Below are 87,184 nucleotides of genomic sequence, written 5' to 3'. Positions count from 1 at the left end.
TGATGATATTGAAATTCATTTTGTTGAAATTCCAAAATTGGTCAAACAATGGCGTGAAGAAAAAGTAAATCCATGGGAAAATGCATTTGTTCGTTGGATGTTATTACTACCAGCACATGAAGATGAACATTTAACTCAAACATTGGAGGATATTGCAATGAATCAAGATCCAATTTTACAAAAAGCAATAAATAAATGGGAAAATATGAGTCATGATTCCTCTTTCCGAACAGCCTATGAGGCTCGTGAGAAGCTACTTCTTGATGAACAAGCTAAGTTGGCTCACGCTCGTGAAGAAGGCTTAGAGGAAGGTTTAGAAAAAGGGATTCAAAAGGGTATCCAAAAAGGACGAGAAGAAGGCATTGAACAGGGGAAAATTCAATTGATTCGTGGTATGAACAAAAATGGTATGCCATTAGAAGACATTGCAAAATTCACTGGTCTAAGTACAAAAGAGATACGAAAATTACTATTATAATTACATGTCATTACAAAAGCTTTGCGAATAATCTCGCAAAGCTTTTTATTATTGCATCCGTATTCTTTTTTCGATTCTGGTGCAAAAAATTCAAAATATCTGGAAGTAATCTCCCAAACTTGGACATACTGATACTAGTACTCTAAAAAAGGACGTGATTAGTATGAAAAAGCAAAATCTATTCAAGTGGAAACATTATCAACCTGATATTATTTTATTAACCGTAAGATGGTACCTACGGTACAATCTCAGTTTTCGTGATTTAGTCGAGATGATGGAAGAACACGGGCTATTTATTGCTCATACAACCATCATGCGCTGGGTTCATCAATATGGCCCTGAATTAGATGAGCGATTAAGGTGTCATCTTAAGCCAACCAATGATTCTTGGCGAGTCGATGAGACGTATGTGAAAGTCAAAGGTCAATGGATGTACCTATATCGTTCCGTTGACTCAAAAGGAAATACGATTGATTTTTATTTAAGTAAAACAAGAGATCATAAGGCTGCAAAGCGCTTTTTCAAGAAAGCTTTGCGGTCTTTTCATGTTTCAAAGACCCGTGTTATCACAGTAGACAAGAACCCAGCCTATCCTATGGTAATTGAAGAGTTGAAGAAAGAGAAAAAGATGCCCATAGGCATCCAAATAAGGCAGGTAAAATATCTTAATAACATTGTGGAACAAGACCACCGGTTTATTAAAAGACGAGTTCGTTCTATGTTAGGATTAAAGTCATTTAAAACAGCAATCTCTATATTGAGTGGTATTGAAGCCATGCATATGATGAAAAAAGGGCAACTTGTTTTAATGGACAAATCTGTCCAAAACCAGAAAGAATTTATTCATAAATTGTTTGGCTTAGCTTCATAAAATAGAAATGTAGGGGAAATTGCTACTCTATATTTCTATCTAATATTTTTGCACCAAAACCCATCTGCAAATACATCAGACCTTTGAAAGACTTTTGTAACATTTATGAAAGTAAATTGAAAGATATATATAATAAGATAAATATATCGAAAGTGATTTTATTTTAGTATGAAGTAACAAGTATAAGCAATGTACGGTATAATTTCACCTTTTGAATCCCCCTTATATAATGACATAGAATATGTATTCTATGTCATTATTCGTGTAATTAAAAAATTTTAGATTCCTATATTCTCAATGAACTGTTAATTTTTAAATAAATTCACCAATTTAAACTACCATATAAAACTTACTTTCATTTTTTTCACTTATGAAATCTTACAAAAGTGTCATCTTTATGTAAGGTAATTAGATAGTTCATTTACGATTTCAATGTGATAATAAATGTATAAGAAATAATAAATTTTTAGATATTATAGGAGAGTGCTAGTAATGATTGTAACAACAACTAATACTATTCAGGGTAAAGAAATTATTGAGTATGTAGACATCGTAAACGGTGAAGCAATTATGGGTGCAAATATCGTACGTGATATCTTCGCTTCTGTTCGTGACGTTGTCGGTGGCCGTTCTGGTGCATATGAAAGTAAATTAAAAGAAGCTCGTGACATTGCGATGGACGAAATGAAACAGCTTGCGACGCAAAAAGGAGCAAATGCAATCGTTGGTATCGATGTAGACTACGAAGTGGTTCGTGATGGAATGTTAATGGTTGCGGTAAGCGGTACAGCTGTACGTGTGTAAATAGATAGAATGAGGATTTTTCTATAGTTGTTATGTATTTTCTATAAATATAGATACATTATGTGTTCATAGATTTAGTGATACAGAAAAACAAAAAGAACTTGTAGGAATCACTACAAGTTCTTTTTAAGGTAAGGTGACAAAAAGGGTAACACAAACTATCTTAACAGGCATATTAGAAAAACATAGGGATGTTTCTTGATAGGTTTATTATATAACAAATATTAACATTTTAAGATTTGAATTTTGAAAATTTTGTGAATTACAAAAATAAAACAGTTTATTGGGGGTTCAGCCGCATGCCCATCAACTTAAGAACCCAAATAAAATGAACTTCCGTTCATATGAACGGAAAAACTCTTAAAATACTTTGTGTCCTTAAAAATGAGCATACCAAATAAACCTCAATCAACCCAATTTTAAAAATTATGCAATATTCTTTTGTTTTTCCAATCCACTATAATCATAGACAACACCCAGGATATCAAAGACTGTTTTCTTCTCATATCTGTGAGATTTTCGTCCATTTTTCAGTAAGAGGCTGAATAGACGGCACAAGATTTTTGTTATTTCTTGAGTGTTTTGTTGTATAGCCTGATACAAGATGTATAGATGATCTTTTATTATTCCAATGGTTTTATATTCGCTTAATTCTTTTTGTTTCTTTTGTAAAATCAACTGTCGCATCTTAAACATAGTAGAAGAACATAGAAAAATAGCAATAAGTTTTCCATAAATGTGACATTCTAATCGCTCTTGTTTGATATTTTGCCAATGATGGATTTGAAAAAGTGATTTCCAAGTTTTAAAGATAATTTCGATTTGCCAGCGAAGAGAGTAAAAATCATGTATTTGTTCCATCGGAACAATCTCCCAAGGTGTATTGGTAACATATATGTTAATGCCAGCTAATCGTTTGCTTTTCTCTGAATATGTAATGCCCTTTTTACTTTCCGTATAAACTTGTTTTTTCATACGCTCATGAAGTTGTTTTTCAGTTAATCGATACATAATAACTCGTGTGAATAGTTTTTTATCCTTTCCAATATAACCGTCTGTTATTTCATGGACCTGTCCTGGTTTTAAGGTATTCATAATTTGTTCTAAATCAACTTTGATGTACTGAGATTGTTTTTTTATTGTCCCATTTCGAAAGTATTCAGGAAACTCATTTTTGATATACACCATATTATTTAGTTTAAGCCGCGATATATAATACACGCCTCGTTGGTCCATTTGATCTAAATCATCCAGTGAATAATAGCCTAAATCTCGAATACATAGATCGCCTGGCCGTAATGTCGCTAAACATTCTGTTCCAAAGGTCTTATCATTATTTTTCCCAGGTTCAACTTGAAAATTTAAAAACTGTCCACTATGTAAATCATATTCTAACTGAATTTTTATACCCGCTGTTTGTGCACAACCACCTGATCCAGGATACACGCTAGCTAAATGTTTTGGAACTTGGAAAATCGTTGCATCTAAAATACGAATTCGTTGAAAATAAGCGCTTGAAGAGCTTGGAATTACTGATGTTTCACAAATTTTATTTTTTAATAATACAGAGAAAATATGTTTTAATAAGCAAACAGCTTTTTTATTGAAACGTTTATTGAGTCCTTCCGGACTAATAAGAGTTCCTGTAGCTGCATGAAGTTGACTGCACAGTCTAACTAAAGAATCACTCGCTACCCGTTGACTAATCCAAACACAGATAGTGGCTAAATCGTGACCCGAAAACTTACGCTTTCGTTGTACAAAATCTAGTTCTCTAGCAAGTCTTTCTAAAAATGAAGGAGTAAGATATTGGTGTAATTCTTTAGCAAATAGTTGTAGTTCACCTTGAATCGAAAGATTCATAAAAAACGCCACCCTTTCTGTATATTTCTACAAAAAGAATAGCGTTTTTTTATATTAGATTAAATAAAATATTAAATTATATTAAGACCCTTCTGTGTTGGGTGAACACTTATTTTCCTCATATAACGTATTAACAAGCTGTTTTAAATTTTTGATGAATAATAGAATCTCTTGACTAGACATTCTGGCATGCTGAAGATGAAATATGTTTCCTTTTCCGATTTCTAACTCGTTTGAATTCAATGTAATAGGGATATTCCTAAAGACATGCCATGGAAAATACAAGTGTACAAAAGTTTCTCTAAAATATATCCCCGATTGACAAATTAATACGCCATCCGATCCTTTACTCAAATTACCAAGGACAGAGGTATCTAAAAAAGCAATGATTTTTTCTTCTTTTGAAACAATATATCGTGCCCAAATTTCCATTAGCTTTTTGTCTGAAATATGATTGTCTACAAATAAACCATTATCAGGTTCTAATAATTCATCGTACGTCTCAAACAAAGAGCAGATTGATTTTATCTCGTCAATTTTTATAACTGGATGTATATCATTTTGCTTTGAATTGTGGAACGAATTTGTAAGAGCTATAAGTAATTCTTTAAATAACTGCGGTGGATAATCACTGCCGTTAATATTAAAACTTTTTTGTGCATCAAAAGATAAAAAACCATCTTTATCAATTTCAATTTGTTGCACTTCATTTAATTTATCCCATTTCATATTTCCTTTACCTAATAACCAATTTTTCCAATATAAACCCGAACTTGTAAAATAAACACCATATTTTCCTGAGCCAAATAAATTGCAACTTAAAAAAGCAATAATTCGATCATTCGTTGGTATAGAGAAACGTTTTTTTGCAATTGATAAGAAATCTTCAGGTATTCTAGTAACATAAAATCTAGACTGCTGATATTCTAAACAAATATCAGTTAAACGATTAATATCTATATTCAGCATGATAATTCTCCGTTTCTTATATATTTTTGATATATAAATTATAATATTATCAGGTAAATATTAACACTTAAAATCCGCTTAAATTGAGAGGCACTCTATTGAATTCTAAAATAAATTTGTGTTAAATTGAAAAATTTATTATTTATTTTTACCGTTTTGGGGGTAACCTGTTTTCTTAAGTTGATGGGCATGTACACAGACCCCTATTTCTACAAACAGAATAGCGTTTTTTTCTTTTTATGGATACAGTTTTATCAGAGTTTGATAGCAATGTGACGAGACTCCTTAAAATTAACATTTAGGTAATTTTTGTAACAAGATGTCTTGTTAATTCATTTTTAATAATTTATAATACTAACTGTATATGGTGTGTATGTTGTGCATCTTATACCATAACACTTATCGATAGAGAGGTTGTTTAATGAAAATAATCTTAAGTAATGTATCAAATCAGCCTTTATATCAGCAGATAAAGGAACAGATTAAAGAATCAATATTTAACAATGAATTGAAAGAAGGCGAACAGCTACCATCAATCCGCTTATTAGCTAACGACTTGCATGTAAGTGTACTAACCACAAAAAGAGTCTATGCAGAACTAGAAGCAGAAGGTTTTATTATTACTAGGGTTGGCAAAGGAACCTATGTAGCCCCCACAAACTTAGAGTTATTAATGGAATCCAAGCGCCACATGGTAGAAGTCAAACTTGCAGAAGTTTGTCAGATGGCTCGAAGTATAGGGATTCATGCGGATGACCTCCATTCGATGATGGACTTAATTTTAGAGGAGGAGGAGAATGGCAAATGAATGCTGTGTTAGAAGTGAATAAACTAAATAAAACTTACGACAGCTTTTCATTAAAAGATGTTACTTTTTCACTTAACAAAGACTGTATAACAGGCTTTATTGGTACTAATGGTTCTGGGAAAACTACTACAATTAAAGCAATCCTTGGCCTCATTTTAAAAGATTCCGGAAAAATTAATTTTTTAGGAAAAGATATGGATAAAAATGAAAGGAAATCTAAAAACAAAATTGGCATCGTGCTAGATGAGGGATATTTCTATGATGAATTAACATTGAAGGAAATGAAAAATGTGATTGCCCCTTCCTATACTGATTGGGATGAAGCGGTCTTCTTATTTTACATTAAACAATTTAATTTAAATCTAGGACAGAAAATTTCTACTCTATCCAAAGGTATGCGGATGAAATTTGCGGTTGCTTTGGCTCTATCCCACCATGCAGACCTATTGATAATGGATGAACCAACAAGTGGCTTGGACCCATTGGTACGGAGTGAATTGATGAATATTTTTCTAGATTTTATGAAGGAACCAGGGAAAAGTGTCTTTTTTTCCACTCATATTACCTCTGATTTAGATAAAATTGCCGATATGATTATTTTAATCGATGATGGAAAAATTTTAGTTAATGAGGAAAAAGATGTGTTAGTAGACACACATGCATTTGTAAAAGGAGACAATCAATTAATTAATGACCAAACCAAAAATCTTTTTTTAAATTTGCATCAATCTCAATACGGATTTGAGGGAATTACTCATAAAAAAGATGATGTGCGTCGACTCATGCCTGATGTATTGATGGAAAGACCAACTATAGAGGATATTATGCTTTCATACATCGGAGGTATTAATCATGTTAATTAACCTTGTAATGAAAGACTTTATGCTAGTTAAAAAATATTTCTTAATTTTACTTGTTTTTGCAGCTATCGCTCCTATTTATGTTTCTGCACAAATACAATTAAACGATGGCGGTCTTGTTGGCTTTCTTTTAACAGTGATTTTGATGGAGCAAATTTTATTTGGTACGATATCCAAATTTGAGGATCAGTACAAGGGGGCGGCTTTACTTTGTGCAACTCCATACACACGAAATGCATTTGTAAAAGCAAAATATCTCTTTCTCTTTGTAATTTTTATTTGTGTCTCTATCATCCGTATTATTACGTCAATTATCATACCATCGGGTATAGAAAAACTCAGCGTAAACGCTCTTGGAATAACATTTTTAATTCTTAGTATTTTATTTGGTATACTACTCCCTGTTCAATTTAAATTCGGTTATGACAAAACAAAAATTATAACATTTTTTACTGTCTTTTTAATACCTTTTGTCGCTCCTACTCTTATAAAGGGACACATTGATTTTACAATTACCTTTCCATTTCCACCAATTGTTCTGGCATGGATGCCTTGTTTTATCTCAATAGTTATTAGTCTTATATCAATGATGATATCTCTCAAAATATATGCAAAAAAGGATTTATAATTAAATTTCAAATATAATAGGGGTAGCTGTTTAAGGAAATATATTTAGTATCGTACATATTTATTTCTTTTCAGCCATCCCTGTTAAAAATTCAAGGCCCCCTTGTGATATACCAAATAACTGTAGAGATATAAAATTTTCGTTTTGGGGATACTTCAAAATCTTGGCTTGATGGGCATGGACCAACTCCCACACGATATGGAAATGGTCTTCTTATTGTGTTTCTTTTGAACATTATAAACACAGCATGTCTTATGAGTAGTAAGACATGCTACTTTCAGAAAATGTGCTGATTGAGAAACGTATATTATCCCTACATAGCTTGTTGTACAAACAGAATCCGCAAGTATATAATATCATAAATCAAAGATGAAAAAGCGATGTATTTCACCATTCCTTATATATATTTCTAATTAGGTATATACTAAATATGGTTTATTTTGTAAATTTTTTTAGGTGTTTTTCAAGTCAGTTCATGGTCGTTATCTAATCTATTGTATGTATCTGCAGTGAGGCTCTTATGTTCATCATAAGAGCCTGTTTGCATGTTCAATTTGTTTTTATGTACAATAAGAAAAAAGAGATCTTATCAGACAGGGAGAGAAAGCTCATGTCGAATCAAAAATTGGTCAATTTACGCATTGATTTTGCCTTTAAACAATTATTCGGGACATCCGGAAGCGAAAAGATTTTGATGGATGAAGCGGCAGGGATTGCACATGCATTGAATAAAGGACGGGAGCAAGGGAGAGAAGAAGGGATCCAGGGGGGAATCGAACAGGGCGTGCAACAAGGAAAACGTCAGATGATCTTAGGGATGCACCGATTAGGTGTACCACTGAAGACAATTGCACAAGCAAGTGAATTATGTATAGAAGATGTAAAAAAAATCCTGGAACAAAAATAAAAGCAGATGATCCATATGAATCATCTGCTTTTATTTAGGGTGTTTTTGCCCATAATGAAATACATTTTTGAACAGTGTTGGGAGGATATAAATTTTCTGTTATGATGAAATAAATATACCTTGCAAAATATTGTTATAAAGGAGGATGTGTGTATGGAATGGCAAGAAGTGCGAAATGCATTCCCGAATAAATGGGTATTATTCGAAGCGGTCCAAGCATTTACAACTGATCAAAAAGAAAGAGTTTTAACGAAAATTGTACCAATTGAAACGTATAGTGAACCTTTAGCAGCCATGAATGAATATAAAAAAATGCAACAAAGTCATCCAAACCGTGAATTATATGTACTTCATACAGATCGTGAAAAACCAGGTATTATTGAAAAAACATGGGTAGGAGTTAGGCGAGCGTGATTAATTTAAAAATAGAAGATGGATTGTTGTTATGCTCCATTACAATGAAGCATAAAGGAGAAACACTACATCTCGAACGTGTATTAGTGGATACTGGGTCTGGAGGAACGATTATTTCATCAGATAAAGCAGCATCTGTAAATATCGTACCAGAGGCTAATGATAATATTTATCGTGTTCGTGGTGTAGGAGGCTCAGAATTCGTATACGCTAAAATGGTTGATGAAATCGAACTTGGATTTTTGAAAGCAGAAGGATTTGAAACGGAATTTGGTGCTATGAACTATGGCTTTGATTTGGATGGGATTATTGGATTAGATTTTCTGATTGAAGTAGGAGCTGTTATTGATTTAGAAGCAAAACAAATTTATCAGAAAGAAAAATAATAAAACAAGCTGTATCGCGTTATTTATTGATATAGCTTGTTTTGAATGCACTTTACAATAGCGCCTATAATAGGTGCTATTTTTTATGTCATATAAATATGTTTGATACATTGGTAAGTAATGGTAATATAAAGTTATAAAATTCTAAATATACAGAAAGGTGTGGTTGTTATTAACAAGAAAAAACTTTATACCATTTGGACAATTTTAGTGCATATGTTTTTTGAATTTGTGTTATTAGGTGTAGTTGTTACAATGGCTTATATGTTTATGGAAACCATTTATGATATTAATTTACTTACATTAGTGCAACCTTTATGGGATAACATATCTAAAGACCTCCTTTTTACAGTAGTAGCTTTACTTTTGTCTTTAGAATGTTATAAACGTTATCAATCTCAAAAGTTTTTAGAGTATGTAAGAAATATAAAATATAATTATGAACATCCTACAAAAGTGATTGAATCTCGTAAATTATGGATAGAGAACAGACTTGAATCTCTTCAACTAAAATTAGATATGTTATTGAAGTATTCTATTTTTATTCCAATTATTTTGTTATTCTCCAAAGATTTAATTATTAAATATGCCGATATTTCTTTAAATACGTATTCTGTAATCTTAATTGTTACAATAGTAATTTTCGCCGTTTGGATAATAAAAACTTATAAACAATTTACTACTACCAGAAGAAATTTAACTAAATATGATAGCGAATTACTCTGGATTAATAACCCTGGATTATTTACACGTAAGTATAAAGAGCTTGACCGAAAGATATCTATAGAGCCTTCCGCAAAGTCTTTAGAACAGGAAATGTCTGAAATGGGATTTGAAGGTAGGCTCTCTCCAAGATTTCTAAAAAGAACAAAACAACAATTGGAGGAATAGTCGTTTAATATCGCTGTTTTAATTTTAAAAAAAGAAGAATCTGTTATGCGTTCTTTATTTAGTTATTGTTTTATTACCAAGTATCAGCAAACCTGTTGAATTGTGTTGGTTCAAAATACTCTTAATGGGCTTAATTCAAACATGTTAGTGGTACCTCTTTAAATGCTAATAGAAAGTAAAAATTTATAATTGGAGGAGAAACAATGAAACTAGATGCTCTTATACAACTATATCAAACTATGAAATCTCAAGGGATAAATCGTTATAAATTTGATTTCACTTTTAATAAAGTAACTTTTGATGTTTTCTTTTTTATAGATGAATCACCTTTTAAATTAATGTTTGGAGCAAAATTAAGAAATTTTTATTTCGAATTAGATGTAAATCCAGGATTCAACATTAGTACTTATTTAGGTGAAAAATACAATGAATTATGTGAAGTATTAGGACTGGAGTATGATCCAGATAACCCCTTTAAGTCTAGGCGTTTCTTTGAAGCGTTTAATCAGCGAATCCCTGTAACGATTAACATAAATAATCAACCGCAACCTCATGATGTAGCTCGATATAGACGAGATGTAGAAGAGGCTGACAAGATATATTTTTTAGGGTGGCTGAATCATGAAAAAACTGGTAAAGGTCCAAGACCAGAGAACCTACAAAAAACTAAAGAAATACTCGGAAGAAATGCCTATAATACTTGTAAACGCAAAAACATAAGTAGTAGGTGGACAGATATTAGAAGTAAAGCTGTAGCTTATTCAGATCCAGAATGAAATTGAGTTTTACAAAACTTACAAAATGTTAAACTTACGAAAACGCTGCAAAGCGATTCTTCAAGAAAGCTTTGCAGTCTTTTCATATTTCTGAGCCTCGTGTCGTGACAGTAGATAAGAATCCAGCTTATCCTATAGCAGTTGAAGAATTGAGAAAAGAAAAAAAGATGCCATTAGGCATCCAACTAAGGCAAGTGAAATATCTCAATAACATAGTGGAACAAGATCATCGGTTTATTAAAAAGCGAGTTCGTTCGGTGTTAGGATTGAAATCCTTTCGCACAGCTATATCCATTATTTCTGGAATAGAAGCTATGCATATGGTAAAAAAGGGCAACTTGTTTTACTGGACAAGTCTGTCCAAAATCAAGTGAAGTTCATCCATCAACTATTTGGAATTGCTGCTTAAGACTAGATTCCACTAGGAAACTTTTCGCCTCTTTATATCTTTCCTAAGTATTTGCACCAGAACCATTCAACTTATATCCATACTAGATCTTCTGGGGAAAGCTTTTTAACAATTAAGCCCCTTCTTCCCTTATTTATAATTTTTAAATTAAACCGTCCTCTATAGTATACTGAAGGTGTGGTGTTTTCTGATGGGGTATGCCGTAAAATCAAAAGGGATTTAACCTCTTCTATCTTCTTTTCAGAATAACTTTCACCATTAGGGAATTCTATTATTCCTAATCTAATCTTTATTTCGCTTGCATCAAACAGCCACTCTTTATGAAGTTCCCTTATCTTTTGTATAAAGTGTCCTTGGGTTTTTCCTATATAGAGAAATGTTTCTTTTCCAGCACATACTCTAAAGATTGCAAATATTCCTTTCTTAAAAGCTTCTTCTCTATTATAAAAATCATTAAAACTATACGATCCATACCATTTAATATGTACTGTTTCGATTAATTCCACCTCATTTTTCGGCAACTATATTACTTCAAAATATTTTATTTGTTCAAAATTCATAGTCCTATTTACTTGCATTAGAAGTTGCGCATTTTTATAATACATTTTAATATTAAGAAATTCAATAATGAATATGTACATATCTTCAAGCATGTAAAGATTTATAGCCTGCACTAAGTCGTCAGAACTGTACAGAACGAAATCATCTATATGGGGTCACCATACATGCCTATCAACCTAATATTTTGAAGTACCCCAAAACAAAAATTTTATCTCACCACAGTTATCTATAAGAATTCAGTTCATTTTTTTGTTTTAGGGAACAATTAATTCCCAATACATGTCTTAATGCGAAAATGTGATATTTCGTGACCTTACCCTCCATATGCAATATTACATATAAAAATATATTGATATAATTGTAAGCGCTTACTATAATAAAAGCATAAAGATTCATCACATCTTAATACAAAAAAAGAGGAGGAAATACTATGACAATCGCAATGGCAGTTTTAAAATTTGTAGGTGGAATCATCCCATTCGTACAAGAGCTTTTAAAAGCAGTAATGTAAATTCATTAGTCAGCAATTATTTATAAAAATTATCATATCTTAATACGAAAAAAGAGGAGAAAATACTATGACAATCGCAATGGCAGTTTTATCATTCTTAGGTGGAATCATCCCATTCGTACAAGAGCTTTTAAAAGCAGTAATGTAAGTTCATTAGTCAGCAATTATTTGTAAAAATTATTATATCTTAATACGAAAAAAGAGGAGGAAATAATATGGCAATCGCAATGGCAGTTTTATCATTCTTAGGTGGAATCATCCCATTAGTAGGAGAGCTTTTAAAAGCAGTAATGTAAGTTCATTAGTCAGCAATTGCAATTATATGTAAAAAAACATCATACAAATGATCTGTATATCAAGAATGAATTGATGTGCAGATCATTTGTGTGAGCAAAGTCCCTTTAACATTATGAAGGGACTTTTTTAAATTTCTACATACTAGAGGTTCCGTCACATCAACATCAAGTTAAAGCACTTTTAAAACATTAAAAAGTGCTTTTTATTTATTATAAATACGAATGTAAACTTTTTATTATTTGTTTACATTCATTTCCTTGATTTTATTAGCTCTATCGCAACTTACCCATTTTCCTCAAAAACGACTAGAAAAGTATACATTCAAAACATCATAAATAAAGAGATTAGAACACCTGTAAACAAAAAAAGAAAAAGCTAGATCGATGCTAGCTTTTTTAACAATTATAATTATCCATAAATATAAAATATTATTGTTGATTTTGTTTTTCTCTTTCACCTACAACCCAAGCTAATAATAAAATCGAGCTAGTTACTAACACTGCTGTAAAAACTCCCATTAAACATTTCTCCTTTTTATAAACAGAATTAACCATATTATACCATGGTGATAATACTTACAAAGACTTACTTACTCTATATAATTTTAGTTACCATAACATCACTTATTGGTAGTATCCGAAAAAGCTAACTTCTTATCTTTTTTCAGATAGGAAGTTAGCTTTTTCGTTTTGGGATAGTTTATTTTTTAAGGTGATATAGTAATACCTCTTATCTTGAATATTAAAATATTTAGCTTTTATATATCTTAAGTTATACTAAAACTGCAATTAAAAATTCAAAATGAACATCCATAACATAATTTTTAATTATTCATCTAATTTCACAAAACTTTAAAATAAAATATAAAGGACTTAACATCTATGACTAATTTTCAAAATAAAAACCTGATTTCATGGAAACAATTTATTTTAGGAACACTAGTAATATCGATATTTGCACCATTTCTTTTTGGGTTATTATTAAAAATAGTATTTTCATTACATATTACCGTACAATTATTTGATAATAATGACAGTTTAGAAATAGCTAAAAATTTTTTATTAACCCTTTCTATATTTTCATTTGCTATTTATTACATTTTCACACACAAATCTTTTTATAATCTAATATTATCTACCCTTAATATTAAATCACTAAATCGAGGTAGGACATATGTATATATATTGATTGCAAATATCATCTCGAATGATTCAGCAAATATACAAGCAACAGATTTAGGAATAGACACATTATCCGAACAATCTTTTATCATATACATAATTGCTATATCAACACATGTATTAATCGGACCTGTTTTAGAGGAAATTCTATATCGTGGAATTATTCTTAGATTTTTAGAAATCAAATATTCTTTTTTTACTGGGTTAATTATATCCAGTTTATTATTTGGTTTAGCTCATAACTATGACTTTGCATTTATTATTTTTGCAACTCTAATGGGTATAATTTATGGTTTGCTTTATAAGAAAACTAACTCAATAATCCCAGTAATAATTGGACATATGACTTACAATTTATATACATTTATATAATCATAATGAAGCAAAAGACGCATTATTTAAAATTATATTTCGCAAGACTATAAGGAGTATCTCCAGCACTTGGGAAAAAACCACGCTCGCCAAAAAATACAAAAAACCGTCCATCAGGACGGCTTTACTTTTTACATAATTCCTGTTATCGGTAGTTAGGTTTCTTTAGTTGAATGGGAATGTTTTGATCCAGTAGAAGAATGCAAAACCTCCAGCTACAAATAAAGCAGCTAAAATGAATGTTATTAGAGGTATTTTATTTTTCATATTTTTTCCTCCAATGATTTAATCTTAAGCTAATTTAGTTAACATAAACATGCGTTATCAGAAGTTGTTAAGTCCATTTTTTACAGATGGTCCCAATATTGTGTGTTATGTATTCAAGCACCTTCACCAATAAAGATACCCCTTATCCTCATTATTCCATGTAGAGAGCAGCAAACCCCTACGTCGTGCTACTGGGAGCACTATGATTTAGCTATATTCCTTTTCTTTTTCTCCAAAACAAATACAACGAATAAAGCAGTTAAGAAGATAAGACCTGAGAGAACTTTGATTGATGTATGTGAAGCAAGTACTAGATCTTTAAGAAAACTAATACAAGCTACAATAAGCAATACCCAATGACCATTCTTGGCAATCAATTTCATCAATGTTTTTCACTCCATTTCATCACCTTACTTATCCATATTATACCAAAAAGAAAGTGACTTGATATGAATTTCTTTTCTGCATGTCGTATACATTTGAGGTTAACATAACGCATCATTATCGGTAGCAAGGACAAAGGCGTCCCCTTACTCTCACAAGGGATTCGCCTTTTTCTTTTTCTGTGAATCTATGCGATTTTTTATACATTCCTATTATGGTCCGGTTTTCAGGTTCTCGTTTGTTACTGGATTAGCTAAAAAACTGTATAAAATTCTGCATGCTCTTAGCGTGGTTTTTTTCCAAAATGCTGGCGGTACCCCATATATTAGATACATTTTATATTTAATGATATAAAAACACTTATTGACGACAACAAAAAAAGCTAGCATTTTGCTAGCTTTTTTATTATTTCGAAGTAAGAGCAACTAAAACATCTACTGGATAATTAACTGCTTCTTTTACTTTATATTTAACTGGTGCTGGTTTACCAAGCAATTTAAACACTTGATTTATAGGATCATTATTTTCCCAATCAGACATCCATTTTTGTAATCCTGCACCTGGAGCAACTGAATAGTTAGCTACTTGTTGATATAATGCAGTTCTATATTGATCATATGCATAATCCGGTTTTGGATTAAAATCAAATGTTTTCGTAACTGTCTCTTCGGAATTTAATGTAATACCATAACCAAAACTTGCAGTTAATGATTGATTTACTGTTGCAATCCCCTCAAGACCTACTTCCATCCCAATTGTATATGATAATCCTACAGTTACATTATGCGAAATACCACTTGTAACCGCTTTGCTCCAATGATAACCTGAATTTTTATCTATTATATTTGAATCAATTAATTTCCAGCTCAGTTTTTTCTTTAATTTAGTATCAGATAAAGCTGGATTAGTTTTAGGAATTGCTATTGAATATAATACCTCTCCTTTTTTTGCTGTTTTACTATATGATTCTCCATCTTCAAGCCAAGTACCATCAGCTTTTAAAATCTTATAGCCTTCATATTTAATTACATTATCGATACTAGTTCCATTCTCATTAGCAACTACATCTACATATACATAATCAATTAAAGCTCCATCGTTTGTAGACACATGCCATTCATTAGGAAACTCTTCATAAGGACCTGTAGGAATGTAAGGAAGCTCCATACCATTTCGCTGAACTTGTTCTGCTGTCATCGGTGCTTTTGCCTCTTGAGAACTTATTACTACTGGAAGGTTGCCTACGTTCGTAGGAGTATCAGTAGCCGCAGAAGAAAATCCTGGTGCTACGAATAAGGCTGTACTCAATACAAATGCTGCAGGTATAACTTTTGTAATTTTCTTAATTTTATGTCTTTTCATGTTACACACCTCTTATTATTTAAATTATTTGCAAAATACTATCTCTTTTACTTCTCATAGAATGTAAGAATCTTATACTCTCATTAAAACACTATGTTTTTTCTATGTAAGATACAAAAAATGAAATTATACTATAATTGCTTATACTTTTTACCTCGAATTAAAATAAAATCACCTTCGATATGTATATCTTATTTTAAATACCTTTCAATTATCTTTCATAAATGTTACAAAAGTCTTTCATTGATTTTTTATGCAAAAACTTGAGGATAATTATAAGCAATCTCTTAAACTGTTGCCTTAAAATAAAATACGATTAAATTAATGTTGATAACTTTAATAAATGAACAAACAAAAAAAACATGTTTTGAAAAATAGATTAATATTTAAGACCAAAACTAAAAATAAAAAAAGAATCCCTTATTTCTTTTGGGATTCTTTTTTATTTTTAAGCATTGCTCACACAAATGATCTGCACATCAATTCATTCTTGATATACAGATCATTTGTATAATGTTTTTTTACATATAATTGCAATTGTGGAATAATGAACTTACATAAATGCTTTTAAAAGCTCTTGTACGGCTGGAATTAATCCACCTAAAAATTTTAAAACTGCCATTGCGATTGCCATATTATTTCCTCCTCTTTTGTTGTTGCTAAGACATGATTTATCTTTATGCTCTTATTATAGTAAGCACTTATATTCATATCAATATATTTTTATATGTAATATTACATATATGAGTAAGGTCAACGAAATATCACATTTTCTTATTAAGGCATGTATTGGGATAGCCCACACCTCCATCAAGCCAATGACAACAAGTACCCCATAAATAAAAAAGATAAGACCAGATTTGGTCTTATCTATGTCATAAGGAGAAAGAAAAAGGGTGATAACCATCACCTTTTTATCATATTACATTAACTGTCAATTTTGAATATTATAGATAAAAATAGTGACAATACCCATATTGAGAAATTTACTACTAATTTGTTTGTGCAGTATCAAAAGGTATGAAAATAATTTTAGGTATATACCGAAAACAAAACACACCTTTTGGTACACATTAGCTATAAGAATTTAATGATTATTTTTACAAATTATAAAAAGTCATGAACTTAGTTTTACCTTCTATTATATACAAGTAGTTACGGGGCAATATCATAGGCTAAAGATTGTTCTAAATATTCACCTGCAATTTTCTGATAAGTTAGAAATATAACAACAAAACGTTTAAAATATGATAAAATACAATTACATTTGAAAAAGAGTAGTGGGTTCAAGTTGTTATTTACATGAACTCCAAAGAAAAAAGCCAAATTCTGTATAGATTTGGCTTTTTTCTTTTTACGCATTTGTAGCTAAAAATAGCATGGTCTTTAAATCCTTGTTAGGGGCAAGAATTTAAAGAAGAGTTTAGCTTAATTATAATTTTACATAAATTACATATTATAGTAAATTGATATTTTTTACGCTAAATATTATAAATATTCAGTAATTCAATTCTTATATTATTTATGCGCAAAGTCATAATTAGTGAGTTTTATAAATCGTCCTAAAAAGCGAACGAGCGTCCTTAAAGGTATACCTTTATAAACGGGGTAGGTACATCTATGAAACATTGAAATATCAAGTTTAAAAAGGTTATCAACAATCATTTATAAACGTTTATTTTGTGTGATTACCTTTATAAACGAATGTGGTATAATTATAGTAACAAATGTAAGGAGAATATTAAAAGTGGCAAATATTTATGGATATATACGTGTAAGTACAAAAGATCAAAATGAACAACGTCAATTACATAAGATGATGGAACGCGGGGTGGAAGCTCGGCGTATTTTTGTCGACAAAGCAAGTGGACGACATTTTGATCGTCCTCAGTATCAATTATTACGAAAAATATTGAGTACAGGTGATATTGTTTACATAGATGCTTTAGATCGTATGGGACGTAACTATGATGAAGTAATTTCGGAGTGGAAATACATAACAAGGGAATTACAGGCTGATATTGTTGTTTTAGAAAACGAAACTCTGTTCGATAGTCGTAAATTTCGTGAGATGGGTGATATGGGAAGATTAATGGAAGACCAATTCTTATCTTTGCTTTCCTATGTTGCAGATCAAGAACGTAAAAAAATTCATCAGCGACAAGCTGAAGGGATTGCGGTAGCTAAATCTCAAGGAAAACACTTAGGACGTCCTCAGGTGAATCTTTCGACATTAAGCAAACAACAAATAAATATAATAGAAGAAACTCATTCAAAATGGAAGAGTGGAGAAATAACTGCTGTTATGTTTATGGAAATGTTAGAACTAAGGAAAAACACGTTTTATAAAATAATGAAGGAATATGAAGAAACAAAGTAGCATCGCTCCTATAAGAAATGCGACTTTGCCCCTAGTTGTAAGAACGCTGGTACTACTGTTTCATTAAAAAATGTTTTAGACTATAGAAAAAAGAACTAGACTGCTAAAAAATAGTTGTAGACTGAAATGGTGTTTTCTGTACGTGAAAGCACTTTTTACTAACATAAAGTATTGTAAAACCTTTAATATTCCCTTCGCATAATCAGTATTATGGGAACGGGAAGTGAATGATATAAACTATTGAATTCTCAAAAAAAATTGGATTCTTTAGCTAAGTAAAGGTATCAGATTTTAAAGTATTTAGCATCAAAAAGTATGTATCCTATGAAAGTTAAGAGAAGAAAAAGAGTAAAAAAGATTGTTTTTTGCTTTTTACTTCTATTTTTAAACCACCCCCATCTTTTGCTCTCGTCTTCTAACCAAAAGTAATCAACCACAAGAAATAACAGAATAATCAAGAAATAGAAAAAGATTTGCAGTATAATCATCTCCTTTTTATTCCATTTTATCGGAAATAACAAAATGTTACATTAAGAATATTCTATTCATGTCAGGATTACATAACACAACATTATATGGGGTCCCGCCCCACACATCCATCAACTTAAGAATTCAGAATTACTCCAAAACAGAAAATGAAAGCTTCTCCTTTCGTATTCTTTGAGGAAGGAGAATTCTTTTGGTAATATTTTTAAATTATAGGATTATTATACTTTTTTCTTGATTTTTATAAAATCCATCCTCTAGTATAAACATATAAATCTAATTATTCTCATTTTTTCAAATGAATGATAGATAATTAGATTTAGGTAATAAAGTTTATAAAAAATCAGGAGGGATATTTGTGTTTTCAAAATGGAAAAAAGGATTCGTAACTACTTTATTTGCACTAACAACGTTTTCAACAGTAGCATCTGCTGAAGAACTGCCTGCAGATCAACCAAAATGGCAGAATTGGGTTCGTGAACATGCGGTTAAATTACAAGAACCAACTGCTAGTTCGAATGAAGATTTATCATTTTTGAAACAAACCTTACAGGGCAAACGTATTGTTTCACTAGGTGAGTCTACTCATGGTTCAACAGAAATGAATCAATCAAAGGTTCGTATCATTAAGTATTTGCATGAAGAAATGGGTTATGATGTGATTGCATTTGAATCAGGCTTTGCGCAAGCGAATGCTGTGTATCAAAATATAGATGATTTAACAGCTGAACAAGCAATGAAGAAAGCTATTTATGATGTTTGGTATACAGAAGATGTGGAAGAATTATTTCAATATATAAAAGAACAAAAAGAAAAAGGAACACCTCTTGTTTTAACGGGATTTGATATACTAATACCTGGGGATGCTGCGACTGCTATATTTGCAACATCTGCAAATGAATGGATTGGGAAATTGAATCCTGAAATAGGTAAATTACTTGTAGAAGCAGAAGGAGAAATCGTGAAATATCGTTCTGTCTCTTCTTATAAGGAATTTGAAGCAATGCAGGCATCCCTTTTGGACAAATACGAAAAAATAAAAGAGTTTATCCAACAACATAAAAATGAATTGCAACAAGTAGCGCCTAAAGCATCCTATGATGTAAATCTTCTAGAAAAGTCAATCAAGATTCGAATCGATACGCTTAAAACATATATCCCAAATGAAGTGAAAGATCGGAAGAATATTCCACCTGAAAAATATCCAGATGATTTCGCAGTTTACACTCGAGATCAAAGGATGGCACAGAATTTAGCATGGTTAAGCGAGATGCAATTTAAGAATAAAAAAATGATTGTGTGGGGACACAATTATCATATTAGAAAACAAAATTCTAATATGATTCAAGCCGCATCCCCATTCCCATTCCCAAATATGATGGATATGATACCACAGTATTTGAAAAATCAAATGTACACAGTCGGTTTATTTGCATATAGTGGTAGCAGTTTAGGTTCGGATAATACACAGATTAAAAATGTAAAGGAAATGCATCAAGCCAATAGTGTCGAAGAAATTTTAAAAGCTGCACAACATCCGCAAGTATTTGTAAATTTAAAAGATGAGGAAAATCGCCCTGAAACCTCTTGGATGTATATGCCTATTATCGGCCAGTATTGGGGATATATAGATGAAATCATGATTCCTAACCAACAATATGATGGTATTCTATGGCTAGAGCATATTAGCCCTTCACGAATTAAATAAAACAACAAGCGCACCATCTATTGTATTGGTGCGCTTGTTGCTTGGTTCTGGTGCAAAAATCATTTAATAGAGATATAGAGAAACTACACAATCTGTTCAATTCCAGATTATGATACAATTCCAAATAAGTTATGTACAAATTCAACTTCATTTTGGGTAGACTTCACCTGTCGGTGAAGTTGTCCTTTTTTCATCATATGCATGGCTTCAACACCACTCAATATAGAAATTGCTGTTTTAAATGACTTGAATCCCAACATAGAACGCACACGTTTCTTAATAAAACGATGATCTTGTTCCACTATATTATTGAGATATCTAACTTGCCTTAGTTGTATGCCTTCAGGCATATGTTTCTCTTCTTTCAACTCTTGAATCGCTACAGGATAGGCAGGGTTCTTATCTACTGTTATCACGCGAGGTTTAGAAACGTACGAAAAAGCCAAGGCTTTCTTGAAAAAGCGCTTGGCTGCTTGTTTATCTCTTGATTTACTTAGATAAAAATCAATTGTATTACCTTCTGAATCGACTGCACGATATAAATACATCCATTGCCCTTTTACTTTAATATAAGTTTCATCGACTCTCCACGAGTCATTTGTTGATTTAAGATGATGTCGTACTTTCTCTTCTAATTGAGGTCCATATTGATGAACCCAACGCATAATCGTTGTGTGAGCAATTGATAATCCTCTTTCCTCCATCATTTCCACCAGGTTACGAAAGCTCAAATTGTACCGTAGGTACCACCTTACTGTTAATAAGATTAGTTCAAGCTGATAATGCTTCCATTTGAACAAATTTTCCTTTTCCATACTGATCACACACCTTTTGTAGAGTAGTAATATCAGTATGTCCAAGTTTAAGAGATTTTTTGCACCAGAACCAAAAATATTATTTATTTTTATAACCTTTTAACATATTTTTTGAATAGCGATTGGGATATAAAGCATTTAACATCTCGTATGGACTACCATTCCAATATCTTCTTAATGGTGTCCATAATTTATGTTTTATTAACCACCTTTGTGTATAGGTAGATAGTAATTGCTCCTCTGTTAGTTTTTCTTTTTCTTCAATAGTCCATTTCAGCGCCTTTAATGCTTTTTTTTCAGTCCAAAAGCCAGTAGGTGTAAATTTAAATTCCCATTCTTTAAATTGACCAGGATATAAATCATTTAGCATAGAGTACGGATTGTTCCCCCATAATATCTGACAAGGAGAGATCAATTTATGATTAGTTAGCCATTTTACACTGTAAACTTGTAATAATTGGGCAGGCGTTAATTTTTCTTTCTCTTCAATAGTCCATCTTAGTGCTGCTAATGCCTTATCTTTGGTCCAAAACTTGTTAGGAGTCATAATGAATTCCCATTCTTTAAATTTATTAGGATATAAAGAGTTTAGCATTGAATAAGGGCTACCATTCCAGTACATAACTAATGGGGCAGCGAGTTTATTTTTTACTAACCATTTTTTACTATATATTTTTAATAGTTGTTCTTCTCTTAGCTGTTCTTTTTCTTCAATAGTCCATTTTAATACTTCTAGAGCTTTTTCTTTATTCCAAAAATTTAAAGGTGCCATACCAAATTCCCACTCTTTAAATCTATTGGGATATAAGTCTTCAATCATTTTATAGGGACTATTATCATAACTATGTTTGAGTACACCAAGTAATCGATATTTTACAATTAAAGGTGTATTCCATTTTTGTTTAATATCTTCTTCATCCCACTTTAAGATTGTTTCAATTAAATATTTTATTACTCTTCTAGATAGTTCTCTATTGTCGTCTTCTTTCCATGTATTAGCTGGGAACCTACTTCTTTTCCCGTCTAATATTTCTTGATAGATATCCTCTATTGTTATTGCTATCGTTTGCACTTCAAAACTTCCTCCCATTTACACTAGTAGAAATATTATATTTATTAATATACTTAACGAAAAATTATTAATATATATTAAAAAGCGAATAATATGATTAGGGTTACATCCTATTATAAAAAAATATACCTATATTGTCGAAAAAATTTAAAAATTAACAAAGTAAATATTTAAAAATAATAAATATTAATTTTAAATTGCGAATTCTTCAGTTATACTAAAATAGCATGATCTTATTAAAGAGTCTTAAGGAGAGTAGTAATATGAGGACACTAGACAAAAAAGAAATTATTCAGACTATTCCGCAAAAGGGTTTTTTTGGACATCCTAAAGGTTTATTCACATTGTTTTTCACGGAATTTTGGGAGAGATTCTCCTATTATGGTATGAGAGCTATACTACTATACTACATGTATTATTCAATTTCTAAAGGTGGTTTAGGCATGGATCATGCCACTGCTGCATCAATTATGGCCATCTATGGATCACTAGTTTATATGTCTGGTATTATTGGTGGTTGGGTTGCTGACCGTCTATTAGGTTCAAGTAGAACAGTTTTTTGGGGTGGAGTTTTAATTATGATAGGCCACCTTATTTTAGCACTCCCTGGTACTATTAGTACTTTATTCATCTCTATGGTATTTTTAGTATTTGGAACAGGTTTATTAAAACCCAATGTATCTAGCATTGTTGGTGATTTATATAGTGAAACAGATACACGTCGAGATTCAGGATTCAGTATTTTCTATATGGGAATTAACTTAGGTGCATTTTTATCTCCTTTTATTGTTGGAACACTAGGTCAACAGTATAATTTCCATCTAGGTTTTGGTGTTGCTGCAATTGGTATGGCGTTAGGATTAGTCATTTTTGTTCTTACAAAAAAGAAGAATCTTGGCTTAGCAGGAACGCAAGTACCAAATCCTTTAACAGGCAGTGAAAGAAAAAAAGTAATTAAACAGTTTAGCATTGGTATAGTATTTATCTTATTATTATGTCTTGTAACAATACCAACAGGTATTTTAACTATTAATCGTTTTACTTTATTAGTGAGTATTTTAGGAATTATTATTCCAACATGTTACTTTATTTTTATGTATCGTAGTCCAAAAACTACAAAAGTAGAAAAATCCCGTCTTCTTGCATATATACCGTTATTTATTGCGGCTACTATGTTCTGGGCTATTCAAGAACAAGGAGCTATAATTTTAGCTACCTATGCTGACCAACGTACTCAGTTACAATTTGCAGGATTTGAACTTCAATCCTCATGGTTCCAATCATTAAACCCTATTTATGTCGTTGTATTAGCACCAGTTTTTGCATGGTTGTGGGTAAAGCTTAACTCACGTCAACCTAGTACATCGAATAAATTTGCTATAGGTTTATTATTTGCCGGTTTATCATTCTTAGTTATGATTATTCCTTCTTATATCCATGGTACGGAATCTTTAGTAAGCCCTATGTGGTTAGTGATTAGCTTCTTATTAGTAGTAATTGGGGAACTTTGTTTATCACCAGTAGGTTTATCAATTACAACAAAATTGGCACCAGCTGCTTTCTCTGCTCAAACAATGAGCCTGTGGTTCTTAACTAGTGCAGCGGCACAAGCAATAAATGCTCAACTTGTTCGTTTATATAAACCGGAAACCGAAATTATTTATTTTGGTGTAATTGGAGGTCTATCCATACTATTAAGTGTCATATTATATTTCATGGCACCTAGAATTAAAGAACTTATGAAAGGTATCAACTAAAAAAGATGTGCCAAAAGATTGTTTTACAACAATCTTTTGTGCACATCTTTTTGTCTCTGGTGTAAAAATTTCTAAATAGGGGTCACTATACATGTCCATCAACTTAAGAAAGCAAATCCACCCCAAAACAAAAAAGTGAACTTAATTATCATGAATAAATGTGGCGTGAAAAATGTTGTTATGGGCGTACTTCGAAATCTTAGAGAAAATAAAAAAGATATTGTCATATTCTTAAATCTGTAATATAATGAATTTATAGAATTCTTAATATTCAGAAATTTAAAGAGGAGGAAATAATATGGCAATCGCAATGGCAGTTTTAAAATTTTTAGGTGGATTAATTCCAGCCGTACAAGAGCTTTTAAAAGCATTTATGTAAGTTCATTATTCCGCAATTATTTATAAAAATTATCATACAAATGATCTGTATATCAAAGATGAATTGATGTGCAGATCATTTGTGTGAGTCTAAATAGTAAAAAGGCTTATTTTCCTCACAAGGACTAAGTCTTTTTTATGATTTCTTGTGAAAAATATACAAATTTACTTCTTCTCAAAATACACAGCCAGAATCACAGCACTCTCAATATATTCATGAATTATATGCAGTGATAACATGGGTTTCATTTTATTATAGTTAATTAATCCCAAATATAAATATAAGTCATTCAGTAAGAATCCCCCATTCTTCTCTATTTACCTATATCTATATTTTTAATAATTTATTATAGTATGGATGTTGATTTAAAGTATTTTGTACAAAATGAACAAATGGATTTTTTTAGGAATACAGACACAATAAATCGTTCCGTTTTCTTAATTCACAAAATTTTCAAAATTAAAATCTTCAAATGTTAATATTTGTTATATAATGAACTTGTCACACCAGTCTTCAAGTAGTTTCCCTAATAAGTCTGTTAAAGTAGCTTGCTGTACCCTTATTAACATTATTTCAAAAAGAACTTGTAGTGATTCCTACAAGTTCTTTTTGTTTTTCTAGTTAAACATGAACGGAAACTTGGATGTTTTTGCCCATCCCCCCGAAAAAACAATACTATAATTGGAGATATTCCTTAAAGTATTTTAAGAAGGGGAATATCTCTTATTTTTTTCTTCAAATATTAGATATCTGTATTAAAAAAGTAGAGTAAACAAAGTAGTTTAAGAATGTATGTTTATAGGAGGAGGTGGGGCGGTTATGAGAGTTGAGCAGGCAATAAAACAGTTGAGCAGGATAAATGAGCGTATTAGGGGTACTGAAACGATTCGTATACTGACCCGCCACATCTGAAAAAATTTCCAATTTAACTTTTTGGTACAAGTCATTTGAGACACTTTCACCTTAGGAAAATCAATAAATAGTCCGCCATCCCAATAGAGTACACTCTATTGGGATGAATAGTCTTAAATTTTAAATAGATACCACATTAAAAACAGTTCAATTAGAGTATTTTTGCTTCAAAAAAGTAAGGAAAATACAGGAATTCTATTTTTTACAGATGTGGCGGGTTATTCCTCGAATCGTTGCCGTATGCCTATTAACTTCAACTCCGTTTCTGTGGAATCAGGGGTTTCCCAATCTTACTTCCGGGGACGAATTGAAATGCTTCGCAAACAATTGCAACAGTCACCTAGAGCTGTAAAACGCCAAATGAGCGATGAGAGTAAGTATGCAATGATTCAATTATTACGATAATGCATTAATGAACTGGAGGGTGAAAATAAGCGATTGAAAGGAGAAAATAAACGACTATATGGTAAGATATATGAAAAAATTGGTTCTGGTGCAAATATATGAAGAAGAACGCGGATAATAGTAGATTCCTAGTGAAATCGTATTTTATGCTATAAGTCCAAACACTTGGTGGATGAACTCTTTTTGATTTTGGACAGACTGATTGGTCTTACCCCCGTCAAGTGGACAGCTGTAAAAAAAGACTATGCAGCCATCGAGATTCGATATTCAATCGGAGCTCGATGGTTAAGCCTTTTTTGGAATCGTTTGTAGTTGTAATGATAGATGTATGTTTCAATAGCTTGAATTAGTTCTTCCTTTGTTTGATAATAATTAAGATAAAACATTTCAGATTTAAAATGAGAGAAGAATGATTCAATGCAAGCATTGTCATGGCAGTTTCCTTTGCGGGAGTGGCTGCCGATGGCGCCTAGCTGTTGAAGCGTACGGTAATAAGCATGAGATGTATATTGGAATCCTTGATCTGAGTGGATGATGGTTCCATACACATCTCTTTTTTGTGCTACTAAATCTAACGTTTTTAGGACAAGTTGTAAATCATTACGATGTGAGAGTTTCCAAGCAACGATTTCATTGTTATAAATGTCTTGAACGACCGAGAAATAGAGAAATTTATCTTTGAATGGCAAATAAGTGATATCTGTGACAAGTACCTCATTTGGTTTGCGGTTTCGGAATTGTTGTTCTACTACATTCGGAAAAACCTTTGAGGATTTCCCGTTAAAAAAGCGTCGCTTTTTACGGATGATTGATTGAATTTGAAGTTCTCGCATAAGTCTACATACTTTTTTGTGGTTCACTAAAAATCCAGCCTCTAGTAAGGCGATTTTCATGCGAGGATAACCGTATTCCTTGTGTTTTATGTGAATGGCTTGAATCTGTTCACGCAATGTATGATCCTTTGAAAGGCGTAATTGTCTTTGCGTACATGTTGAGCGCCACTTATAGTAGCTAGATCGATTTAACTGCGCAATGACGACCAGCCAGGTTACTTTATATCGAGAACGTAGTTCTTCAATAATCTCGTACTTAGCCGTTTGAGCAAGAACACCTCCTATAGATTTGGATACTGCTTTTTTAAATAAGCCACCTGCGCCTTGTAGTATTCCAATTCTTCTTCCACACTATCGAATTTCGTACGAGGACGACCTTTCAAGAGGTTTTTTAAGCCGTTATTGCCGCCGTTGTTTCCCCGCAAGTCTGAAATATCGCCTGTTTCTTGATATCTCCGGACCCAATTCATTAACTGTGTTCTACTTTTTAGCTTATATTTCTTAGCTATAGCTGTTTGGCTACCTTCACCATTTAAATAACTTTTTACAACTTGTATCTTTAATTCATCTGAATAAGTTTGAAATTTATCCCCTTTTTTAACCATAATAAAATCCCCTCCAAGTAAAAGTGTAACATCCATGTTTATTCATGGTCTTTTTACACTGTCTACCTTAAGGGGATAATATCAGATTCCGTAAATTAATCTGTCCCTTTTTTATCATATGCATGGCTTCAACACCACTCAATATAGAAGTTGCAGTTTTAAATGACTTAAACCCCAACATAGAGCGCACACGTTTCTTAATAAAACGATGATCTTGTTCCACTATATTATTGAGATACCTAACTTGCCTTATCTTTATGCCTTCGGGCATATGTTTCTCTTCTTTCAACGCTTGAATCGCTACAGGATAGGCAGGGTTTTTATCTACTGTTATCACACGTGGTTTAGAAATGTACGAAAAAGCCAAGGCTTTCTTGAAAAAGCGCTTGGCTGCTTGTTTATCTCTTGATTTACTTAGATAAAAATCAATGGTATTCCCTTCTGAATCAACGGCACGATATAAATACATCCATTGCCCTTTCACTTTAATATAAGTTTCATCGACTCTCCATGAATCATTTGTTGTTTTAAGATGATGTCGTACTTTCTCTTCTAATTGAGGTCCATATTGATGAACCCATCGCATAATCGTTGTGTGAGCTATGGATAAGCCTCGTTCCTCCATCATTTCCACCAGGTTACGGAAGCTCAAATTGTACCGTAGGTACCACCTTACTGTTAATAAGATTAGTTCCGGCTGATAATGCTTCCATTTGAACAAATTTTCCTTTTCCATATCGATCACACACCTTTTTCTAGAGTAATACTATCAGTATGTCCAAGTTTAGGAGATTACTTGCAAAAGTTTTAGAGTTTTTGCACCAGAACCATACAAACAAATATTTGTATTTAAACAAAAATAAATCACTACAAAAAACTCCATTATTTTCAAATGGAGTTTTTTGTAGTTCACATAACTTCCATTATTGGGGTCACCATACATGCCCATCAAGCTAAGGTTTTGTAGTACCCCCAAAATGAAAATTTTCTTGCTCTGTAGTTAGTTATTTGGAAAAGTTAGCTCTTTTTTTTCGTTTTTGGGGTGTTTACTTTTCTTAGCTTGATGGCGATGTGGCGGTACCCCTACTAAAAATACTGCACTGTTTACTTAATTTGTATCACGTACAATTTTATATTTTATTATAAAAAGAAAAGAGCAGATAGTTATGAGCAAGCCACAATATAGTAGAATGTCAGATATAGAAGTGCCAAATGTTAAGCATATGGATACAAAAGCATAGGATAACGGGACTAAACCATTGGAAGAGGCACTTACGAAGCTCATAACTCTCCCTAGCTTATCTGTTTCACTGTTTTCTTGAATAATAGAAACCAGTGGTACATTAATCATAGAAGACATGAAACCCATCATCACAAGTAAAAGGATTCCTTGCCATAAAACATATATTTGACCAAGAAAAGAAAGTGAAATACCAAGAAAAGAAATAAGTATTAGAATAGAAAGCCCTCTTTTTTTTCTAATATTTAAAAGTCCAATTAATAAAGCGCCACCTAGCATTCCTCCTTGATAAGAGCTTTGTAAAAAACTTACCTCTACTGCCTTTCCATGTAATACTTCGTTCGCTAATAATGGAATTCCCATAAGTAAAGGACCAAAGAAGAAGACATTAATAGTCATTAAAATGAACAGTATGGATTTTAAAAAAGGCATATTCCATACATATTGAAAACCTGCTAATAGCTCTTGTTTGGCAGATGCTTGCCCGGAAGAAAGTGAAAGTTTTTTTTCTTTAATACATAATGTGAAAGTGCATGAAATTACTAAGAAACAAGCGACGGAGAAAAATAAAACTGAGAAAGAACTAACGGTAATAATCCAACCACCTATCATTGGTCCAGTAAACATTGCAACTTGATTGGAAGTTTGAATAAAAGAATTAGATCGAGTTAACATCTCTTTGGGAACTAGAAGAGGAAGAAGGGATTGATTCGCTGGTGAGAAGAAAGAATCTAGAATTCCAAACAGTAGTGCAAAGACCAGTAATGACCATAAATTTAATAGATGTAAATGTAATAAAGTAATCATAATAAAAATTAGTAAGCAACGCGTGAAGCTAGAGACTAACATAATTTTTGAACGTTTAAAACGATCTGCCCACACTCCTCCAACAGTCATTAGGAGGACTCGTGGGATCATAGTTACCATCATGACAATCCCAAGCGCTGATTCCTGACCTAAAGCTCGAATAACATACCATTGCTCTGCAAATAGGTAGGTTGAAAGAGCAAGAAAAGAAGCGGTACTTGATAACCAAAGGAATAAAAATGCACGGTTTTTAAATAATGAAATACTCGTATACTTAGGTTGAGCTTGTTGTGATATGAAAGGTTCACTCAATGAATATTCCTCCCTACAAATAATGAATTATGAATCTTGGTTAAAGAGTGGTTGATCAATTTCAAAGCCTGTGATTGTAACATAAAAGTTTTTATTGGCATCAGTTTTTGTGGAATCTTTTAAGGTTTCTTTAACAAGGTATCTATACTGGTTTAAAAACTTTATAAATTGTTCTTCTGTTAATGAAAATTCTGTTTGCATCGAGATACTAGGCCAATCTTCAACATCGGAAGATGTTAAATTGAATGATGAATCTGGAGCAGTTAATACTCTTGTTTGTGCACGATGTAATACTTCCAAATAAGATTGTCTCGTTGCCTCTTGTGATTCAGAATAATGAAGTAAGTGATTTGCAGGAATAAAACCACGTGAAACGGCTTGATAGTACTTTAAAATATTTCCTCCCTGTTCTTCTTTTTTTACTAATTGAATGATGTTGTGTTTTTCTAGTTCGCGGAGATGATAGTGTACTTTTGCGCGAGAAAGATTTAAAAGTTGGGCAAGTTGGTGACCTGTATATGGCTTTTCGACTAAGTATATAAGCATTTTTGTACGCAATGGATCACTTATTACTTTTAATTGTTCGTATGTTTCAATAATTGAAATCGCTTTTTGTTTCATTTTGCACCATCCTTTTTTTAACCAGTTAAATTTATTTAACTCGATTGTATTACAATTTTAGATCAAGGGAAAGAGATTTCTGAAATTTCTAAACAATAATTTTTTGATATAGTTTGTGGAAATGGATACTCTTTAGAGGGTTCTGGTGCAAAAACCATTTGATAGAGATATAGATATATACCTGATCTTTAGCAAAGGATAGTATATCATCGTTGTATTTTCTCATTTTATAAATAAAACTATTAATCAAATTATCATTCATTCTTTGATAACGATGACAAATAAAACAAAGTAAATAAATATAAATAAGGGATTCATCAAACCGTTTTAATTTATACACGGAATAATATTCTACTAAAGAAGCGTAGTATTTAATACTTTCATTAGAGATTTTTAGTATAGGCAAAATTGTATTGGCCAGTTGAAAGAGTGAATGAATGTCTTTCCCACATTCAATTTCACGTTTAATTTCATTCATACTAAAATCTTTAGGTTCATGTTTTATCCGAGTAATCTCATATAATCCAGAAGAATTATATAATAATTCTTTTAAATGCTGTTTATCGGTTTCAGATAGTTGATTTTGTATAATCATTATGAGGCGTTGTTGTTCATATGTAATAGCATTTCCTACAACCTCTTGCATAAAGCTATAACCAGGAATAACAATACGTTTGTTAGTTAAGTAGTTTATTAGCTCACGAAAAATAAAAATAGGTTTACCACTTACAGTAGCAGCCCTACGGGCTTGTTTCTTTAAATCTAGTCGAGACTGTGAGTCACAAAGACGATAATTAAATCGCTTAAGAATAAGTTGTTGTTGATTAAGTCTAGTTTTTTTATCAATGGATCCAAAATCCGAGAATTCAGCACCATTAAAATGGACTTTGAGAATATATTGAATATCTTCTTCCACTTCGCATAAGTTAAATCGAAAAAATAAGTGTTTTGATTTAAAGTATCCAAGTTGAAGAATAAAATAAATCTTAGATTTTATTGAGCGTAATGTATATAATAATTCATTTTCCATTTGAGAAAGGGTAAAATATTGCACACGCTCTTTAGTTGTAAAAAGGGGCCTACTATAAAGTTGTTTTATTTCATCTGTTGTTAAAATAGTTAATCGTTTTTGATTATTCATATTTATTTGTTTTTATATCTCCTTATGGATTATATTTATAATAGGCGTCTTGCCGACAAAACGCGGATATTATACGGTAAGACATTTTTTAGAAGGTAAAACCCTAGCTTTTCTACGCTAAGCGTAAAGTTAGTTAAATAAGTTACCTATACCTAATAATATAAACCTATGCTAAGTGTTGCAAAAATTAACATATATGCAACACTTCCCTTGGGGTTGATTTTTATAGCGTCACAATGTTGCATATATTATGTTGCAAATTAAACTCCAAAAATGATACGATATTTGTAGCAAAATAGAAAAATAGATTTATGCAACGTTAGGAGAGCAAAAAATGAACTACGCATATATTCGAGTATCAACGCCACAGCAAGATTATACATTTCAAAAAAAAGAAATTCTTACATATTGTCAAACTAACAAAATTGAGTTGTTAGAGGAATGTATTTTTGAAGAAAAGCAAAGTGGAAAAAATATGGAGAGAGAACAATTCCAAGTTCTTATGCAGCAACTACATCCAGGGGATACACTTATTGTTTATAAATTAGATCGTTTAGGAAGAAATCTTTCTGATATGATTCGCACTCATGAAAAACTGATCAAAAATGATATTGGAGTCATTGCTATTAATGATAACATTGATACTCGGAAAAAAGATGACATGACTACTAAAGTAATGGTTACAATCTTATCTTTATTTGCTGATATTGAACGAAGCTATATACTGGAGCGAACACAGGCTGGACGTATCAAGTATGTAGAAAATGGCGGAAAACTGGGGAGAACTCCTAAAATCAATAAGTCTAAAACTGATTTGATACTTGAGTTACTTAATCAAGGGAAAACGAAACAGGAAATTGCTGATTTTTTAAACGTTGACAGAACCACTATCTATCGCACATTGAAACGAAATGGTTATTAAGAAAATTATTCATAACGAGTGCCATCTATACTTCTATAGACTATGTACATTTTTAGAAAAAATCTTTGTTTTTGCCTAAAGACTTTATCATAATAAAAGGAGCTAGATTCTATATCTTAGCTCCCTTATTTGCAAATTATTTAATTATAAAGGCTACGATTGCTAAAACGATACACACAATCCCACTTAATAATTGTCCTATTCCAGAACTCTGTCCATTAATTAGCAAGTTGAAAAGATTTTTTCTGGTTTGAGTTTTTCCTACGAATGCATCATACTTCTTCATTTTATATACACCCGATAAAATTAATGTTACACCAATAACGATAAGTAATACTTTTAAAGCCACTATATTTACCTCCACTTATTATGTATATGTTGAATTTTTCTCAATCATTTTTTAGTTGTTATTATAATCGTGAACAACACTCGTCTATAATTTCTAAAAAATCATTATCAATTTTTATAAGTTAATTATTACGTTTTAACATTAAACAAACTATCTAATAACCTTACACAAAGATGACAGTTCTGTAAGGATAGAAGAAAACAAACAAGCTATCTACAAAAGTCTTTTTTCTTGTTGTAAATATGTATATTAAAAATATACTTTACACTCTCCGTTGCAATTGCTCTATCTTCCCTTACAATATATATCGTCATTTCACACATAAATTTTCTTTGTCTAACTATTATCCACCTGAAACTATAAAACGGGTCATGTTTTGGTGATTTAATCCATCACATGACCCGTTTTCACACTTATCAGCTGACCTTTTATAAGGGGGATTGCCAACAAAACGTAAATTTCGTACAGTGAGAAGTTCTCAAAAACGACTTGTATCAATTTTTAAGGTACCTTGTTTTTAGTAATAAGTTTTGAAACTGATTTCTAATGGTATTTCGTGCTATTTGAGTAGAAATAGAGTTCCATAAACGAACGTTTTGTTCCTATGTTGAAGTCTCTTTTTCCTCAAGGGCTACGGTCTAAGTTTTAGTCAACCACCGTAACCCCTTTTATTTGCCAATGCGAACGTTCTAGCGTTTCCCCTACTCCCTTGTAATGTCCATTATTGTCAAATTTGAATTCTCGATAGTAATCGTCCTTTACCGGAAGGTGAACATTGACATTTTGATAAATCGAGCCATCCTTTTTAGCATAGTAATTGAAATATCCAAAATCAGGGAAAAAGTATCCCCAAACGTGGAACTTGCCTATCGCAGCTTCTCCAGAATCCTGGAAGTAATACCTTTTACCATCGATGTCTTGCCAACCCTTTTGCATTTCGCCTTTATCGTTATAATAGTATATCTTACCATCAACTTTATCCAATCCTGTCAGCTTAGCTTCTCCGTCATGATTAAAATAATATCTTTTTCCGTCAATGGTTTCATGACCATCGAAAGTATAGTTTTGACCATTTTTGAAATAATATTTTTTCCCATCAACTTCCTTCCAACCGGTATAGTAACCCCCTTCTTCTAAGCTGTAATATTTCAGTACAGGCTGGTCTTTTTCACCAAACAATCCAGGTAAAAAGATTTTAGAAATCCCGCTTTTTCTAATAGAACCATCTTTTTCAAACATTAACGTTTTCTCTTCAAAAATAACTTGAGTCTGTAGGCTATCTAGCGCTTCTCCATTCAGCTTAGAAGCTCTCTCAAGTGCGCCTTTGTCAGAAAAGTGAAGAATGATATCTTGATCTTCTAGACGTATTTCACTTGTATCGACCGCATAACTTACGAAATAATAAATTTCACCATCGATTTCACGCAAACCTTTTTCAATAAATGCTCCAGAAGCATCGGAATAGGCACGACCATTATGGCCACTCTTGCTCCATGTTGATCGTTGCAAAGCGCCAGAATCATTGAAATTATACAACTTACCCTCAATCCGTAAATGAGATTTATATTTCGCCGTAAACAATTCACAATTAGACGGATCAAAATAATAAGTATTACCCTCAATTTCCTGCCAACCCTTCAAGAGGAATCCATCAGAACCTGCATAAAAATAATTATCAATGAGTTTTACCCAACTGTTCTTTATCACGTTTCTAGAAGAATCTCTTGCAATCCATTTAGTAGGATCCTTTTCATCAGGTAGTAACTCTATTTCGTCATGCTTCTGTCTCTCATTTTCTTTACCTGGATACCACTCTTTTAACCAGTTATGAATTTCATTGTTGCTTTTTGCAGTGAAACGAATTTCGGAGTTGAAACTCGAATCAGTACCAAACTGTTGAATGTTAGAATTACCAGCCAAACTTACTCCATTCTTGTTTTTCAAATGGAACTGGGATTTATTATCAGAAGAATTACCGGTCTGAACAAGTTCAAACACTTCATCATCACCAATCGAATCGGAATATTGAAGTGCATTTCCTTCTTTCCCTGAAAGATATTTTGAACCAGTTTTCACCAACACTTTATTCGTCCCTTTTTTATAGGGGATAATTTGATAAGGTTTACCGTCATTTAGTACACTAAATGTTAGTGCAATAGGTGTCTCTAGGATTTTTGTAGAGTCCGCCAATATAGCAGATGAGCGATCATGAAAATCTGCAAGAGCTTTAGAATCGCTTATGAGATAATTCCAAAGAACATCTTTGGATACTGGCTTTGAAGTCAATGTTGATATTCGCTTTTCCTCATCTGATAACTCAGCAAATAGGGCATCTGTACCTCTAGCAAATTCCCATTGAGTAGTTTGTTTGTGGTTTTTCTTATGCAATTCATTAACAAGTCTTGAGTTTTTACCAGACGTTTTTTCTACATATATGGTCTTAGCTTGATTCAATGCAATCCCAGTCTTACCCTCGTCTAATTGCGCTTGTGTAATGTAAAGAAGATCGTGTTCTGAAACAGATCCTGCATCAGGATTTAAATCTACAATGGTACCAGCTTCTGTAATATTAAGCTGCTGTCCAGATTTTAATTTATGAATTTCACTTTTTCCATTTGGATAAAGTACCTTAATCGTTTTAGTAAAATTTGTGTCATCTTTCGTATGGTGCATAGAAATATTAAACTCCCCAGATTTAAAACTAGGAGCTCTGTAAGATATATTCTCTGAATAGGGAGTAGTATCATTAGGGTTTGGACCATCCTCTACAGATATTCCAAGTGCTTCATAAATGTCTTTTACAATACCTAATGAAGTAATCCCCACATCGATTACGACACCACCTATCCCTGCGCTAGCCTTATTTTCTGCAATAGGTGCCATAGAAAAAAGAATGCCTAATGCCGCTGCGGTAGGAATTACTTTCTTTCCAATTCCAATTGTTTTAAATTTTTTCTTCATTTTTGTTGTCCTCTCTTAGTAAGAATTAGCCTAGATTGCTTACATGTAACACTGTAAAAAATAAACATATAAAGACTGTTGTATATTGATTTAAAAATATAAAATCAATATCTGTAGGTTCATCTTAGTTTAAATACCTTTCATTTTTCTTGCGAAAGTGTTACAAAACTCTTTCGTTAAAATCGTATAAAATTCGGAATTTTATACGATTTTCTGGATTTTTTCAGCTTGGTCTCATGCCCATTAAACGAAGATTTTGAAGTATCCCCAAAACAAAATTTTTATTTATAAAATGAATTAAGTAGTAAACAAGAAAGGCTGGCAAAATGCTAACCTTTCTTGTTTTTTGGGTATCAATTTTTATTTTAATAAATCAATAATAACTAAAAGAAATGGTTTGTCTCGTTCTTGTTATACAAAGATCTTTTCTTTTCTTAAGATATGTCATAATTACACCAATACATAATAATAAAGGTGTAGTAACGAAAATTCCAAGTAAACCGAAACTATCTTCAACAAACCAAGATAAGAACGGCATCCTTGAGGAAAATATAAATAGGTTAAGTACTAAAAAAATAATTGTACGAGTAATAATCTCATACTTATGTTTTTGTGATTCATGGTGTTAATCCTTCGCAAAAGTGTATTTTCACACTATACTTTCGGTGGTTTACTTATGTGTCAATCATTTTATTCCTATCGGTATGTCCAAGTTTAAAAAATTACTTGCAAGAGTCCTGAAATGTTTGTATGAGAAGCAATGAAAGCCTTTTGTAACATTTACGAAAGAAAAATGAAAGAGGTTTACATTAAGATAAACTTATCGATATTAATTTAAATATGTTGGTAAAAGTATAATTAGAAAGTAAGGAACAAAGTCATGAAAGAAAAGATAAAGAGAAGTATAAAAAAAATTTCCCCTGTAGGAATAGCGATGGGCATCTTATTCAGTTTCAACCCAATTACAAAACATAAAGCGAAAGCAGACGTTGATACAGGAGAAACGATTCTTACAACATTTGGAGATACCTATGATACGTTTCTAAAAGAGCCTTTTGTTATTCTTTTATCAGAACAAAGTGCTAAATATGATTATACAGCTAACAATGAAAACCGTGCTTACAAAGCTCCTACTTTTAACAAAGGAGAATTTGGTATTAGTGTGTATGATTATTATAAAAACCAAAACTTTTCTAAAAGAATTAAAATTTTCTATGAAGATGGGAAAGTTGAATATAAAACAATCAAGCATGGTCAACAACTTCTGATTAAGCAAGCTGGTATAATAGTGGACTTAAATCCTGATGCCTCAGATCTATATGAACGTGATGTGTATTATATTACACAAAAACAATTAGATGGAGGAAATACTGGCATTGCGCTTACGAATTGGCAAACATATTACTTAAAAAGTGACAACGGTGGTCAAATGAATGGTCCTTTAGCTCTAAAATATATTAAACAGGAATTCCCAAATATAAAAATTGGCAACGATAACGTCAAATCCAGTAAAAGAATCTGGAATTTTTAGTTATACCTCTGCTGAACTTGCTGAGATAAAGAAACATAACCTCGCCGTCGTTACACAATATAAAAATGAAGAATGTTCTTCTATTTCGGTTCTGGTGCAAGGAATCTATGAAATTTGGACATACTAGTACTTTACAAAGGACGTGATCAGTGTGGAAAAGCAATTTCCAAAAGGGGCTGTTATTAATATGTATAAAGTGCAAGAAAAGAAAAAGTTTGTCGCTTGGATTATCGGTAATATACATTTCCATAGTCAGGATCTTGGACACATCTTCCATTACATTTTAAATTATGATCATGTATTAAATAACGTTTTTTTCATAAACGATGAAGAATTCAATATTTATAATAAACTGAATAGAGTTTTGCAGTTCAAAGTAACTCATGATTTCGAAGAAATTGATCAAACAATCCAATACTCTCATGCAAAAGACGGAAAAAAACACACATCTTCTAATTTAGAAATGATTCAAAATGCTATACGTTTTAATTCTTCAACATCTTTAGCAATCTATATACAACAAGAAGATGCAGATATCATTAATTATTATAAAGCGCTCACTACAATACCATATGAATTTGATACTCAAAAAGAATTAGATGTGAAAGTAGATTCAGAAAAACTAGATTCATTCCTAAATCAAATACTCGAAAACGGCAGAAATAGAGCCATGTATCGGTTAATCGATGAAGCATTAGAAACTCGTGACGAAGAGTTATTTTATCGTGTAACTAACCAATACAAAGCGGAAAAATCTGGTTCTGTTGCAAAGTTACCCAAAATATAGAGAATCTAGGGTTGCATCGTTAAATGGTTATGCAACCATTAATAATTCCTGTAATTCGTTATACACCGAAAAGGCGGAGCCTATTTGAAGACTTCGCCTTTGTTTGTATAGGGCATGAATAGTTTCAATGCCTTTTATTGTACGAGAAGCATGCCGGAGAGTTTAAAATCCCGATGACCTAGCAAAACGACAATAGTAGCCGACGGCTACTAAAATAATAGCTTGTTTGAATTGTTTTCCTTTAAAATATCCCATTTGTTACGCTCACCGATTAAGAAAGTAATAAATCCAAATCCGATGATCCTTAATATCGCTTCGAGAATCACTTCACTGAGTCCCATCATCCGCTTTCACCCCTTATCTTCTCTTATCGCCCTCAACTGTTCCATTTCCTTAAACATCGACTTGTCGATATCATCCGTTTCTTTTACTTCCTTCGCCTTAACCACCTGAATCATAAGTAATAGGCAAAAGGCGAATCCTACTCCATATCCAATACAGAAGCTCAACCACGTCATCCCATCACTTCCTTCGCAAAATAAAATAAGACGCTAAACCGATAATGGCAGCGCCTACAATAATTGCTACAAACTTAATGGTTCTGGTGCAAAAACTTTAATATACGTGTAAGCAACCTCTAAAACTTGGACATACTGATCCTATTACTCTAGAAAAGGTGTGATCGGTATGGAAAAGGAACATGTTTCCACTTGAATAGATTTTGCTTTTCCACACTGATCACGTCCTTTTTAGATTACTAATATCAGTATGTCCAAGTTTTATAGATTTCTTGCACCAGAACCTGAATGTTCATAAAAGAATTCTATTTTGTTTTTTCATGAATCTAAAAATCAAATAATCTAATTCTTGGCTTAATAAAAGTACTTTTTCATGATTCATACCATATTTAACAGCAAGTTGAACTAATTCATCCTTTTTGTCTTCTATCAAACTATGCAACAGTGTTAATTCCATTTGTAAACTCCTTTATACTTATCATTTTAATAAGAAAAATATTCAAATAAAAAAACAAGACCGTTAACGACAGCCTTGTCTTAAATGTTCCTATTCAAGTGAATAACTCCAATAAATAAAGAGAATACACTAAAAATCAATTTCTTTAAAGATAAAAATACTAAAAAAATGAATAAATTCCATTTTCAGCTAATCTATAATCGTGTTCTGTTAAAAAAATTTTGTGAAAAAATTTCTTATTTTCTTGAAACCCGATATATTAACCTCGATAAACAGAAATAGGCTTACATAACTGATTTATATAAACCTATTTCTGTTTTAGGTATTCTGTACAACTTCCTTACGCACATCAACAACAACCGTCACATAGATATGTCTAAGTTTTAGCTTCTTTGCAGCTTGATAGGCTGCGTATCCAGATAATACTTGATATCGTTTAGAATTATCTGCTCGTTTAACAATAATTTTCTCCGAAAAAGTCTTCTTAGTCTCATAGTATTGAATTTGTTTTACACTTTCTTCCACTTCAATACTCGCTTTCTGTGTATCTAATAATGCACGGATTCTATCCATCCGCATTTCTGTGGTTGGATGGTACACTTGAAATATATTTTCTTTAATATTAATTTGAAGTGGGAATTTTGTAGGAATATATCGTCCTCCGTCGTTTAGTCTTACTTTATATATAGTGCCCTCTTTTGAAATATGAACTTCTCTACATACTTGTTTCTTATCCCATGACCAATACATGCGATATGTTTCTTGATGATTTACAAGTGCAAATTGAGAACAAAACTCTTGAAAATAAGATAGCATTTCCTGTTCTGTAGAAAATAAATTATTTTGAAGTAGCTCTTGTTGCAACTCACCTTTCACTTCTCTAATTAAAAATGTTGTTCCATTCTTGCAATCCGGACAAACAATTCCCATTTTGGATTGTATTTTTTTGATAGACACTATTCGCTTATCACACCGTTGACCACACTTTTGACAAACTCCATCGTATTTTGCATGTAGCTGTTCTACACGCTTGGATACAATGTGTTTAGTTTTTGAAGCTGTTCTCTCTGGCTTTTTCTCATGTACTTCGGCTTCTTTCTCTTCCTGTTTCTGTTGTAAATGAGAGCGATACGTAATATGAACAGGAGCGAAAGTATACACCTCTTCCGGTGTATGGTCCATCGTCCCTTCCATTATAATTTCATTTGCATCAGCTAATGAATCTCCTGCCTCTGCAATCATCTGTAATAATTGGTTCCATTGTTCTGAACGAATTAGTGCTGTTACTTTAACTGACCGTTCTTCTTTATTAATAGATGTCATTTGCTTTGTAACATCATGGAATTCTATTGCAAATAGATATTCCGGATCATGAGCTAAATGACGAATATGAGAAGGCTGACCTTTTACTGTAAGTTGAATCACCTTGTTCTCCTCCTTTTATGTTTTATCTTGGCGATAAACTAAAAGATTCTGTATGTAGCATCCATTATATGGACTATATAGTCATCTTATCATATATAAAAGAAAATTTTGAATATTGACCTTGAAGATGTGATGTTTTATTTAATTAGACAACATTTGAAAGTGCATATTAGACAATCAACAACGAATATTCATTATCAAAGGAATTATCAAGGTAAATACCAAGTTTATAACCAAAGAATCTATCATGATAGCACTATCAAAAGAAATCACTCATTTCTGTATGTTTGTAGGCATTTTTGAGTCGTGTTTATAAAGGGAGGAAAGGTAATGAACAACAAGATGGCAACAGAAGAAACATGTGAGTATTGTAAATGTCTTTTATCAGCTTGGTTGTTTTGGGAGTATCGGGGGAAGAAATATTGCTCTGAATCTTGCGCACATTTTGATAAACATTAAAGGAGCTAAGACTATGTTCTCTAAAAAAGAGGTAATCTCATTTCGTTCATTTATGGATCAGTCTTATAAAAGAAAAAAATCTGTACATTTGTACAGTATTGGCGCAATCAGTCCATTTTCCTTTTTTCATATGTCACAACCTATTGCGAATACGTATATGGCGCTGGGCATCTTAGGAGGCGTGACAATTGGTGCTGTATTGTTGGAAAAATACCTGATACGAAACAATCATGTTTTTTCAGCAAAGCTCGTTTCAGACGGTCTATATTATGGGATGAAGCTTGGTGGAATGGGATTGATTGGTTATGTATTGATTCGTATTTTCAGCATGCTATAGAGGGGGGAGAAACAATGAAAGAGTGGTTAAAAAAGCGAAAATATAGATACCAATTAGAGGAGGTATTCAAGAAAGCAAAGCTATTTGAGGAACATGTCACAAGAGGTGGGAAAATACCTATATACCCGAAGATTCATGATGTGTTTGAAGAAAAAGAAAGTGTACGATACACTTTTACCTTGCCTAACGGCGTGGATCCAGCTCAAATTCAAAAGAAATGGTTTTGTTTTCAACAGATACTTGGGAAAAACCTTATGATTGAGGGCGATATTAAGAAGTTTGTACTCCATGTGTTTCATTCTCACGCTGGTTTAAAGCAATATAATTATCGTTATAAACAATGGTTACCATTATTGAAGAGCTGTCGTCTTCCGGTAGTAGTAGGAAGAGATCAGTTTGGTAAGAAGATTGTGTACGACATGGTGGATTCTAACACACCTCATCTTCTTATAGCAGGTGAAACAGGATCTGGAAAAAGTAGTATGGTACGCGTTGTATTATCAACATTAATTCAGCATATGTCACCTGATCAACTCCATCTATACTTGGGAGATTTAAAGAATTCAGAGTTCCACTTTTTGCGGAGAGTAAAGCATGTGAAACATGTTTGTATGGAAGAACATGAAATGGCAAACATGTTATCAAAACTATGGAAAGAAGTATTGTATAGAAGGAAGTTAATGGAGGAATATGAGTTGGGGCATATCGATGAATACAATCAAATAACAACGAAGGAACAACTTCCTTATATTTTGGTTGCGATTGATGAAGTAGCAATGCTACAAGATGAAAAAGAATGTATTACTATTATAGAAAAAATATCAGCTATTGGCCGATCACTTGGTGTATTTCTTATGCTTAGTATGCAACGGCCAGATGCAAAAGTATTAGATGGTAAATTAAAGCTCAATATGACTGTAAGAATGGGCTTTAAATGTGCGGATTCAATTAACAGTAACATCATGGGCACACCAGGATCAGAACACTTAGAGCAGTCTGGCCAAATGATTTTAAAATTAGGTGGTTTACGGAAAGTGCAGGCTCCTTTTTTACCATTAGAGCAAGCGAAAGAGATTGTAGAACCTTATTGTTTATCCAAAGAACAAAGTGTTGTAAATGAAGACCTGGAGAGCCAAACACAAGAAGTGTTTGGAGTGTTGGAAGATGACAACGAATAGAGATAAACAGATTCTAAGCCATTTACAACAGTTCCGCTGCATGTCACGAGATGATATTATTGATCTTCATTTTAAACATTTAAAGAACACGGTAACTTGTTGTAATACTGTTATGAAGCGTTTATGTCGTGAAGAATACGTAGATGTAGACACTTCCCAGCGCCCATATATATATTTCCCTTATCCAAGTCCTATCCGTAAAAATAGCCAAAAGATTCGGCATTTTTTAGCCATTTTAGATGTGTATAAACAATTAGTAAAGGTAGAAAAACCAAAAGTATTCCAGGTAGAACCGAAATATAAAAAAGGATATATGGAACCAGATATCTTTACAATCTGGCGAAAAAGTCCATTTTTTATTGAAGTACAAAAATCAATTTATAGCAAGGCTGTTATGCAAACCAAGATAAATCGCTATGAATCCTATTTTCGTAGCATGGAGTGGCAAAAAGAATCCTGGCAGCCCAAACATACTACTGTATTTCCTTCCCTTCTCATTCTCACAGACTCTCAATATCCTATCTCAAGTTCTAATTTCCGTATTTTTCAAGCCTCTTCTATACAGCATTTTCTTGAACAAGTGAAACCAAAGGCAAAACCAATTTCTGTGCAAGTTGGATCATCAAGAAAACAATTGTAATAGTAAAGAAAAGCACAAGACCTTATTTCTTGTGCTTTTTACATGTCCCAGAAGTCATTTATTTTTGCATGAGGATCAACTTTTCTTATAGCATTTAATATTTTTCTCATAATCTCTGGCTTTGGTATATAAGAGGTGTCTCTACATGCCTTACTTACAGTTTTAGCGGACACTTTAGATTTTTTAGCCAACTCTTGTTGCTCAATACCTTGACGATCTAACCATTTTTTTAGATTGGTTCTTTTATGGCGAAAAAACATTTTCCTCACTCCCATACCCATGATTTTTTATTTACAAGTATGGACAGGAAAATGAACCTATATACACTTCAATTTACCTTAGGGTTATTAAGGATATGAAAAAATGAGATTCATAGATTATTCACACGAACGATTTATTGATATTTTTGCCTGGAATGAGGTATACATACAATGCAAAGATTTGACTTACGCATCATACAACAAATCTTTGCAAAGCGATTTCCAAAAAAAATCCGACACACTCCATTCATTGTTAATAGAGGCAATGGCACATTTATTTTACTTATATAAAGAAAAGTCAACAGAAAGTGGGATGAAATAAACAAATAATGGCCATTCTAATTCTCGTTAGTTATCTTAAAACATTTGATGGAGTGAAAAATATGATTGGCTTATTAGTAGTTTTAGGATGTACACTTTTGTTTTTCTTTTTAGCTCAAATTACAACATCTTCATCCACATACCATCCAAATCATGATTTACAAAGGCAAAAATGTGCCAATAAACTAGAAAAACGCGTATATGATGCATTGCGTTATAAAGGATATCATCCAATTGTACAGTATAAAGTATCAAATACACGTTATAAATTAGATTTTGCTTTCTTTTCCCCATTTGGTGTAAAAATCGATTTAGAAGTTGATGGACCATTCCATCGGACACCAGAAGGAATAAAACGGGATCGAACACGTGATAAATATATGAAAGCAAATGGATGGAAAATCATTCGCATCACAGATATTGAATTAAAGAACGATTTCGAAAAACAGATATTATTAGTTGAAGCCACATTAAATGAAAATGAGATATATCCATCTAAAAAAGAGACATTTGTTTTATCGGAACAAGAATAAACATCATTTAATTTTTATTTAAACTACAAACCATATATAAATTCCCACTAGAAATTAGTACAATGGTACTATAGTACAAGTGTAGCAACACTATAGTGGAGGTGATGATATGGAGAAGAATGATGATGTTGTAAGTGAAGTGCATTTGAAAACAATAGATGTCTCCCGTATCACCAATTTAGCGGAAAGTACAATTAGAAAATATAGTTTGGAATTAGAAAAACAAGGGTATCAGTTCAATAAAGATGGCGATACACGACTGTATCACGCGGATGATGTGACGGTTTTTAATACTTTGAAGGAGATTAGAGAAAAAACAAAGGTTTCTTTAAGTCATGCTGTCACTGTGTTGATGACACAGCAGAATCGTGCGATGCAGGGTGTGGCGGCTTCAGAGGTTGCTGTGACGAGGGTTCATAGTGAAGAAGAGCGACACGCGCTACAAGTTGTATCGCAGGAAATGCAAAGTTTTTTCGAAGATATAAGAACTGAATTTATAAGTTTTCGAAAAGAACTTGAGATGGAACGTCAAAGTAACGAACTTGTTCGGAAAAAGCTCGAAACAGAGCGTAAACGGAACCAGGATTTAGAAGGAAAACTGGATGGTATTATGGCAGAATTAGAAAAGCTTAATGCTAAAACAGGTAGTTCTAATTCCGAACCCAAAAGGAAGAAGTTATTTGGGCTATTTTAAACTTATACAAAACAAAAAGAGTTGCTTTTATATAAGCAACTCTTTTTGTTTGAATCCATTATGCATATGGGTCATCGTCTAAATCATCTAGCGAACCCCAGGATTTCTCTTCTTGTTCTTCATGGGCTTCCCCAGGCTTCGTTATATCTTTCTTTGTTTCGACATGTGTTTGATCTAAGGTAGATGAATGATTAGGCTGTGACTCTTCATCTTGCTTTGTTGGTACTGTCGTTAAAGGTTTTGTTTCAGCATCTAATGAAAAAGTATATTTGCGCGGTAGAATTTCCGCTACGTCTGTATCGCCAATTTGTTTGTGAAGTTGTTGCGCCGCATACAAAAAGAACATTGTTAAATCGCTTTGTTTGTTAATAAAATCAAGCATTTCATGTGAAATGTCTTTTTTTATATAGATATTTGCTCTGTCTCCAGCTTTGTATTCTTTACGAGCCATTATTTTTCACCAGTAGCAGCAATTAACGCTTTTTCTTTTAACGCATCAAAGCGTGGCGAACAAGTGTATACAAGTAACCCGCGAGAGTTTACGAAAAGCGGATCTTTTAAGAAAACAACATTCGTTAAGCGTCCTTTTTGTTCTAAAATTTGCTGTAAGCTTTCTTTTACGATTGCGGCACCACCACCATAAATAAATACATATGGATCATCTTTCATATCGTCGATTTTGTTAATAATATCAGTTGCAATTCGATTCGCTAAACCTAATAATGCACCGCGTGATGCTTCTTTTAAGCGAGTATGGCGAGGATGTTCTGAATCTAAATAAATAGCATTAAATTCAGCAATACTATCAATTGTTTTTTGTTTGTTGTTTAAATTCCAAACCTTGATAATATCTAGTAAGGTTTCTTTGACACCATATGGTAAACCTCTACTCATTTTATGTTTAAAGCTGACACCTTGGGAAACTACTTCTTCTGTAGTACCGGCACCAATATCAAAAGATAATAATGTTTTGTCAACAAAGTCAGTTTCTACAATTTTATCTTCTCCAACTTCTACTTTGCGTTTGATCGTTTTCCCTTTTTCATCATACACAATTCCCCATGCTCCAGCGGCACCCTCTGGCAAGCATTTGCAATATTCAACTTGAATATTAATTATTACTTCACGTCCGCTTGGGTGGTGGAATTTTACCGTATGATGATTCATATAGCGTTGTGCAAATTCTTCTGCTGTTTTAGGTGTGATTGTTGCAACAGGTAATGCAACAGAAAGATCAAAAGTTACATCAATTTTATTTTTATTTGGTTGCTTTTTCATTGCACTAACTGCTAGACCAGCCAGTGTTACCAGGACTACAAGATCATCCTTTGATTTGTCGGATTTCTTTTCCATTTCAATTCCCTTAATGTTTTCATCAATTACCTTTTGACCAATGACATAACGCATATTATTTACTGATAAGGCAGGTGATGAAATAGTTACATCAATATTATTTTCTAATTCCTCAACTGAAATATCTTCCTCACTTAAAATGTTTGTAGCTTCTCCAATGTGATGTGCATAGATACTTGATATAAATAAAGGTTCTTGCCCTAAAACCGCTAATTTTAAACCGCTGTTCCCCGCGTCTGCACCAGCTTTTAAAATTGTCATATATAAAACCTCCCAAAAGATTTTTTATTATTTACTAAGTTAATTCCATTATATGCTAAATATGACGAAAAAGTCAATACAATTACACACAAATAAATAAAACTTAATACAAGTCAATACAAAAATACCTGCAAAATCTCATAGAAAGTATTAAAATACCAGCAATTTTTATATTGATAAGTATTAACTTGTATTCATTTGTATTGACTCACATTCACTTTCCCATGAATGATATATAAAAGGGGTACCGCCAGCATTTCGGAAAAAACCCACGCTAAGAGCATGCAAGATTTTATACAGTTTTTCGGCTAATCCAGTAACAAACGAGAATCCTAAAACCACGCCAGGATAGGAATGTATAAAAAAATGCATAGATCCATAGAACAAAAAAAGGAGGTTCCCTTGTAAGAGTAGGGATCCTCCTTGTCCTTGCTACCGATAATGAGACGTTATGTTAACCAAGCATGTATACGATATACAACAGGAATTCTCTAATCAGAACACGAATTTATTCGTTATTAATAAATCATGATTAGGGGAATTGAAAAATGTCGACTAAAGAGACTCCACTATTAGAAGGGAAGGATATAATACTACGTCCCATAGATCCTGAAAAGGATTATAAGCAATGGTATAAAGTAATGAAAGACCCTGAAATGCATAAATGGACAGGAAATACAGTGCCTAAAAATCCTGAAGAAACGAAAGAAATGTTACAGCATTATAAAGAACTCGATCATATCATAGCGTGGTCTGTGATATTGAAAAGTACACAAGAAATGATCGGGACCTATTGGCTTGCTGTACCAACTACTACTGAAGATGGAGTAGTGGTTACAGGTGATGCACAACGAATAGCAAAAAAATATTGGCGCACAGGTATTACTTCTCAAGTCAGGAAATTAACATATGATTATGCGTTCTCCAGATTAGGGGTAGATGAAATCCATGCTTCAGCATGGAAAGATAACACGAATTCATGTTGTTCTATGGAAAAAGCAGGCTTTCTATTATTAGGACAAAGAGAACGATTATTTTCAAAGTATGAAAAAGTCATGACAGAAAACTTTTATTCTTTAAGAAAAAAGGACTGGTTCAACAAAGAAAATTACCTTCCAATAACGATAATTATGTAAATACGAAACCCCTTCAGCAAGTAAACTGAAGGGGTTTTTTCTAGATACATTGAATGCCGATAAGTGGCGTTATGTTAAGTTCACATGTAGAGGATATACAAAAAAATATTTTTTAGGTGTAAAAACATATAGGATGTATGCAGTGACTGATAATCAGAACGTACTATTCAGGAACACATGAAATATATATAGTACAGGCTCAATGAAATTACGATTCTATTGCTTTTGGGGGAGGATATATGTCAAAAAAAGTTCTTCTGTTTACAGATTTAGGAATTGATGATGCCTTTGCTGTTCTGTATACCTTTTTTCGTAAAGATATCCAACTTGTAGGGATTGTAGCTGATTATGGAAATGTATCAAGAGAGAATGTTATAAGAAATATTAACTATTTAAAGTATATTGGGGGAAAAGAAGAGATACCTGTATTTCTGGGAGCTTCTGTACCTTTAACGGGCATATTGGTCCAGTATTTTCCTGAAGTGCAGGGGAAAGTGGGATTAGGACCTATCATCCCGCCTGAGATTTCTTATCCGATTTACCCTATCAATGATATTTATCGGATTATAGATTCTAATTTAGATGATCTCATAATTATCAATTTGGGAAGGCTGTCTTCGTTGGCGACGGCATTTGTCCTAAATTTAGAAACAATGCGGAACGTGAATGAATACATTTGTATGGGAGGAGCTTTTTTTTATCCTGGAAACGTGACTGCTGTGGCTGAAGCTAACTTTTATGCAGACCCTTATGCAGCAAACTTAATTCTGCAGCATGCAAAGAATTTGACAATTATTCCGTTAAACGTCACTCAACAGGCGATTGTTACACCCGAAATGGTCCAACAAATCGACGCGTTTCACCGTAATACACAGGACCTTGCAGGGCTTATCATCAAGCCCATGTTAGACTACTACTATAATTTCTACTCTAAATCGAACCCTGGTATAGGGGGAAGTCCTATGCATGATTTTGTAACAATGTGGTATTTGTTGAACCCAGATGCAGTTCTCCTTTCAAAAGTACCCATCAAAGTAATTCCCGATCAAGGAGAAGGATTCGGTCAAAGTATTGCAGATTTTCGTTTTGTGACAAATCCGGGTTATAAAACACATAATGTCGCTTTTCAGTTCAATTACGAAAGTTTTAAGAGAGATATCATGGAAACATTCTTAAGGAAGAGACTGTAGCATATCCTAAGTAAACTTCAGATAACGGAAATTATGTAAAAAAGCTAGCATGAATCTAGCTTTTTCTTTTTTGATCACGGGTGTTCTAATATCTTTATTCATCATGTTTTGAATGTATACTTTTGCTAGTGTTTTTGAAGAAAATAGATAAAGTGAAATAAAGTCAATTAAATCAACAAAATGAATGTAAATAAATAATAAAAAGTTTACATTCAGTAATAACAAAAAAAGTCCCTTCATAATGCTAAAGGGACTTTGCTCACACAAATGATCTGCAAATCAATTCACTTTTGATATACAGATCATTTGTATGATAATTTTTATAAATAATTGCGAAATAATGAACTTACATTACTGCTTTTAATAGTTCTGCTACTAATGGAAGTACTTCACCTACAAATGATAAAACTGCCATTGCGATTGTCATATTATTTCCTCCTCTTTTGTTGGTCTAAGATGTGATTAATCTTTATGCTTTTATTATAGTAAGCGCTTACAATTATATCAATATATTTTTATATGTAATATTGCATATGGAGGGTAAGGTCACGAAATATCACATTTTCGCATTAAGACATGTATTGGAAATTAATTGTTCCCTAAAACAAAAAAATGAAACCCTTTAGGGTTTATTTCGTATGTAAATGAGTGCTGGGTCTAGAAAAGCTAATTTTTAGACCCAGCACTCATTCCCAAAAACAAATTTTCAATAATCTAGACTAATATCGTTTTTGGGAATGGCTTAACGTACATAAATAGCATAGTAACATTCTTTCAACTATCTATTATGAGGGGACAATCTTCCAATACAGACATCATCTTTTTTGTGTAGTCTAGACTTTTTTATGTCCTTTACAAAGAAAGGATAAATTTTAGAGTGGTATAATTTTTTCTATTTACATAAACATACCAGAAATCAAACTAATTATAGTTGCAATAGCTAATTTAAACAGAATTTTATATTTCCTTAATTTATGAAGCTTGTTTTTAAAAAGGTAGTATATGCTTTCAACTGCACCTACAATTACTAGAATAGTCAGTAGAGTATCCGTAGTTGCATAAGAATATAAATCTTTATATTTAATCATTATAGGTAAAAATAAAAAGATAGTTACTATAATTAGTAGCTTTACAATGTCTAAGTCTAAAGAAAATTCTTTGCTAAAGTTTTCAGGTTTTACATTTTCCTTATTTCTATTGGAATTTGTAAAAATAGCATTTTTTATAACAACAATTACTGCTAAGAATATTAATAAGCTACATAATAAGTGGATAATTGTAATAACATCCATAAGTTAACTCCTTTTTATTTCTTTTATGGTCTACAATGTTTGTTCACTTGATCTGTACCAAATACAATTGCACCCAAGTTTGCTAGAGCAGTTCCTCCAACATTTAATCTTTCTTGCCATGTAGAAGCTTTTAAAAGAAGTTCAGCGCTCTTTTTGAATCCACCTAATGATTGTATGTATTTTTTAGCTTTTAATATTTTTGAAACTGCAACTAAATTTGAGCCAACAAATACAGCTAAAGCAGAAGCACATCTCGTAATTTTACCCCAATCTGGGTCTGCAACTACAGGGAAAGCTGTATTTTCATTAAATTCTACGACCTGTATAAGCTGATTTCCTTCAACTTTATAATGTGTAGCAACAGGTTTACCATTTGCATCCTTCGCCCAAGCTGGAGCAAAAACTCCTTGAATTATATTATTAGAGTCTACTGTAAATACTTCACCAGTATCAAATTCTGCACCTAAATATTCAGCGGCAGAGACTAGTTTTCCTCCATTAGGAACATTTACAGTGAATTTATATTCATGTGGCGCTGAAGAATTTTTAATATTAATCAAAGAACGCACTCCGTCTTTTGTTGTTTGTACTGCTAAATCAACAGGCTTAGTTGTATCTTGATAAACAACAGTACCATTCTCTGTTTTTGTTGCATTCTTTAAATTTAAGTCTGGAAGAGAAATTTGTAAAGAATCATTGTTACTTTCAATGGTGATTGGATTTGAATCAAGAGAATTTGGAACTTTTACGATTCCTGATGAATTTTCTGTAATAGTAACATTTTCCGCATTTGATGTAGATGTTTTTAAAATGTCATTAATCCCAGTAGAGCGCTCAATCATTAAGGCTGTAGAATTAGCTTCTCTTTTTTCCTTTAAAGATATCTCTGATTTTGTTGTAGTAACACTTTCTGCTTTACTTGCAGGAGTCCAAATAGATACACTCATTGCTCCTACAATTAACCCTGTCATGATTTTTTTTGATATTAATTTCATAATATTCCTCCTATTGTGTTATAAAATTACCTCGCATTTATAATTCTAAATATTTACAATTTTATAAACAAGTCTGTTTATTTTGATATTAATTTGTTAAAATATGGTTGCATTACGGATTGAGTTTCATATTGTGAATTATCTACATGGTGTAATAAATACTAGGGGTATTTCTATATGGGGGCTCACCAACAAATTTCGACTTTCATATGCTAAGGGATTTTTTAGTTTGGTCGAAGTCAGCTGATTTTTTGTGTAACTATTCTTGGGGTACAGCCGAGATACGTGTAATTTTGAGTATTAGCCTTACTTTTATTTCCAAACAAAACCTATTGAACGTATAACTAGGTTTTATTACGTCTATTTACAATAAAGATTCTGTCTTTGTCTATTATGGGTTAACCCTAATCATCCATTGGTTAGTTACTGAAAACACTTTGTTTCAATTGTGTGATTAGGGTGTATGATAATAAGTTTAAAAATGAAAGATTAGACATACGAAGGATTTTTATAAAAAAATCATAGATAAAAAACCCGATTTTAAATCGAGTTGGAAATAAAAGTAAGCCTATGACCTATTTTTACACGTATCTCGGCTGTACCCCTATTCTTGGGAAGAAAAAACAAAAGAACAAATAATTAAGGAAATGGAGTTGCCTGATTACGAACTAGAATACTTAGATGACGCTATGAGAGAACTAGCACCACAAGGGAAATTTACAGGAATGGATTTAGACCGCTATATTTCAATGCGATTGAACATGCAAGAAGAAGAGACATTTGATGAGGACGACGTATTATATCAAAATTAAATGGCAATTCATCTAAATGGGAAACAATTTATATTGGATGAAGTGAGTGTTGCAGAGTTGTTCTTTTTCATGTATCAAGACAGGATGGAATGGTATTTACAATCATATGGGCAAAATCTGCAGGGTTTTGTAAAGGAATTAAAGAGAGTTAGTGAAGAACTAGGATAAGAGGTAGTTACTTGTGTTGGTCAATCAAAACGGACCTAGCGAAGCAAAGGGAGTATTTGACTTGACCAACCGCACTACACCCAAACCCTCTTGGCACTGAACAAACAACCGTTTGTTCCTGCCACCCGGTGAGGGGGCCCCTCAAGGGGCACGGCAACGATTACTACTTTTAGGGGCGATTCGCAAGTTTAAGTTAACAGAACTGGAATTCCGTTAACTTTTTATATTGATTTTGACAACATTTGTTTACGGAACACGGATAAATCATCATAAAAATAAGTTTACGGAACTAATTTTTACAGGTTTTCTTTAAAGTTTGTAGTGCTACAATCTCATAAATTAAAGTTTCACCCTAAAAATCTATAATTTTTAATGAGTGGCCCGAAAAAGAAAGAATCGTTGCCATGCCCCTATAGGGTCTGTCGTGAGAGTGGTGATGGCACACCGCAATCTTGCACGTCAGCGATACCAGAAATGGACTTCGCCTTTGGGAGCAAGAATCCCACTGGCTTTAGCCAGCTTGACCCTTTAGGGGTGGGAGTGTCAAATATTCAACTTATTATTTTTTTGCTGTTTATTCCAAAATTGCACGTACCTATACAATGCTTCAATACTTTTTAAACCAAGAAAAACCTTGATTTCTTGCGGTTTCATACCACTTTGCAATGCATTTAAAATGAAACGGTTCCGCAGCATAGTAGGCGTCATATGGATCCCAGCGCGTTTGGTTTCCTTTTGCAACATTCGTTGCACCGCGATTCTAGTTAGTGCCGCAGGCTGATCCTTTTCATAATCCCAGCGGAACGTTTGTGGTGCAAAGTCAAAAGCAACAAAGAAGGGATCCTCGGTTTGTTGGCGTGGACGTATGAGCTTCGGAATTTTTTTGTAATACAACAAGGCAAGCTTCACATCTTCTTTTGAAAGGGTAATAGATCGCTTGTAGGCATGTAATCCTCCTGGTTTGATGGTATTGGTCCCGAAATGGATATCATGCATTGAAAGCGTAATAATGTCCTGGATAGATAGTCCGTAATTGAGCATGAAACGAACTAACAACAAATTACGTTCCAAGATGAATTTTCTGCCGGATGCCTGGTACTCCGTCAGCCCGTCATAGCTCTGCATAACGCGTAACAGCTGTTTGATTTCTTCGTCAGATGCAAAGTGTTTAGAAGTAAGGTCAGGCGGTGCGACGTCGCTTTTGAGGCTGTCTGCCGCGCTATGGAATTGCAAGAAGTTAATCAAAACACCTCGTACCCGTTTTAGATTAGAATTTGACGCGCCACGCTCCTTTTTTAGCGATTTTAAATAGCTATCTAGTGTATTTGCATCAAAAGACATCAAAACGTCTTCTGGGGACGATTTGAAGCGTTTCTGAATCCAGGAGACAAAAAGCGAAATATCGTAGCGGTATTGTTTCGCAGTGGAGGGTTTGCGGCCGCGCTTCAATAAATCAGCTAGAAAAAAATCAACAGCAGTATCCCAAGTCATGGCTATATACTCCTTTGTCCTAAAAATTGTGTACCGCAATTATATATATAAATACCTAAAACATGCAATAAGGGATTCCATGCTTCGCAAAACGCTTTTTTCTTTGGATACAACCATTAAAAACGAGAAACGAATCCTAGGGAATCTGCAAAATCCCCGTCGAATAAACCAAAATAAAAAGTAGGGAAGTAAATATCCTCACTCTGTCCTGGCTAACGAATACAGTAAAAAAAGCCCTGCGCGGCAACAGTTCGTCATTCGATTACGAATGCGGAAACCATTGTTACACAGAGCCTTTTATTAACCCGGTTTATATTTTTTAAATCCCTATTTTAACCGATGGATCATTTAAGTCCATATAAATTTCCCCAAAAGGATTTTCTGTAATTTCTTCAAATGTCGTAATTAAAATATCATATCTTTGCTTTAATACAACTTCCCCATCTCTTTCAATCTCATAGAGCGGAGGCTGTTCCGCATCTTTTAAATGCCTTAACAGCTCCTTCTGTCTTGTCTCATCCCGCGCAATAAACACCAATTTCCATAACACAATTGGATAAGGATGTTTTTGCCCAAAGCCCCGAAATGGGGGAATTAGCTTAATTCATTAGAAATTTATACATTATGTCAAAAAGTACACTTTATGACATAGCTGAAAAACTAGGATTTTTCGTTTCAAAAATACAACTTAGTAATATTTGAAACATGTCAATGCAATTGTATATATTTTGAAACATATATTTTTTAAAAGTAACCCAAAACCCTTATTTATAAGGAGTTTTCACGATATGTTTTTCTTATTCCCCCTTTTCGAGGGAATGGGCAAAGAAACCCAAATAAGCATCGTGCCGCGCCAATAGGAAGAACCATGCACCAGGTTAGACAACGAAAGGTGAGGGGCTGGTGTTTGCTTTTTGGGTTTAGGGGGTGGAGGGAGGCGTAGCCGAGCCACCAAGTGCGGGGCAACAGAGTGAGAGGAAGTGAGCTAGAAGCGAACGAAGAAGGGGTGAACGCCGAGTTCGATGTGTGAGGTGAACGATGCCCGCCGCGCCGATTATGTAGTTTTTAAAACTTTTCCCTTGCCCTGCTATCTGATTCATTCGAATCGAGATACCAGAACAAGGAAAGCTTCAAAATTTCATCTGGTTTAGCGAGGACACGGGGAATCCCAAAACCTCCCTATATATCAACGTTTTTTGACAATCGCAAGTGATGAATTAGACGATGAACAAAAACATCACAGTTTCATGTCTAATTCATCACTAATTCATATTGTGTTCGGTATGAAAGTTTTTTGCTATCTGATTTATTCGAGATGAAAAGAAGTGAATTTACTAAGATAAATAATAGCGAATAATAACAGATTGATATTCGTTTACTGTACGTGTTTCAGATTTTGTGAATGAATAAAAAGATTACAAAATATTGTTCTATTTATTAAAATTTCTTTCATTTTTTTAAGTATGAAGGACAAAAATAAGTATTAATCTTCAAATAAATATATAGATCAGTCAAAAAAATATATAAAAGAATCAAATATATATATAGACGAAAAGAGAAACGCTGAATCCCTTGTGTCCCAAGGAGTTTGAGAGATTTGGTGATTCATGAAACATAGAATTCACAATTTACAAGTGAAATATCAAATAAATCACAAATTCACAAGTTAAGAAATCAATTATTCTATGTTCCCACAAGCTAATACTCATACTATCTACAAATCCACAAGTGAAGTATCGTAACATGAAAAAATAGAAAAACAGCAGATTTTGAGTTGAAAACCTACTGTTTTTAATTCTGGAATGGTGAATGCCAGAAGATATATGTTTTTCTACATGACAAAGAGCCTTGTTCACTTCAATTTTTTTGAACAAAGCTAGAATAAGCATGCTATTTCATTATTTTTTTATGCGGCCACAACAGAATCTTGTTTGTAGTTCATATGCAACCATTCTGGTTGATCCCATCCTTTACGTCCAAATGCAACAAATAATTCATGACGATCGTGTTCACTTAAATATGTAAAACGCCAAGATGGAAGTGATTCACGTAACTTTATACGAACAAAAGCACCCATAGACTTCACTTTTTTGCTTGTTGTTTTCACGTACTGTTCTAATGCATCTAATGCATAGCACATTGAATATGTCATGAGTTGCGTTCTAGCAGTCTTATTTTCTAATAAATACGCAATCTTAGAAATTTCACTTTGGAACGCAACAACAAGATCACGACGATCTTTATTAGAAAGTGGGTATCCCAGGGATTTTAAACGTGATACCGATTCTTTCCTCATTTTTGCCTCATTTTGTTTAATATCATCATCTGTATTTTCCACTACACATGATGCAGCGATATGAATATAAAACTTAGGAACCAGAATTTGGTTTACAGCTTTTCGAATACGTGTTAGACGAGATTCACGTGCTTTCCGTATTGTTTTATGAGTAGGTACAAAAGAGAAAATAGGCGATAATAAGGCCGTATATTCTCTGACTTTCTTTGCATTTTTCTTTAAATATGTTTTTAAAGTGTCCATGTTTCTTTCAACAGTATATTGTTCAACACTTTCATGATTATGTTTGTAAAGTTTGTGTGTAAAGTTATTGCAAAGATCTAATAACAAATAAATCCCTTTACGATCACGATGTGTAACTAACTCACGTAAAATATTCGTATCTAATAAGGATTTTGGAATGCGGAAATAGGACAATCCCATACATTCTTGGTTTCCTTCACGTTTTGTACGATTATTTAATGCATAATTACAAATCTCGTACACCGGTAATCCATTCATAATTACTTCTTGTATAAGTTCACGTTGTAAAAGGATCTCAAATCCGCCATATGTAGTCGTATAAGGTAAGTCAATTTTTTCAGCAAGTTGAGCAATCGTAAAATCGCTTGGTAATAATCCAATATCATTTACTATATAGTGCATCCCAACATATACCGCGAGGGCGGATGCTGGAAGCTCACATAGCTCATCTTCCCTTTTCAATTGCTTGAAGAGTCCGTTGAAGAATTTCGGACCATGCATGAGGAATTTTTGCTTTGTCATTTTTTTATCAAGATTCATATTGGTTTTTGGTGTTTGCGTATTTACTTGAACACCGCTAGTTAGATCAGCAGCTGTTACATTTTCTCCACTTGTAACCATAATAAAAACCTCCTATTTTTCCCACCTAAAATAAACAGAAAAATGCTGGAAAAACAGAGGTTCCATATTCACATTAAAAGTGCATTATGGTATAATTTTAGTATCAAGTTTGATATTAAAAAAATCACATACATTTTTAATGTGAATGAACCCTGTTAGGGAGCTTTCAACTGGTGTCGTCGCCAAACTACAACCAGATGAAAGCTTGAGGTGGGGTTTATTTTTTTGTGTACATTTTTATTTTAAAACGTTCTTCACAAAATATCAATAAAAGTTGAATAAAACCTATTCAAATTTCCAATAAAAATTTTCTGAGTATTCATAAAATTATTTATCAATCGAGGGAAATGATAAATTGTCCTATCCTTAAAATAGAAAACCTTTGTATATGGTAAAATTTTCTTAAGAATTGATTGATAATATCTTTCGTGAAGGGGGGGAGTTTACTGTGGACACATTGACTATGAAAGGTTTTATGGATGGAATTTCAAAAGAAATAAAAGGAAAATATACGATACGAAAATTCGCTAAAGTTTCTGGTGTTAGTAGAGAAAGAATAACTAGGGCTATTGAATGTGAGGATGAATATGAACTGAAATTTGATAGCTTTTTGAAATTAATCGATGCTTTATACAGAAATCCAGAAATAAGGCGTCAAAAAATTAATACTTTTATCTTTTTAATCAAGAGTCCATTGAATATTAGGAAAGCATTATGCTACGCTCATGTTTCTGGTGAATATGAAGTGATAGATGCTTTAATAAAGAAACACAATAATAACGATAGGATTAACCAGTATTTTACGATTTATGATTTGTTTAATAAAAGAAATAAGAATGAAATAAAAGGACAACAAATTGTTGATGAAATAAAAAAGAGCAAAATATCTTCTAATGCCGAATGCCAAGCACTATTAAATTTGCTTTATATGGTTGCTATGTATGAAGAAGATGATTCAAACGCAGTAGCTCCATATGAGAAAGAAGCTGCAAGATTTATAGCTGAAATTGATCAGAAATATATTAAAGAGTGTTTGCAAATGCAATATAAAGAAAGAACTGCCTATACATATTTGTTAGCGGATAAACTGAAAATGTGTAGAGAAGTTTGTAAGTCTATTCTAAATTCTGCTATGGATATCCCAATGATTAAAGCTGTTGCACGTGGATGTTTAGGTGAGAGTTTTATATATGAAAATCCATTAATCGCAGAAACTCATATTGAATCAGCTTTAAATCTTCTTGATGATATAAATGTACCGAGAAAGTCTCAAAAGTATTTTGCTTTTAAAACAACTTTGGCGTACTTGTATATTGAAAATAATTTTAATCTTCATAAAATTGATTTTAATTATATACATGAAGGAGAAGAGGCTCACTTTGAGTGCTTATATAGGGATAGAGAGAAAGGGCTTGCAATGTATAAAGAAATGGAACGAAAAGGATTTAGTGCACATCAATTATATTCGTATTCTAAAGTAATAGGGGATGTAGAAGGATTGAAAAAAGCCCTAATATCTTTTGAAAGATCTGGAAATTTATTTTATGCTAAAGGTGTAAAGAAAGTACTAATGAAAGGTGAGGTGAATTTGGTTGAATAAATATTTAATCGGTTTATTGATTATTTTAGGGATTTCATTAGTTCCTCAAAGTGATGTAAACTTTCAACAAAATGCAAAAATACAAGATGAATCATCGGTCACCACTATAGATATGAGAGTTGACCCTGGAACAGGATGAGTCAAGATGGATAATAAACTTAATAAGAAATAACAGTGAATTAGACGCTACGGTTGTAGCGTCTTTCGTGATTTTTAGGGGTGGTGCATTTTTCAATTACAAAGAAAAAGTGCACCACCCACGTATATTAAATCCTAAATTATAAGAAAAGGATGTGAGATTGGTATGGCTCTAAACAATCATTGGTTAGAAAAAAAATTTAGGCAAGAATGTAATGACACTGATGTATACACCATTGTTAAATTGTACATGGACTTAATTAAAATATGTAACCAAGAAGTTCTGGAAGATAGCATAGAAAAAATGGGTTAAATCAAGAGAGTATGTTGCTAATAATGTTATTTATTCATTCTTTTTGCTTTAAAGTCATTCATATATGCAATTAGTTTCTTTTCTAATTCGAGCTTATATTCATCGGGCACACTCATATATGTTTCAAATAGATTTGTTGATAAACGAGTAATAAGTTTAAGTTTATCTTCTTCTCTTATAATTGTCTCTGGATTTAATAAATCATTTATGCTCACTTTATGGTATGAAGATATATTATTAAGTGTTGAAATATCTGGCTCTCTAAAACCATTTTCCCATCCAGCATAAGTACTATAAGGCGTATTTAACTCCTCTGATATTTGTTTACGACTTAGTCCTTTTAAAGTTCTTAGTCTTTTTAAGTTTTCTTGAAGTGGATTTAATACATCTAATTTCGTTAGTTTTTTAATTATATTTAGTCTATCTTCACTTATATTTATAGGTTTAGATGAAAGTATACGAGTATTAACTAATTCGTCAATAAGGATGTCATAGTAAATAGAGAATTTCTTTATTGAAAGTAGATCGGGCTCTCTTAAACTATTTTCCCAATTGTTGTAAGCGTAATAAGATATATCTAACTTTGAAGCTACTTCTTTTTGAGTTAGTTGTTGTAATTTCCTAAGGTGCTTGAGGTTTTCACCTAAAAATAAGTTTTCCATAAACATACTCCTTTATTTGTGTTTTGGAATAAAATTGTTAAAATGAATAAAAAATTATTCATTTCGTGTTGACATTAGGCTTAAAGCCTAATAAAATATAATTAAAGTTAGGGGGTGAAATATTTGGTATCATTACAAGAATGTAAAACTCAATTACGTCATTGTAGGGAATCACAAGACCTTACTATTAAAGATCTTTCGAATGCTTTAAAAGTTCCAAGAAGCACTTTATATGACGTTGAAACAGGAAGAAGAAGTCTCAACGCTCAAAAGGCAAAGTATTTAGCAGATTCTCTAGGAGTCCCGATAGATCGTTTATTCTTTCCAACATACTATCGGGCATTACCAATGTAATATACATTCACTATATAGTTAATATTCATTTGATGTATATTGCAAACAAAATTCGGCTAAAAGCCGAAAAAAATTTTACTAAAGTATAAATTTTTTATAAGTTTAATATTTTCAATATTCTGATCTTTGAAAACTTAATGACTCTAAAGGAGCTGTAAAAAATGGTTTTGAAACGATCGTATCAAGCATTACTACTCGCAACGAGTGTACTCTTATTAGTTATGAGCTTCTTGATTCCGCTGAATAAAGCCAGTGCGGAAGTGATCAATCGTGAAACATACAAGGTGGATTGGGCTTATAGTCCACAATATGGAAAAGATGTCCGTACAGAGATTTTAAAGAATGCAAGTGGCCAGATTGCGTATTGCCTGGTATACGGCTTGAAATCTCCAGATGGAAATGACCTACCAGAGGCAGGGAAAACGGATGATATTTCGTACCGGGTACTGTTAAATGGTTATCCAGAAAAAAGTCCAGAGCAATTAGGCGTATCCACTTGGCAAGAAGCACATTATGCCACCCAGCTGGCTCTTTGGAATTCACTTGGTCAAATTTCAGTGAATGAGTTGCAGTTCAAAAACAAAGATGTTGAAAAAGCAGCAAAAGCAATCATTCATGCAGCGGATCAAAGTCAAGAGATGCAAGATGTATACATGAATGTAGTTCCAACTGATAAGCAAGAGGCAAAGCTAGATGGAGAGTACTTTGAAACAACAACGTATACAGTTCAAACCAATGCGAAAAAGGGTACATTCAAAGTACAAACGAAGAATGCACCAGAGGGCACACGTGTTGTAACAGAACAAGGCGAAGTAAAAGAAACGTTCCAACTAGGAGAAAAGTTCCGTATTCAAGTACCGAAATCCTCCCAAAGCAGTGAACTATCTCTGAAAGTCGTTTCAAATCTAACAAATTATCAAGCTGTTGTTTACAAGGGAACAAGTACAATCCAAGATGCAACAGTATTATTAGAACGTAGTACAGAACAAGTAAGCAAAGACTTGCAAGTATATTGGAAATCAAATGGTTCCTTAAAAGTCATTAAGGTGGATGAAAGTAAAAAGCCACTTCCGGGCGCAGTATTTGAAGTCTTCAGTAGCAATCAACAATCTATGGGAACGATTACAGCAGATAAAAATGGTGTAGCTCAGCTTGGTAATTTAGAAATAGGTACTTACACCGTAAAAGAGATCAAGGCACCTGCTGGTTATGTTCTGGATTCGAATCCTCAAACATTGAAAGTGAAAACAGGTGAAGTTGCTGTTATTGAAATGAAAAATGAGCAAATCAAAGGCGGTATTCAAATTCAGAAAAGCAGTGATTCCGGAAAAGCACTTCCAGGTGTTGAATTTACCGTATTCACATCCGACGGAAAGGTAATACAGAAGGTAACTACTAACAAAGATGGAATCGCGAGAGTAGATGGCATTCCGTACGGTAAGTACTATTTTCAAGAAACAAAGGAGTTAGATGGATATTTATTAAATAAAACGAAGTATTCATTTGAAGTAAAAGAGCATCATAAAACCCTTACGTTTGAAGTGAAAAATGAGCAAGTAAAAGGAAATGTACAGCTTTTGAAAGTCGATCAAGACGGTAACAAACAATTAGAAGGAGCTGTGTTTATCCTTGCGGATGAAAAAGGTAAAAAAATCAGTGAGCATACAACAGATAAAAACGGGCTTATCAAAGTTTCAAATTTACTGTTCGGGAAGTACCAATTTATCGAGAAAACTTCTCCAAAGGGATATGTACTTGTGAAAGAGCCGATTCCTTTTAGTATTACAGAGAGCGGTAAAACAATTGAGTTAATCGCCAAAAATACCAAAATCACAGGATCACTTGAAATCACGAAGGTGGATCTTGCTGATGGAAATAATAAACTCCCAGGTGCAGAGTTCACAATTTACGATGAACAAGGTGCTTTAGTAGTCAAAGGAAAAACAAACGAGCAAGGAATTGCGAAATTCGATAAACTCCCAGCTGGGAAGTACACATATAAAGAGACAATCGCACCAAACGGATACTTAATCAATGAAGAAACTTTCCACTTTGAGATTAAAAATGATGGTGACATTATCAAACATACAGTACAAGACAAGAAAAAAGAAGTTCCACCATCACCAGAAACACCACAACAGCCAGAACAACCTCAACCACAACCAGAGAAACAACCACAAACACCACAGGTTATCGAAAAACCTGTACCAACACCAGAGAAACTACACATCATTGAAAAACAACCAGAACAACCAAAACAAATCAAAGAACAACCGAAGAAAGTAGAAAGCCATTTGCCAACAACAGGTGGTAAAGCAGAAAATCCATATTGGTACTGGATTGGAGCTACACTTGTCGCTCTTGGCAGTGTCGTAGCAGTTTACGCGTACAGAATGAGTAAAAAAGTAAAACAAGAAATGTAAGTAACACTCTCAACTGATAAGGGAGGGCGGGACACAATGTGCGTGTTTGATGTATATTATCAGATCAATGATAGGAAATATAAGAAATCTTATTTGCTAGCATTACCTGAAGATGGGTTTCAGTTGAAAAACAATATACAACATGTTCTGTTTCAAGATCACCAGCAACCAGTGACAATCCTTTCTACAGATTTGGAAGAATTGTCTTTAGGAGAAGTTTAAGAAAAGGTATAAAAATATAGAATATTTCCATTTAACGATATAGAAGAATAAATAAATGAAAGGAGCGAATAGATATGAAACCAATTAAGCACATGCGAAGTAAACGTGGTTTTTATATCGGTAGATTGAGTCAACTAAGGGGGAATCGCGTGAATCATTCCAAACTGTCATCTGAATTGACTGGAATTACAGGAAGAGGGATGGCATTTTCAAGCTTTTTGATGACATTAGCTGGTAATGAAAAAGGAATGAAACTCATAGATCCAAAAGCCAATTTCCATAAGCATTTTCACAAATGATAACAAATTTGGTTTAGGAAGGATGTTCTTTCATGAGAGCATCCCTCCTGAAAAAGGGAGGAGAAATGGGATGTATACCAATCGGCATGAATGCTGGGAAGCGTTTTGGAAAGAGCAAGTTACAGTAAATGGAGAAATGGATCTGGAACAAATCAAGCAAGAACTCTTCGAATATAAAACACTTTTAGAACAAATCAATCAACCTCACCAAGCAATGATACAGCCTCAAATATTGATTCAATTAGCAGTAGAACAACGAATACAAAAACATCAAGAAAAGACATTGGCACTCGCGTAAGTCATGTAATGACTAAATAGGAGGGAAGTGAAGAGGTGGCGCGCAGCAAGTTTGATAAAGAACTTGAAAACATGCTTGAAAAGAACTGGAAGTCGCTCTTAGTTTTAGGAGCTGTGGGCTTTGTCTGGTACTCCAAAGAAAAAATATTGGCGGAACTCATGAAACGTGTACCAGTAGCAATTGATGTAACAGTTAGTATATGCCGCCTAATCTTGTTAGGAATCTTAATCTATACAATGATCCGCATCGTCCTACATTACTTGTATGTATATTTTGAGAAAAAGCGATATCAATACGTAATGTTTATCCCGCATATCGATGATGACGTGACAGCAGAAAAGTTGGGTCAAATGATTCGTCATGTGCATAATACAGGGCGAAAACCATTGGAACGTCTATGGAAAGGGCGAGAATGGTACCGAATGATCATGTTTCGCCCAGAAGGAACAAAAGAACGTGTGCGCTTCTATATTGGCGGTCCCAAAGATGAATTAAAGCGTGTTGTCCAAGCGATGAGAAGTGTGTATGAACATGTTGAAGTCTACGGAGTTTCTCGTAATGAAGTGCCTTTTCCATCTAAAAAAGCAGTAGGTGGACGAATGGTGCTCAAACGAAAACGAGCAGCCACGTTATCACTCGCTCGTTACAAGAAAGATCTGTTACCGATGCTGGGAAACGCAATGGAAGAAAAAACATGGGTAGACATCGCCTTTTCACCAGACAATGGATATCACCTTACAAAAGGGATTCGTAAAGCGGAAAAAGCACTCAAAAAGAAAAAGAAACATGAATTAGACACATTTGAAAAAGAGGAAATCAGAGCATTGAATAAACGTTTCTCAAATAACGAAGTGGCATTTCAGGTATCTGTTTCCTTTGCAAGTGAACATTATCCAGGTGTACCGGTTATTAAAAATATCGGTCATATGGTAGCAAGTATCATGGCCGATGTAAATGAGTTACGGTACAGACGCCTCAAGCGTTGTATGCCCACCGTACCAAATCCGATATATGGAAAGATGGTATGGACCAGTTCAGAACTTTTGAACATGTTTCACCTCCCAGATGTGACAGGAGATAAAGAAAAGAAGGCAGAACAACGCATTCTTTATTTAGATAAAGGGGAGGCAATGCTGCCAAACGATATGTTGGCGGAAGGAATCGCAATTGGTCACGTCATGCACCCCTATATCAAAGATCGATTAGTAAGAATTAAAGAGAAGTATTTAAGCAACCACGGCTATATCACAGGAAAAGTAGGGAAAGGGAAAAGCTCTTTAGTTATGGCTTTAATGCAGAGTCGTATTGATAGGTGGATTGAAAATCCAGATAAAGAAGGTGGGTTCTCATTATTTGATCCAGCTCAAGATTTAGCACTTGTTACGATGAATCGTTTGTTAAAAGCAGAGCTTGACGGAAAAACAGTAGATTGGAGCAAGGTTCATTTTATACGCTTTCGAGATACCAACTATCCTCCAGCACTTAATTTACTCCATAGATTTCCAGATGAGGCAGGGGATGAGGTGCAGGCAGTCGTTGAATCCATTATGGAAATTATTAAAACTGTGATTCCAGGGCAAGCACCGCAAACTGAAAGGTTGTTAGAAAACATAATAGGAACATTGTTATCCGATACCTCACGTGTACACACGATTTTGAGTGTTCCATTATTTATTACAGATGATGCATTTCGTAGACATGTTTTGAATCATGTACAAGGACCACAGAAACAGTACTACATGAACTACTGGAATTTCGAAGTGGAGAATGCACTAGAAGATAGTAAACAGGCGATACTGAACCGTTTAGATATGTTTCGGAATACTTCTTACCTCAAGAGAATGTTTGGTCAAACAGACTGTTTTTTAGATATTCGAAAATGGATGGATCAAGGTCATATTGTTATCTTTGATGTTCTAGGAATGGGTAAGAAAGATTTGGCTGTCACAGGTGCATATATTGCCAATCAATATCATCGTATTGCACAGAAACGGCCAATTGGTTCAAAATTACATCTTATGCTTATCGATGAAGCACACGATTTTAAAATACCGATTCTTAGCAAAGTTGTAGCAAAAGATCGTAAGCATGGACTAGGACTTTGGATCTTAACGCAACGAGTAGAGGGGCAATTAGACCCGGATTTAAACGAAGCATTACGAGAAGCAGGCGGTAATTTCTTTGTATGTGGTCAAGGGATGAAATCAGCAAGAATTCTGGAAGGTGTTATGCAAAATAAGTTCAGAGCAGATTATTTGCAAGGTCTACCAAATTTAATAGCAGCGATTCAAACACAAGAGAAGCTTGAAGGAGACACAGAAGAACGAAACGTTTGGTGTACTGTTCGAATACCTCCACTGAATCGGTATTTACCTAACGGTAATGTAGCTGATTATCTGAAAAAAGAGGAAACGCAAGCCGCAAATGATTGGACCAAATCAAAAATTGCAGAATTGGAACAGCATAGTGGCAAATCGGCAGAGGAAATTGATAAAGAAATTGATGAGTTTTTATATACAAAAGCCAAATATCTTACGCCAAAAAATGAAACTACAAAAGCACCAGATCGGCAAGAGAAACAGGCACCTGTCAATCTAGAAAAGGAATCAAAAGTGAAACTTGTAGTAGTGGGTTCGAATGAAGAACGTCCAGCACGTAAGAAAAGAAAAAGTATGTTCGACGACTGGTAAAAGGGGTAATTGTTATGAATGTAGTGGCTTTATTAGAAGAAGACGAACAAGTTTTAGTAAATATATACACGCACCTTTTTGTCGATGTAGAGTACGTCATGATGCGTCATTACGCTGGATATAACAAACGCTCTGTATATAATCGTCTCCGTAAGTTAGAAATGGCGAGTTACATTAAAAGTGAATACTTGCCAATACCGACTATAAGAGGACAGCAGCGATCAAATGTTAGACCTAAGAAGGTGTATACCTTAACTAAAAAGGGAGTAGATACTGTACGTGATTTGCGTGGAGATGTGAGGTGGAAAGCCAAGTGGTCTGTACGCGCACCGCATTTTGTATATCACAGTATCATGTTGGCCCATGTTGAGTGTGCAATGACCCACGCGTCTAAGGAGCAAGATTCGAGGATATTAAGAGAATGGATTAGTGAGGTTCTTGGCACATTCAAATATACGAACAGTAGAAAAAAATCGAAAAAGGAAGGAGCGGGCATTATTCGACCCGACGGAGTAGCGGTCATTGGGAATAAAAGAAACGTTTCGGCAAATGGCATTCTCTTCTTAGAAATGGAACGGTCTTTTAGTACAAAAGAGGTGCTCATAGAGAAAATAACTCGTTATAACGAATTCATGAGACAACACAAGATGGATGAATACGTAAAACACGCAGGGATTTCTTACCCTGTCGGGCAGTGTTCCCTTACTTTTATCGCTGGAAGTAAAAACAGAGAAAAAGAGTTAATGCGCTATTTAAAAGGTGTTGAGAGTCCAGAAATTCCAGTGTTTATTACATTGTACGAAGACATACTACAAAATCCATTTGGCGAAATCTTCCGTGATATTGAAGAAATGGATGAAAAAGTGGGGTTATAAGATTGTGTTCAAATTTATTATGTCCTCTGTAGCAAGCATCATTGTATTAGTAGTTTTCTCAGATTGGATCTTTGAACGAGTACCAGGATCACGTGCAGCTTGGGAAGCCATCCAAAGTAAAGTGATAGATACCTATTATACACAAGGATGGGAGGGTGTTTTAATCCTTGGTGTGGTGGCAGTAGGTGTTTACAAAATGATTGATAAATAAGGGGAAAGAAATTTACTATTCTTCGCAAAAGAAATTGCGGAGATGGCACCAAAGATTGGTGGTCCAATCAATCCAGGGTTTTAACAACTAAGAGAAGGTTTATAGGAGTTGGTCATGTTCCAAAAAATCGTAAAAAGAAAGGATGGAACAACATGTTTATCTATAAGGAAACATACGAACGAGGGAATTTAGAAGAGGCAGATTGCCGGTTTATAGATCAGATTTGCAATCAGTTAGATTGTGGTGAAAGCTATGAGATTTGTTTATCTATGACAGATACGTACTTACAGAAAATTTTGGTGATGGGAAATAGAAAGATACTTGAAATAGAGATTGGCCTACATCTAGACGAATTGGAATGGAAATGTGATTGCAAAGAGCTAACCAAAGAAAAAGCGATTTCGGAAGTGGAGTATGAAATAAGTTGCTATAACATGTTCCAACAAGCACGAGTTAATAAGGGATCAATGTTTAAAAAAGAGGCAGAGCGTTTTCTTGAAAGTTTTAAAGAAAAGGAGAGTGCATGATGAAAACATATGAGAAACGTTGGGAAGAGTTTTGGAAACCAATTGTAATGAAAGATGGTCAGGTGGATATAGAACAAGTCAAAAAGGAATTAAGTGATTATAAATATATGTTAGAACAAGTACCTCAAGTGTACGAAGAACTAGCAGGTCTTAGTAAACCGTTAACCTCAGCGAAATCAGTTATAGCAGCACATGAACAGCAAAAGGAATATGCGAAAGATGTTTATTTGATTGATATCTCCGATATGGCAGAAGAAGATGGTAAGGTCCAGCTAAGCGATATTGAAGAGTATTTTAATCGTTAAACCAAGGGGGGATGTTCATGTGGCAAAAAATAAAAAAATGGTTTCAGAAAATGAAAAATGGGAAAGAGGGGGAGCCACGAAAAGCAATACGAGTTCCATCCTATAAGGGACGCATGATAGGAAAATGGCTCTTTTGGGGGATGTTAGCTTGGATGTTTTTCGTTTCTTGTACAACAGTTTTCAAAACGATGAAAGCAGATGCGAAAGTAACCCCACAAACAGAAACAAAACAAGTCGTATCAAAGCAAAACCTTGCGACACGCCCAGAAGCGATTGAGTTTGCACGTTTATTTACAAAGGAGTACTTCACCTGGAAACGAGGAGAGGAAGGTCTTAAAAAGCGTGCAGAGCGCTTAAAAGGGTATTTGTCACAAACCAGTGATTCGCAAGCCGGAATAGAAACAAATGGTCTACAGTGGGATTCTAATTTTCTCTATGCAACAATTCTGAGAGTGGATGAAACGAAGGCGAATGGATCGAACGTCATTTTTAAAGTGAAGTATAAATTACACCGACAGAAACCAGATAACAGTGGGGAAGAAGTAAAAGAAGTTTGGCAACAAGTATCTGTTCCAATCAAAACAGACGGAAAAGCTTTTGTTGTCAATGGATTACCGCAAATTGTGAAAGTCGATGAAAAAGCGAATGTAAAAGAAAAAGAAAGTGAACGGGAAGAAATTAAAGATGTGAAAACAAAAAAAGACATGCAAGAGTTTTTACCAACATTTTTTAAATCGTATACAACGGCATCACAAAAAGAATTAGCTTATGTACTTGATAATTCTAGTATTAAAGGATTAGAAGGAGTAATGAAGTTTGACAAGGTCACTTCCTCAAAGGTGTATCCAGGTAAAGCGAAAGGCTCTTATGAGGTGCAAGCAGAGGTCCTATTGATTGATGTACATTCTGAAACGAAAATGAAGACTGTATACACCTTGTTTGTGAAACAAGATGGAAAGCAATTCATTGTGACAGACTTAAAAAATTAAAGAAGAGAGAGGGGAATGTAACATGTTGGATATGATGAATCATTTAGTATTGGGAATGGGATTACAAGGGGTTTTCGATGAGATAAAAGAGCAGGGAACTTACGCATTGTACATTGTGTTTATTATCGGGGGGATATTTTTAGCGGTGAAACGTGCCTGGACAATATTTGCATCCTTAGTTATTGGGGGAGCTGCCATGGTTTTCTTCATTAATAAACCAGATGCATTAAAAGCAATCGGAACATTCCTCGGTGGACTAGTGGGTCTATAACAGAAGGGAGATGCGGTATGCAAGAACCAAAACAAAATTCTATCGTGGTGTATTGCTATGGAAGCTATATGAAGTTTTTGAGAAGACAATACGAACTCATGGGAAAACGACTTCCCCGCGCTATTACTTGGCGTGCAATGGGTTATTTTGTAGTGGTAGAAGCGGTGCTGGTAACGCTCCGCTTCCTTCCTCCTTTTACATGGTGGTTCAGCGATTTTATCGATCGATTTTATTTCGTGTACTACATTGTTCTTCCTATCTTTCTTGTTTGGGGTGTAGATCAATATAAAACAGACGACAAGTCATTATTAGCCTATTTTCGTGCCCGGATAGGATTTATGTTTCGCAAGCATCGGAGTAGCCGTTTGGCTCGTATGCCTAAACTAAAAAAACATGTGATAAGAGGAGAGACGTTTGTACAGTATGGGCCATATGATTTACGAAATAGAGAAGAACCAATAGAAGAGAAGAATGTAGATATCCATGCGTATTCGCTCACATTTTTACATCAAAAGGAGGAATTGAAGAATGTTGAAAAGTATGAAACGGAATCCACTGAAACACGTTGAAAGAAATCTTGCGATTAGTATAGATGGTCGTTATTCCGGTGTATATGAGGTAGACGGTTTTGGATACGATCACAAAGACGAAAGTACAAAGAAAACGTATTATCGGAATCAGCTTGCCTTATTTAATCAACAAGACTACGACGTACATTTTCTGGTGATTCCGCGTACAACCAATTGTGATGAAATTATTGATGAGCATATTGCAACATTAAAAGGACCAATGGCACCGACGGGAAGATACTTTTTTGAACAAGTAAAAAAGTATCTTCGAAACTCATCGATGGCAAAAGAAAGTATGGAGTATCGATTTTATATATTGGTGCAGATGAACCAAGCAAAAAAAGAAAGAAAAATTATGAATCCCGTTGTAGAGTCATGGAAGTTCTTAAAGAAGATGGGAGAGGGATTCACGCAAACGGCAAGCAACATCTCAGGGTTAGCTCCAACAGATATTTTAGAAGAGGAAATCGAATCGTATTTAGAATCAGAAGAACTTGTGTATCACCAAGTACGTAGTGCATTTCCAAATACAAAGCGGGCAACACCATCTTCGATTCGTTTTCTCTTCCAGCATAACTTTATACGCGGCATGACCGAACCAACGCAGAACAAACATTGGAGAGTGGGTACAACACTCGAAATGCCAAATGGAGATGGCGAGATGGTAAAAGTACGTCAGCCAAACTTGCAAGAAATGATCCAATTGACAGATTGCGTCATTGATGAAAGTCCAGGACGTTCTCTCATCCTAGAAGGACAAAATGAAGATGGTGAGGTAGAACAAGCGCACGTTGCCTTTTTAGCAGTCAAGAGTATGCCAGAGGCCTCTCTTTTTCCAGGTGGCGAATGGATTTATCGGTTACAGTCACAGGCTTTAAAGTTTCCAGTTGAGCTGAGTATTCGTGCTCACCATTTAGAAAATGAAATGGTAACCAAAAAATTAACGAACAGTGAAATGGAATTAGAAGATCAGCAAAAACAAGCGATGATGGGACGCGGCTCAAAAGATATGACAATTGAGGGGAAACGACAAGGTGTTCGGATGGTGAAAGATCGCTTTGAAAGAACAGGTGCGCCAGGCTATGAGTTAAGTGTTCTGTTTTGTGTCTATGCGAATGATGAGAAGACATTGCAAAAGAGAATCAAGACACTCATTACAGAATATAAAAAAATGAAAATTGAACTGGTAAATCCATATGGTGACCAATTGGCCTATTTCTATGAATTCTTACCAGGATCAAAACGATACAACAAAGATTTCAAGTTGTTTGTAGAACCGGGTGTACTCGCACAAGGAATGTTTGGTGCAACAACACAAATTGGAGACAATCAAGGTTTTTATATTGGGAAAACCAAAAAGTTAGAGCGCCCTGTCTTTATTCGCCCTGACTTAGCTGCAAAAGCGTTAGAACATATTGTCACAGAGTTTGATAGTTTATCCGTAATATTTGCAGGGCAAACCGGAAAAGGAAAATCGTTCTTGATGAACCTGTTGGCGTTCTGGATTGTCCTCAGTGGCGGTAGAGCATTTATCACGGATCCTAAGGGTGATAGGACCGATTGGCCAAAGCTATTACCTGGATTTAATAAACCGGATTTGGGATTCTTGGAAGTTTGGACACTGGGAAAACATAAAGAAGATGCAGGATGTTTAGATCCATTTCGAATTAGTGCATCTATAGAAGATGCGAAGAGTTTGGCACTTGAAATCTTAACGTTTTTAGCGGAAGTTGGGCTAGATGATACGAGATATGATTACTTATATAAAGCGATTGAGACTGTAGCGAAGGATCAAGATGCTTGTTTAGCACTTGTTCGAGTAGAGTTAGAAAAAATGAAATTAGGTTCAAATATACTTCCAAATGAATTAGAAAAGTTAAACGCATTAACAAACAGATTAGCGACGTTAGAATCCATTCAGCTGGGAGACTTGTTATTCGGAAAGCCTGGTCAAAACTATCGCGTACTTAGTTTAGAACGACCACTACAAGTTTTACAAATTCAGCATCTACGCATTCCAAAAGGGAACCAAGATCATGGTGTAACGGATAAATTATCTCGTAGTATTTTAATTGCATTAGGAGCATTTGGGAAATCACTCATGTTCTCGGATCGTGAAATCTTTAAAATTTACATGGTCGATGAAGCTTCTAGTATGTTAAAAAATCGAGAAGGCGCAAGCGCTTCTGACAAAATTATTCGGGAAGGTCGTTACCATAACATCGGGTTATATCTAGGAACACAAAACGCATCTGACTACAATTCAGAAAATAAAGAGATTGCCAATGTCGGGATGAAGTTTTGTTTCTCGCTTAAGCAGGATGAACAGGCAGAAGAAATGTTGAAATATTACAACTTGCCAGTGACAGAAGAGAATGTTCGTATGTTACGGGAATTACGACGCGGAGAAGCCTTGTTCCAGGATATCTACGGGCGAACAGCCATTGTTGATATTGATCCCGTATTTGAAGAACTTGCGTTAGCATTTGACTCCTCAACGAAAACAGAAGAAGAACGTGCCATGCAAATGGCGTAAAGCATAGTACAATACAGATAGGAGAATTCTAAATTATCTGTATATGGAGGATGGGAAAATGAAAAAAGTAAAGATGTTATCTGGAGTATGTATCGCAGGAATGTTAGTGTTTGGTGGATTATCTGGTTGTGGGGCAAATGAAACAAAGAGTAATGCAAACCAGCAAGAAAGCCAAAAAGAACGTGATATGAAAGAAGCAGATAAAGCAGCGATGGAATATTTAAGGGCATATATTGATGTAGATACTGTTAAATTAAATGAGCTCTTATATAAAAAGAATAAGTTTTATGAAGAACATGTAGTTAATCCAGGTGCAAGTAAACAACTCAACAATCGGTTTGATTTAGATCGCTATGATTTAGATGAGGGTAAAAAAGAATATTACTATCACGTAAGGTACTATCATCCTGTGGAAGAAAGGCAACGAGGGATGGACTTGAAAATCGTAAAAGATGAAAAAGATGAAAAATGGAAAAATTATGAATGGTCATGGAGCAGTAACAATAGTGTAGAGTCTATTGTAGGGAGTATGAAGCCTGCACATGTCCATAAATGGGGGCAAAAGGAATGAAAAAAATTCTTTCACTTTGCATGATCTTTGTATTTCTACTCATGCCGCTAGGGTCGCAGGTTACCCTAGCGGAAGAAGAAAAAAAACAAGAACAACCAGGACCTAGGATATCAGAAAATTTATTTCAAGGTCATACAGATGAGGTGTATAAAGGTAAGTATTATGAAATTGACACAGAAGTACCCAAAAAAGATGATAAAGGCGTTTTGCAGAAACTGGGTGGCTATATATTTGGTGATGACAGTGTAGGGCAAGATTTGCAGCGTATGATCTATAGTACCTGTCAGTGGTTTGTAAACTTGGCTTTTAAACTCAATATCATGTTAACACAGCTTACGATGTTTTTAGTCGATCAAGCGTTGAAGTTAGATATTGTTTCCTCAGTAGCAGATAAATTGGCGACGGCTATGCAAAACATCTCAGGTATTGGTGAGGATGAAGATGGAAAAATGGGCTTCTTAAGTGGAGGATTGTTCCCTTCTATTATTGGCCTGACATGTATGTTATCTGCTTGTTACGCAGCTTATATCTTTTTTGTAAAACGTCAACCAACTGCAGGATTAAACGAACTTGTTAAAACAGTATTCGTCATTACATTTATACTGGTTTTCATTGGGAACGCGGGTACAGTACTAAAAACAGCGAATACAATCAGTTCAGAAATTAGCACAACCATTTTAGCGAAAGCAACAGGTACAGTAGCGGGTGATCCAAATCGATCCCAAGAAGCCGCTATATCAGCAGTTAAGAAACAAATTTGGGGGATATTAGTAGAGAGGCCATACTTATTCCTACAGTATGGAGAAGATTCAAAAGAAAAAATTGGTAAGGATCGTGTCGATGCATTATTAAAAACACCATCTGGTCAAGAAAGAAGCAACATTGTAAATAATGAAGTAACTGAAAAGAAAAATCAAATGATGAAAATGGATTCCGTAGGAGAGCGTATCATCTTCACTATTATTTACTACATCGTAAATCCATTCATTGGTCTTCCAATTCTCGTATTCTGTTTACTCATTGTAGCATTCCAATTATGGTTCCTTGTGATGAGTTTGATTGCTCCAATCGTCTTGGCGGTGGCTTTATTACCAGGACATCGTAAAGTATTAGAAAGTTGGGCAAAACAATGGGCACGTCCGCTTGCTTTAAAAATATTAATGTCGGTAATGCTTGTCATTATTTTCACAGTATCAGAATTAATCTATGTATTACCAGAAGCAGGGCTCGCTGGTTATGTATCTACGATGATCTTTCAGATTATCGTGTTCATTCTGTGCTATATTTTCCGAGACAACATTACAGCATGCTTCCAGAAAACGAAAAACATTTATAAAACAGTTACAGACATCTCACTTATGACAGAGCATTTCGCAAATCGTGGAAAAGAAGTCGCTATGGATGTCGGCGGGGCGGTAAGTGAGCGCATAGGAGATCATTTCAATACAGCAGCCGAACTGGTAGCAGTGGGAGACGCAGATACGCCAGTTGAATCCCAATTAGAAGAAGATAGAAAATCAAATCTTGTCAAAGCAAATGTTCCAGAGGATGTATCCAATTACCAGGATAAAGAGAAGCAAGAAGAAAAAGAAAGCCGTAAATTCATTTCGCTTCAAGGTGAAGAGCAAGCAGAGGCAGAAGAACATGCAACGCAAGAGGAAGTGGATGAAGCTGATCAAAAGCAGCTTGCTCGTTTAGATCAATCAGAATTAGAGTCTGCAATGGAGCAGACAGAAGAAGAATCTACTTCACCTGTACCGGAAGGCATGGAAGACGCGGACTTACCACCACATTACGTATCTTTAGAAAAGGATGAAAAACAATCGATATATGATGAGGATCATACGAAGGTACACGAGGAAGAACTTGCAGATCCAACAGCACTAGACATTATTGAATACCCTACAAATGAAATGCCAATAGAACAAGAGTCTATTCATTTACCACAACAAGAACACCACACAACAACACTGCCAGGTGCAGATTTAGATGTAATATCTGACGAGATTAAAAGTAACGCAATTACACCTCAGCAAGAAGACACACACACTATGCTTCCAAATGATCCAACAACACTTCATTCCGTTTCTGTTCCAGACCTAATTCCAGCAAAAGTAGACGAAGCAGGGCTTATTATCCCGCAAAATACAGATATAGATGTCAAGTCAACTATTCCACAACCTGTAGTAGAAACACCTACTGTTTCTACACCAAGTGAAACGGTGTCTATTCCAGACTTGATACCAGCAAAAGTTACAGAACAAGGTGAAATTCTGCCACAACAAGAAATGGAAATTCCATCACCGCCAGTTATTCCGGATGCGATTGCAGTTGGAAGTGAATCTTGGAATTTACCTACATCAGGTCCTAAGCAATTAGAACGTTTAGAGCCGAATAAAGAGGATTGATGAGCCCTGTAAGGGGCTCAGTCCCTTTAAAAAAAGGAGTGTGGCACGATATGAAACGTTATAGATTAAGTAAGCTACGTACGATAAGTTTGGGTATGTTTTGGCTCATAGGTTTATTTGGGTGGACACATCTCATCTTGATGCTCTTCATAAAGGAATATACAGGTCAAGTATGGCCGGTTACTGTACCAATGCTAGTGCTACTTGTTGTAGTTTTATTCGATTGTATCGTTTTGGATCGAAAACTCCAATTTAGAACAGTATTGTTTATGTGGTTCCTAGGGGCTGGATACGGCGGAGGGTTAGATTTTATTCAACAACAACACTCTCCTATATTACTAACAATCTTTCATGTTTTCACATATACGCCTGTTCTGTTAGGGCTTCTATATTTGATTCTCATAAGTAGAGGGAAACGTTCAGAACAATAATATTTTCAAAGGTGGGAAGGGGGAAGTAGGTGATGAAGGCACAAATACAAGAAGTCATTCATGAAGAACTGCAAGAAGAAGTGGTCAAGAGTGTCAAAAAAAAGAAAAAGAAATCTTGGAAATTACGAATCTTTTTGACACTGTTGTTGGCAAAAATCTTTGCGGTCGTATTCTTTTTTGGATTCATTATACTTGTTCTATTTGGGCAAGATATAGGGAAAAACGGAGAGGGAGACAAGAATGCAAATCCTATCGGACCAGGAGTAGGAACAGCAACCGTACCAGCGGAAGTGTTAAAGTGGGAACCCCTTGTACGAAAATATGCACAAGAATTTGGTGTAGAGCCTTATGTACCTTTGATGCTTAGCCTAATTATGCAGGAGAGCGGCGGCCGTTTGCTCGATGTCATGCAGTCAGCGGAAGGGGCTTTTAATACGAGATATCCGAAAATTCAGAACGGAATATCTGATCCAGACTATTCCATTTGGTGCGGGGTACAAGAGTTCAAACATTCTATTACTATAGCAGGTGTACAAAGTCCAGCTGACATAAACAGGATAAAATTAGCACTTCAAACATATAATTTCGGGCCAGGATTCTTAAATTTCGTCAATAGTAATGGCGGGGAATACACGTTAGATTTAGCGAAGAAATTTGCCTTAGATCACAATGGTGGAAGGACAGAATGCGGTTTCCGTAGTCCTTATTGTTATGGTGATATAACTTATGTGGATAAGGTTCTAAAATACTATCAAGTTAGCACCGGTGGTACTAGTCCTGGACCTGGGGATGGAACAGGCGATGGTCCAGCTAATGCGAAATTTAATGAAATCATGGCATTAGTAACACCATATGACGGTTACCCTTACGTATGGGCGGGTAGGGCGCCGCCAAATTTTGACTGTTCGGGGCTAATTGAATGGAGCTATAACAAAGTCGGAATTAAGATTAGTGGAACCGCTGAATCTATGTACAATGCTACAGTTCCAGTGGATAATCCAGCACCAGGTGATTTGGTTTTCTTCCAAGGGACATATAAAGCCGGCATCTCACATATTGGAATCTATATTGGTAATAATAAAATGTTTAACGCGGGTGGAACCCATTTACATTATGCAGATTTAAGTCAAAAATACTGGGCTGATCATTTCGTCGGAATTAGACGTGTGAAATAGGAGGAATAGCAATGAATAAAGGGATTATAGGTATTTTACTATTGTTAGTTGTAGGGGTTGGCATATATGCAACCTCTCAAACTTCTAAAATAAATGAGTATCAAAAGAAATATGAAGATGCAAAGAAAAAATCGCAAGTGGTGCAAATTGAAAATAAAAAACTAGATCAGAAGTTGAAAGGAAAAGAACGAAATACAGAAACACAGGTCAAAAAAGATACAGAAGAGTTTTTAAAAGCCTTTTTCGTCTATGATACTGCAAAAGGGGAAAGAGCATGGACAAAGATCAAACCATTTGCGACAGAGAATGCTTTGAAAATGCTTGTTCCAGCGGGAACAGATATCAATCAGCCGATTGAGAAGACGGAACCTAATAAAACCATAGTTTCCGATATCGATAAATTATTAGTGTACTATACGCCAGTAGATACAACTCATGCAAACGTATTTGCTCGTGTATGGCAAAAAATAACGGTGAATGGTGTTTCTAGTGTGACTCAAATGCCATTGGATATTTCTTTACTTTATGATGATCAAAAAAACAGGTGGGTTGTTGATGAAATGAAAATCCAACAACCTTTAAAAGAAGATGGTTACATCAATTAATACTCCTAGTGATGAGATGAAAAAGGAGAACGGCATGTCTATACTCGCTTTTAGTATCAGTATCATTTTCACAAGTGTAGCAATCATGGTAATTGTGAATGTTTCTATGAAAAACAAAGGGCGGTAGGTGTGACGAATACCTGTGATGCAGGCCCGAGAAAATCATAAGGAGGAAATAGTGTGAAACAAGAAAAGCTACGCGAAATTGGATATAAAGTATTACAGGAAACTTTGGTCTTAAGTCGCAATGTATTATTCTTTCCAGAAGATACAACGGGTGTGAAATACGTACAAGAAATAATAGATGCGATACACAATATCCCAAATTCTATCCAAAATGGAAATGAAAAATTTTTAGATTTTGAGTTAGAGCTACTTAAGGATACACTTTCAAAGATGGATTTTGAAAGTGTACTTGGGCAAAACATCAAGTATTTCAAGCTGTACCATCTAGAAATAGGGAGCCTATTGCGAAAAAAATATGCTGTGATGTGATTCCAATCCGAAAGTAAAGAGGGAGCGGATGAGAAATGATAGGTATTTGTATGGGGCTGTCAGTTGCACTGATAGCCTTTCTATGTATCCAGGCTTTTGCGTTTCAAACAAAAAAATTAGAACAAGGAACATATGATAGTTATGGTTTTTACCTAATGACATTGACTGCGGTTTGTGTATACATTTCTGATCAATATTTAGATGGAAACCAGGTGCAGCAGATCATGATCTTGCTCTCAGCTATGTTCACAACTGGATTGGCATTTGCTTGTATTGGAAAACAGCTCCTGTACGATTATAAACATAAAAAACTTCCATTTCACAGAAAATGACTCCTCAGATTTGATTGTAAATGGATTTTGGTATTTATCTAATACATTTGGTATCGAAAGTTATTTTGCTTTTTAATTCGTCTGTTAGAGGCTTTAAAATGATTTTGGTATGAATGCAGAAATAGCATACTACTTTTGTGACGATAGAAGAAAAATTGATTATGAAGGGATGAAAATGTATGAAACATAAACGAATGAGTAACTTTTTGCAAGGTGAAATGGATCGGTTATGTCCACGCTGGGATGTGGAAATGGGATTGACTATTTTTTGCGGTGGCGGTGGACTTTTTGTTTTAGAAAAATATGATCGGTTTTATGCTTCTACAAAACAATCTGTAGTAACTGGAGTAAATATATATGAACCGGTGGCATTGTATCATTCTGGAGATGGATATAGAGCTTTTCTTTGGTTGGAATCTTATATACAGCTCATTTCTACAAAAAAATTCATCCCTAGCTTTATAGATATTGTTTGCGATCGAAGTTATCAGAAGGAATTACGAAAAGCATTTGGTCCATTTTACAATATATCAGAAGACAGCATAATGCTAAAGGAATTAGGGAGGGTGCAAGACGAAAAAGATAATGCCACATATATTCTTCAATCATTACAGGAGTTGAAAAAGTTGATGTCTGTAAATGGGAAGTTGTTTCGAGAGATTACAAGAAATGATATGGAATTGAAAGCTTAGACCATAAGTTTTGGAAAGGGGTGGGGTAAAAATATGATTTTACTTAAGGTTATTGCATATATTTTGTTAAGTATTGGAGCTATTTCTTTTATAGCAGCAGGGGGAACAGCTTTATTACGAGGAAATAAGGGACATATCTTGTTAGTGAAAATGAACCTCATCATGGCAGCATTTTACCTTCCATCTGGAAGTTTACTCTATTTATGTACATTATGGGAGGGACAAAGCGTTTTTCTACAAGCATTTCTGATCTTTAGTGTAGGCATTGCAATTATTCATTTTCGAAGAAATTGGTATTTGCCACAGAGATACGCGAACGGTAGTCAAATAGAAGAGCAAAACATATTTGAGGAGTAATGGGAAGAGAATATATGGGGAAGGAAGTGGAGAAACCTTGATACATCGGTATGAAATTGATTTTTCTGTGATGTATAGTGGCAAGGTAACAGACTTACAATCTGCAATTATTCCAGCACGTTCTTTAGAAGAAGCAAAAGAGAAATTAAAATCAGAGGTAAAACGAAGGGTAGGAAAGTGTACCGTAACTATTAATACCGCAAGTTTATATGTTTCGGAGGAAATTCAATATACAGTCGTACAAAAGTGAAGAAATAATGTTGTTGTGTATAAAAAGCAAAAGGAGGAACCAAATATGGTATGTCCAAGATGTTCAGAAGAAAAAGAAATTGAAATGATTCCGATGTATGATGAATATCCAAATTGGATTCTTTTTTGCAAGAAGTGTGATTATCGACATGAGAATGAAAATGGATGCCCTCTCCCTTATTGAAAAGATACCTTATAATATGAATTAGCTGAAACTATCCTTTATTGAGAATTTTTTGTTAAGATAATCATGGTAAAATAAGACAAATCAAAGGTGGTATTTTATGAAAGCAACAGGAGTTACTCGTAATTTGGATGGATTAGGGCGTATTGTCATTCCAATGGAACTTAGACGAACTTTGGACATTGAAGAAAAAGATCCAATGGAAATATTTGTGGAGGGTGATCAAATCATTTTGCAGAAATATAAACCTCAACAAGCTTGTGTGATAACAGGCGACATTTCAGAAAGGAATGTTTCATTAGGGAATGGAAAGATTGTTCTGAGTTCAGAAGGTGCGGAACTTCTAATAAAGGAATTACAGCAATATCTTGTGAAATAGAAGGTTAGTAGTAAAAAAATAAGCGGAATATGATATCAAATATGTAAAAAAGGTCTCCTGAATTGGAGACCTCTTTTATCATTTGAACATTATAAATATAGCATGTCTTATAAGTAGTAAGACATGCCACTTTCAGAAAATGTGCTGATTGAGAAACGTATATTATCCCTACATAGCTTGTTGCACAACCAGAATCTGCAAGTATAGCATATCATAAATCAATGATGAAAAAGCGATGTATTTCACCATTCCTTGTATATGTTTCTAATTAGATGTATACTAAATATGGTTTCTTTTGTAAATTTTTTAGGTGTTTTTCAAGTCAGTTTATGGTCGTTATCTAATCTATTGTATGTATCTGCATTGAGGCTCTTATGTTAATCATAAGAGCCTGTTTGCATGTTCTGTCTGCTTTTAGGTACAATGAAAAAAAAGAGATTTTATCAGGCAGGGAGAGGAAATCCATGTCCAATCAATCATTAGTGAATTTACGCATTGATTTTGCATTTAAACAATTATTTGGTACATCGGGAAGCGAAGAAATTCTCATTACATTTCTGAACGCAATGTTAAGGGATTCGTTAGAATCACCGATTCAATCGCTTCAATTTGAAGATCCACATCTGCATAGGGAACATGAAGAAGATAAATTATCGATTCTAGATGTATCCGCTACTTTAGATACAGGAACTAAAATTAACGTTGAAATTCAGCTAAATAATAATCATGATATTTTAAAACGTAGTTTATTTTATTGGAGCAAGCTTTACTCATCTCAATTAAAAAAAGGAATGCCCTACAGCTCATTGCATAAAACCATTACAATCAACTTATTGAACTTTGTCATGTTTAAAGACTATGAAGCATTTCATACGACGGGGAAACTGTGGAATATCCAACAACAGAAACTTTTAAGTGATGATATCGAAATTCATGTCGTGGAAATTCCAAAATTGCTACAGCAATGGCGCGAAGAGAAAGTGAATCCGTGGGAAGATTCTTTTGTACGGTGGTTATTATTACTACCAGCCAATGAAGATGAACATTTAACACAAACTTTGGAGGCGATTGCGGTGAACCAAGATCCAATGTTACAAAAAGCCATCGATAAATGGGAGCATATGAGCCAAGATGCTTCGTTCCGTCAAGCGTACGAGGCGCGCGAAAAGATATTGATGGATGAAGCAGCAGGTATTGCACATGCGTTAAATAAAGGGCGAGAAGAAGGCATGCAAAAAGGACTTGAACAAGGCGTTCAACAGGGGAAACGTCAAATGATTCTCGGTATGCATCGTTTACAAGTCCCAATAGAAACCATTGCACAAGCCAGTGAACTCACGATTGAAGAAGTAAAGAAAATCATAGAGCAAGCATAAAAGAGACGGTCTTTGGATCGTCTCTTTTTACGAAAAAACACAACAAAGACAGCTATGCCAGACTGTCTTTGTTGTGTATGTGATTTTGCAAGTGTTTGTACGTATATATCATATCAAAATAGCTTCTACCATACAAAAGAAAAGCCTATATGTATAGAGTGTGTTGTGGGAACAATCCTCAAAAAAAGAGATACAGCCACGATAATCTGTGACTGTATCTTTTCTCTGCGTAAACTCACTATATCTAGCAACTAACCCTTACAGATTGCTCTTCATTTCACAGTATACCTTAACTTGTGGTGAAAATACATACGTTTTACACTAACCCCTTGAATGCCCCCCTGGCTCACGATGATGTCCGCCACCATTTCCATGTGCATACAATTCAGCGGGAACGTCAATATGATGACCTGTATCTCCATGAGCAGATTTAGAACCTCCACCATTTCCATGTTGACTCATATACCCTGTATTCCCATCTGCACTTCTAAAAAGTATGTAATTCATTTTGATTTCCTCCCTTTCTAAATTATATCTTCATACTAGCACAGTGTATCAGGGTAAAACATCATTTAATGATTAAAAATTCCGTCATTTCAAACGTTGTGCAATCGCAAAAATAACAGGAACGCTAACAGAATTACCCGCTTGTCGATACAGTTGTGTATCTGAATTTACTTTACTTGCTCGTTCAAAAGCTGAATCTGAAAACCCTTGAAGTCGCCAAGTTTCTTTTGGTGTAAGACGTCTAATTCTAAAATCCTCTGTTAATACTGCCTGATTGCAAGCTGTATCCAATGTATGAGCAATCTTTTTTCCTACACGCCCTCTTCTTGTTTTACTATTTGGAACAGAAAAATTAACACTATCCCCGAACTCTGCTTCTGCAAATCCTCTTTTCGTTGCCTCTTTAATACGAATTTTATAAGTTTTCAAATGAGGCATCCTCCTATTTTGTTATGATTTTTGGCGGTTCACCACATAGTAGGGTGGGAGATAAATAACTTGGATCATAGACATGGCCACTTAACCCTCGCCCACTTGGATGAATGTTTGCTAGCTTTTTAATATGAGTTTGTTGGTTATCTTGGAAGAGAGGAAATACTTTTCTGGTACGGTGTCTTCGAGAATGTCCAATAAGGAATACTCGTTCTCTGTTTTGTGGAACGGGTCTTGCTGCAGTTGAGAAGTCTTTTGTGTTGAGCAAAGACCATTCTGCATCGTACCCAGCTTCATCCAGACTAATGAGAACCCTGGCAAAGTCCCATCCTCCATTAACTGAAAACAAGTTTTTAACGTTTTCAATGAACAAGTATTTAGGTTTATTTTCTTTTTTTTGGCTGTTGAGGAGCTCAATCGTTTTGTAAAATAGTCCAGATCTTGCTCCTTGGAGTCCTGCTGCTTTTCCAGAGGCAATACTAACATCTTGGCATGGGAACCCGAAACACCAGACGTCGGCTTTTGGTATTTCTCCTGATCTAACATCGTTAATGTCATGTCTGGTCCACTCCTTTTCCGTATTATGAATAGCTTCATAGGAAGCCCTAGCAAACTTATCCCACTCTATATATCCAACGCAGTGGTGGCCAGCTTCTGCCATTCCGAATCGAAAACCACCTACCCCAGCGAAGATATCTAAAAATGTTAATCTCATTTCGTAACTCCTTTTCTGTTGGTATTTAGGGAACAAAAAAAGGCTACAAGCTAAGAATCATTTTCCTAGCTTGTAGCCTTCGATTTTTTCGTTTCGGCTAACCGTAATGTATGCATTTCCCGCAACATGATGGGGATCGAATTGCAATATTGTATTTGAATTTCCCCAAAACCCGTGATTGGTGGAGAGAGAAAAGTAGAGTGTCCTTTTTTATCGACTATGTAAATTCCTTCTTTTTTCATTAGCATATCCCCTTCTGTTTGTAGAACGTTTGTTCTATTTGTAGGATAATATATATCTAGAAAATTTGCAATTTTAAAATCTGAATTTTATCAGATATTTGATGATACAAATTTTCTTTTAAAAATCGGATTTCTTTTCTACATTGTGTGTTACCAATAGCACTTAAAACACAAGGACTTTGACCGAGAATAAGTGTTTTTAAAATTTCAATTATTTTCCTTGTTTTATTTGATACTATGAAATAGGGAATAATTAACTTATATTGGAGGTTTTTAAATGGGAATTAAAATGTCTAGTGCTTATCACCCTTTTTTAAAGAGGATTATCGGGATTGATGAAATCCAACAAGATGAAGCTCTACAAAAAGATCTATATTGTATTGATGAAAATTGCCGCAAATCACTTAGTTTTGTAGGTGAGTTCCCACGTAAATATAGTGATAAAACTATAACAGTGAGGGCATATCTTCGCTTATCTGGCAAAGAAAAACACATTGAAACATGTCAATTTAATACTGTTGGTCAAGTTAAAGTGATTGCAAGAAGTGCAGAAGACCTAATGACTAGTTTAGAAGATGGGAAATACGAATTTAGGTTGCATGTAATTAAAGATGCCTTACGGAAAAATAAAAATACTACATCTTATAGTGATAATGTTTTAGTACCTGCAGGTGAAACAAAAAGAAATCCACAAAAAATATATGAAAATAAAGGAAAGCTCTCCTCCTATCTAGCATCAATGAAGAAAATTATGCAATTGCGGACCCAACTTGAAGATCAAGACAAAGAATTACGGAATCTTATCGTACTAAAATTTCATAATAAAGAAATTGAGTGGGCTAATTTTTTCTATGATACTGAAAACTTTAGAAAAGCCTTTAATTATCTTTCTACATCTCCAGGTCATCCTATTTGCCTTCATGGTCGAATCAAATCAATCAACATGCCAACCGAAAGATTTCCATACTATAGTATTTCACTTTATTCTCCTTGGGTTGAAAAAGCCGACAAAGATAATATAAAGCGAATTCCTTCTGCTTCTATTGCAATCTATGATGAATCACTTGTTAAGGACATAGAGCAAAAATTTAAGGAAGGTGCAAAAAATATTGCTCTATGTTCCGATGTAAGCCATTCGGCATCAGAAATAAAAGAAAATAGCAAGTCAAAAGAAAAACTCCAATATTTAAATTTACAAGGAAAACTAAATCGAAAAAAACAAATTTATATGTATTAACTCAAAAATGAGTTTTACAAAAGATACAAAATGTTAAACTCAAAACCCCCAGTGATATCAGTACGTATACATGATATCACTGGGGGTTTATTGGGATATTTAACGGCGTATTTTACAAATTATAAAAAGATGTAAACTTAGTTTTACTTTTTACATATGAACCATCTTAAAAAGTGAACGATCGTTTATAAACACATCGAAAAAATTATAAATGTTTGTTAAGTGATTATAACCTTTATAAATTTCTTGGCGTACAATTTTCTTTTTTGATATGGTGATCCCTAATAAGACCAGGCTAATTTATGATACCTTCTACAGCCAATTCATGTATGAATTCATTTAAAATTTCATTTAAATTTTCGTCTATTCGAAGGATGTCTTCAATCACAATTTTTTTATTCCTTTTACTATAATTAATAAATGAAAAGTCAAACCACTTTCCCTCATCTTGTCTGTTATTCATTAGCAATTGTAGTATATCTTCTTTTTGGAATATCATTTTTTCGAGTTCATACAGACGCATTAACTTGACATTAGAGCATAGATATTTAAATTCCTCACTAGAATAGTCAAGTTTCAACTTTTCCGCAACCTTAAACATTATAGTGTCTCTTCGAATATAGCTGTCTTCAAATAGAACAACGGCTCCGAAAATATTTTCTTTCAAGAAGTCAGCTTCCACATTAAATGGATTATATTCTTTTTGAAAACGTTCGGTTATATGTTGATAAACTTGAATAACAGAATCAACTATCCTATTAATCGTATGTTCTATATCTTTTTCTGTTAGATTCCTTAAAGAAACCCTTGGACTCATGCTTTTACTGTCCAACATCAGACATTGTTTACCTTTTCTTATCATTACATCTAATGTGCGTTTCTTATTCCGTTTATAGTCATACTGTCTTTCTGCAATAACCTCATCAAAGTATTCAGATAATCGACATATCTTTAAAATATAACCCTCAAGAACTTCTTTTCCAAATGATTCACGCAGCCTGTCATTCCCCTCGGTCAATCTAAATAAAAGAGAAGATGTAACAGATTCCATGATAAGGTGGGGTAAGGGTAGGAAGATATCTTGATTGTAAGAAATGAAAGGAAATTGATAAAAATATTTAAAGCCATACATGTAATGAGTGATGTCTTTTGTTATTTTTTCTTGCAGTGATATATAACCAGAACGATCAATGATAAGGTGTTGAATCACATGATTGTACTTTCTTAATATGTAATCATAAATACTTGATGTTCTGAATTTATCAAACTCTCTAGAAAAATAACAATAAATAATAAGACCCAATTTTTTAAATTCATCGTAACTACAGTCAAATTTATCAACAAATTGTTGCTTCATATTCAAATTTTCGTTCTGAAAATTAAATATATATGAATACCTATAGATTTTGTTAAGCATATTTTCTTGGAGTTGAAATTGATTTAGGGCAGTCACTATTATTAAATAATCCAAAAATCGATTGTTATCTAGAACAGCTTCTAATTTTGGAGGTTGATAATTCTTGATTGTATTAATTATTTCAATGAATTGTTTGATTTCATTTTTGCCTTCAAATTTACGGTTAGAGTATTCACCAAACGTGATAACAGAAAACAAAGCAAAAGTCTCAAGTTCCCACGGCAATGGTTTACCAATTAATTCATCAATAGGAATTAAGCCATTTATAGACATATTGTCTTTCGAATATGATTGGCATATTTCCATTTTTGAGCTGAAATCATATCGTTTTAACAATATTGGTATTCTCTCAAAATCCAAAAAAAATACCTCCTCATTTAATCTTAATTTAACTATATATTATCATAGGTCCGATTTTTTATGGGTTATGCTGCGTGTTGATTAAAGAATTCAAAATGGTTTTTTATCAAACCTTTTATAAAAATGATCTGGAATAAATTAAGAACGTATTTTGATTAATCTTTTTTCAAAACACGTTTTTTCTTTTTTATTGGTTTATCAAAGGTTATTAGTATCAATTTGATTAAACATTATTCTAAAGTAAAAATATGTTCCAAAAAGTAAAGATTTTGGGACGTTCAAAAATAGAAAAGTTGGATTTATCTTTATCAAAAACGATGGTTTTTGAGAATTGCAAAACAAACAAAATTTGAGCCTTGCAAATCGCTTAACTACGTTATCAAAACTATTGTCAAAATCAAATTAACTTTAACCACCCTTTATGATAAAATTATCATGTAAAGGGTAGGTGATTTTATGAATCCATATGTTTATGGTTATGCAAGGGTAAGTACCCAACAACAAGATTTGATTCGTCAAATAGATATGCTTCAAAATTATAACTGTACTGAAATTTTGACTGAAAAAATGACAGGTACGAAAAGTGATCGTCCAGAGCTTACTCGATTGAAAGATAAAATTAGACCTGGAGATACGTTAGTTGTTGAAAGTTTTTCTAGATTAGGACGAAGTACAAAGGATTTAATCGAACTTGTTGATTACTTTGAAAATAAAGGAGTCAAACTGATTAGCATTAAAGAACAATTTGATACGAATACTCCTCAAGGAAAATTAATGTTAACTGTATTTCAAGCATTCAGCCAATTTGAAAGAGATTTAATTGCCCAACGAACACAAGAAGGCCTTGTAAGTGCAAGAGCAAGAGGAAGGGTTGGTGGTCGTCCTCGTATTCAAGATACCTATATTCAAAAGGCATTAAATTTATATAAGTCAGAGCAATATAGTATTCGAGAAATTATAGATATGACTGGCATTAGCCAAGCAACACTGTACCGATACATACGAGAACACAAGCAAGTACAAAAGAATGAGGAAA

90 protein-coding genes and 6 pseudogenes are annotated in these 87,184 nt (G+C 33.8%); 61 read left to right on the top strand and 35 right to left on the bottom strand.

Annotation, left to right across the window (positions count from 1 at the left end; genetic code table 11):
• From ORL93_RS26550 to ORL93_RS26540, 3 genes are all read left to right on the top strand, one after another.
• A partial coding sequence (locus ORL93_RS26550) for an Rpn family recombination-promoting nuclease/putative transposase (protein WP_265959891.1) occupies positions 1 to 478 on the top strand: 478 nt, incomplete at its 5' end.
• Between the two features lie 163 nt (positions 479 to 641).
• Positions 642 to 1,349 (top strand): IS6 family transposase, encoded by a 708-nt coding sequence (locus ORL93_RS26545; protein ID WP_265959890.1) that lies wholly within the window; start codon positions 642 to 644, stop codon positions 1,347 to 1,349.
• A 492-nt stretch (positions 1,350 to 1,841) separates the two neighbouring features.
• Positions 1,842 to 2,153, top strand: a complete 312-nt coding sequence (locus tag ORL93_RS26540; RefSeq protein ID WP_002035317.1) for a heavy metal-binding domain-containing protein — start codon at positions 1,842 to 1,844, stop codon at positions 2,151 to 2,153.
• 426 nt (positions 2,154 to 2,579) lie between these two features.
• Here ORL93_RS26540 and ORL93_RS26535 read toward each other — a convergent pair whose 3' ends face one another.
• Together ORL93_RS26535 and ORL93_RS26530 are read right to left on the bottom strand one after the other, a co-directional pair.
• Complete coding sequence (locus ORL93_RS26535; protein WP_265959889.1) at positions 2,580 to 4,016, bottom strand: IS4 family transposase; 1,437 nt, start codon at positions 4,014 to 4,016, stop codon at positions 2,580 to 2,582.
• Positions 4,017 to 4,097: 81 nt separating this feature from the next.
• Positions 4,098 to 4,985, bottom strand: a complete 888-nt coding sequence (locus tag ORL93_RS26530) for a hypothetical protein (RefSeq protein ID WP_265959887.1) — start codon at positions 4,983 to 4,985, stop codon at positions 4,098 to 4,100.
• A gap of 421 nt (positions 4,986 to 5,406) precedes the next feature.
• Between ORL93_RS26530 and ORL93_RS26525 the strand changes: the two genes are divergently transcribed.
• The 9 genes and pseudogenes from ORL93_RS26525 to ORL93_RS26485 form a co-directional block, all read left to right on the top strand.
• Positions 5,407 to 5,793, top strand: coding sequence for a GntR family transcriptional regulator (locus ORL93_RS26525; RefSeq protein WP_078984725.1), 387 nt, complete (start codon positions 5,407 to 5,409; stop codon positions 5,791 to 5,793).
• Positions 5,790 to 6,656: an ABC transporter ATP-binding protein gene (locus tag ORL93_RS26520; RefSeq protein WP_265959886.1), complete on the top strand. Its 867-nt coding sequence runs from the start codon at positions 5,790 to 5,792 to the stop codon at positions 6,654 to 6,656. Before ORL93_RS26525 ends, ORL93_RS26520 begins: the two co-directional genes overlap by 4 nt.
• Complete coding sequence (locus ORL93_RS26515) at positions 6,646 to 7,281, top strand: ABC-2 transporter permease (protein ID WP_265959885.1); 636 nt, start codon at positions 6,646 to 6,648, stop codon at positions 7,279 to 7,281. Before ORL93_RS26520 ends, ORL93_RS26515 begins: the two co-directional genes overlap by 11 nt.
• 643 nt (positions 7,282 to 7,924) lie before the next feature.
• A pseudogene (locus ORL93_RS26510) lies at positions 7,925 to 8,188 on the top strand (Rpn family recombination-promoting nuclease/putative transposase); the annotation flags it as partial.
• 153 nt (positions 8,189 to 8,341) lie between these two features.
• On the top strand, positions 8,342 to 8,602 hold the full coding sequence (locus tag ORL93_RS26505) for a hypothetical protein (protein ID WP_265959884.1): 261 nt from the start codon (positions 8,342 to 8,344) through the stop codon (positions 8,600 to 8,602).
• Complete coding sequence (locus ORL93_RS26500) at positions 8,599 to 8,988, top strand: retropepsin-like aspartic protease (protein WP_265959883.1); 390 nt, start codon at positions 8,599 to 8,601, stop codon at positions 8,986 to 8,988. The genes ORL93_RS26505 and ORL93_RS26500 overlap by 4 nt, the downstream gene beginning before the upstream one ends.
• Positions 8,989 to 9,204: 216 nt before the next feature.
• Positions 9,205 to 9,879 carry a hypothetical protein gene (locus tag ORL93_RS26495; RefSeq protein ID WP_265959882.1) on the top strand — a complete coding sequence of 225 codons (675 nt, stop codon included), beginning with the start codon at positions 9,205 to 9,207 and terminating at the stop codon, positions 9,877 to 9,879.
• Between the two features lie 203 nt (positions 9,880 to 10,082).
• On the top strand, positions 10,083 to 10,655 hold the full coding sequence (locus ORL93_RS26490; RefSeq protein ID WP_265959880.1) for a DUF6037 family protein: 573 nt from the start codon (positions 10,083 to 10,085) through the stop codon (positions 10,653 to 10,655).
• 38 nt (positions 10,656 to 10,693) lie between these two features.
• Positions 10,694 to 11,064 (top strand): annotated as a pseudogene (locus ORL93_RS26485) (DDE-type integrase/transposase/recombinase); the annotation flags it as partial.
• A 71-nt stretch (positions 11,065 to 11,135) separates the two neighbouring features.
• On the opposite strand, the gene ORL93_RS26480 reads toward ORL93_RS26485, so the two are convergent.
• Entirely contained in the window at positions 11,136 to 11,570 is a 435-nt protein-coding gene (locus ORL93_RS26480; protein WP_016131629.1) for a hypothetical protein, read from the bottom strand.
• A gap of 1,744 nt (positions 11,571 to 13,314) precedes the next feature.
• On the opposite strand from ORL93_RS26480, the gene ORL93_RS26475 reads away from it, so the two are divergent.
• Positions 13,315 to 13,986 carry a CPBP family intramembrane glutamic endopeptidase gene (locus ORL93_RS26475; RefSeq protein WP_265959877.1) on the top strand — a complete coding sequence of 224 codons (672 nt, stop codon included), beginning with the start codon at positions 13,315 to 13,317 and terminating at the stop codon, positions 13,984 to 13,986.
• Between the two features lie 467 nt (positions 13,987 to 14,453).
• Here the strand turns inward: ORL93_RS26475 and ORL93_RS26470 are convergent, their stop codons facing one another.
• From ORL93_RS26470 to ORL93_RS26460, 3 genes are all read right to left on the bottom strand, one after another.
• Positions 14,454 to 14,636: a hypothetical protein gene (locus ORL93_RS26470; RefSeq protein ID WP_078177390.1), complete on the bottom strand. Its 183-nt coding sequence runs from the start codon at positions 14,634 to 14,636 to the stop codon at positions 14,454 to 14,456.
• A 406-nt stretch (positions 14,637 to 15,042) separates the two neighbouring features.
• A complete protein-coding gene (locus ORL93_RS26465) occupies positions 15,043 to 15,999 on the bottom strand; it encodes a hypothetical protein (RefSeq protein ID WP_373926193.1) in 957 nt (318 codons plus the stop codon).
• A gap of 1,155 nt (positions 16,000 to 17,154) precedes the next feature.
• A complete protein-coding gene (locus ORL93_RS26460; protein WP_265959875.1) occupies positions 17,155 to 17,361 on the bottom strand; it encodes a hypothetical protein in 207 nt (68 codons plus the stop codon).
• A 385-nt stretch (positions 17,362 to 17,746) separates the two neighbouring features.
• Here ORL93_RS26460 and ORL93_RS26455 point away from each other — a divergent pair, with 385 nt between their 5' ends.
• Both ORL93_RS26455 and ORL93_RS26450 read left to right on the top strand, forming a co-directional pair.
• A complete protein-coding gene (locus ORL93_RS26455; protein WP_265959874.1) occupies positions 17,747 to 18,379 on the top strand; it encodes a recombinase family protein in 633 nt (210 codons plus the stop codon).
• A gap of 844 nt (positions 18,380 to 19,223) precedes the next feature.
• The gene (locus ORL93_RS26450) at positions 19,224 to 20,573 is read left to right on the top strand and encodes an erythromycin esterase family protein (RefSeq protein WP_265959873.1); all 1,350 of its coding nucleotides are present in this window, start codon (positions 19,224 to 19,226) and stop codon (positions 20,571 to 20,573) included.
• Positions 20,574 to 20,680: 107 nt separating this feature from the next.
• On the opposite strand, the gene ORL93_RS26445 is transcribed toward ORL93_RS26450, so the two are convergent.
• Together ORL93_RS26445 and ORL93_RS26440 are read right to left on the bottom strand one after the other, a co-directional pair.
• Positions 20,681 to 21,388, bottom strand: coding sequence for an IS6 family transposase (locus ORL93_RS26445; protein ID WP_265959871.1), 708 nt, complete (start codon positions 21,386 to 21,388; stop codon positions 20,681 to 20,683).
• 79 nt (positions 21,389 to 21,467) lie between these two features.
• Complete coding sequence (locus tag ORL93_RS26440; protein ID WP_483298361.1) at positions 21,468 to 22,478, bottom strand: DUF4046 domain-containing protein; 1,011 nt, start codon at positions 22,476 to 22,478, stop codon at positions 21,468 to 21,470.
• Between the two features lie 245 nt (positions 22,479 to 22,723).
• Between ORL93_RS26440 and ORL93_RS26435 the strand changes: the two genes are divergently transcribed.
• A complete protein-coding gene (locus ORL93_RS26435; protein WP_265959869.1) occupies positions 22,724 to 24,217 on the top strand; it encodes a peptide MFS transporter in 1,494 nt (497 codons plus the stop codon).
• Positions 24,218 to 25,670: 1,453 nt separating this feature from the next.
• The gene (locus ORL93_RS26430; RefSeq protein WP_265959867.1) at positions 25,671 to 25,913 is read left to right on the top strand and encodes a hypothetical protein; all 243 of its coding nucleotides are present in this window, start codon (positions 25,671 to 25,673) and stop codon (positions 25,911 to 25,913) included.
• 242 nt (positions 25,914 to 26,155) lie between these two features.
• Here ORL93_RS26430 and ORL93_RS26425 read toward each other — a convergent pair whose 3' ends face one another.
• The 6 genes and pseudogenes from ORL93_RS26425 to ORL93_RS26400 all read right to left on the bottom strand — a co-directional run.
• Positions 26,156 to 26,992: an IS3 family transposase gene (locus tag ORL93_RS26425; protein WP_265959893.1), complete on the bottom strand. Its 837-nt coding sequence runs from the start codon at positions 26,990 to 26,992 to the stop codon at positions 26,156 to 26,158.
• Positions 26,993 to 27,027: 35 nt separating this feature from the next.
• A complete protein-coding gene (locus ORL93_RS26420; protein WP_006097574.1) occupies positions 27,028 to 27,387 on the bottom strand; it encodes a helix-turn-helix domain-containing protein in 360 nt (119 codons plus the stop codon).
• A gap of 31 nt (positions 27,388 to 27,418) precedes the next feature.
• A complete protein-coding gene (locus ORL93_RS26415; RefSeq protein WP_265959866.1) occupies positions 27,419 to 28,087 on the bottom strand; it encodes an IS6 family transposase in 669 nt (222 codons plus the stop codon).
• Positions 28,088 to 28,459: 372 nt separating this feature from the next.
• Positions 28,460 to 29,710: an MFS transporter gene (locus ORL93_RS26410; RefSeq protein ID WP_265959865.1), complete on the bottom strand. Its 1,251-nt coding sequence runs from the start codon at positions 29,708 to 29,710 to the stop codon at positions 28,460 to 28,462.
• A gap of 27 nt (positions 29,711 to 29,737) precedes the next feature.
• Positions 29,738 to 30,331, bottom strand: a complete 594-nt coding sequence (locus ORL93_RS26405; RefSeq protein ID WP_265959863.1) for an ArsR/SmtB family transcription factor — start codon at positions 30,329 to 30,331, stop codon at positions 29,738 to 29,740.
• Between the two features lie 169 nt (positions 30,332 to 30,500).
• Positions 30,501 to 31,472, bottom strand: a pseudogene (locus ORL93_RS26400) (DUF4158 domain-containing protein); the annotation flags it as partial.
• Positions 31,473 to 31,806: 334 nt separating this feature from the next.
• Here ORL93_RS26400 and ORL93_RS26395 point away from each other — a divergent pair.
• On the top strand, positions 31,807 to 32,394 hold the full coding sequence (locus ORL93_RS26395; protein ID WP_265959861.1) for a recombinase family protein: 588 nt from the start codon (positions 31,807 to 31,809) through the stop codon (positions 32,392 to 32,394).
• A gap of 136 nt (positions 32,395 to 32,530) precedes the next feature.
• Here ORL93_RS26395 and ORL93_RS26390 read toward each other — a convergent pair whose 3' ends face one another.
• Complete coding sequence (locus ORL93_RS26390; protein WP_098157076.1) at positions 32,531 to 32,743, bottom strand: hypothetical protein; 213 nt, start codon at positions 32,741 to 32,743, stop codon at positions 32,531 to 32,533.
• Positions 32,744 to 33,388: 645 nt separating this feature from the next.
• Positions 33,389 to 35,704: a cell wall-binding protein gene (locus tag ORL93_RS26385; RefSeq protein WP_265959860.1), complete on the bottom strand. Its 2,316-nt coding sequence runs from the start codon at positions 35,702 to 35,704 to the stop codon at positions 33,389 to 33,391.
• Positions 35,705 to 36,584: 880 nt separating this feature from the next.
• On the opposite strand from ORL93_RS26385, the pseudogene ORL93_RS26380 reads away from it, so the two are divergent.
• Positions 36,585 to 37,335, top strand: a pseudogene (locus ORL93_RS26380) (hypothetical protein); the annotation flags it as partial.
• Positions 37,336 to 37,386: 51 nt separating this feature from the next.
• Complete coding sequence (locus tag ORL93_RS26375) at positions 37,387 to 38,022, top strand: YpiB family protein (protein ID WP_265959859.1); 636 nt, start codon at positions 37,387 to 37,389, stop codon at positions 38,020 to 38,022.
• Between the two features lie 27 nt (positions 38,023 to 38,049).
• Here ORL93_RS26375 and ORL93_RS26370 read toward each other — a convergent pair.
• The 5 genes and pseudogenes from ORL93_RS26370 to ORL93_RS26350 all read right to left on the bottom strand — a co-directional run.
• Positions 38,050 to 38,211 (bottom strand): annotated as a pseudogene (locus ORL93_RS26370) (IS6 family transposase); the annotation flags it as partial.
• Positions 38,197 to 38,277 (bottom strand): annotated as a pseudogene (locus ORL93_RS31615) (IS6 family transposase); the annotation flags it as partial. The pseudogenes ORL93_RS31615 and ORL93_RS26370, both read right to left, overlap by 15 nt.
• A gap of 95 nt (positions 38,278 to 38,372) precedes the next feature.
• On the bottom strand, positions 38,373 to 38,540 hold the full coding sequence (locus ORL93_RS26360; RefSeq protein ID WP_265959858.1) for a hypothetical protein: 168 nt from the start codon (positions 38,538 to 38,540) through the stop codon (positions 38,373 to 38,375).
• 292 nt (positions 38,541 to 38,832) lie between these two features.
• Positions 38,833 to 38,997, bottom strand: coding sequence for an aspartyl-phosphate phosphatase Spo0E family protein (locus tag ORL93_RS26355; RefSeq protein WP_265959857.1), 165 nt, complete (start codon positions 38,995 to 38,997; stop codon positions 38,833 to 38,835).
• 318 nt (positions 38,998 to 39,315) lie between these two features.
• The gene (locus ORL93_RS26350; RefSeq protein ID WP_265959855.1) at positions 39,316 to 40,422 is read right to left on the bottom strand and encodes a hypothetical protein; all 1,107 of its coding nucleotides are present in this window, start codon (positions 40,420 to 40,422) and stop codon (positions 39,316 to 39,318) included.
• Between the two features lie 330 nt (positions 40,423 to 40,752).
• On the opposite strand from ORL93_RS26350, the gene ORL93_RS26345 reads away from it, so the two are divergent.
• Genes ORL93_RS26345 through ORL93_RS26330 form a run of 4 tightly spaced genes read left to right on the top strand, consistent with a single transcriptional unit; the run spans position 40,753 to position 43,036 of the window.
• Positions 40,753 to 40,881 (top strand): hypothetical protein, encoded by a 129-nt coding sequence (locus ORL93_RS26345; RefSeq protein ID WP_255851991.1) that lies wholly within the window; start codon positions 40,753 to 40,755, stop codon positions 40,879 to 40,881.
• 13 nt (positions 40,882 to 40,894) lie between these two features.
• Positions 40,895 to 41,218 (top strand): hypothetical protein, encoded by a 324-nt coding sequence (locus ORL93_RS26340; protein ID WP_265959853.1) that lies wholly within the window; start codon positions 40,895 to 40,897, stop codon positions 41,216 to 41,218.
• 14 nt (positions 41,219 to 41,232) lie between these two features.
• Positions 41,233 to 42,396, top strand: a complete 1,164-nt coding sequence (locus ORL93_RS26335) for an FtsK/SpoIIIE domain-containing protein (protein WP_265959852.1) — start codon at positions 41,233 to 41,235, stop codon at positions 42,394 to 42,396.
• Entirely contained in the window at positions 42,383 to 43,036 is a 654-nt protein-coding gene (locus ORL93_RS26330) for a replication-relaxation family protein (RefSeq protein ID WP_265959851.1), read from the top strand. The genes ORL93_RS26335 and ORL93_RS26330 overlap by 14 nt, the downstream gene beginning before the upstream one ends.
• A 38-nt stretch (positions 43,037 to 43,074) precedes the next feature.
• Here the strand turns inward: ORL93_RS26330 and ORL93_RS26325 are convergent, their stop codons facing one another.
• Positions 43,075 to 43,296, bottom strand: a complete 222-nt coding sequence (locus tag ORL93_RS26325; protein WP_016132906.1) for a helix-turn-helix domain-containing protein — start codon at positions 43,294 to 43,296, stop codon at positions 43,075 to 43,077.
• A gap of 383 nt (positions 43,297 to 43,679) precedes the next feature.
• On the opposite strand from ORL93_RS26325, the gene ORL93_RS26320 reads away from it, so the two are divergent.
• Together ORL93_RS26320 and ORL93_RS26315 are read left to right on the top strand one after the other, a co-directional pair.
• Positions 43,680 to 44,150 carry an endonuclease domain-containing protein gene (locus ORL93_RS26320; RefSeq protein WP_016132908.1) on the top strand — a complete coding sequence of 157 codons (471 nt, stop codon included), beginning with the start codon at positions 43,680 to 43,682 and terminating at the stop codon, positions 44,148 to 44,150.
• A gap of 109 nt (positions 44,151 to 44,259) precedes the next feature.
• Positions 44,260 to 44,844, top strand: a complete 585-nt coding sequence (locus ORL93_RS26315) for a hypothetical protein (RefSeq protein WP_265959848.1) — start codon at positions 44,260 to 44,262, stop codon at positions 44,842 to 44,844.
• 58 nt (positions 44,845 to 44,902) lie between these two features.
• Here the strand turns inward: ORL93_RS26315 and ORL93_RS26310 are convergent, their stop codons facing one another.
• Both ORL93_RS26310 and ORL93_RS26305 read right to left on the bottom strand, forming a co-directional pair.
• A complete protein-coding gene (locus ORL93_RS26310) occupies positions 44,903 to 45,295 on the bottom strand; it encodes a hypothetical protein (RefSeq protein WP_242227328.1) in 393 nt (130 codons plus the stop codon).
• Positions 45,295 to 46,458: a ParM/StbA family protein gene (locus tag ORL93_RS26305; RefSeq protein WP_016132911.1), complete on the bottom strand. Its 1,164-nt coding sequence runs from the start codon at positions 46,456 to 46,458 to the stop codon at positions 45,295 to 45,297. Before ORL93_RS26305 ends, ORL93_RS26310 begins: the two co-directional genes overlap by 1 nt.
• Positions 46,459 to 47,006: 548 nt before the next feature.
• On the opposite strand from ORL93_RS26305, the gene ORL93_RS26300 reads away from it, so the two are divergent.
• Together ORL93_RS26300 and ORL93_RS26295 are read left to right on the top strand one after the other, a co-directional pair.
• Positions 47,007 to 47,594 (top strand): GNAT family N-acetyltransferase, encoded by a 588-nt coding sequence (locus ORL93_RS26300; RefSeq protein WP_265959846.1) that lies wholly within the window; start codon positions 47,007 to 47,009, stop codon positions 47,592 to 47,594.
• Between the two features lie 239 nt (positions 47,595 to 47,833).
• A complete protein-coding gene (locus tag ORL93_RS26295) occupies positions 47,834 to 48,784 on the top strand; it encodes a nucleoside hydrolase (protein WP_265959845.1) in 951 nt (316 codons plus the stop codon).
• Positions 48,785 to 49,680: 896 nt separating this feature from the next.
• Here ORL93_RS26295 and ORL93_RS26290 read toward each other — a convergent pair.
• Together ORL93_RS26290 and ORL93_RS26285 are read right to left on the bottom strand one after the other, a co-directional pair.
• The gene (locus ORL93_RS26290) at positions 49,681 to 50,076 is read right to left on the bottom strand and encodes a hypothetical protein (RefSeq protein ID WP_265959844.1); all 396 of its coding nucleotides are present in this window, start codon (positions 50,074 to 50,076) and stop codon (positions 49,681 to 49,683) included.
• A gap of 23 nt (positions 50,077 to 50,099) precedes the next feature.
• On the bottom strand, positions 50,100 to 51,071 hold the full coding sequence (locus tag ORL93_RS26285) for a hypothetical protein (RefSeq protein WP_265959843.1): 972 nt from the start codon (positions 51,069 to 51,071) through the stop codon (positions 50,100 to 50,102).
• Between the two features lie 647 nt (positions 51,072 to 51,718).
• Here ORL93_RS26285 and ORL93_RS26280 point away from each other — a divergent pair.
• Together ORL93_RS26280 and ORL93_RS26275 are read left to right on the top strand one after the other, a co-directional pair.
• Positions 51,719 to 51,883 carry a hypothetical protein gene (locus ORL93_RS26280; RefSeq protein WP_265959842.1) on the top strand — a complete coding sequence of 55 codons (165 nt, stop codon included), beginning with the start codon at positions 51,719 to 51,721 and terminating at the stop codon, positions 51,881 to 51,883.
• Positions 51,884 to 52,051 (top strand): hypothetical protein, encoded by a 168-nt coding sequence (locus ORL93_RS26275; RefSeq protein WP_265959841.1) that lies wholly within the window; start codon positions 51,884 to 51,886, stop codon positions 52,049 to 52,051. It begins immediately after the preceding gene.
• Positions 52,052 to 52,594: 543 nt separating this feature from the next.
• On the opposite strand, the gene ORL93_RS26270 is transcribed toward ORL93_RS26275, so the two are convergent.
• The 3 genes from ORL93_RS26270 to ORL93_RS26260 form a co-directional block, all read right to left on the bottom strand.
• Positions 52,595 to 53,542 (bottom strand): tyrosine-type recombinase/integrase, encoded by a 948-nt coding sequence (locus ORL93_RS26270; RefSeq protein ID WP_265959840.1) that lies wholly within the window; start codon positions 53,540 to 53,542, stop codon positions 52,595 to 52,597.
• A 319-nt stretch (positions 53,543 to 53,861) separates the two neighbouring features.
• The gene (locus tag ORL93_RS26265) at positions 53,862 to 54,092 is read right to left on the bottom strand and encodes a hypothetical protein (protein WP_265959839.1); all 231 of its coding nucleotides are present in this window, start codon (positions 54,090 to 54,092) and stop codon (positions 53,862 to 53,864) included.
• A gap of 1,356 nt (positions 54,093 to 55,448) precedes the next feature.
• The gene (locus ORL93_RS26260) at positions 55,449 to 56,702 is read right to left on the bottom strand and encodes a hypothetical protein (protein WP_016133380.1); all 1,254 of its coding nucleotides are present in this window, start codon (positions 56,700 to 56,702) and stop codon (positions 55,449 to 55,451) included.
• Between the two features lie 448 nt (positions 56,703 to 57,150).
• On the opposite strand from ORL93_RS26260, the gene ORL93_RS26255 reads away from it, so the two are divergent.
• Positions 57,151 to 58,302, top strand: coding sequence for an AimR family lysis-lysogeny pheromone receptor (locus tag ORL93_RS26255; RefSeq protein ID WP_242227258.1), 1,152 nt, complete (start codon positions 57,151 to 57,153; stop codon positions 58,300 to 58,302).
• Complete coding sequence (locus ORL93_RS26250; RefSeq protein ID WP_016133382.1) at positions 58,295 to 58,441, top strand: hypothetical protein; 147 nt, start codon at positions 58,295 to 58,297, stop codon at positions 58,439 to 58,441. The genes ORL93_RS26255 and ORL93_RS26250 overlap by 8 nt, the downstream gene beginning before the upstream one ends.
• A 338-nt stretch (positions 58,442 to 58,779) precedes the next feature.
• On the opposite strand, the gene ORL93_RS26245 is transcribed toward ORL93_RS26250, so the two are convergent.
• Positions 58,780 to 59,415, bottom strand: a complete 636-nt coding sequence (locus ORL93_RS26245; RefSeq protein WP_016133384.1) for a helix-turn-helix domain-containing protein — start codon at positions 59,413 to 59,415, stop codon at positions 58,780 to 58,782.
• Positions 59,416 to 59,538: 123 nt separating this feature from the next.
• Here ORL93_RS26245 and ORL93_RS26240 point away from each other — a divergent pair, with 123 nt between their 5' ends.
• The 27 genes from ORL93_RS26240 to ORL93_RS26110 all read left to right on the top strand — a co-directional run bounded on the left by ORL93_RS26240 (position 59,539) and on the right by ORL93_RS26110 (position 81,238).
• Positions 59,539 to 59,769 (top strand): helix-turn-helix transcriptional regulator, encoded by a 231-nt coding sequence (locus tag ORL93_RS26240; RefSeq protein WP_016133385.1) that lies wholly within the window; start codon positions 59,539 to 59,541, stop codon positions 59,767 to 59,769.
• A 161-nt stretch (positions 59,770 to 59,930) separates the two neighbouring features.
• Positions 59,931 to 62,192: a SpaA isopeptide-forming pilin-related protein gene (locus ORL93_RS26235; RefSeq protein ID WP_016133386.1), complete on the top strand. Its 2,262-nt coding sequence runs from the start codon at positions 59,931 to 59,933 to the stop codon at positions 62,190 to 62,192.
• Between the two features lie 36 nt (positions 62,193 to 62,228).
• Positions 62,229 to 62,414, top strand: a complete 186-nt coding sequence (locus ORL93_RS26230; protein ID WP_016133387.1) for a hypothetical protein — start codon at positions 62,229 to 62,231, stop codon at positions 62,412 to 62,414.
• A 74-nt stretch (positions 62,415 to 62,488) separates the two neighbouring features.
• Positions 62,489 to 62,713: a hypothetical protein gene (locus ORL93_RS26225; protein ID WP_016133388.1), complete on the top strand. Its 225-nt coding sequence runs from the start codon at positions 62,489 to 62,491 to the stop codon at positions 62,711 to 62,713.
• A gap of 70 nt (positions 62,714 to 62,783) precedes the next feature.
• The gene (locus ORL93_RS26220) at positions 62,784 to 63,011 is read left to right on the top strand and encodes a hypothetical protein (protein ID WP_016133389.1); all 228 of its coding nucleotides are present in this window, start codon (positions 62,784 to 62,786) and stop codon (positions 63,009 to 63,011) included.
• 35 nt (positions 63,012 to 63,046) lie between these two features.
• Complete coding sequence (locus ORL93_RS26215; RefSeq protein WP_265959838.1) at positions 63,047 to 65,701, top strand: type IV secretory system conjugative DNA transfer family protein; 2,655 nt, start codon at positions 63,047 to 63,049, stop codon at positions 65,699 to 65,701.
• 14 nt (positions 65,702 to 65,715) lie between these two features.
• On the top strand, positions 65,716 to 66,576 hold the full coding sequence (locus ORL93_RS26210) for a replication-relaxation family protein (protein ID WP_016133391.1): 861 nt from the start codon (positions 65,716 to 65,718) through the stop codon (positions 66,574 to 66,576).
• 4 nt (positions 66,577 to 66,580) lie between these two features.
• Positions 66,581 to 66,787: a hypothetical protein gene (locus ORL93_RS26205; protein ID WP_033671641.1), complete on the top strand. Its 207-nt coding sequence runs from the start codon at positions 66,581 to 66,583 to the stop codon at positions 66,785 to 66,787.
• A gap of 152 nt (positions 66,788 to 66,939) precedes the next feature.
• The gene (locus ORL93_RS26200) at positions 66,940 to 67,314 is read left to right on the top strand and encodes a hypothetical protein (protein ID WP_265959836.1); all 375 of its coding nucleotides are present in this window, start codon (positions 66,940 to 66,942) and stop codon (positions 67,312 to 67,314) included.
• Positions 67,314 to 67,619, top strand: coding sequence for a hypothetical protein (locus ORL93_RS26195; RefSeq protein ID WP_265959835.1), 306 nt, complete (start codon positions 67,314 to 67,316; stop codon positions 67,617 to 67,619). The genes ORL93_RS26200 and ORL93_RS26195 overlap by 1 nt, the downstream gene beginning before the upstream one ends.
• A 17-nt stretch (positions 67,620 to 67,636) precedes the next feature.
• Positions 67,637 to 68,608: a conjugal transfer protein gene (locus tag ORL93_RS26190; RefSeq protein ID WP_265959833.1), complete on the top strand. Its 972-nt coding sequence runs from the start codon at positions 67,637 to 67,639 to the stop codon at positions 68,606 to 68,608.
• 22 nt (positions 68,609 to 68,630) lie between these two features.
• Complete coding sequence (locus ORL93_RS26185; RefSeq protein ID WP_016133395.1) at positions 68,631 to 68,879, top strand: TcpD family membrane protein; 249 nt, start codon at positions 68,631 to 68,633, stop codon at positions 68,877 to 68,879.
• Positions 68,880 to 68,896: 17 nt separating this feature from the next.
• Positions 68,897 to 69,448: a TcpE family conjugal transfer membrane protein gene (locus ORL93_RS26180; protein WP_265959832.1), complete on the top strand. Its 552-nt coding sequence runs from the start codon at positions 68,897 to 68,899 to the stop codon at positions 69,446 to 69,448.
• Positions 69,408 to 71,984, top strand: coding sequence for an ATP-binding protein (locus ORL93_RS26175; protein ID WP_265959831.1), 2,577 nt, complete (start codon positions 69,408 to 69,410; stop codon positions 71,982 to 71,984). Before ORL93_RS26180 ends, ORL93_RS26175 begins: the two co-directional genes overlap by 41 nt.
• A 58-nt stretch (positions 71,985 to 72,042) precedes the next feature.
• Positions 72,043 to 72,555, top strand: a complete 513-nt coding sequence (locus ORL93_RS26170; protein WP_265959830.1) for a hypothetical protein — start codon at positions 72,043 to 72,045, stop codon at positions 72,553 to 72,555.
• Positions 72,552 to 74,963, top strand: a complete 2,412-nt coding sequence (locus tag ORL93_RS26165) for a CD3337/EF1877 family mobilome membrane protein (RefSeq protein ID WP_265959829.1) — start codon at positions 72,552 to 72,554, stop codon at positions 74,961 to 74,963. Before ORL93_RS26170 ends, ORL93_RS26165 begins: the two co-directional genes overlap by 4 nt.
• A gap of 50 nt (positions 74,964 to 75,013) precedes the next feature.
• Positions 75,014 to 75,394, top strand: a complete 381-nt coding sequence (locus ORL93_RS26160; RefSeq protein ID WP_265959828.1) for a hypothetical protein — start codon at positions 75,014 to 75,016, stop codon at positions 75,392 to 75,394.
• A gap of 32 nt (positions 75,395 to 75,426) precedes the next feature.
• The gene (locus ORL93_RS26155; protein ID WP_265959827.1) at positions 75,427 to 76,569 is read left to right on the top strand and encodes a bifunctional lytic transglycosylase/C40 family peptidase; all 1,143 of its coding nucleotides are present in this window, start codon (positions 75,427 to 75,429) and stop codon (positions 76,567 to 76,569) included.
• Between the two features lie 11 nt (positions 76,570 to 76,580).
• On the top strand, positions 76,581 to 77,174 hold the full coding sequence (locus ORL93_RS26150; protein ID WP_265959826.1) for a hypothetical protein: 594 nt from the start codon (positions 76,581 to 76,583) through the stop codon (positions 77,172 to 77,174).
• A gap of 180 nt (positions 77,175 to 77,354) precedes the next feature.
• A complete protein-coding gene (locus tag ORL93_RS26145; RefSeq protein ID WP_265959825.1) occupies positions 77,355 to 77,669 on the top strand; it encodes a hypothetical protein in 315 nt (104 codons plus the stop codon).
• A gap of 35 nt (positions 77,670 to 77,704) precedes the next feature.
• Entirely contained in the window at positions 77,705 to 78,001 is a 297-nt protein-coding gene (locus ORL93_RS26140; protein WP_265959824.1) for a hypothetical protein, read from the top strand.
• 179 nt (positions 78,002 to 78,180) lie between these two features.
• Complete coding sequence (locus tag ORL93_RS26135; protein ID WP_265959823.1) at positions 78,181 to 78,693, top strand: hypothetical protein; 513 nt, start codon at positions 78,181 to 78,183, stop codon at positions 78,691 to 78,693.
• Positions 78,694 to 78,726: 33 nt separating this feature from the next.
• Entirely contained in the window at positions 78,727 to 79,050 is a 324-nt protein-coding gene (locus ORL93_RS26130; RefSeq protein WP_265959822.1) for a hypothetical protein, read from the top strand.
• 37 nt (positions 79,051 to 79,087) lie between these two features.
• Positions 79,088 to 79,300, top strand: coding sequence for a hypothetical protein (locus ORL93_RS26125; protein WP_098208451.1), 213 nt, complete (start codon positions 79,088 to 79,090; stop codon positions 79,298 to 79,300).
• Between the two features lie 45 nt (positions 79,301 to 79,345).
• Entirely contained in the window at positions 79,346 to 79,483 is a 138-nt protein-coding gene (locus ORL93_RS26120) for a hypothetical protein (protein WP_179864241.1), read from the top strand.
• A 100-nt stretch (positions 79,484 to 79,583) separates the two neighbouring features.
• Positions 79,584 to 79,862 (top strand): AbrB/MazE/SpoVT family DNA-binding domain-containing protein, encoded by a 279-nt coding sequence (locus ORL93_RS26115; protein ID WP_265959821.1) that lies wholly within the window; start codon positions 79,584 to 79,586, stop codon positions 79,860 to 79,862.
• Between the two features lie 464 nt (positions 79,863 to 80,326).
• Complete coding sequence (locus tag ORL93_RS26110; protein ID WP_265959820.1) at positions 80,327 to 81,238, top strand: Rpn family recombination-promoting nuclease/putative transposase; 912 nt, start codon at positions 80,327 to 80,329, stop codon at positions 81,236 to 81,238.
• Between the two features lie 321 nt (positions 81,239 to 81,559).
• Here the strand turns inward: ORL93_RS26110 and ORL93_RS26105 are convergent, their stop codons facing one another.
• From ORL93_RS26105 to ORL93_RS26090, 4 genes are all read right to left on the bottom strand, one after another.
• A complete protein-coding gene (locus tag ORL93_RS26105; RefSeq protein ID WP_065486828.1) occupies positions 81,560 to 81,745 on the bottom strand; it encodes a hypothetical protein in 186 nt (61 codons plus the stop codon).
• 84 nt (positions 81,746 to 81,829) lie between these two features.
• The gene (locus ORL93_RS26100) at positions 81,830 to 82,174 is read right to left on the bottom strand and encodes a DNA cytosine methyltransferase (protein WP_065486827.1); all 345 of its coding nucleotides are present in this window, start codon (positions 82,172 to 82,174) and stop codon (positions 81,830 to 81,832) included.
• 13 nt (positions 82,175 to 82,187) lie between these two features.
• On the bottom strand, positions 82,188 to 82,892 hold the full coding sequence (locus tag ORL93_RS26095) for a DNA cytosine methyltransferase (RefSeq protein ID WP_265959818.1): 705 nt from the start codon (positions 82,890 to 82,892) through the stop codon (positions 82,188 to 82,190).
• Positions 82,893 to 82,957: 65 nt separating this feature from the next.
• A complete protein-coding gene (locus tag ORL93_RS26090) occupies positions 82,958 to 83,134 on the bottom strand; it encodes a DUF3954 domain-containing protein (protein WP_265959817.1) in 177 nt (58 codons plus the stop codon).
• Positions 83,135 to 83,411: 277 nt separating this feature from the next.
• Here ORL93_RS26090 and ORL93_RS26085 point away from each other — a divergent pair, with 277 nt between their 5' ends.
• A complete protein-coding gene (locus tag ORL93_RS26085; RefSeq protein WP_265959816.1) occupies positions 83,412 to 84,371 on the top strand; it encodes a hypothetical protein in 960 nt (319 codons plus the stop codon).
• Between the two features lie 295 nt (positions 84,372 to 84,666).
• Here ORL93_RS26085 and ORL93_RS26080 read toward each other — a convergent pair whose 3' ends face one another.
• Positions 84,667 to 86,148 (bottom strand): hypothetical protein, encoded by a 1,482-nt coding sequence (locus ORL93_RS26080; RefSeq protein ID WP_265959815.1) that lies wholly within the window; start codon positions 86,146 to 86,148, stop codon positions 84,667 to 84,669.
• 456 nt (positions 86,149 to 86,604) lie between these two features.
• On the opposite strand from ORL93_RS26080, the gene ORL93_RS26075 reads away from it, so the two are divergent.
• The coding region (locus ORL93_RS26075) for a recombinase family protein (RefSeq protein ID WP_265959813.1) at positions 86,605 to 87,184 on the top strand (580 nt) is incomplete at its 3' end.

The sequence above is a fragment of the Bacillus sp. DHT2 genome (genome assembly GCF_026241455.1).
Lineage (GTDB): Bacteria > Bacillota > Bacilli > Bacillales > Bacillaceae_G > Bacillus_A > Bacillus_A pseudomycoides.
This window is presented reverse-complemented; position numbering and strand designations above follow the sequence as displayed.

Bases quoted from the DNA above. Each gene is read 5' to 3' on its own strand.
- ORL93_RS26545 (WP_265959890.1), top strand. From the start codon at position 642: ATGAAAAAGCAAAATCTATTCAAGTGGAAACATTATCAACCTGATATT.
- ORL93_RS26540 (WP_002035317.1), top strand. From the start codon at position 1,842: ATGATTGTAACAACAACTAATACTATTCAGGGTAAAGAAATTATTGAG.
- ORL93_RS26535 (WP_265959889.1), bottom strand. From the start codon at position 4,016: ATGAATCTTTCGATTCAAGGTGAACTACAACTATTTGCTAAAGAATTA.
- ORL93_RS26530 (WP_265959887.1), bottom strand. From the start codon at position 4,985: ATGCTGAATATAGATATTAATCGTTTAACTGATATTTGTTTAGAATAT.
- ORL93_RS26525 (WP_078984725.1), top strand. From the start codon at position 5,407: ATGAAAATAATCTTAAGTAATGTATCAAATCAGCCTTTATATCAGCAG.
- ORL93_RS26520 (WP_265959886.1), top strand. From the start codon at position 5,790: ATGAATGCTGTGTTAGAAGTGAATAAACTAAATAAAACTTACGACAGC.
- ORL93_RS26515 (WP_265959885.1), top strand. From the start codon at position 6,646: ATGTTAATTAACCTTGTAATGAAAGACTTTATGCTAGTTAAAAAATAT.
- ORL93_RS26505 (WP_265959884.1), top strand. From the start codon at position 8,342: ATGGAATGGCAAGAAGTGCGAAATGCATTCCCGAATAAATGGGTATTA.
- ORL93_RS26495 (WP_265959882.1), top strand. From the start codon at position 9,205: ATGTTTTTTGAATTTGTGTTATTAGGTGTAGTTGTTACAATGGCTTAT.
- ORL93_RS26490 (WP_265959880.1), top strand. From the start codon at position 10,083: ATGAAACTAGATGCTCTTATACAACTATATCAAACTATGAAATCTCAA.
- ORL93_RS26475 (WP_265959877.1), top strand. From the start codon at position 13,315: ATGACTAATTTTCAAAATAAAAACCTGATTTCATGGAAACAATTTATT.
- ORL93_RS26470 (WP_078177390.1), bottom strand. From the start codon at position 14,636: ATGAAATTGATTGCCAAGAATGGTCATTGGGTATTGCTTATTGTAGCT.
- ORL93_RS26465 (WP_373926193.1), bottom strand. From the start codon at position 15,999: ATGAAAAGACATAAAATTAAGAAAATTACAAAAGTTATACCTGCAGCA.
- ORL93_RS26460 (WP_265959875.1), bottom strand. From the start codon at position 17,361: ATGCGTAAAAAGAAAAAAGCCAAATCTATACAGAATTTGGCTTTTTTC.
- ORL93_RS26445 (WP_265959871.1), bottom strand. From the start codon at position 21,388: ATGGAAAAGGAAAATTTGTTCAAATGGAAGCATTATCAGCTTGAACTA.
- ORL93_RS26440 (WP_483298361.1), bottom strand. From the start codon at position 22,478: ATGGGAGGAAGTTTTGAAGTGCAAACGATAGCAATAACAATAGAGGAT.
- ORL93_RS26435 (WP_265959869.1), top strand. From the start codon at position 22,724: ATGAGGACACTAGACAAAAAAGAAATTATTCAGACTATTCCGCAAAAG.
- ORL93_RS26420 (WP_006097574.1), bottom strand. From the start codon at position 27,387: ATGGATGTTACACTTTTACTTGGAGGGGATTTTATTATGGTTAAAAAA.
- ORL93_RS26415 (WP_265959866.1), bottom strand. From the start codon at position 28,087: ATGGAAAAGGAAAATTTGTTCAAATGGAAGCATTATCAGCCGGAACTA.
- ORL93_RS26405 (WP_265959863.1), bottom strand. From the start codon at position 30,331: ATGAAACAAAAAGCGATTTCAATTATTGAAACATACGAACAATTAAAA.
- ORL93_RS26395 (WP_265959861.1), top strand. From the start codon at position 31,807: ATGAACTACGCATATATTCGAGTATCAACGCCACAGCAAGATTATACA.
- ORL93_RS26385 (WP_265959860.1), bottom strand. From the start codon at position 35,704: ATGAAGAAAAAATTTAAAACAATTGGAATTGGAAAGAAAGTAATTCCT.
- ORL93_RS26360 (WP_265959858.1), bottom strand. From the start codon at position 38,540: ATGACGTGGTTGAGCTTCTGTATTGGATATGGAGTAGGATTCGCCTTT.
- ORL93_RS26355 (WP_265959857.1), bottom strand. From the start codon at position 38,997: ATGGAATTAACACTGTTGCATAGTTTGATAGAAGACAAAAAGGATGAA.
- ORL93_RS26345 (WP_255851991.1), top strand. From the start codon at position 40,753: ATGAACAACAAGATGGCAACAGAAGAAACATGTGAGTATTGTAAATGT.
- ORL93_RS26340 (WP_265959853.1), top strand. From the start codon at position 40,895: ATGTTCTCTAAAAAAGAGGTAATCTCATTTCGTTCATTTATGGATCAG.
- ORL93_RS26335 (WP_265959852.1), top strand. From the start codon at position 41,233: ATGAAAGAGTGGTTAAAAAAGCGAAAATATAGATACCAATTAGAGGAG.
- ORL93_RS26330 (WP_265959851.1), top strand. From the start codon at position 42,383: ATGACAACGAATAGAGATAAACAGATTCTAAGCCATTTACAACAGTTC.
- ORL93_RS26325 (WP_016132906.1), bottom strand. From the start codon at position 43,296: ATGTTTTTTCGCCATAAAAGAACCAATCTAAAAAAATGGTTAGATCGT.
- ORL93_RS26320 (WP_016132908.1), top strand. From the start codon at position 43,680: ATGATTGGCTTATTAGTAGTTTTAGGATGTACACTTTTGTTTTTCTTT.
- ORL93_RS26315 (WP_265959848.1), top strand. From the start codon at position 44,260: ATGGAGAAGAATGATGATGTTGTAAGTGAAGTGCATTTGAAAACAATA.
- ORL93_RS26310 (WP_242227328.1), bottom strand. From the start codon at position 45,295: ATGGCTCGTAAAGAATACAAAGCTGGAGACAGAGCAAATATCTATATA.
- ORL93_RS26305 (WP_016132911.1), bottom strand. From the start codon at position 46,458: ATGACAATTTTAAAAGCTGGTGCAGACGCGGGGAACAGCGGTTTAAAA.
- ORL93_RS26300 (WP_265959846.1), top strand. From the start codon at position 47,007: ATGTCGACTAAAGAGACTCCACTATTAGAAGGGAAGGATATAATACTA.
- ORL93_RS26295 (WP_265959845.1), top strand. From the start codon at position 47,834: ATGTCAAAAAAAGTTCTTCTGTTTACAGATTTAGGAATTGATGATGCC.
- ORL93_RS26290 (WP_265959844.1), bottom strand. From the start codon at position 50,076: ATGGATGTTATTACAATTATCCACTTATTATGTAGCTTATTAATATTC.
- ORL93_RS26285 (WP_265959843.1), bottom strand. From the start codon at position 51,071: ATGAAATTAATATCAAAAAAAATCATGACAGGGTTAATTGTAGGAGCA.
- ORL93_RS26280 (WP_265959842.1), top strand. From the start codon at position 51,719: ATGGAGTTGCCTGATTACGAACTAGAATACTTAGATGACGCTATGAGA.
- ORL93_RS26275 (WP_265959841.1), top strand. From the start codon at position 51,884: ATGGCAATTCATCTAAATGGGAAACAATTTATATTGGATGAAGTGAGT.
- ORL93_RS26270 (WP_265959840.1), bottom strand. From the start codon at position 53,542: ATGACTTGGGATACTGCTGTTGATTTTTTTCTAGCTGATTTATTGAAG.
- ORL93_RS26260 (WP_016133380.1), bottom strand. From the start codon at position 56,702: ATGGTTACAAGTGGAGAAAATGTAACAGCTGCTGATCTAACTAGCGGT.
- ORL93_RS26245 (WP_016133384.1), bottom strand. From the start codon at position 59,415: ATGGAAAACTTATTTTTAGGTGAAAACCTCAAGCACCTTAGGAAATTA.
- ORL93_RS26235 (WP_016133386.1), top strand. From the start codon at position 59,931: ATGGTTTTGAAACGATCGTATCAAGCATTACTACTCGCAACGAGTGTA.
- ORL93_RS26230 (WP_016133387.1), top strand. From the start codon at position 62,229: ATGTGCGTGTTTGATGTATATTATCAGATCAATGATAGGAAATATAAG.
- ORL93_RS26225 (WP_016133388.1), top strand. From the start codon at position 62,489: ATGAAACCAATTAAGCACATGCGAAGTAAACGTGGTTTTTATATCGGT.
- ORL93_RS26220 (WP_016133389.1), top strand. From the start codon at position 62,784: ATGTATACCAATCGGCATGAATGCTGGGAAGCGTTTTGGAAAGAGCAA.
- ORL93_RS26210 (WP_016133391.1), top strand. From the start codon at position 65,716: ATGAATGTAGTGGCTTTATTAGAAGAAGACGAACAAGTTTTAGTAAAT.
- ORL93_RS26200 (WP_265959836.1), top strand. From the start codon at position 66,940: ATGTTTATCTATAAGGAAACATACGAACGAGGGAATTTAGAAGAGGCA.
- ORL93_RS26195 (WP_265959835.1), top strand. From the start codon at position 67,314: ATGAAAACATATGAGAAACGTTGGGAAGAGTTTTGGAAACCAATTGTA.
- ORL93_RS26190 (WP_265959833.1), top strand. From the start codon at position 67,637: ATGTGGCAAAAAATAAAAAAATGGTTTCAGAAAATGAAAAATGGGAAA.
- ORL93_RS26185 (WP_016133395.1), top strand. From the start codon at position 68,631: ATGTTGGATATGATGAATCATTTAGTATTGGGAATGGGATTACAAGGG.
- ORL93_RS26180 (WP_265959832.1), top strand. From the start codon at position 68,897: ATGCAAGAACCAAAACAAAATTCTATCGTGGTGTATTGCTATGGAAGC.
- ORL93_RS26175 (WP_265959831.1), top strand. From the start codon at position 69,408: ATGTTGAAAAGTATGAAACGGAATCCACTGAAACACGTTGAAAGAAAT.
- ORL93_RS26170 (WP_265959830.1), top strand. From the start codon at position 72,043: ATGAAAAAAGTAAAGATGTTATCTGGAGTATGTATCGCAGGAATGTTA.
- ORL93_RS26165 (WP_265959829.1), top strand. From the start codon at position 72,552: ATGAAAAAAATTCTTTCACTTTGCATGATCTTTGTATTTCTACTCATG.
- ORL93_RS26160 (WP_265959828.1), top strand. From the start codon at position 75,014: ATGAAACGTTATAGATTAAGTAAGCTACGTACGATAAGTTTGGGTATG.
- ORL93_RS26155 (WP_265959827.1), top strand. From the start codon at position 75,427: ATGAAGGCACAAATACAAGAAGTCATTCATGAAGAACTGCAAGAAGAA.
- ORL93_RS26150 (WP_265959826.1), top strand. From the start codon at position 76,581: ATGAATAAAGGGATTATAGGTATTTTACTATTGTTAGTTGTAGGGGTT.
- ORL93_RS26140 (WP_265959824.1), top strand. From the start codon at position 77,705: ATGATAGGTATTTGTATGGGGCTGTCAGTTGCACTGATAGCCTTTCTA.
- ORL93_RS26135 (WP_265959823.1), top strand. From the start codon at position 78,181: ATGAAACATAAACGAATGAGTAACTTTTTGCAAGGTGAAATGGATCGG.
- ORL93_RS26130 (WP_265959822.1), top strand. From the start codon at position 78,727: ATGATTTTACTTAAGGTTATTGCATATATTTTGTTAAGTATTGGAGCT.
- ORL93_RS26120 (WP_179864241.1), top strand. From the start codon at position 79,346: ATGGTATGTCCAAGATGTTCAGAAGAAAAAGAAATTGAAATGATTCCG.
- ORL93_RS26115 (WP_265959821.1), top strand. From the start codon at position 79,584: ATGAAAGCAACAGGAGTTACTCGTAATTTGGATGGATTAGGGCGTATT.
- ORL93_RS26110 (WP_265959820.1), top strand. From the start codon at position 80,327: ATGTCCAATCAATCATTAGTGAATTTACGCATTGATTTTGCATTTAAA.
- ORL93_RS26105 (WP_065486828.1), bottom strand. From the start codon at position 81,745: ATGAATTACATACTTTTTAGAAGTGCAGATGGGAATACAGGGTATATG.
- ORL93_RS26095 (WP_265959818.1), bottom strand. From the start codon at position 82,892: ATGAGATTAACATTTTTAGATATCTTCGCTGGGGTAGGTGGTTTTCGA.
- ORL93_RS26090 (WP_265959817.1), bottom strand. From the start codon at position 83,134: ATGAAAAAAGAAGGAATTTACATAGTCGATAAAAAAGGACACTCTACT.
- ORL93_RS26085 (WP_265959816.1), top strand. From the start codon at position 83,412: ATGGGAATTAAAATGTCTAGTGCTTATCACCCTTTTTTAAAGAGGATT.